This is a genomic window from Nonomuraea insulae (assembly GCF_042656245.1).
The window spans coordinates 4,155-113,673 of record NZ_JBHSPA010000136.1; the positions used below are offsets into that span (position 1 = coordinate 4,155).

General features: G+C 69.0%; 110 protein-coding genes, 4 tRNA genes, 2 pseudogenes and 1 riboswitch (1 of these 117 running past the window's edge). Of the genes and pseudogenes, 65 read left to right on the forward strand and 51 right to left on the reverse strand.

Annotated features, from left to right (window positions below; translation table 11 throughout):
• The coding region (locus ACFPZ3_RS68980) for a TIGR00374 family protein (RefSeq protein ID WP_379525148.1) at positions 1-1,746 on the reverse strand (1,746 nt) is incomplete at its 3' end.
• 215 nt (positions 1,747-1,961) lie between these two features.
• Here ACFPZ3_RS68980 and ACFPZ3_RS68985 point away from each other — a divergent pair.
• Positions 1,962-3,965 carry a molybdopterin-containing oxidoreductase family protein gene (locus ACFPZ3_RS68985; protein ID WP_379525149.1) on the forward strand — a complete coding sequence of 668 codons (2,004 nt, stop codon included), beginning with the start codon at positions 1,962-1,964 and terminating at the stop codon, positions 3,963-3,965.
• Here ACFPZ3_RS68985 and ACFPZ3_RS68990 read toward each other — a convergent pair.
• Positions 3,952-4,878: a GNAT family N-acetyltransferase gene (locus ACFPZ3_RS68990; protein WP_379525150.1), complete on the reverse strand. Its 927-nt coding sequence runs from the start codon at positions 4,876-4,878 to the stop codon at positions 3,952-3,954. The genes ACFPZ3_RS68985 and ACFPZ3_RS68990 overlap by 14 nt on opposite strands.
• Positions 4,879-4,954: 76 nt before the next feature.
• Between ACFPZ3_RS68990 and ACFPZ3_RS68995 the strand changes: the two genes are divergently transcribed.
• Positions 4,955-5,404, forward strand: coding sequence for a hypothetical protein (locus ACFPZ3_RS68995; RefSeq protein ID WP_379525151.1), 450 nt, complete (start codon positions 4,955-4,957; stop codon positions 5,402-5,404).
• Between the two features lie 2 nt (positions 5,405-5,406).
• Here ACFPZ3_RS68995 and ACFPZ3_RS69000 read toward each other — a convergent pair whose 3' ends face one another.
• From ACFPZ3_RS69000 to ACFPZ3_RS69010, 3 genes are all read right to left on the reverse strand, one after another.
• Positions 5,407-5,790, reverse strand: coding sequence for a VOC family protein (locus tag ACFPZ3_RS69000; RefSeq protein WP_379525152.1), 384 nt, complete (start codon positions 5,788-5,790; stop codon positions 5,407-5,409).
• Positions 5,791-5,821: 31 nt separating this feature from the next.
• Entirely contained in the window at positions 5,822-6,136 is a 315-nt protein-coding gene (locus ACFPZ3_RS69005) for a DMT family transporter (RefSeq protein ID WP_379525153.1), read from the reverse strand.
• Between the two features lie 31 nt (positions 6,137-6,167).
• Positions 6,168-6,231: riboswitch (guanidine-III (ykkC-III) riboswitch) on the reverse strand.
• Positions 6,232-6,254: 23 nt separating this feature from the next.
• Entirely contained in the window at positions 6,255-7,052 is a 798-nt protein-coding gene (locus tag ACFPZ3_RS69010) for a class I SAM-dependent methyltransferase (RefSeq protein ID WP_379525154.1), read from the reverse strand.
• 102 nt (positions 7,053-7,154) lie between these two features.
• Here ACFPZ3_RS69010 and ACFPZ3_RS69015 point away from each other — a divergent pair, with 102 nt between their 5' ends.
• The 3 genes from ACFPZ3_RS69015 to ACFPZ3_RS69025 all read left to right on the forward strand — a co-directional run bounded on the left by ACFPZ3_RS69015 (position 7,155) and on the right by ACFPZ3_RS69025 (position 10,248).
• Positions 7,155-8,960, forward strand: coding sequence for an acyl-CoA dehydrogenase (locus ACFPZ3_RS69015; protein ID WP_379525155.1), 1,806 nt, complete (start codon positions 7,155-7,157; stop codon positions 8,958-8,960).
• Between the two features lie 53 nt (positions 8,961-9,013).
• Positions 9,014-9,952 carry an MBL fold metallo-hydrolase gene (locus ACFPZ3_RS69020; protein WP_379525156.1) on the forward strand — a complete coding sequence of 313 codons (939 nt, stop codon included), beginning with the start codon at positions 9,014-9,016 and terminating at the stop codon, positions 9,950-9,952.
• Between the two features lie 71 nt (positions 9,953-10,023).
• Entirely contained in the window at positions 10,024-10,248 is a 225-nt protein-coding gene (locus tag ACFPZ3_RS69025) for a hypothetical protein (RefSeq protein WP_379525157.1), read from the forward strand.
• Here ACFPZ3_RS69025 and ACFPZ3_RS69030 read toward each other — a convergent pair.
• The 4 genes from ACFPZ3_RS69030 to pdhA form a co-directional block, all read right to left on the reverse strand.
• Positions 10,245-10,538, reverse strand: a complete 294-nt coding sequence (locus tag ACFPZ3_RS69030; RefSeq protein ID WP_379525158.1) for a Dabb family protein — start codon at positions 10,536-10,538, stop codon at positions 10,245-10,247. The two genes, ACFPZ3_RS69025 and ACFPZ3_RS69030, sit on opposite strands and share 4 nt — an antisense overlap.
• Positions 10,539-10,654: 116 nt before the next feature.
• On the reverse strand, positions 10,655-12,094 hold the full coding sequence (locus ACFPZ3_RS69035; protein WP_379525159.1) for a dihydrolipoamide acetyltransferase family protein: 1,440 nt from the start codon (positions 12,092-12,094) through the stop codon (positions 10,655-10,657).
• Positions 12,095-12,105: 11 nt separating this feature from the next.
• Positions 12,106-13,086 (reverse strand): alpha-ketoacid dehydrogenase subunit beta, encoded by a 981-nt coding sequence (locus ACFPZ3_RS69040; RefSeq protein ID WP_379525160.1) that lies wholly within the window; start codon positions 13,084-13,086, stop codon positions 12,106-12,108.
• Complete coding sequence (pdhA, locus tag ACFPZ3_RS69045) at positions 13,083-14,174, reverse strand: pyruvate dehydrogenase (acetyl-transferring) E1 component subunit alpha (RefSeq protein ID WP_379525161.1); 1,092 nt, start codon at positions 14,172-14,174, stop codon at positions 13,083-13,085. The genes ACFPZ3_RS69040 and pdhA overlap by 4 nt, the downstream gene beginning before the upstream one ends.
• 228 nt (positions 14,175-14,402) lie before the next feature.
• Here pdhA and purS point away from each other — a divergent pair, with 228 nt between their 5' ends.
• The 4 genes from purS (at position 14,403) to purL (ending at position 18,306) form a co-directional block, all read left to right on the forward strand.
• Entirely contained in the window at positions 14,403-14,648 is a 246-nt protein-coding gene (purS, locus tag ACFPZ3_RS69050; protein ID WP_379525162.1) for a phosphoribosylformylglycinamidine synthase subunit PurS, read from the forward strand.
• Positions 14,649-14,869: 221 nt separating this feature from the next.
• Positions 14,870-15,256: an ATP-binding protein gene (locus tag ACFPZ3_RS69055; RefSeq protein ID WP_379525349.1), complete on the forward strand. Its 387-nt coding sequence runs from the start codon at positions 14,870-14,872 to the stop codon at positions 15,254-15,256.
• 123 nt (positions 15,257-15,379) lie between these two features.
• A complete protein-coding gene (gene purQ, locus ACFPZ3_RS69060; protein WP_379525163.1) occupies positions 15,380-16,060 on the forward strand; it encodes a phosphoribosylformylglycinamidine synthase subunit PurQ in 681 nt (226 codons plus the stop codon).
• Positions 16,057-18,306, forward strand: coding sequence for a phosphoribosylformylglycinamidine synthase subunit PurL (purL, locus tag ACFPZ3_RS69065; RefSeq protein WP_379525164.1), 2,250 nt, complete (start codon positions 16,057-16,059; stop codon positions 18,304-18,306). The genes purQ and purL overlap by 4 nt, the downstream gene beginning before the upstream one ends.
• Before the next feature lie 47 nt (positions 18,307-18,353).
• On the opposite strand, the gene ACFPZ3_RS69070 is transcribed toward purL, so the two are convergent.
• The gene (locus ACFPZ3_RS69070) at positions 18,354-19,253 is read right to left on the reverse strand and encodes a collagen-like domain-containing protein (RefSeq protein ID WP_379525165.1); all 900 of its coding nucleotides are present in this window, start codon (positions 19,251-19,253) and stop codon (positions 18,354-18,356) included.
• A gap of 197 nt (positions 19,254-19,450) precedes the next feature.
• On the opposite strand from ACFPZ3_RS69070, the gene ACFPZ3_RS69075 reads away from it, so the two are divergent.
• The 3 genes from ACFPZ3_RS69075 to ACFPZ3_RS69085 are packed head-to-tail and all read left to right on the forward strand — an operon-like array spanning position 19,451 to position 23,596.
• The gene (locus tag ACFPZ3_RS69075; RefSeq protein ID WP_379525166.1) at positions 19,451-21,475 is read left to right on the forward strand and encodes an adenylate/guanylate cyclase domain-containing protein; all 2,025 of its coding nucleotides are present in this window, start codon (positions 19,451-19,453) and stop codon (positions 21,473-21,475) included.
• A 34-nt stretch (positions 21,476-21,509) separates the two neighbouring features.
• The gene (locus ACFPZ3_RS69080; protein WP_379525167.1) at positions 21,510-22,172 is read left to right on the forward strand and encodes a Crp/Fnr family transcriptional regulator; all 663 of its coding nucleotides are present in this window, start codon (positions 21,510-21,512) and stop codon (positions 22,170-22,172) included.
• Positions 22,169-23,596: an MFS transporter gene (locus tag ACFPZ3_RS69085; RefSeq protein WP_379525168.1), complete on the forward strand. Its 1,428-nt coding sequence runs from the start codon at positions 22,169-22,171 to the stop codon at positions 23,594-23,596. Before ACFPZ3_RS69080 ends, ACFPZ3_RS69085 begins: the two co-directional genes overlap by 4 nt.
• Before the next feature lie 3 nt (positions 23,597-23,599).
• On the opposite strand, the gene ACFPZ3_RS69090 is transcribed toward ACFPZ3_RS69085, so the two are convergent.
• Complete coding sequence (locus ACFPZ3_RS69090) at positions 23,600-24,250, reverse strand: TetR/AcrR family transcriptional regulator (protein WP_379525350.1); 651 nt, start codon at positions 24,248-24,250, stop codon at positions 23,600-23,602.
• A gap of 96 nt (positions 24,251-24,346) precedes the next feature.
• Between ACFPZ3_RS69090 and ACFPZ3_RS69095 the strand changes: the two genes are divergently transcribed.
• Positions 24,347-25,735, forward strand: a complete 1,389-nt coding sequence (locus tag ACFPZ3_RS69095; RefSeq protein ID WP_379525169.1) for an MFS transporter — start codon at positions 24,347-24,349, stop codon at positions 25,733-25,735.
• Here the strand turns inward: ACFPZ3_RS69095 and ACFPZ3_RS69100 are convergent.
• Both ACFPZ3_RS69100 and ACFPZ3_RS69105 read right to left on the reverse strand, forming a co-directional pair.
• Entirely contained in the window at positions 25,696-27,576 is a 1,881-nt protein-coding gene (locus ACFPZ3_RS69100; RefSeq protein ID WP_379525170.1) for an ABC transporter ATP-binding protein, read from the reverse strand. The genes ACFPZ3_RS69095 and ACFPZ3_RS69100 overlap by 40 nt on opposite strands.
• A 34-nt stretch (positions 27,577-27,610) precedes the next feature.
• The gene (locus ACFPZ3_RS69105) at positions 27,611-29,662 is read right to left on the reverse strand and encodes a PhoX family protein (protein ID WP_379525171.1); all 2,052 of its coding nucleotides are present in this window, start codon (positions 29,660-29,662) and stop codon (positions 27,611-27,613) included.
• 114 nt (positions 29,663-29,776) lie between these two features.
• On the opposite strand from ACFPZ3_RS69105, the gene ACFPZ3_RS69110 reads away from it, so the two are divergent.
• Positions 29,777-30,214, forward strand: coding sequence for a sterol carrier family protein (locus tag ACFPZ3_RS69110; protein WP_379525172.1), 438 nt, complete (start codon positions 29,777-29,779; stop codon positions 30,212-30,214).
• Here ACFPZ3_RS69110 and ACFPZ3_RS69115 read toward each other — a convergent pair.
• Complete coding sequence (locus ACFPZ3_RS69115; RefSeq protein WP_379525173.1) at positions 30,211-31,380, reverse strand: DUF4190 domain-containing protein; 1,170 nt, start codon at positions 31,378-31,380, stop codon at positions 30,211-30,213. The genes ACFPZ3_RS69110 and ACFPZ3_RS69115 overlap by 4 nt on opposite strands.
• A 143-nt stretch (positions 31,381-31,523) precedes the next feature.
• On the opposite strand from ACFPZ3_RS69115, the gene ACFPZ3_RS69120 reads away from it, so the two are divergent.
• The 4 genes from ACFPZ3_RS69120 to purM all read left to right on the forward strand — a co-directional run bounded on the left by ACFPZ3_RS69120 (position 31,524) and on the right by purM (position 35,261).
• Positions 31,524-31,937 carry a MarR family winged helix-turn-helix transcriptional regulator gene (locus ACFPZ3_RS69120; RefSeq protein WP_379525174.1) on the forward strand — a complete coding sequence of 138 codons (414 nt, stop codon included), beginning with the start codon at positions 31,524-31,526 and terminating at the stop codon, positions 31,935-31,937.
• Positions 31,938-32,007: 70 nt separating this feature from the next.
• Positions 32,008-32,751: an SDR family NAD(P)-dependent oxidoreductase gene (locus tag ACFPZ3_RS69125; protein ID WP_379525175.1), complete on the forward strand. Its 744-nt coding sequence runs from the start codon at positions 32,008-32,010 to the stop codon at positions 32,749-32,751.
• 51 nt (positions 32,752-32,802) lie between these two features.
• Complete coding sequence (purF, locus tag ACFPZ3_RS69130) at positions 32,803-34,239, forward strand: amidophosphoribosyltransferase (protein ID WP_379525176.1); 1,437 nt, start codon at positions 32,803-32,805, stop codon at positions 34,237-34,239.
• Positions 34,236-35,261 carry a phosphoribosylformylglycinamidine cyclo-ligase gene (purM, locus tag ACFPZ3_RS69135; protein WP_379525177.1) on the forward strand — a complete coding sequence of 342 codons (1,026 nt, stop codon included), beginning with the start codon at positions 34,236-34,238 and terminating at the stop codon, positions 35,259-35,261. The genes purF and purM overlap by 4 nt, the downstream gene beginning before the upstream one ends.
• A gap of 401 nt (positions 35,262-35,662) precedes the next feature.
• Here the strand turns inward: purM and ACFPZ3_RS69140 are convergent, their stop codons facing one another.
• Together ACFPZ3_RS69140 and ACFPZ3_RS69145 are read right to left on the reverse strand one after the other, a co-directional pair.
• Entirely contained in the window at positions 35,663-35,887 is a 225-nt protein-coding gene (locus ACFPZ3_RS69140; RefSeq protein WP_379525178.1) for a DUF397 domain-containing protein, read from the reverse strand.
• Positions 35,869-36,705: a helix-turn-helix domain-containing protein gene (locus ACFPZ3_RS69145; protein WP_379525179.1), complete on the reverse strand. Its 837-nt coding sequence runs from the start codon at positions 36,703-36,705 to the stop codon at positions 35,869-35,871. Before ACFPZ3_RS69145 ends, ACFPZ3_RS69140 begins: the two co-directional genes overlap by 19 nt.
• Positions 36,706-37,026: 321 nt before the next feature.
• Between ACFPZ3_RS69145 and ACFPZ3_RS69150 the strand changes: the two genes are divergently transcribed.
• A complete protein-coding gene (locus ACFPZ3_RS69150; protein ID WP_379525180.1) occupies positions 37,027-37,476 on the forward strand; it encodes an ATP-binding protein in 450 nt (149 codons plus the stop codon).
• Between the two features lie 368 nt (positions 37,477-37,844).
• Here the strand turns inward: ACFPZ3_RS69150 and ACFPZ3_RS69155 are convergent, their stop codons facing one another.
• Complete coding sequence (locus ACFPZ3_RS69155) at positions 37,845-38,738, reverse strand: NADP-dependent oxidoreductase (RefSeq protein WP_379525181.1); 894 nt, start codon at positions 38,736-38,738, stop codon at positions 37,845-37,847.
• 70 nt (positions 38,739-38,808) lie between these two features.
• Here ACFPZ3_RS69155 and ACFPZ3_RS69160 point away from each other — a divergent pair, with 70 nt between their 5' ends.
• The 4 genes from ACFPZ3_RS69160 (at position 38,809) to ACFPZ3_RS69175 (ending at position 41,666) form a co-directional block, all read left to right on the forward strand.
• Positions 38,809-39,450: a TetR/AcrR family transcriptional regulator gene (locus tag ACFPZ3_RS69160; RefSeq protein ID WP_379525182.1), complete on the forward strand. Its 642-nt coding sequence runs from the start codon at positions 38,809-38,811 to the stop codon at positions 39,448-39,450.
• A 427-nt stretch (positions 39,451-39,877) separates the two neighbouring features.
• Entirely contained in the window at positions 39,878-40,114 is a 237-nt protein-coding gene (locus ACFPZ3_RS69165; protein WP_379525183.1) for a hypothetical protein, read from the forward strand.
• Between the two features lie 221 nt (positions 40,115-40,335).
• A complete protein-coding gene (locus ACFPZ3_RS69170) occupies positions 40,336-41,127 on the forward strand; it encodes a MerR family transcriptional regulator (protein WP_379525184.1) in 792 nt (263 codons plus the stop codon).
• Entirely contained in the window at positions 41,124-41,666 is a 543-nt protein-coding gene (locus ACFPZ3_RS69175; protein WP_379525185.1) for a GyrI-like domain-containing protein, read from the forward strand. The genes ACFPZ3_RS69170 and ACFPZ3_RS69175 overlap by 4 nt, the downstream gene beginning before the upstream one ends.
• A gap of 97 nt (positions 41,667-41,763) precedes the next feature.
• Here ACFPZ3_RS69175 and ACFPZ3_RS69180 read toward each other — a convergent pair whose 3' ends face one another.
• Genes ACFPZ3_RS69180 through ACFPZ3_RS69190 form a run of 3 tightly spaced genes read right to left on the reverse strand, consistent with a single transcriptional unit; the run spans position 41,764 to position 44,782 of the window.
• The gene (locus tag ACFPZ3_RS69180; RefSeq protein ID WP_379525186.1) at positions 41,764-43,227 is read right to left on the reverse strand and encodes an ASCH domain-containing protein; all 1,464 of its coding nucleotides are present in this window, start codon (positions 43,225-43,227) and stop codon (positions 41,764-41,766) included.
• A gap of 20 nt (positions 43,228-43,247) precedes the next feature.
• Positions 43,248-43,820 (reverse strand): AAA family ATPase, encoded by a 573-nt coding sequence (locus ACFPZ3_RS69185; RefSeq protein ID WP_379525187.1) that lies wholly within the window; start codon positions 43,818-43,820, stop codon positions 43,248-43,250.
• Entirely contained in the window at positions 43,817-44,782 is a 966-nt protein-coding gene (locus ACFPZ3_RS69190; protein WP_379525188.1) for a hypothetical protein, read from the reverse strand. The genes ACFPZ3_RS69185 and ACFPZ3_RS69190 overlap by 4 nt, the downstream gene beginning before the upstream one ends.
• Before the next feature lie 174 nt (positions 44,783-44,956).
• Here ACFPZ3_RS69190 and ACFPZ3_RS69195 point away from each other — a divergent pair, with 174 nt between their 5' ends.
• The 3 genes from ACFPZ3_RS69195 to ACFPZ3_RS69205 all read left to right on the forward strand — a co-directional run bounded on the left by ACFPZ3_RS69195 (position 44,957) and on the right by ACFPZ3_RS69205 (position 46,093).
• Entirely contained in the window at positions 44,957-45,094 is a 138-nt protein-coding gene (locus ACFPZ3_RS69195) for a hypothetical protein (RefSeq protein WP_379525189.1), read from the forward strand.
• 376 nt (positions 45,095-45,470) lie between these two features.
• Positions 45,471-45,695, forward strand: coding sequence for a type II toxin-antitoxin system VapB family antitoxin (locus ACFPZ3_RS69200; protein ID WP_379525190.1), 225 nt, complete (start codon positions 45,471-45,473; stop codon positions 45,693-45,695).
• Positions 45,692-46,093, forward strand: a complete 402-nt coding sequence (locus tag ACFPZ3_RS69205; RefSeq protein WP_379525191.1) for a PIN domain nuclease — start codon at positions 45,692-45,694, stop codon at positions 46,091-46,093. The genes ACFPZ3_RS69200 and ACFPZ3_RS69205 overlap by 4 nt, the downstream gene beginning before the upstream one ends.
• Positions 46,094-46,551: 458 nt before the next feature.
• On the opposite strand, the gene ACFPZ3_RS69210 is transcribed toward ACFPZ3_RS69205, so the two are convergent.
• The gene (locus ACFPZ3_RS69210) at positions 46,552-46,782 is read right to left on the reverse strand and encodes a DUF3073 domain-containing protein (protein ID WP_379525192.1); all 231 of its coding nucleotides are present in this window, start codon (positions 46,780-46,782) and stop codon (positions 46,552-46,554) included.
• Between the two features lie 151 nt (positions 46,783-46,933).
• Positions 46,934-48,013, reverse strand: a complete 1,080-nt coding sequence (locus tag ACFPZ3_RS69215) for a Glu/Leu/Phe/Val family dehydrogenase (RefSeq protein ID WP_379525193.1) — start codon at positions 48,011-48,013, stop codon at positions 46,934-46,936.
• A gap of 107 nt (positions 48,014-48,120) precedes the next feature.
• Here ACFPZ3_RS69215 and ACFPZ3_RS69220 point away from each other — a divergent pair, with 107 nt between their 5' ends.
• Both ACFPZ3_RS69220 and bldC read left to right on the forward strand, forming a co-directional pair.
• Positions 48,121-48,984, forward strand: coding sequence for a DUF8083 family protein (locus tag ACFPZ3_RS69220; protein WP_379525194.1), 864 nt, complete (start codon positions 48,121-48,123; stop codon positions 48,982-48,984).
• A 324-nt stretch (positions 48,985-49,308) separates the two neighbouring features.
• On the forward strand, positions 49,309-49,512 hold the full coding sequence (gene bldC, locus ACFPZ3_RS69225) for a developmental transcriptional regulator BldC (RefSeq protein WP_013133571.1): 204 nt from the start codon (positions 49,309-49,311) through the stop codon (positions 49,510-49,512).
• 165 nt (positions 49,513-49,677) lie between these two features.
• Here bldC and ACFPZ3_RS69230 read toward each other — a convergent pair whose 3' ends face one another.
• A complete protein-coding gene (locus tag ACFPZ3_RS69230; protein ID WP_379525195.1) occupies positions 49,678-50,328 on the reverse strand; it encodes a TetR/AcrR family transcriptional regulator in 651 nt (216 codons plus the stop codon).
• A 166-nt stretch (positions 50,329-50,494) separates the two neighbouring features.
• On the opposite strand from ACFPZ3_RS69230, the gene ACFPZ3_RS69235 reads away from it, so the two are divergent.
• The 4 genes from ACFPZ3_RS69235 (at position 50,495) to ACFPZ3_RS69250 (ending at position 54,484) form a co-directional block, all read left to right on the forward strand.
• The gene (locus tag ACFPZ3_RS69235; protein WP_379525196.1) at positions 50,495-51,544 is read left to right on the forward strand and encodes a LacI family DNA-binding transcriptional regulator; all 1,050 of its coding nucleotides are present in this window, start codon (positions 50,495-50,497) and stop codon (positions 51,542-51,544) included.
• 120 nt (positions 51,545-51,664) lie between these two features.
• Positions 51,665-51,925, forward strand: coding sequence for a hypothetical protein (locus ACFPZ3_RS69240; protein ID WP_379525197.1), 261 nt, complete (start codon positions 51,665-51,667; stop codon positions 51,923-51,925).
• Positions 51,926-52,055: 130 nt separating this feature from the next.
• Complete coding sequence (locus tag ACFPZ3_RS69245; protein ID WP_379525198.1) at positions 52,056-52,895, forward strand: N-acetylmuramoyl-L-alanine amidase; 840 nt, start codon at positions 52,056-52,058, stop codon at positions 52,893-52,895.
• Positions 52,892-54,484 carry a beta-N-acetylhexosaminidase gene (locus tag ACFPZ3_RS69250; RefSeq protein ID WP_379525199.1) on the forward strand — a complete coding sequence of 531 codons (1,593 nt, stop codon included), beginning with the start codon at positions 52,892-52,894 and terminating at the stop codon, positions 54,482-54,484. The genes ACFPZ3_RS69245 and ACFPZ3_RS69250 overlap by 4 nt, the downstream gene beginning before the upstream one ends.
• On the opposite strand, the gene ACFPZ3_RS69255 is transcribed toward ACFPZ3_RS69250, so the two are convergent.
• From ACFPZ3_RS69255 to ACFPZ3_RS69265, 3 genes are read right to left on the reverse strand one after another with little or no spacing between them, the layout of a single operon-like run.
• On the reverse strand, positions 54,485-55,039 hold the full coding sequence (locus ACFPZ3_RS69255; protein WP_379525200.1) for a GNAT family N-acetyltransferase: 555 nt from the start codon (positions 55,037-55,039) through the stop codon (positions 54,485-54,487).
• A 25-nt stretch (positions 55,040-55,064) separates the two neighbouring features.
• Positions 55,065-56,117 carry a quinone-dependent dihydroorotate dehydrogenase gene (locus tag ACFPZ3_RS69260; protein WP_379525201.1) on the reverse strand — a complete coding sequence of 351 codons (1,053 nt, stop codon included), beginning with the start codon at positions 56,115-56,117 and terminating at the stop codon, positions 55,065-55,067.
• Between the two features lie 6 nt (positions 56,118-56,123).
• The gene (locus ACFPZ3_RS69265) at positions 56,124-56,774 is read right to left on the reverse strand and encodes a response regulator (RefSeq protein WP_379525202.1); all 651 of its coding nucleotides are present in this window, start codon (positions 56,772-56,774) and stop codon (positions 56,124-56,126) included.
• Between the two features lie 18 nt (positions 56,775-56,792).
• On the opposite strand from ACFPZ3_RS69265, the gene ACFPZ3_RS69270 reads away from it, so the two are divergent.
• The 4 genes from ACFPZ3_RS69270 (at position 56,793) to ACFPZ3_RS69285 (ending at position 60,312) form a co-directional block, all read left to right on the forward strand.
• Positions 56,793-57,167: a tautomerase family protein gene (locus ACFPZ3_RS69270; protein WP_379525203.1), complete on the forward strand. Its 375-nt coding sequence runs from the start codon at positions 56,793-56,795 to the stop codon at positions 57,165-57,167.
• A gap of 39 nt (positions 57,168-57,206) precedes the next feature.
• Positions 57,207-58,586, forward strand: coding sequence for a dihydrolipoyl dehydrogenase (gene lpdA / locus ACFPZ3_RS69275; RefSeq protein WP_379525204.1), 1,380 nt, complete (start codon positions 57,207-57,209; stop codon positions 58,584-58,586).
• A gap of 186 nt (positions 58,587-58,772) precedes the next feature.
• Entirely contained in the window at positions 58,773-59,510 is a 738-nt protein-coding gene (locus ACFPZ3_RS69280; RefSeq protein ID WP_379525205.1) for a methyltransferase, read from the forward strand.
• The gene (locus ACFPZ3_RS69285) at positions 59,494-60,312 is read left to right on the forward strand and encodes a hypothetical protein (protein ID WP_379525206.1); all 819 of its coding nucleotides are present in this window, start codon (positions 59,494-59,496) and stop codon (positions 60,310-60,312) included. The genes ACFPZ3_RS69280 and ACFPZ3_RS69285 overlap by 17 nt, the downstream gene beginning before the upstream one ends.
• Positions 60,313-60,367: 55 nt before the next feature.
• On the opposite strand, the gene ACFPZ3_RS69290 is transcribed toward ACFPZ3_RS69285, so the two are convergent.
• Positions 60,368-60,916, reverse strand: a complete 549-nt coding sequence (locus tag ACFPZ3_RS69290) for a TetR/AcrR family transcriptional regulator (protein WP_379525207.1) — start codon at positions 60,914-60,916, stop codon at positions 60,368-60,370.
• Between the two features lie 188 nt (positions 60,917-61,104).
• On the opposite strand from ACFPZ3_RS69290, the gene ACFPZ3_RS69295 reads away from it, so the two are divergent.
• Together ACFPZ3_RS69295 and ACFPZ3_RS69300 are read left to right on the forward strand one after the other, a co-directional pair.
• Positions 61,105-61,599, forward strand: a complete 495-nt coding sequence (locus tag ACFPZ3_RS69295; RefSeq protein ID WP_379525208.1) for a hypothetical protein — start codon at positions 61,105-61,107, stop codon at positions 61,597-61,599.
• A gap of 111 nt (positions 61,600-61,710) precedes the next feature.
• Positions 61,711-62,475 carry a hypothetical protein gene (locus ACFPZ3_RS69300; protein ID WP_379525209.1) on the forward strand — a complete coding sequence of 255 codons (765 nt, stop codon included), beginning with the start codon at positions 61,711-61,713 and terminating at the stop codon, positions 62,473-62,475.
• Here the strand turns inward: ACFPZ3_RS69300 and ACFPZ3_RS69305 are convergent.
• Genes ACFPZ3_RS69305 through ACFPZ3_RS69315 form a run of 3 tightly spaced genes read right to left on the reverse strand, consistent with a single transcriptional unit; the run spans position 62,472 to position 64,508 of the window.
• Positions 62,472-62,843, reverse strand: a complete 372-nt coding sequence (locus ACFPZ3_RS69305; protein ID WP_379525351.1) for a fructosamine kinase family protein — start codon at positions 62,841-62,843, stop codon at positions 62,472-62,474. The genes ACFPZ3_RS69300 and ACFPZ3_RS69305 overlap by 4 nt on opposite strands.
• 37 nt (positions 62,844-62,880) lie before the next feature.
• Positions 62,881-63,522 (reverse strand): response regulator, encoded by a 642-nt coding sequence (locus ACFPZ3_RS69310; protein WP_379525210.1) that lies wholly within the window; start codon positions 63,520-63,522, stop codon positions 62,881-62,883.
• A complete protein-coding gene (locus ACFPZ3_RS69315) occupies positions 63,519-64,508 on the reverse strand; it encodes a sensor histidine kinase (RefSeq protein WP_379525211.1) in 990 nt (329 codons plus the stop codon). The genes ACFPZ3_RS69310 and ACFPZ3_RS69315 overlap by 4 nt, the downstream gene beginning before the upstream one ends.
• Before the next feature lie 90 nt (positions 64,509-64,598).
• On the opposite strand from ACFPZ3_RS69315, the gene ACFPZ3_RS69320 reads away from it, so the two are divergent.
• Positions 64,599-65,945: an alpha/beta fold hydrolase gene (locus ACFPZ3_RS69320; RefSeq protein ID WP_379525212.1), complete on the forward strand. Its 1,347-nt coding sequence runs from the start codon at positions 64,599-64,601 to the stop codon at positions 65,943-65,945.
• Here ACFPZ3_RS69320 and ACFPZ3_RS69325 read toward each other — a convergent pair.
• Positions 65,916-66,644 carry an HAD family hydrolase gene (locus ACFPZ3_RS69325; RefSeq protein WP_379525213.1) on the reverse strand — a complete coding sequence of 243 codons (729 nt, stop codon included), beginning with the start codon at positions 66,642-66,644 and terminating at the stop codon, positions 65,916-65,918. The genes ACFPZ3_RS69320 and ACFPZ3_RS69325 overlap by 30 nt on opposite strands.
• Positions 66,645-66,767: 123 nt before the next feature.
• Here ACFPZ3_RS69325 and ACFPZ3_RS69330 point away from each other — a divergent pair, with 123 nt between their 5' ends.
• Complete coding sequence (locus ACFPZ3_RS69330; RefSeq protein WP_379525214.1) at positions 66,768-70,376, forward strand: S8 family peptidase; 3,609 nt, start codon at positions 66,768-66,770, stop codon at positions 70,374-70,376.
• On the opposite strand, the gene ACFPZ3_RS69335 is transcribed toward ACFPZ3_RS69330, so the two are convergent.
• Positions 70,377-71,354 carry a TrmB family transcriptional regulator gene (locus ACFPZ3_RS69335; RefSeq protein WP_379525215.1) on the reverse strand — a complete coding sequence of 326 codons (978 nt, stop codon included), beginning with the start codon at positions 71,352-71,354 and terminating at the stop codon, positions 70,377-70,379. It lies immediately after the preceding gene.
• A gap of 142 nt (positions 71,355-71,496) precedes the next feature.
• On the opposite strand from ACFPZ3_RS69335, the gene ACFPZ3_RS69340 reads away from it, so the two are divergent.
• The 3 genes from ACFPZ3_RS69340 (at position 71,497) to ACFPZ3_RS69350 (ending at position 76,252) form a co-directional block, all read left to right on the forward strand.
• Entirely contained in the window at positions 71,497-73,524 is a 2,028-nt protein-coding gene (locus tag ACFPZ3_RS69340) for a cellulose binding domain-containing protein (RefSeq protein WP_379525216.1), read from the forward strand.
• 221 nt (positions 73,525-73,745) lie between these two features.
• The gene (locus ACFPZ3_RS69345; protein ID WP_379525217.1) at positions 73,746-74,981 is read left to right on the forward strand and encodes an FxsB family cyclophane-forming radical SAM/SPASM peptide maturase; all 1,236 of its coding nucleotides are present in this window, start codon (positions 73,746-73,748) and stop codon (positions 74,979-74,981) included.
• 32 nt (positions 74,982-75,013) lie between these two features.
• Positions 75,014-76,252: an HEXXH motif domain-containing protein gene (locus ACFPZ3_RS69350; protein ID WP_379525218.1), complete on the forward strand. Its 1,239-nt coding sequence runs from the start codon at positions 75,014-75,016 to the stop codon at positions 76,250-76,252.
• On the opposite strand, the gene fxsT is transcribed toward ACFPZ3_RS69350, so the two are convergent.
• Positions 76,249-78,783, reverse strand: coding sequence for an FxSxx-COOH system tetratricopeptide repeat protein (gene fxsT, locus ACFPZ3_RS69355; RefSeq protein ID WP_379525219.1), 2,535 nt, complete (start codon positions 78,781-78,783; stop codon positions 76,249-76,251). The genes ACFPZ3_RS69350 and fxsT overlap by 4 nt on opposite strands.
• 297 nt (positions 78,784-79,080) lie before the next feature.
• On the opposite strand from fxsT, the gene ACFPZ3_RS69360 reads away from it, so the two are divergent.
• The 3 genes from ACFPZ3_RS69360 to ACFPZ3_RS69370 all read left to right on the forward strand — a co-directional run bounded on the left by ACFPZ3_RS69360 (position 79,081) and on the right by ACFPZ3_RS69370 (position 82,049).
• Positions 79,081-79,269 carry a hypothetical protein gene (locus tag ACFPZ3_RS69360; RefSeq protein ID WP_379525220.1) on the forward strand — a complete coding sequence of 63 codons (189 nt, stop codon included), beginning with the start codon at positions 79,081-79,083 and terminating at the stop codon, positions 79,267-79,269.
• Between the two features lie 223 nt (positions 79,270-79,492).
• Positions 79,493-81,478, forward strand: a complete 1,986-nt coding sequence (locus ACFPZ3_RS69365) for an nSTAND1 domain-containing NTPase (protein ID WP_379525221.1) — start codon at positions 79,493-79,495, stop codon at positions 81,476-81,478.
• A gap of 10 nt (positions 81,479-81,488) precedes the next feature.
• Positions 81,489-82,049 carry a hypothetical protein gene (locus tag ACFPZ3_RS69370; protein ID WP_379525222.1) on the forward strand — a complete coding sequence of 187 codons (561 nt, stop codon included), beginning with the start codon at positions 81,489-81,491 and terminating at the stop codon, positions 82,047-82,049.
• Here the strand turns inward: ACFPZ3_RS69370 and ACFPZ3_RS69375 are convergent.
• Positions 82,010-83,500: an MFS transporter gene (locus ACFPZ3_RS69375; RefSeq protein WP_379525223.1), complete on the reverse strand. Its 1,491-nt coding sequence runs from the start codon at positions 83,498-83,500 to the stop codon at positions 82,010-82,012. The two genes, ACFPZ3_RS69370 and ACFPZ3_RS69375, sit on opposite strands and share 40 nt — an antisense overlap.
• A 236-nt stretch (positions 83,501-83,736) precedes the next feature.
• Between ACFPZ3_RS69375 and ACFPZ3_RS69380 the strand changes: the two genes are divergently transcribed.
• From ACFPZ3_RS69380 to ACFPZ3_RS69395, 4 genes are read left to right on the forward strand one after another with little or no spacing between them, the layout of a single operon-like run.
• Entirely contained in the window at positions 83,737-84,447 is a 711-nt protein-coding gene (locus ACFPZ3_RS69380; protein ID WP_379525224.1) for an ABC transporter ATP-binding protein, read from the forward strand.
• A 3-nt stretch (positions 84,448-84,450) separates the two neighbouring features.
• Positions 84,451-85,176 (forward strand): ABC transporter permease, encoded by a 726-nt coding sequence (locus ACFPZ3_RS69385; RefSeq protein ID WP_379525225.1) that lies wholly within the window; start codon positions 84,451-84,453, stop codon positions 85,174-85,176.
• Positions 85,173-86,405, forward strand: coding sequence for a sensor histidine kinase (locus ACFPZ3_RS69390; protein ID WP_379525226.1), 1,233 nt, complete (start codon positions 85,173-85,175; stop codon positions 86,403-86,405). The genes ACFPZ3_RS69385 and ACFPZ3_RS69390 overlap by 4 nt, the downstream gene beginning before the upstream one ends.
• A 2-nt stretch (positions 86,406-86,407) precedes the next feature.
• Positions 86,408-87,037, forward strand: a complete 630-nt coding sequence (locus ACFPZ3_RS69395) for a response regulator (protein WP_379525227.1) — start codon at positions 86,408-86,410, stop codon at positions 87,035-87,037.
• Between the two features lie 18 nt (positions 87,038-87,055).
• Here ACFPZ3_RS69395 and mltG read toward each other — a convergent pair whose 3' ends face one another.
• From mltG to ACFPZ3_RS69420, 5 genes are all read right to left on the reverse strand, one after another.
• Positions 87,056-87,928, reverse strand: coding sequence for an endolytic transglycosylase MltG (gene mltG / locus ACFPZ3_RS69400; RefSeq protein ID WP_379525228.1), 873 nt, complete (start codon positions 87,926-87,928; stop codon positions 87,056-87,058).
• Positions 87,925-88,437, reverse strand: coding sequence for a SigE family RNA polymerase sigma factor (locus ACFPZ3_RS69405; protein ID WP_379525229.1), 513 nt, complete (start codon positions 88,435-88,437; stop codon positions 87,925-87,927). Before ACFPZ3_RS69405 ends, mltG begins: the two co-directional genes overlap by 4 nt.
• Before the next feature lie 178 nt (positions 88,438-88,615).
• The gene (locus ACFPZ3_RS69410; RefSeq protein WP_379525230.1) at positions 88,616-89,017 is read right to left on the reverse strand and encodes a hypothetical protein; all 402 of its coding nucleotides are present in this window, start codon (positions 89,015-89,017) and stop codon (positions 88,616-88,618) included.
• 623 nt (positions 89,018-89,640) lie between these two features.
• Positions 89,641-89,961 carry a DMT family transporter gene (locus ACFPZ3_RS69415; protein ID WP_379525231.1) on the reverse strand — a complete coding sequence of 107 codons (321 nt, stop codon included), beginning with the start codon at positions 89,959-89,961 and terminating at the stop codon, positions 89,641-89,643.
• 29 nt (positions 89,962-89,990) lie between these two features.
• Entirely contained in the window at positions 89,991-90,335 is a 345-nt protein-coding gene (locus tag ACFPZ3_RS69420; protein ID WP_379525232.1) for a DMT family transporter, read from the reverse strand.
• Between the two features lie 132 nt (positions 90,336-90,467).
• On the opposite strand from ACFPZ3_RS69420, the gene ACFPZ3_RS69425 reads away from it, so the two are divergent.
• Entirely contained in the window at positions 90,468-90,965 is a 498-nt protein-coding gene (locus ACFPZ3_RS69425; RefSeq protein WP_379525233.1) for a MarR family winged helix-turn-helix transcriptional regulator, read from the forward strand.
• A gap of 73 nt (positions 90,966-91,038) precedes the next feature.
• Here the strand turns inward: ACFPZ3_RS69425 and ACFPZ3_RS69430 are convergent, their stop codons facing one another.
• The gene (locus tag ACFPZ3_RS69430) at positions 91,039-91,578 is read right to left on the reverse strand and encodes a hypothetical protein (protein ID WP_379525234.1); all 540 of its coding nucleotides are present in this window, start codon (positions 91,576-91,578) and stop codon (positions 91,039-91,041) included.
• Between the two features lie 190 nt (positions 91,579-91,768).
• Between ACFPZ3_RS69430 and ACFPZ3_RS69435 the strand changes: the two genes are divergently transcribed.
• The 3 genes and pseudogenes from ACFPZ3_RS69435 to ACFPZ3_RS69445 all read left to right on the forward strand — a co-directional run.
• A complete protein-coding gene (locus ACFPZ3_RS69435) occupies positions 91,769-92,959 on the forward strand; it encodes a sensor histidine kinase (protein WP_379525235.1) in 1,191 nt (396 codons plus the stop codon).
• A complete protein-coding gene (locus ACFPZ3_RS69440; protein WP_379525236.1) occupies positions 92,956-93,651 on the forward strand; it encodes a response regulator in 696 nt (231 codons plus the stop codon). The genes ACFPZ3_RS69435 and ACFPZ3_RS69440 overlap by 4 nt, the downstream gene beginning before the upstream one ends.
• Before the next feature lie 89 nt (positions 93,652-93,740).
• Positions 93,741-93,923: pseudogene (locus ACFPZ3_RS69445) on the forward strand (tyrosine-type recombinase/integrase); the annotation flags it as partial.
• Between the two features lie 48 nt (positions 93,924-93,971).
• Here ACFPZ3_RS69445 and ACFPZ3_RS69450 read toward each other — a convergent pair.
• The 5 genes from ACFPZ3_RS69450 to ACFPZ3_RS69470 form a co-directional block, all read right to left on the reverse strand.
• Positions 93,972-94,370, reverse strand: a complete 399-nt coding sequence (locus tag ACFPZ3_RS69450; RefSeq protein WP_379525237.1) for a hypothetical protein — start codon at positions 94,368-94,370, stop codon at positions 93,972-93,974.
• Between the two features lie 108 nt (positions 94,371-94,478).
• Positions 94,479-94,552: transfer RNA gene (locus ACFPZ3_RS69455), tRNA-Phe, on the reverse strand.
• A 5-nt stretch (positions 94,553-94,557) separates the two neighbouring features.
• A tRNA-Asp gene (locus ACFPZ3_RS69460) sits at positions 94,558-94,632 on the reverse strand.
• 91 nt (positions 94,633-94,723) lie between these two features.
• Positions 94,724-94,796, reverse strand: a tRNA-Glu gene (locus ACFPZ3_RS69465).
• Positions 94,797-96,296 carry a metallophosphoesterase family protein gene (locus ACFPZ3_RS69470; RefSeq protein WP_379525238.1) on the reverse strand — a complete coding sequence of 500 codons (1,500 nt, stop codon included), beginning with the start codon at positions 96,294-96,296 and terminating at the stop codon, positions 94,797-94,799.
• Positions 96,297-96,389: 93 nt separating this feature from the next.
• Between ACFPZ3_RS69470 and ACFPZ3_RS69475 the strand changes: the two genes are divergently transcribed.
• Positions 96,390-96,740, forward strand: a complete 351-nt coding sequence (locus ACFPZ3_RS69475) for a metallopeptidase family protein (protein WP_379525239.1) — start codon at positions 96,390-96,392, stop codon at positions 96,738-96,740.
• Between the two features lie 101 nt (positions 96,741-96,841).
• On the forward strand, positions 96,842-98,122 hold the full coding sequence (locus ACFPZ3_RS69480; RefSeq protein ID WP_379525240.1) for an MFS transporter: 1,281 nt from the start codon (positions 96,842-96,844) through the stop codon (positions 98,120-98,122).
• Here ACFPZ3_RS69480 and ACFPZ3_RS69485 read toward each other — a convergent pair whose 3' ends face one another.
• Positions 98,123-98,410 carry a PspC domain-containing protein gene (locus tag ACFPZ3_RS69485; protein WP_379525241.1) on the reverse strand — a complete coding sequence of 96 codons (288 nt, stop codon included), beginning with the start codon at positions 98,408-98,410 and terminating at the stop codon, positions 98,123-98,125. It abuts the gene before it with no gap.
• A gap of 91 nt (positions 98,411-98,501) precedes the next feature.
• On the opposite strand from ACFPZ3_RS69485, the gene ACFPZ3_RS69490 reads away from it, so the two are divergent.
• Positions 98,502-99,656 carry an acyl-CoA dehydrogenase family protein gene (locus ACFPZ3_RS69490; protein WP_379525352.1) on the forward strand — a complete coding sequence of 385 codons (1,155 nt, stop codon included), beginning with the start codon at positions 98,502-98,504 and terminating at the stop codon, positions 99,654-99,656.
• A gap of 49 nt (positions 99,657-99,705) precedes the next feature.
• Positions 99,706-99,781, forward strand: a tRNA-Lys gene (locus ACFPZ3_RS69495).
• Positions 99,782-100,335: 554 nt separating this feature from the next.
• Here the strand turns inward: ACFPZ3_RS69495 and ACFPZ3_RS69500 are convergent.
• The gene (locus ACFPZ3_RS69500) at positions 100,336-101,574 is read right to left on the reverse strand and encodes a serine hydrolase domain-containing protein (protein ID WP_379525242.1); all 1,239 of its coding nucleotides are present in this window, start codon (positions 101,572-101,574) and stop codon (positions 100,336-100,338) included.
• 123 nt (positions 101,575-101,697) lie between these two features.
• Positions 101,698-102,057 (reverse strand): DUF1048 domain-containing protein, encoded by a 360-nt coding sequence (locus ACFPZ3_RS69505; protein WP_379525243.1) that lies wholly within the window; start codon positions 102,055-102,057, stop codon positions 101,698-101,700.
• A gap of 310 nt (positions 102,058-102,367) precedes the next feature.
• Here ACFPZ3_RS69505 and ACFPZ3_RS69510 point away from each other — a divergent pair, with 310 nt between their 5' ends.
• Positions 102,368-103,096: a GbsR/MarR family transcriptional regulator gene (locus tag ACFPZ3_RS69510; protein WP_379525244.1), complete on the forward strand. Its 729-nt coding sequence runs from the start codon at positions 102,368-102,370 to the stop codon at positions 103,094-103,096.
• Positions 103,097-103,365: 269 nt separating this feature from the next.
• Positions 103,366-103,680, forward strand: a complete 315-nt coding sequence (locus ACFPZ3_RS69515; RefSeq protein ID WP_379525245.1) for a hypothetical protein — start codon at positions 103,366-103,368, stop codon at positions 103,678-103,680.
• A gap of 168 nt (positions 103,681-103,848) precedes the next feature.
• On the opposite strand, the gene ACFPZ3_RS69520 is transcribed toward ACFPZ3_RS69515, so the two are convergent.
• Positions 103,849-105,492, reverse strand: a complete 1,644-nt coding sequence (locus ACFPZ3_RS69520) for a WD40 repeat domain-containing protein (RefSeq protein WP_379525246.1) — start codon at positions 105,490-105,492, stop codon at positions 103,849-103,851.
• 625 nt (positions 105,493-106,117) lie between these two features.
• Here ACFPZ3_RS69520 and ACFPZ3_RS69525 point away from each other — a divergent pair.
• The 4 genes from ACFPZ3_RS69525 (at position 106,118) to ACFPZ3_RS69540 (ending at position 108,481) form a co-directional block, all read left to right on the forward strand.
• A complete protein-coding gene (locus tag ACFPZ3_RS69525) occupies positions 106,118-107,086 on the forward strand; it encodes a hypothetical protein (protein ID WP_379525247.1) in 969 nt (322 codons plus the stop codon).
• A 10-nt stretch (positions 107,087-107,096) separates the two neighbouring features.
• A complete protein-coding gene (locus ACFPZ3_RS69530; protein WP_379525248.1) occupies positions 107,097-107,603 on the forward strand; it encodes a hypothetical protein in 507 nt (168 codons plus the stop codon).
• 289 nt (positions 107,604-107,892) lie between these two features.
• Positions 107,893-108,177, forward strand: coding sequence for a hypothetical protein (locus tag ACFPZ3_RS69535; RefSeq protein WP_379525249.1), 285 nt, complete (start codon positions 107,893-107,895; stop codon positions 108,175-108,177).
• Between the two features lie 142 nt (positions 108,178-108,319).
• Entirely contained in the window at positions 108,320-108,481 is a 162-nt protein-coding gene (locus tag ACFPZ3_RS69540; protein ID WP_379525250.1) for a hypothetical protein, read from the forward strand.
• A 29-nt stretch (positions 108,482-108,510) separates the two neighbouring features.
• Here the strand turns inward: ACFPZ3_RS69540 and ACFPZ3_RS69545 are convergent, their stop codons facing one another.
• A complete protein-coding gene (locus ACFPZ3_RS69545; protein WP_379525251.1) occupies positions 108,511-108,705 on the reverse strand; it encodes a helix-turn-helix domain-containing protein in 195 nt (64 codons plus the stop codon).
• 146 nt (positions 108,706-108,851) lie between these two features.
• On the opposite strand from ACFPZ3_RS69545, the pseudogene ACFPZ3_RS69550 reads away from it, so the two are divergent.
• Positions 108,852-109,196 (forward strand): annotated as a pseudogene (locus tag ACFPZ3_RS69550) (nitroreductase/quinone reductase family protein).
• Between the two features lie 139 nt (positions 109,197-109,335).
• Here ACFPZ3_RS69550 and ACFPZ3_RS69555 read toward each other — a convergent pair.
• Positions 109,336-109,519, reverse strand: the final stretch of a protein-coding gene (locus ACFPZ3_RS69555) for an anti-sigma factor family protein (protein ID WP_379525252.1). Its footprint extends 488 nt past the window's final position; only the last 184 of its 672 coding nucleotides appear in the window; the start codon falls outside the window, past its right edge — the gene reads right to left on this strand; it ends in the stop codon at positions 109,336-109,338.

Consider the following 109,519-nt stretch of genomic DNA (forward strand, 5'->3'; position numbering starts at 1 on the left):
GGTGTTGATCGCGACGCCGCCGACCGCAGCGGGCGCGACGAGCTTGACGAACGAGGCCGCGAACTGCACCAGCACCGTACGCCAGAGCGGCAGCCGCTCGGGGACGAACCCGCGCAACATGAGCGCGGCGGCCACGAAGCTGGTGAACGAGGCCAGCAGCGCCAGCCCCGACCAGGCCCAGTTGGCCGTGGTGATCACCTGGTAGACGTTCACCTGGCTGAGCTGGGAGAGCACGATGTAGGCCGCGATGGCGCTGCCGATGATCGTGATCAGGGTGCGGGGGCGGAACCGTTCGAGGCGGATCTCCTCGACCTTGCCCTGCGGCTTGAGCGCGACGATGTGCTCGCGGATGCCCGGCAGCACGTTCTTGGCCTTGGCCAGCGCCGAGCGGGTCTCCCTGGTCAGCGCGATCTGCTGGAGCAGCGGCATGGCGGCGGCCAGCGCGTCGGGGCCCATCACGTTGGCCGCGGCGCGGACGGAACGCTCGGGGCCCACGCGCAGCGCCAGGTAGGTGAGGAGCTGGGCGACGTCGAGCCGCAGGAGCAGGTCTCCGGCGGCGACCTCGCCGCTGCGCGCGTCGGTGAGCACGACGCGGCCCGACCGGTCGAGGTGGATGCTGTCGCCGGTGAGCCGCCGGTGCGCCAGGCGCTGGATCTGCAGCAGCTCGATCTGCTCCCAGATCTGGGCGAGCAGTTCGTCGTCGATCTCGGCGTCGGGCACCTCGTCGAGCGGGCGCGTGTCGATGTGCTCGTAGGCGAGCAGCGCGGCCTCGGTGCCGATCTCGCTGGTGCCGATCAGGCGGGGCGTGCTGGCGCCGGCCGCCTGGGCGGCGTACGCCATGAGCGCCTCGCGTTCGAGCTCGGCCCGCAGCGACCTGATGGCCTTGCGCCTGGTCTCGGAGTTGAGCCTGAAGCGCCGCCAGAGCCGGTAGGCGAGCCCGGCCACCTGCCGGTCCCGGTCGAGCACGGTGACGTCGAGGCTGGAGCCGTCCTTGAGGCCCACGGCGTAGCGGCGGCTGCCCTGGTGGTCGTCCTCGATGCGGCGGGCGGAGACCGGCGAGAACGACAGTTTGCGCAGGGCGGCCAGCACGGCGCTGCCCGGGGGTCTGGTGTTGGGGCTGCCGACGCCGTAGAGGGTGGCGTAGCCGATGGCCATGCCGACCAGCACCGTGACGATGGCGCTCGGGATGGTGATCTGCCGGCCGGAGAAGAAGGCCAGGATGTAGAGCGCGACGGTGGTCCACATCAGCATCCGCCAGGTGGGGCGGCGGGAGATGCGGACGGCGGTGGCGTAGGCGATCACCGAGGTGAGCAGCGTGTTGAGCGGCTCGATCGTCCTGTCGCCGGTGAGCAGCACGCGCAGGTCGTCGGCGTTGCCGGCGACGAGCCACTGCCCGAGCAGGAACGATCCGGCCATGCCGACAATCGCGGCGATCAGTCCTTCTGCGACCCGCAGCCCGTCGCGGTGGAACACGCGTTCGACGGCGAAGGCCACGGGCACGATGAGCACGGCCGCGCCGCCCAGGAACGCGGCGATCCTACTCAGCAGCGGTACGAGCTCCGCACCCTCCTTGACGTCGGCCTCAAGCCCGATCAGCGTCTGCTTGGCGACCAGGGCGAGCAGGGTGACCGCGCCGAGCACGAGCAGCGTGGCGATGAAGCGCAGAAGGTCGGAGGGGCGGCGAAGGCGCTGGGGCAGCAGCGGTTCCACTACGTAGACGTCGTTTTCCGGGCGTGACTCAACCACGGCTGGATCCCCCTCCGAGAGGTCCTCCGTGTCATCTCGTTCCCTGATATCGGCCACCGAGAGCGATTCTGCACCTTCCCGTGCCGGACCGTACGATCTCAGACCTCCAGTGTCGTCAATCGTCCCCGCAGTCGTCGCACGGGGCAGACTACACACTGGAGTTCCCACCCTTCATCTCCGAATTCATGACCGCCCCAGGACGTAGGCTGTGTCCTATGTCGGGTGAATTGAGGGTTTTGGGGGCATGTCCACTAGATTGCCCTGATACCTGCTCCTGGGTGGTCACCGTGGAGAACGGCGAAGCCGTCAAGATGCGGGGCAACCCCGACCAGCCCTACACCAGGGGCGCGCTCTGCGTGAAGGTCAACCGCTACCTGGAGCACACGCGGGCGGACGATCGCCTCCTGTACCCGCTGCGCCGCGTCGGGCCGAAGGGCTCCGGCCAGTTCGAGCGCATCACCTGGGAGGAGGCGCTCGACGAGATCTCCGTACGGCTGCGCGGCATCGTCGAGGAGCACGGCGGCGAGGCCATCTGGCCCTACCTGGGCACCGGGTCCCTCGGTTACCTGCAGGGCTGCGAGGGCGTGGCCGGGCGGCGATTCTGGAACCTGCTGGGCGCCTCCAAGCACTGGCTCAACATCTGCTCCGGAGCCGGCAACGCCGGTCTGCGCCGCACGCTCGGCCTCGCCTCCGGCATGGACCCGGAGAACTTCGCCCAGTCCAAGCTCATTCTGCTCTGGGGCACGAACACGCTGACCAGCGGCCACCACCTGTGGAAGTTCATCCAGGACGCGCGGGCGAACGGCGCCCACATCGTCGCCATCGACCCGATCCGCACCAGGACGGCCGACCAGGCCGACGAGCACCTGCCGATCAGGCCGGGCACCGACGCGGCCCTCGCGCTGGGCCTGCTCAACGTCGTGCTGGCGGAGAACGCCCAGGACGAGGAGTTCCTGGCCGAGCACACCGAGGGCTGGGAGGAGTTCCGCGAGGAGATCCTGCGTCACCCGGTGGAAAAAGTGGCCGAGATCACCGGGCTTCCCGCCGAGGCCGTCCACAGGCTGGGGATGAGGCTCGCCCACACCCGCCCGACCGGCCTGCGCGCCACGCACGGACTCCAGCGGCACGCGGGCGGCGGCACCGCGCTGCGCACGATCGCCGCGATCCCCGGCGTCACCGGTGACTGGCGCCACCCCGGCGGCGGCGTCGCCTTCTCCACCAGCGACCACGTGAACCTCAACGTCGACAGGCGCGACGACCTGCTGGACAAGCCGGTGCGCACGCTGACCATGACCAAGCTGGCCTCGCAGCTCGACTCGGTGAAGTGCCTGTGGGTGTACGCGGCCAACCCGGCAGGCTCCTCCCCCGACGCCAACGCCATCAGGCGCGGGCTGGCCCGCGAGGACCTGTTCACGGTGGTCATGGAGCAGTTCCCGACCGACACCGTGGACTACGCCGACATCGTGCTGCCCGCCACCATGCAGACCGAGCACCACGACCTGCACGCCGGCTACGGCCACATGTACCTGCTGTGGAACGAGCAGGCCGTGCAGCCTCCCGGCGAGTGCCTGTCCACGACGGAGACGTTCCGCCGGCTGGCGGCGCACATGGGGATGACGGAGCCGTCGTTGTACGACTCGGACCTCGAACTGGCCGGGCAACTCCTGGAGAGCGGGCATCCGTCGGTGGAGGGCATCTCGCTGGACAGGCTGCGCAAGGAGGGCTGGATGAGGATGAACTACCCCCAGCCGTTCGCGCCGTTCGCCGAAGGCTTTCCGACGCGCTCAGGCAGGCTGCGGTTCCCGTCGGCGGGCAAGGCGTACGTGCCCCCGCACACGGCCACCGCGGAGCGCTCGGCGTACCCGCTGACGCTGGTGACGCCCGCCTCGCACATGTTCCTCAACACGACGTTCGGCAACAACCCGGAGTTGTTGCGCCGGGCCAAGGATCCCGTGGTGCTGGTCAACCCGGCCGACGCGGCCGCGCGCGGGCTGCTGAGCGGTCAGCGGGTACGCGTGCACAACGACGGCGGCGAGTTCCTGGCGGACGTGGAGATCAGCGACCGGGTGGCGGCCGGGGTGGTGGCCTCGACGAAGGGCCGCTGGCCCAAGCTCAGCCCCGGCGGCGCCAATCCGAACGCCGTCGTGGCCGAGCGGGACGCGGACATGGGCAGGGGGGCCGGGTTCCACGACAACCTGGTCGAGCTCACCCCAGCGTGAGCTTGTAGCCCACGTGCGAGTCCGCGAAGCCGAGGGAGTCGTAGAAGCGGTGCGCGTCCGTACGTGACTTGTCGGAGGTGAGCTGCACCATCGCGCAGCCGCGCGCCCGCGCCCGGTCGATCGCCCACATGATCATCTTGCGGCCCAGCCCCTGGCCCCTGGTCGAGGCGCCGACCCTGACGGCCTCGATCAGGCACCGCTCGGCGCCCAGCCGCGACAGCCCGGCCAGGTACGTGAGCTGCATCGTCCCCACCACCTTGCCGTCCTGCTCGGCCACGATCAGCTCGTCGGCCGGGTTGGTGTCGATGCGCTCGAAGGCCGCCAGGTAGCGCTCGTCGCCCGGGTCGCCCTCCCTCCGGGCACCCAGGAGGTCGTCGGCCAGCATCGCCACGATGGCGGGGACGTCCTCCTTACGGGCCCTGCGGAAGATCAGCGACAGCACGTAGTGCGACTCCATCAGGGCCGGGTTGGAGGGCAGGGCCATGACCTTGCCGCTGGGGGTGAAGCCCTTGCGGGCGTAGAGGGCGCGGGCGGCGTGGTTCCGGTCCACGGCCCAGAGGCCGGCCTCCTCCGCGCCGGCGTCCCTGGCCCACTCCACGGCCGCGTCGACCAGCCGGGAGCCCGCACCCAGGCCCCTGGCCTCGGGCGCGACCCACATGGACAGCAGGTGCGCGGGCCGGCGCTCCTCCAGCATCATGCACACCAGGCCGATGTCGGCGCCGTCGCGGGTGGCCACCCACCAGCGCGAGTCCGGATTTTCCAGTCTTTCCGTCCATTTTTCGGGGGTGAACTCGACCTCGCGCTCGTACGAGGACCCGAACGCGTCCGGCGAATCTCCCAGGGCGCGCAGCCGCACCTCCCGCAGTCGTGCCCCTTCATCCCGGCCGAGCTGCGCAATCGCGAAATCACTCATGTCCGGAATCATGTCAGGGACAGCTCAGGGTCCATCCCCGATGCCCCCAGGGTGGGACGAAAGACACCATGAGGACATGAACGAAATCAGTCGACGCGACGAGGTATCGCTGTCGGGCGCCGCGCTCCGTGGCGCCCCTTGGAAGACCGCCGCCCTGGGCGGCGGTGTCGTGGCCGCCGCCGGCTTCGGCGTGGGCCTGCTCACGGGCGGCGCCGACCTGGTGTGGGCGCTGGGCCTGGGCGTCAGCCTGTTCGCCCTGATCGCCGCGATCGGCGCGGTCGCCAAGCCGCACGAGGGCGACCGCGTGACCCGCCAGGCCCGCCTCTGGTCGCTCAAGCACCCGTGGAAGTTCGCGCTCCTGCCCGCCGGCATCACGGCCGTGCTGGACTATCCGGTACAGCTCGTGCTGGACGGCGAGGGAGTCTTCGGCTCAGCCGTGGACGCCCTGTGGCACGGCGCGCTCGTCTACCTGATCGCCGCGGTCGTGACGCTGACGATGCAGGGACGAGCACGATCCGGCCAGTGACCTCAGCTCTGAAGCCCCTTCTCCTCAGGACTCCTGCAGACGCAGAACTCGTTGCCCTCGGGGTCGAGCATGGTGACCCAGCCGGTGCCGTCGGGCTGGCGGCGGTCGTCGAAGACGGTCGCGCCGAGCTCGGTCAGCCGCTCGACCTCCTGGTTACGAGTCCTGCCCTCGGTCCCGTTGACGTCGAGGTGGATCCGGTTCTTGACGGTCTTGCCCTCCGGCACGCGGATGAACAGCAGGAACGGGTCCTGCTTGGTACGCAGCATGATCTCGTCGTCGCCCGGCTCGTCCCCCTCGCCCAGCGGCAGTCCGGTGGCCTTGCTCCACCAGCTGGCGATCTCGTACGGGTCGGCGGCGTCAATGGTGACAGCATGAATTTCGATCATGGGGTCACCCAACCCGACACCACCTAAGACGTCAAGCCAGTGTTCGCAGCCCGATGACCCCGGCCAGGATCAGGCCGATGGAGATGAGCCGGGCAGGCGACACCTCGTCGCCCATGGCGGCCATGCCGAGGATGGCGGTGCCCGCCGCCCCGACGCCAGTCCACACGGCGTAGGCGGTGCCGACCTCGAGGGTCTTGAGCGCGTACGAGAGCAGGCCGAAGCTCAGTACGGCCGTGACCAGGAACGACAGGGCCCACCACAGATGGGTGAAACCGTTGCTGAGTTTGAGTGACAGGGCCATGACGACTTCGAAGACGCCGGCCAGCACTAGGACGATCCACGCCATGATGACAACTCCCTCGCGACGAGACTGACTTCGTGCGTCGTCTTGGCCTTCCGGGTACGGCGCGTCTCGTCCGGGAGCTCTTCTCAGCTCATTGAGGTGAACGTCACAGGCAGGGCGGTCATTCCCACCAGATGGTGACCCAGCGGTCGCGGGGCAGCGGCCACATGCCGAGCTCCATCGCCGTCTCGGCCACCTCCTCCAGCCGCGCGGGGTCGAGGCAGACCCGGCGGCAGGCGCTCGCGGCCAGCTCCTCCACCGTCGTGAAACGTTCCAGCGGGGATTCCCGCTCCTCCACCCGCACGGCGTATCCGAGGGCGGCGACCAGCGCCACGCAGTCCTCCGCGATGGGCCGCACCGGCCGGTCCACGCCGTGGAAGTGCTGCCACAGCGGCGTCATCCAGCTCATGGGATGGCGGTTCGGCAACTCCAGCACCACCCGCCCCTTCGTCCTGGCGTCGAGCGCGCGCAGGAAGTCGGCCAGGTCGGGCACGTTGTAGACCACGTGCGCGGCCACGGTCACGTCGGCCATCGGCACCTGCTCGGCCACGTCGGGCCAGCGGCCCTCGACCGTCGTGGCGGGCACGCCCAGCTTCTCCGCCCTGCCTGTCAGCCCCTCCAGCATGCCGGCCGAGGTGTCGACCGCGTAGAGGTGGCCGATGCGCTCGTGCAGCGGCAGCGAGGCTGCGCCAGGGCCTGAGCCCACGTCGAGCAGCGTGCCCTTGTCGGGAAGGGCCTCCAGCAAGCGCGTCATGGTCGGCCCGTCGTCGGGCTCGCTCAGCGCTCGGTCCGTGCGGGTGCCGAACCTCTCGGGCGAATGGCTCCACGGATCCACCGGGGCCTTGGCCAGGATCTCGTCCGGAATCGCCCACGATTCCAGTCGCGCTCGCCACTTTGCGGCGAGTTCTTCGGCGTCCATGGAGACGAGCATGCCATGCATGGCGCGGGTTACCCGCGGGTAGCATTTCAGAGTAAGGTTACTCGCCAGTACAGAAGTCTCGGTTCAAGGAGATCAACGCCCATGGGCCACTACAAGAGCAACGTGCGTGACCTGGAATTCAACCTTTTCGAGGTGTTCGGGAGAAGCGAGATCCTCGGCACAGGCCCGTTCGCGGAAGTGGACGAGGATGTCGCGCGTACCATCCTGGACGAGATGAACCGGCTCGCGACCGGCGTCCTGGCCGACTCCTTCGAAGAGGGCGACAGGAATCCGCCGGTGTTCGATCCGGCCACCGGCTCCGTCACCGTCCCCGCGGGCTTCAAGAAGTCGTTCAAGGCGCTGGTCGACGGCGGCTGGGCGCATCTCGACCTGCCCCCCGACCTGGGCGGGCCCGGGATCCCGCGGAGCCTGGCCTGGGCGACGGCGGAGATGGTGCTCGGCGCGAACCCGGCGTTGTACATGTACGCCGCCGGGCCCAACTTCTCCTACACCCTGTGGAAGGTGGGCACGCCGGAGCAGAAGCGCTTCGCCGAGTTGGCCATCGAGCGCAACTGGGGCGCCACCATGGTGCTCACCGAGCCCGACGCGGGCTCCGACGTGGGCGCCGGGCGTACGAAGGCGGTGCGGCAGCCCGACGGGACCTGGCACATCGAAGGCGTCAAGCGCTTCATCACCAGCGCCGAGCACGACATGGCCGACAACATCTTCCACCTCGTGCTGGCCCGCCCCGAGGGCCACGGTCCCGGCACCAAGGGGCTGTCGATGTTCCTGGTGCCGAAATACCACGTGGACCTTGAGAGCGGTGAGCTCGGCGAGCGCAACGGCGTCTACGTCACCAACGTCGAGAAGAAGATGGGCCTGAAGGTCTCCACGACCTGCGAGCTGACCTTCGGCGACAAGCACCCGGCGGTCGGCTGGCTGGTCGGCGACGTGCACGAGGGCATCAAGCAGATGTTCATGGTCATCGAGCACGCCCGCATGATGGTCGGCACCAAGGCCATCGCCACGCTCTCCACCGGCTACCTCAACGCCCTGGAGTACGCCAAGGCCCGCGTCCAGGGCGCCGACCTGGCCAGGATGACCGACAAGGCCGCGCCGCGGGTGACCGTGACCCACCACCCCGACGTGCGGCGCGAGCTGATGTTGCAGAAGGCGTACGTGGAGGGCATGCGCGCCCTGGTGCTCTACACGGCCACCTACCAGGACACCCTGATCGTCGACCCCGACGACCGGCACGCCCAGGCGATGAACGACCTGCTGCTGCCCGTGGTCAAGGGCGTCGGGTCCGAGCGGTCGTACGAGCTGCTCTCCCGCTCCCTGCAGACCCTCGGCGGTTCCGGCTACCTGCAGGACTACCCGATCGAGCAGTACATCCGCGACGCCAAGATCGACTCCCTCTACGAGGGCACGACCGCGATCCAGGGCCAGGACCTGTTCTTCAGGAAGGTCCTGCGCAACCAGGGCGCCGCGATCGGCGCGCTGCTGGCCGAGATCAACGAGTTCGCCGGGTCCGAGGCGGGCAACGGCCGGCTCAAGGAGGAGCGCAAGCTGCTCGCCGAGGCCGCCGCCGAGGTCAAGACCATGGGCGACACCATGGCGGGCTGGGCGCTCGGCTCGCTGGACAAGCCCGAGGAGGTCTACAAGGTCGGGCTGAACACCACCAGGTTCCTGCTCTCACTGGGCGACCTGATCATCGGGTGGCTGCTGCTGCGCCAGGCCGAGGTGGCCCTGGCCAAGCTGAGTGCCGGCGAGGACCCGTTCTACCTGGGCAAGGTCGCCGCCGCCTCGTTCTTCGCCACGACCGTGCTGCCCCGGCTGACCGCCGAGCGGCGCGTGCTCGCCGCCACCGGCCAGGAGCTCATGGAACTGCCCGAGGAAGCTTTCTAGACCGGCGGAGCGCCCGTCTTCGCGCGGGCGTTCCGCCGTAGTAGCTTCCGGGCATGAGCTCGTCCTCACAGGAGCACCCCCTGCCGCCGGCGCGCGTCGAAGAGGTGTCCGACGGTGTGTACGCCTACCTGCAGCCCGACGGGAGCTGGTGGATCAACAACACCGGGTTCCTGGCCGGGCGGCGCGGCGTCGTCGCCATCGACGCGTGCTCGACCGAGCGCCGCACCCGGGCCTTGCGCGAGGCCATCGGCAAGGTCAGCGACCGGCCGATCACCACGCTGGTCAACACCCACCACCACGGGGACCACACGTTCGGCAACTGGTTGTTCCCCGAGGCCACGATCGTCGGGCACGAGGGCGTGCGCGACCAGATCATCGCCGAGGGCGTCCCCGCCTATCGCGCCGCGTGGTCGCCCGAGGTGGACTGGGGGAAGATGGAGCCGACGCCGCCGTTCCTCACCTTCACCGACGGGGTCACCGTCTACTCCGACGACCTGCGGTGCGAGATCCGGCATGTCGGGCATGCCGCGCACACGACCAACGACTCCTACGTGTGGATCCCCGAGCGGCGGCTGCTGTTCTCGGGAGACCTCGTCTTCAACGGCGGCACACCGTTCGTGCTGATGGGGTCGGTGGCCGGGGCGCTGGAGGCGCTCGGGCAGCTCAGGGAGCTGGGCGCGGAGACCGTCGTGCCGGGGCACGGCGAGGTGTGCGGGCCGGAGGCGTACGAGCCGGTCGAGGGCTATCTGCGCTTCGTCCAGGAGACCGCTCTCCGTGGCCGGGAGGCGGGGCTGACGCCGCTGGAGGCGGCCAGGCAGACGGTCCTGGGCGAGTGGGGCGGGCTGCTCGACTCGGAGCGCATCGTGGGCAACCTGCACCGCGCCTACGCCGAACTCGACGGGCACCCCCTGGGGGCGCCGATCGACCTGGTCACCGCCGTGCTCGACATGGTCGCCTACAACGGCGGGCGGCCGCTGTCCTGTCTGGCCTGAAATGCGACAGGTATGATCAGAGATAGCCGGGTATGACCGTGGCTGTACCCATCGTTTACCTGGAGGTCGTCATGGGTGTCGGGGTAAGCATCTTCTTCCTCACGCTTGGCGCCATCCTGAGGTTCGCGATCGAGCCCGACGTGTTCGGCACGAGCATCCACATGGACGTCATCGGTCTCATCTTCATGATCGTCGGTGGCGTGGGAGTGGTGCTGAGCATCGTGCTGGCCCCTCGGCGGGGCCAGACTTCCGACAACAGGCTGATGCACCGCGAGAACAACCCGCCCGATCTCTAGAGACTGAGCTGTACGGCGGCGCGGGTCGCGACGATCGGCTTGATGCGTGCGGCGATGATCGCCTGGTGGTCAGGGTGATCCCGGTAGACGATGTAGTCCTCGACGCTGTCGAAGTCCGCCACCACGGCGTACTCACTGTTGCCCTGGTTGATGCCCGCGTCGGAGCCGACCGTGTAGGCGCGGATCTGCGGGATGAGGCCAGGGAGTTCGCTCAGCGCCTCCGTGACGGCGACCTTCTGGGCGTCGGTCGCTTCCTCGGTCCAGGTGAACAACACGATATGGCGAATCATGCCGGCAATGTATCTGGTCGGGGTCTCGTTTGCTCTGACGTGTCGGGGTGCGGGCGTCCCCACAGTACGGCGGCCGCCGGAAGAGGGGTCCTCCCGGCGGCCGCCGTACCCGGTTCCTAGGCCCAGGCCAGCATGCGGATGGGATCCTCCAGCATGGCGGCCACGTCGCGCAGGAACAGCGAGCCCAGTTCGCCGTCCACGATCCGGTGGTCGAAGGAGAGCGACAGGGTGGTCACCTTGCGCACCGCCAGCTCGCCGTCCACCACCCACGGCATGTCCCTGACCTGACCGAAGGCCAGGATCGCGGCCTCGCCCGGGTTGAGGATCGGGGTGCCGCCGTCCACGCCGAACACGCCGACGTTGGTGATGGTGATGGTGCCGCCGGACATCTCAGCCGGTTGCGTACGCCCCGCTCTGGCCGTCTCCGTCAGCTTGGCCAGCTCTGCCGCCAGGGTGGGGAGGGGCAGGGCGTGGGCGTCCTTGACGTTGGGGACGATCAGGCCCCGGGGGGTCGCGGCGGCTATGCCCAGGTTGACGTAGTGCTTGATCACGATCTGCTGGGCCGCTTCGTCCCAGGCCGAGTTGATCATGGGGTGGCGTTTGGCCGCCGTGAGGACGGCCTTGGCCACCAGCAGCAGCGGGGAGACCTTGACGTCGGCGAAGTCCTGAAGCGTCCGTAGGCGCGCTACCGCCGCCATGGTGGCCGTCATGTCCACCTGGAGGAATTCGGTCACGTGCGGGGCCGTGAAGGCGCTGGAGACCATGGCCTGGGCGGTCATCTTGCGTACGCCCTTGACGGGGATGCGCTCTTCGCGTTGTGCCGTGGGCTGCTGGGGTTCCTGGGGGTGTGCCGCCGCCTCGATGTCGTCGCGGGTGATCGAGCCCTGGGGGCCTGTGCCGGCGATGGTGGTGAGGTCCACGCCGAGGTCCTTGGCCAGCTTGCGTACCGGGGGCTTGGCCAGGACGGCCACCCGGCTGGGCGTCGTAGGCGGTGCGCCGGACTCCGCCGGGACGGCGCCGGGCGTCTCCGCGCTGGACTCCGCGCCGGACGTGTCCGCGCCCGGTGCCGCCACGCGTGACGGGTTGGCGACCGGGGTGGCGGGGATGCCGGCCGGGGGTTGCCTGCGGGGGCGGCGTTTGGTGGCGCCGGTCTTGACGCCGTAGCCGACCAGGACCGCCTGGCGTTCCTCCTTGGGGGCCGGGCTGCCGTGGGCGCCGGGTTCCACCGCGCCTTCCGCCGGCGGTTTCGGGACCATGTCGTCGGCGAGGGCCTCCAGGCCGCCCTCACTCGGCGAAGCGCCACCCGTGGCGCCGGGTTCGGTGGTTTCGATGGCGATGATCGGGACGCCCACCTCGATCGTGGCGCCTTCCTCGCCCAGGAGGGCCGCCACCACCCCGTCCCACGGGATGGGCAGTTCGACGATCGACTTGGCGGTCTCGATCTCCACGACGATCTGGTTGACCTTGACGTCGTCACCGGCCTTGACGTGCCAGCGGACGATCTCCGCCTCCGTCAGCCCCTCGCCGACGTCCGGGAGCTTGAACTCGCGTCGCATGGCCAACCCCCTCAGTACCCGAAGGCCCGGTCGACGGCGTCGAGCACCCGGTCCAGGTCAGGCAGGTAGTGCTCCTCCAGCTTGGACGGGGGGTAGGGGGTGGAGAAGCCGCCGACCCGCAGGACGGGGGATTCCAGGTGGTAAAAGCACTGTTCGGTGATCCTGGCGGCCAGTTCGGCCCCGAAGCCGCTGTTGACGGGGGCCTCGTGGACGACGACGACGCGGCCCGTACGGCGTACGGACTCCATGACGACCGGCTCGTCGAGCGGGTTGAGCGAGCGCAGGTCGATGACCTCCAGCGAGCGCCCGTCCTCCTCGGCGGCGGTGGCCGCCTCCAGGCAGGTCTTGACCATCGGGCCGTACGCCAGCAGCGTCACGTCGCTCCCCTGCCGCACCACCTTGGCGGCGTTCAGCGGCGTCCACCAGTCGGTGGAGGTGGTGTCGATGTCGGCCTTCTCCCAGTAACGGCGCTTGGGCTCGAAGAAGATCACCGGGTCGTCGCTGCGGATGGCCTGCTGGATCATGGTGTACGCGTCGGCCGGGTTGGAGCAGGCGACCACGCGCAGCCCGGCGGTGTGGGTGAAGTATGCCTCGGGCGACTCGCTGTGGTGCTCGACCGCGCCGATGCCGCCACCGCACGGAATGCGTACGACGACGGGCAGTTTGATCGCGCCCAGCGAACGCATCGGCATCTTGGCGAGCTGGGTGATGATCTGGTCGGCCGCCGGGAAGACGAACCCGTCGAACTGGATCTCGCACACCGGCCGGTAGCCGCGCAGCGCCAGCCCGATCGCGGTGCCGACGATGCCCGACTCGGCCAGCGGCGTGTCGATGACCCGATCCTCGCCGAAGTCCTTCTGCAGGCCGTCGGTGACCCGGAAGACGCCGCCCAGCTTGCCGACGTCCTCCCCCATGATGAGGACCTTGCGGTCGTCCTCCATGGCCTTGCGCATGCCCTCGTTCAAGGCTTTGGACAAACTCAGAACGCTCACTTTTCGAACCCCTCCAAGTACGCGGCGAACTGGGCGCGCTCCTGGTCCATCAGGGCGTGAGGCTCGCTGTAGACGTGGTCGAAGATGTCGAGCGGCTCGGGGTCGGGCATGGCCAGGCAGCGCCTGCGCAGGTCGGCGCCGAGCTGGTCGGCCTCCCTGTCCACCGAGTCGAAAAAGGCCTGGTCGGCCAGCTCGTTCTTGAACAGGTACGCCTTGACCCGCTCGATCGGGTCCTTGAGCTTCCACGCCTCCAGCTCACTGGCCACCCGGTAGCGCGTGGGGTCGTCGGTGGTGGTGTGAGCGCCCATCCGGTACGTGAACGCCTCGATGAGCGTCGGCCCCTGACCGGTGCGGGCGGCTTCGAGTGCCTTGCGCGTCACCGCCAGGCAGGCGAACACGTCGTTGCCGTCCACCCTGATCCCGGGGAACCCGAAACCGGAGGCCCGGCGGTAGAGCGGGATGCGGCTCTGCTTCTCCAGCGGCTCGGAGATGGCCCACTGGTTGTTCTGGCAGAAGAACACGATGGGCGCGTTGAACACGCTGGCCCAGATGAACGACTCGTTGACGTCGCCCTGCGAGGTGGCCCCGTCGCCGAAGTAGACGATGGTGGCCGCGCTCGCGTCGTCGCGCTGGATGCCCATCGCGTAGCCGACCGCGTGCAACGTCTGGCTGCCGATCACGATCGTGTACAGGTGGAAGTTGTGCTCCTGAGGATCCCACCCGCCGTGGTTGACCCCTCTGAACAGGCCGAGCAGCTTCACCGGGTCCACGTCGCGGCACCACGCCACGCCGTGCTCGCGGTAGGTGGGGAAGGCCATGTCGGAGTCGGTCAGCGCGCGGCCCGAGCCGATCTGGGCGGCCTCCTGGCCGAGCAGCGAGGCCCAGATGCCCAGCTCGCCCTGGCGTTGCAGCGCCACGGCCTCCAGGTCTATGCGCCGGACGAGCACCAGGTCGCGGTAGAGCGACCGGATCTCCTCCGGGGTCAGGTCGATGTCGTAGTCGGGATGCTCGACGCGCTCGCCCTCGGGGGTGAGGAGCTGGACGAGCTCAGGAGGTGTCCCTGCACCACTTGAGGCGTCGACTGTCATGCGCCACTCCTGCTGGTCGGGGCCGGGCATCGATGGGGTTGCCACCTTAGGCCAGCCTTACCGAGCGCTGAACCGGGAGGTGGAGGTTCATGCGCTTTTGGGGCCATCGTGGCAGACGTCACAGCCCTGTGCGCAAGCCCCATGCCCTCCCCGTTCCCGTTGTGTCGGCAGCCACACGCGCCGGTAGGCTGTGCTTCCCAAGCACCTGCCGCTCCCAGGAGGAACGTAGTGGCCCGCGTCATCGTGGATGTCATGTTGAAGCCCGAGATCCTCGATCCGCAGGGCCAGGCGATCGCCAGGGCGCTGCCCAGGCTCGGCTTCTCCGGCGTTTCCGCCGTGCGTCAGGGCAAGCGTTTCGAGGTCGAGATCGAGGGTGCGGCCGATGAGGCGGCGCTGGACGAGGTCCGGAAGATGGCCGAAACCCTGCTGGCCAACACGGTGATCGAGGACTACAGCGTCCGGGTTGAAGGCTAGAAGGCACATTTGGTGCACGGATTTCCCCTGGTGCGGTTAAAGCCGGGTTCCGACGTGCCACAATGCCACGGGCGTGCCAACACTAAATAACAACAACGTGATTTTGCGGTTAGCCCCGATTTCTCAGGGAAACCTACTCCAGGTGACATTCCGGAGCCCGGAGGAGTCCGGTGGATATTGAGTTCTCGTTGGCACTACCTCGGGATGCGATCGGCATACCGATGGTCAGGCGAGTGCTAGGCGATGCCATGCGTTCACTCAACGTGAGCGAGACGTGCATCGCGGACATGCTGCTCGCCGTCTCCGAGGCGTGCTCCAACGCGGTCCGGCATGGAGGACCCGCCAACCGCTACGAGGTCTCGGCGGCGATCGGCGCGGGCCAGTGCGACGTACGCGTCGCGGACAACGGTGAAGGCGTCCCGTCGATGCCCCCGCACTTTCCCCCTCCCGACACGGAGAACGGCCGCGGTCTGTTGATCATGCGGTCCGTGGTCGATGAGATCTCCTTCGGCACCACCCCAGGACAGGGCACGACGGTCCACCTGCGCAAGCTGCTCGCCTGGGATGACGGCGCCGACGCCCGTCCCCGCGAGCTGGCCGCGGTCTGAGCTTGGCGTTCGCTCGTGAGCAAGCCGATGCGGACCATGTGACAGCACCCGATAACCTGATTACACCGCCGTCCACCCCGAAGGGGCGGTGACGCGCGCATTCCTCCGGAGGGGACGACTGTCATGAGCGCTGCCCGTGTGGGCGTAGTCACGTTTCCAGGAACTCTCGACGACCAGGACGCCGCCAGAGCCGTACGCCTCGCGGGCGCGCAGGCGGTTCCGCTGTGGCACGCCGACCACGACCTGAAGGGAGTCGACGCCGTCTTCCTGCCCGGCGGCTTCTCCTACGGCGACTACCTGCGCTGCGGCGCCATCTCGCGCTTCGCGCCGATCATGGACGAGCTCGTCCCCGCCGCCGGGGCGGGGCTGCCGGTGATCGGCACATGCAACGGGTTCCAGATCCTGTGCGAGGCGCATCTGCTGCCCGGCGCGCTGACCCGCAACGCCTCGCTGCACTACGTCTGCCGTGACCAGCGGGTCAGGATCGAGCAGACCGCGACCGCGTGGACCGGCACGTTCGAGCAGGGCCAGGAGATCGTGCTGCCGATCAAGCACGGCGAGGGCCGCTACGTGGCCGCGGACGACACGCTGGCCGCGCTCGAAGCGGGCGGCCACGTGGTCGTGCGCTACCTCGGCAACCCCAACGGCTCGCTCAACGACATCGCGGGCATCCGTAACGAGGCGGGCAACGTGGTCGGCCTCATGCCGCACCCAGAGCACGCCGTCGAAGAGCTGGTCGGCGCCCCGAGCACGGCCGGCCTCGGCTTCTTCACCTCCATCCTGAAGAACCTGGTGAACGCATGACCGACAGTGTCAGGCAGGCCGCGGAGACTCCCGACGAGGCGATGCCCTTCGCCGAGCTGGGGATGAAGCAGGACGAGTACGACCGGGTCAAGGAGATCCTGGGCCGCCGTCCGACCGGCTCCGAGCTGGCCATCTACAGCGTCATGTGGTCCGAGCACTGCTCGTACAAGTCGTCCAAGGTGCATCTCAAGCAGTTCGCCACCAAGGCGCCCAAGTCCGAGGCGCTGCTGGTGGGCATGGGCGAGAACGCCGGCGTGGTGGACATCGGCGACGGCTGGGCGGCCACGTTCAAGATCGAGTCGCACAACCACCCGTCCTACGTCGAGCCGCACCAGGGTGCGGCCACCGGCGTCGGCGGGATCGTGCGCGACATCATGTCCATGGGCGCGCGCCCGATCGCCGTCATGGACGCGCTGCGCTTCGGCGCGGCCGACGCCGTGGACACGCGCCGGGTGCTGCCCGGCGTGGTCGAGGGCATCAGCAGCTACGGCAACTGCCTGGGCCTGCCCAACATCGGCGGCGAGGTCTCCTTCGACCCCTGCTACATCGGCAACCCGCTGGTCAACGCCCTGTGCGTGGGCCTGCTGCGCAAGGACCAGATCAAGCTGGCCATCGCGCCCGGCCCCGGCAACAAGGTCGTGCTGTTCGGCGCGTCCACCGGGCCCGACGGCATCGGCGGCGCCAGCGTCCTGGCCTCGGCGACCTTCGAGGACGAGTCGCACACCAAGCGGCCCGCCGTGCAGGTGGGCGACCCGTTCATGGAGAAGCTGCTCATCGAGTGCTGCCTGGAGCTCTACTCCGCCGACGTCGTCGTCGGCATCCAGGACCTCGGCGCGGCCGGCGTCTCCTGCGCCACCACCGAGCTGGCCGCCAAGGGCACCGGCGGCATGCGGGTGGACCTCAACCTGGTCCCGCTCCGCGATCCCTCGCTCAGGCCCGAGGAGATCCTCATGAGCGAGTCGCAGGAGCGCATGATGGCCGTGGTGCGGCCCGACGACATCGCCGCGTTCATGGCGATCTGCGAGAAGTGGGACGTGCCCGCCACCGTCATCGGCGACGTCACCGACACCGGCCGCCTCGTCATGACCTGGGACGGCGAGGTCATCGTGGACATCCCGCCGGGCACCGCCGCCGACGAAGGCCCGGTCTACGAGCGTCCCATCCAGGAGCCCGCCGGTCAGACCGCGCTCAACGCCGACGCGCCCGACCACCTGGAGCGGCCCGCCGACCTGCGCGCGACGCTGCTGAAGCTGCTCGGCTCACCCAACCTGGCCTCCAAGGAGTGGGTGACCTCCCAGTACGACCGCTACGTACGCTCCAACACCGTGCTGGCCCAGCCGGCCGACGCGGGCATGGTGCGGATCTCCGAGGTCATGGAAGGTTCCGAACCGACTTCTCGGGGCATCGCGCTGTCCACCGACGGCAACGGCCGTTACGCCAAGCTCGACCCGTACGCGGGGGCGCAGCTCGCGCTCGCCGAGGCGTACAGGAACGTGGCCGTGACCGGGGCCCAGCCGCTGGCCGTCACCAACTGCCTCAACTTCGGCTCCCCCGAGGACCCGGAGGTCATGTGGCAGTTCTCCGAGGCCGTGCGCGGTCTGGCCGACGCCTGCAAGACCCTGGGCGTGCCGGTGACCGGCGGTAACGTCTCCTTCTACAACCAGACGGGATCGACCGCCATCCACCCGACGCCCGTCGTGGGCGTGCTCGGGGTCATCGACGACGTGGCCAAGCGGGTGCCGTCCGGGTTCGGGGCCGAGGGGCTGCGGGTCGTGCTGCTCGGGGACACCCGCGAGGAGTTCGGCGGCTCGGAGTGGGCGCACGTCGAGCACCGCCACCTGGGCGGGCTGCCGCCGCAGGCGGACCTGGAGGCCGAGCAGGCGCTGGGCACCGTGCTCGTGGAGGCGGCTCGGCGCGGGCTGCTCGAAGGCTCGCACGACCTGTCGGACGGCGGGCTCGCCATCGCGCTGGCCGAGTCCTGCCTGGCGCGGGGGGTCGGGGCGAGCGTGGAGCTGACCGGTGACGCGTTCACGGACCTGTTCAGCGAGTCGGCCTCGCGGGCGGTCGTCACGGTGCGGCCCGAGGCTTACGAGGAGTTCGCCTCGTTGTGCGGGCGTCACGACGTGCCCTGCTATGGGCTCGGGGTGACCGGCGGGGCCTCCCTGGTGGTCAAGGACGTGTTCGAGGTCTCCGTGGAGGAGCTGCGGGAAACGCACACGGCGGCGCTTCCCGCGCTGTTCGACTGACGTCTCCCCGAAGGGCCGGCACGGGATTCCGGGCCGGCCCTTCGGCGTTACGCCTTTTTCTTCAGGCAGACCACGTAAACGGTTCCGGCTCCGCTGCTCAGCGTGGAGGGCTCCTCGGAGGCTGAGCGGCTCCGGTCGTCGTCGTCCTTCCTGACCACGCCGACCGACCAGCCGGTGCCGCTGGGCATGCTGCTGACGACCTGGTACTTCGAGTTCACGGTGAAGCCGCCGCCGGTCACCAGGTCGCCCTTGTCGCACGACGCGGTGCCGGAGGAGCCGCCGATGCTGCCCGTGTCGGTGTAGGTGACGTACGTGCCGCCGCCGCCGGGCTCGCCCTTCTCGCCCTGCGGGCCGCGCGGGCCGGTGTCGCCCTTCCTGCCGTCGTCGCCCTTGGGACCCTGGAGACCGCGAGCGCCGTCCTGGCCCGGAAGACCGTTCTTGCCGTCTGCGCCGTCCTTGCCTGGCAGGCCGTTCTTGCCGTCTGTGCCGTCCTTGCCCGGCAGGCCGTTCTTGCCGTCGTCGCCCTTCGGGCCCTGGAGACCGGTCTTGCCGGGCTCACCCTGCTCGCCCTTCGGTCCCTGCGGGCCGCTCTCGCCCTTCAGGCCCTGGAGGCCCTGCTTGCCCTCCGGGCCGACCGGCCCCCTGGCGCCCCTGACGCCCTGAGGGCCCTGCGCGCCCTGGAGGCCGCGCTCGCCCTGCTGGCCCTGCGTGCCCTGCTGGATGGTGGTGGTCGAGGTGCCGCCGCCGATCAGCACCCGTACCTCCGTCTTGCGGCACTTGGTCGTCGGGTTGACGATGCGGGCGTACCGGGACGTCTTGTGCACGCACGCGTGCACCTGGGAGGCGGACGAGGCGGTGGCGACGCCACCGACGGTGAGGAGCGAGGCGGCCAGCGCTCCGACGGCGGCGAGCGTGATCGTGCGCCCGCCACGAACCTTGATAGCCACGGCTTTCCTTCCAGAGGAACGAGTGATGCTCATGTTGTGCATGAGATTCACGCTTCGAACGTTCCAATGGATGACACTGATTGCATAACGTGTTTGTCTCGAAACTCAGTGTTACTGACTGACATGACGGATTGTTGCCGACCGGCGTGAGTAAAACGACGCATTGGCGACAGCGATCTCGCATGGATAATCGGTCTGTGCCAAGCCCCGGTTCTGTCCCCTATCTCCCGCCCGCCACCCAGCCCGTGCGCGGGGTCGTGTGGGGGATCCACCTCGCCGTACCCCTGCTCGGGCTCTGGTTGTTGCTGGCCCAACCCCGGCTCAACGTCCCCTGGCAGCACAACGCGAGCCATTTCTGGATGATCATCCTGGTGGCCGGCATCAACGTGGTGCTCGGCGTGCTCATCAGCGAGGCGTCGCGGCGGCGGCAGGACGCCCGGCTGTTCCTGGTCTCCATGGTGTTCCTGAGCAGTGCCGGGTTCTTCTTCCTGCACGGACTGGCCACGCCCGAGGTCATCCTGCCCACCGGCTCCGTGGGGTTCGACCTCGGGCAGCAGGTGGGGCTCTCGATCGCGTCGGCGTTCGCGTTCGCCTCGGCGCTGCCGCTGGATGAGAAGGCCGCCAGGTCTGTGCTGGGGTCGCAACACTTCATCCGCGCAGTGCTCTTCGGGTTCATGGTGCTCTGGGGCATCGCGTCGCTGGTGGAGGGGCTGACGCCGCTCAGCGAGCCGCCGCTGGCCTCGCCGATCGACTGGCTGGTGTGGGCCTCGGTGCCCGGCCTGCTGCTGTACGCGGCGGCCAGCGTGATGATGTTCCTGCTGCACCGGCGGCGCCCGTCGGCCATGCTGATCAGCCTCATCACCGCGTACGCGCTGCTGGCCGAGTCCATGATCGCCGGGATGTCGCAGCTCAACTGGCACCTTTCCTGGTGGGAGTGGCACATCCTGCTCACCTTGGCCTTCGTGTTCGTGGCCTACAGCGCGTACCTGCAGTTCCGCAGGGAGGGGTCGAGCGCCGGACTGTTCGACTCGGTGACGCTCGCCGCGACCGTGGCGCGCATCCAGCGTGACTACGACGAGGCGCTGGAGGAGATGGTCGAGCACGTACGCAGGGGCGAGCCGCTGGCCGCGACCCGGCTGTCGGGCAAGTTCCGGCTCAACGAGGGCCAGGCCGCGGTGCTCGACCGGGCGGGCGAGGCGCTGGCCAACGAGCGGGAGTTGTCGGAGCGGCTGGCCGCGCTGGTGTCGGTGAGCGCCCAGACCAGGATCGGCCTGCCCGAGGACCAACTGCTGACGACGTCGCTGGAACGGGTGCGGCAGGCGTACGGAGACGTCAAGATCGCCCTGATCGCCGACGGAAGGACGCAGATCGGCTCGCGCGACTACCAGTTCGCCGACGGCAACCCGATCAGGCGCGACCAGCTCCTGGCCTTCCCCCTGACCGTCAAGGGGGTCCTGGCGGGCGTGCTGGAGGTGCCGATCGGGCGGACGAACCAGGACGAGGCGCTGGCCGCGACGCTGGCCGGGCAGCTGTCGATCTCCCTGGAGAACGCCCGCCTCTACACGGAGCTGCACACGCTCTTCCACCAGTACATGTCGCCCGACGTGGCGCACGCACTGCTGGCCGACCCAGGGCAGGCGGCGCTGGGCGGGGAGCTGAAGGAGCTGACCGCGCTCTTCGCCGACCTCAAGGGCTTCACGACGTTCTCGGAGAAGGTCACGCCCCGCGAGATCGTGGACATGCTGAACCGCTACCACACGGCCGCCGTCCCCTGCATCCTGAACAACGGCGGCACGATCGTGCAGTTCGTCGGGGACGCGCTGCTGGCCCTGTTCAACGCGCCGGCCAAGCAGGCCGGACACGCGCGGGCCGCCTGCCGGGCCGCGCTGGCCATGCAGCGGGCCGCCGCCGAGATCGCCGAGGAGATGGCCTGGAAGCGGGTGGACGCGGTCGAGTGGCCGACGTTCCGGGTGGGCGTCAACACCGGCCCCGCGCTGGTCGGCAACATCGGCAGTCCCGAGCTGCGCGGATACAACGCCATGGGCGACTGCGTGAACGTGGCCGCCAGGCTCCAGGGCGTCGCCGTGCCCGGCACGGTGGTGATCGGCGAGACGACGCTCGCGCAACTGGGAGATGGCGCGTCGGTGAACCCGCTGGGGCGGCTCAACCTCAAGGGCAAGGAGGAACTCGTCGCAGCGTATGTTCTGACGCAAATGACATAGATAGGGCGCAGCCAGTACCGACATAATCGGGCGCATGGATCCAGAGCCCGGCGAATTCCTCACCCTTCTCACAGCCGAGGAGGCCGAGACCCTGCGCTCGGCCGGCCGGCTGCGGCGCTGGGATCGTGGCACGACCATCATGACCGAGGGCGACACGTCCGACTGGGTGCTCGTGCTGCTGGAGGGCCGGGTCAAGTGCTCCTCGCACACGAGCAGCGGCACCGAGGTGCTGCTTGCCGTGCGCGGGCCCGGCGCGCTGATCGGCGAGTTGTCCGCCATCGACGGGTCCCCGCGCTCGACCACGGTGACCGCGCTGGAGCCGATCTCCGGCGTCGTGGTCCGCGACTTCCCCGCCTTCCTCGAGGCCCACGGGCGCATCGCCGTCCTGCTGATGCAGCTCGTCAGCGGGAAGTTGCGCGACTCCGACAGGAAGCGCATCGAGTACGGCGCGTTCGACACCACGGGGCGGGTCGCGACGCGACTGCTGGAGCTGGCCGAACGTTACGGCGAGAAGACCAACAGCGGGGTACGCGTGGCGCTGCCCCTGTCGCAGGACGAGCTGGCGGGCTGGACGGGCGCCTCCCGCGAGGCCGTCAGCAAGGCGCTGCGCACACTGCGCGACCGGGGCCTGATCGAGACCGGCAGGCGGCGTGTGGTGATCCACGACATCGACGGGTTGCGCAAGCGCGCCAGGTGACCGTCCAGGAGGACGCTCAGCTGCGGTACGCCTGGCGGGTCTGCGCGGTCACCAGCCTGGGCCTCATCCTCATCGGCATCGCCGGTAGCACGCTCAACGTGGCGCTGCCCGTGGTGGTGCGGCACTTCCGCGCCGGGGCGCTGGAGTCGGGGTGGATCCTGCTGGCGTTCCTGCTGGTGAACACGGCGAGCCTGGTGTTCTTCGGCCGGGTGGCCGACCTGCTGGGCAGGCGGGAGGTCTATCTGGCGGGGTTCGCCCTGTTCACGGTGGCCTCGTTGCTGGCGGGGCTGTCGCCCGGGGTGTGGTTCCTGATCGCGATGCGGGTGTTGCAGGCCATCGGCGCGGCCATGATCCTCGCGAACGGCACCGTGATCATCACCGACGCGTTCCCGCCCGAGCGGCTGAGTCAGGGTATGGGCGTGTACATCGGCACGTTGTCGGTGGCCCAGCTCGCCGGGCCCACGCTGGGCGGGCTGATCGCGGAGACGGCCGGCTGGCAGTGGATCTTCTGGGTGAACGTGCCGGCCGGGCTGGTGGCGCTCGTCGTGGGGGCGGCGCTCTTACGCAGGGTGCCCAGGCGGCCCCGGCAGCCGGTGGACGCGCTGGGCAACGTGCTGGTGTTCGCGGCCCTGTCCTCCGCGCTGCTGGCTTTGTCGGAGGCCGGCTCCAGCGGGTTGTCCAGCCCCGTGGTGCCGGTCGGGGCCGCCCTGTTCGCGGTGCTGGTGCCGTTGATCGTCCTGGTGGAGCGGCGCTCCCCGAATCCGGTGCTGGACCTGCGGTTGTTCGGGGGGCGGTTACTGGCCTGCGCGAACCTGGCCTCGTTCTGCAACGCGCTGGCGCGCTCGGCGCTGATCCTGGTGGTGGCGCTGTACTTCCAGGCGGCCAGGGGGGTGGACGCGTTCGCGGCGGGGCTCAGCGTGTTGCCGGTGCCGGTCGGGATCGGGCTGGCCTCTCCGCTCGCGGGGCTGCTGAGGGTGTCGCCGTACGCGCTGTCGATCGGCGGCGCGACGCTGACCACGGCCGGGCTCGGCACGCTGATGCTGACGGCCGATCCTTCGACGCCGTACGGGGTGATCGCGGCCGGGCTGTTCGTGGCGGGCTGCGGCAGCGGCATGTTCCTCACCGGGAACACCACCCAGGTCATGCGGGCCCTGCCGCGCGGGAGCCTGGGGGTGGTCAACGGCTTCCGGGTCATGGTGATGAACGTCGGCATCGTGATCAGCGTCGGCCTGACGCTCAGCGTCCTGACCACCTCGGTGGGGGCCGGGCTGCGGGAGCAGGTGTACGCGGGCACGCTGTCCACGTTGTCACCCGTGGCGGTGGGGCAGCTGATGGAGGGGTTCCAGCGGGCGTACGCCGTGTTGTTCTCGGTGGCCCTGGCGGGAGTGGTGCTGGCCGCCCTGGCACGGCCCGGCCGCCGCTGAGGCCTAACGCCTGGCCGCCAGCGCCTCTATGCCGCCCAGCACCAGGTCCACGCCGAAGCTGTCGTACAGCTCGGGCGTCGTCCCCTCCACCAGCGGTCTGGCCATCTCCACCAGGTGCGGGTACTTCTCCACGGGCAACGACTGCAGCCCCGCGCGCTTGGTCCTGACGAGCTGGTCGATCTCCTCGGCCGGGCGGGCGGCGTTGTGGACGGGGGCGTCGGCGATGGCGATGGCGCTCTGCAGCAGGTATTTGGTGATCAGGCAGCTCTCCTCCACCCCGAAGCCGGCCGTGCGGGCCAGGCCGAGCGCCTGGTCCCAGACGGCCAGGAAGTTCGGCACCGAGACGGGGTCGATCTGCTCGATCACGTTCTTGGCGCAGGGGTGCGTGCGCAACGTTCTGATCAGGCCCTCCGTCAGGTCGCGGAGCTGGGCCGCCCAGGGGCGGTCGTCGGCGGGCTTGGGGGCGAAGCCGCCGATCAGGTGGTCGGCCATGCCGAAGAGCAGTTGCTCCTTGTTCTTGTAGTGCCAGTAGAGGGCCATCGGGGTCACGCCGAGGTCCGTGGCCAGGCGGCGGATGGTCACGGCTTCGAGGCCCTCGGTGTCGCCGATCTCCAGGGCCCGTTCCGCGATCGCCTGCGCGGTCAGTTTTCCCATCACGGTTGACAACTATACGACGTACGAGTTGAACTATACAGCGTACAAGTACGCTGTATAGGAGGCACGATCGTGCGATGGTGGGCGTTGGCCGCAGTGACCTTGGGGACTTTCGTTACCTACTTGGATAACAACATCCAGAACGTCGCGTTGCCGACCATCCAGCGGGACCTGGGAGTGACGATCTCGGGGCTGGAATGGATCGTGAGCTCGTACATCCTCGTCTTCGCCGGCCTCATGCTGGTCGGCGGGCGGCTGGCGGACGTGTTCGGGGCCCGCAGGGTGTTCCTCGGCGGGGTCGTCGTCTTCACGCTGGCCTCGCTGGTGGCGGGGCTGTCCACCTCCGGCGGGATGCTGATCGCCGCGCGGGGGGCGCAGGGGATCGGGGCCGCGCTGCTCACCCCCACCGCGCTGGCGCTGATCGGTCAGCTCTTCCCCGGCCCGGCCGAGCGCGGCCGGGCCGTGGGCATCTGGAGCATGTCGGGGGCGCTGTCCATGGCGCTCGGGCCGGTCGCGGGCGGGTTCATCAGCGAGAACCTGCACTGGAGCTGGATCTACCTGCTCAACGTGCCGGTCGGGGTGGTCACGGCGGGGCTCGCGCTCTGGGCGGTCAGGCCGGCGTTCCAGCGGGTACGCCACAGCCTCGACCTGCCCGGCCTGACCGCCTCCGCGCTGGCCATGTTCGCCCTGACGTACGCGCTCATCGAGGGCGAGAGCCTCGGCTGGACCTCGCCGCGCATCCTGACCGCGTTCGGCGTGTTCGCGGCGGCCGTGGCGGCGTTCGTGCTGGCCGAGTCGCGGGCCGCCGAGCCGATGATCGCGATCTCGCTGTTCAGGTCGCGGGTGTTCAGCGGCGGGCTGCTGACCAGCGGGATCTGGTCGTTCGGCGTGTTCGGGATCTACTTCTTCAGCGCCCTGTGGCTGCAGAACGTGCTCGGCTTCTCCCCCACCGAGGCGGGCGCGGCGTTCGTGCCGATGGCGCTGGTGATGGCCGTGGTCGCGCTCATGTCGCAGCGGATCAGCGCGCTGCTCGGCATCGGCCGCACGGTCGCGCTCGGCATGACGCTCATGAGCGCCGCGATCTACCTGATCTCCCGCGTGGGGGCCGACGGCGGCTACGCGGACGTGGCGCCCTGGTTCATCCTGTACGGCCTCGGCGGCGGCCTCCTGGTCCCCCTGACGGCGGCCATACTCAACGGCATGCCCAGCGACCGCTCAGGCGTGGCCTCGGGCGTGCTCAACGTCTCGCGCGAGGTGTTCGGCCTGCTCGGCATCACGGTGCTGGGAGCGTTCCTGAGCGCCAGGCAGAGCGGCGCCGACCTGCCGCCGCTGCCCGCCTTCCTCGACGCCTACCGGTTCACACTCGTCATCGCGGCCGTCGTGGTGATGGCGGCGATCCCGATCGCGCTCTACTCACTGCGCGACCGGCCCACCCCCGAGGAGCCTCAGGCCGCCGCCCCGGCCACCGTCGGGTCCTCGAACTGAGTGCGGTACAGCTCCTCGTAGCGTCCACCGGCGGCGAGCAGTTCCGCGTGCGTGCCGCGCTCGGCCACCCGCCCGTCCTCGATGACCAGGATGACGTCGGCGGCCCTGACCGTGGAGAGCCGGTGCGCGATCACCACGGCGGTCCTGCCTTCGAGCGCCTCGCCCAGGGCCGCCTGCACGGCCGCCTCGGAGGTGGAGTCGAGCGCCGCCGTGGCCTCGTCCAGGATCACCACCTGCGGTCGGGCGAGCAGCAGCCGGGCGATGGTCAGCCGCTGGCGTTCGCCGCCCGACAGCCGGTAGCCGCGCTCGCCCACCACCGTGTCGAGCCCGTCGGGCAACGACGCGATGAGCGTGGCCAGGCGGGCGCGGGTGAGCGCGTCCCAGATCTCCTCCTCCTCCGCCTCCGGCCTGGCCAGCAGCAGGTTGGCGCGGATCGTCTCGTGGAAGAGGTGGCCGTCCTGGGTGACCATGCCGAGCGTGTCGCGGATGGAGTCGGCGCTCAGATCGCGCACGTCCACCCCGCCGAGCCGGACGGCGCCCGAGTCGACGTCGTACAGGCGGGGCAGGAGCTGCGCGATCGTGGACTTGCCCGCCCCCGAGGAGCCGACCAGCGCCACCATCTGCCCGGGTTCGGCCCGGAACGACACGCCGTGCAGCACCTCGACGCCGCCGCGCGAGTCGAGCGTGGCGACCTCCTCGAGCGAGGCCAGGGAGACCTTGTCGGCGGCCGGGTAGGCGAAGCGCACGTCGTCGAACTCCACGGAGACCGGCCCTTCTGGCACCTCGCGGGCGTCCGGCTTGTCCTGGATGAGCGGCTTCAGGTCGAGCACCTCGAAGACCCGCTCGAAGCTGACGACCGCGCTCATGACGTCCACGCGGGCGCTGGCCAGGGCGGTCAGGGGCGCGTACAGACGGGTGAGCAGCATGGCCATGGACACGACCGCGCCGGGGGCGAGCTGGTCGCGCAGGGCGTAGAAGCCGCCCAGGCCGTACACGAGGGCCAGGGCCAGCGCCGAGACCAGCGTCAGCGCGGTGACGAAGGTGGACTGGGTCATGGCCGAGCGCACGCCGATGTCCCGCACCCGCCGCGCCCTGGCGGCGAACTCGGCCGACTCCTGCGCGGGCCGGCCGAACAACTTGACCAGCGTCGCGCCGGGCGCCGAGAAACGCTCGGTCATCTGCGTGCCCATGGCCGCGTTGTGGTCGGCCGCCTCACGCCGCAACCGGGCGATCCTGCTGCCCATCCGCCGGGCCGGCAGCATGAACACGGGCAGGAGCAGCAGCGCCAGCAGCGTGATCTGCCAGGAGATGCCGATCATCGCGATGAGCGTCAGCACGAGCGTCACGAAGTTGCCCGCCACGCCGGACAGGGTGTCGGTGAAGGCCCGCTGCGCCCCGATCACGTCATTGTTCAGGCGGCTGACCAGCGCCCCGGTGCGGGTCCTGGTGAAGAACGCGATGGGCATCCGCTGCACGTGGTCGAAGACGGCCGTACGCAGATCGAGGATCAGGCTCTCCCCCAGCCCCGCCGACAACCACCGGCTGATCAGCCCGAGCCCCGCCTCGGCGATCGCCAGCCCCGCGATCAGCAGCGCCACCGTGACCACCACGCCGAGCGGCTCGCCCACGAAGATGGCGTCCACCACCCGCCCGGCCAGCAGCGGAGAGCCCACCGCCAGGCCCGCCGTCACCACGCTGAGCGCCAGGAACACCAGCATCCTGCGGCGGTGCGGGCGCGCGAAAGCCCCGATACGCCGGAGCGTCGCTCTGGAGACAGAGCGACGCTCCTGCTGGTTGTTCATCGAATAAAGCTGGTGCCAGGCGGTCATCTCCATGCTCATGACATGGACAATACGACCTCAAGTTAACCTGAGGTCAAGCGCCGATCTTCTTGCCCCTGCTGTGCCAGACCACGGCCACCGACGGCCGCGGCTGGTCGCCGTCGGGCCACGTGCTGCCCGGGTTGTCCGGGGTGGCGCCGTCGAGCTCGCCCGGGTGCTGCACCGCCACGAACACGCTGAGCTGGTCCGAGCTCACCAGCGGGCCGCAGGTCTCGGCGCCGACGGGGACGGTGAGGAACTGGCGCAGGTGGCCGCGGTCCTTACCCTTGACCGGCATCACGAACATGCCGTCGTTGGTGCCGAGCGCGTTGCCGTCCGTGGAGATCCACAGGTTGCCGTCCTTGTCGAACGTGACGTTGTCCGGGCAGGAGATCGGCGAGACCTTGGTCTTGTCGTAGCCGGCGAAGTAGGTGGCGGAGTCCTTCGGGTCGCCGCAGACCAGCGGGATCGCCCAGGCGAACGTCTTCTCGCCCGCGTCGTCGCGCCGCTCGGTGATCTCCAGGACGTGGCCGTGCTTGTTCGCCGAACGCGGGTTGGCCTCGTCGGCCTGGGCCGCGGTGCGGTTGGTGTTGTTGGTCAGGGCCACGAACACGCCGCCGGTGACCGGGTTGCGCTCCATGTCCTCCGGGCGGTCCATCTTCGTCGCGCCCACCTTGTCGGCGGCAGAACGCGTGTAGACGAGCACCTCGGCGGCGGTCATGCCCTCCACGTACGACTTGTCGCCGGAGACCAGCCGGATCCACTCGCCGGAGCCGTCGAACAGGCCGTCGGAGGGCAGCTTGCCGGAGCCGTCGATCTCGGCGGCCGGGCTGTCGCCGGTGAACTTGGCCACGTACAGGGTGCCCTCGTCCAGCAGCTCCCGGTTGTGCCGGTCGAACCCGGGGATGTAGCGGTCCTTGGAGACGAACTTGTAGATGTACTCGAAGCGCGAGTCGTCACCCATGTACACGACCAGGCGGCCGTCCCTGGCCAGCGTCGTCGTGGCGGCCTCGTGCTTGAGGCGGCCGAGCGCGGTGCGCTTGACCGGGGTGGAGTCGGGGTCGAACGGGTCGATCTCCACGATCCAGCCGAACCTGTTGGCCTCGTTCGGGTGCTTCTCCAGGTCGAAGCGCTCCTCGACGCGGTCGAACCTGCGGCTGGTGGAGGGGGTGCCGGTGGTGATGGTGTAGCGGGTGATGTACGGCTTCTGCGCCTCGGGCACCTTGTCGCCGTTGACGAAGTACTGGTCGACGTTCTCCTCGGCGGTCAGCACCGTGCCCCAGGGGGTGGTGCCGCCCGAGCAGTTGTTCAGCATGCCGACCGGGGTGTCGCCCTTGGGGTCGGCGGCCGTCCTGAGCAGCTCGTGCCCGGCGGCCGGGCCGCTGAACCTCATCTTGGTCTGCGCCGTGATGCGCCGGTTGTAGCGGCGACGGCCCTTGGTCACGAGCTTCCACTCGCCGCCCCTGCCGGAGCGCTCGATCTCCACGACCGAGCCGCCGTGCGCGGCCAGCGCGATCTGGATCTGCTCCTCGGTCGCCGCCGCGCCGCCGGTGTAACCGCGGAACATCAGGTTCTCGTCGGTGTACTCGTGGTTGACCCACAGCAGCCCGCGGTCCCGGCCGATCGGGAGCAGGGTCACGAAGTCGCAGTTGTAGCCGAACTGCTTGTTCTGCGCGTCGGCGCTCTGGTTGTCGAAGTCGAAGTCCGGCGCGTCGGGCAGCACCGGATCGCCCCAGCGCACGACCACAGAGGAGCTGTAGCCGTCAGGGATGGTCAGCGCGTCTTCCTTGTTCGGCGCCACCGGGGTGAAACGGAGGTCCCCGCCGCTGCCACCGTGGGTTCTTTCAGGCTCGTCCGCCAGCGCCGGGGTGGCGCCCGCCAGACCCGCGCCCGCCACCAGAGCACCGAACGCACCGGCCCGCAGCACGCCGCGCCGCGACAGCGCCTCCTTGACCACGTCGCCGAAGTAGGCGTTGTCCGTGGTGTTGGCCACCTCATGTGCGCACGCGTTGCCGCAGCGGAACTGGCACGTCAGAGCGGATCGGCCACCTTTGTGCGGGGTGGAAAGCAGCGGCAGCAGCCGCCTGCCCGCGTCGGGGTTCGCCACAGGTCCTCCATAAATGTGCGCGGTTGTACGGCCCGGAGGCTACGGTCGCCATCGAAACCTCAGGTGAACGATGACCGCCGTCTCGATGAACGCTTCCCGGGAGACAATGGTGGAGTGCCACCACGCAAGATGGACCGGGAAAAGCTGAGAACCGCTCTCGACGGCCAGCTCGTCGCCCTCGACGAGCCCGCCTACGACGGGCCGGCGACCGCCCTGCCCGACGCGCTCGTGGCCGCCGTGCTGGCGGCGTACGACCGCGGGCTGCGGCCCGAGCGCGACGCGGCCAGGCAGGCGGTGCGCTATCTGCTCGACAAGCTGGCGACCACGGCGCCGGGCAGGACCGTCGAGATCCGCGTGCCCCCCTACGCCGCCGTGCAGGCCATCGCCGGGCCCCGCCACACCCGCGGCACCCCGCCGAACGTGGTCGAAATGGACGGCCGCACCTGGATCGAACTCGCGCTCGGCCGCCTGACCTGGGACGAGGCCATGGCGAAAGGCGCCGTGTCCGCCAGCGGCTCGCGGGCGGACCTGTCAGCGCACCTGCCGCTCTAGCGGGCCCCGCTCATCCACGGGAAGCGGTCCTGGAAACACCGGTCGGCGAGCTGGCCGGGCAGGTGGGCGCATTCCTGCACCACGTTCCAGAACCAGATGGCCACGATCGCGAACAGGACCAGCGACAGTGCGCTGATCACGATGCCGGCGACGGCGCGGCCCTTGCCCACGCGCTTGGCCAGGGCCACACAGCCGAAGACGATCGACAGGATCGCGGTGATCAGGCCGGTGAAGCAGACGAACACCAGGAAGGGGCTGGCCACGCCCAGGACGAGCGAGGCCGTCGCCAGGCCGCTGCCCGGCCTGGGCTGCTGGTACGGGCCGTAGTCGCCGTACTGGGGGCCGTACTGGCCGTACGGGGATCCTGGGGGTGCGGGCGGCGGGTAGCCGGGCGGGCCGCCGTACGGGCTGGACGGCGTCGTGCCGGGGACGTTGGACTCCTGGTCCCTCTCGTACCCCGTCGCGCCCTGAGGTGGCGCGCCCGCCTGGCTTCCCGGGGGCGGCGCGCTCCCCTCGGCAGGCGAGAAGTAGGGCTGGTCGCCCTGGTCGTAACGTGAGGGCGTCGGCCTGGCCGGTGGCTCCTCCTCGTGGGGGGCCTGAGATGCCCCGCCCCAGCCCGGGTACGTGGGCCTGGCGCCGGGAATCTGGTACGCCTGCGTCTCCTCGGCGTCAGCCCCCGTGGGCGCCGTGGTCTTCTCGGCGTCAGCCCCGGTGGGCGCCGAGGTCTTCTCGGCATCGGCCCCCGTGGGCGCCGGGGTCTCGGGCGAGGTCGGCAGGTCGGGATGCGTGGGCTGGCCGGCCGGCCAGGGCTCGTGCGTCGGCGGCGCGTCGGGGGGCGGGACCACGGGCGGCACGGGCTCGATCGGCTCCTCACCCTCATCAGGACGCTCGGGTTCCGGGGCCCGCTCCTCGGGAGCCGCGCCTCCGGTGGGGCCCGCGCCGGGCGGGCCTCCGGCCGACCACTCCTCCGGGGTCTCGTCGCCACTCGTGGGCCCGCTCTCGTACGGGCGGATTTCGGGCGGCCGTTGATCGTCCTCCAGCGCGCCCTCGTTCCACCACTCGGGCTCGTGCCGCGGTGGCGTGGGGGGCTGCTCGCCCTCATCGGGACGGCCTTCGTGCGGGTCCTGCCCCGTGCGGGGCTCGTTCGGGTCCCCAGGTGTGGTCACGTCCGCGTCTCCCTGACGGGTCTGCATGCCGGATACTTCACCCTTTCGCGGAAGGCGTCCGTTAAACCGCGCGACACGGTAAGAGAGCGCTCATCCTTGGGTCACCATGCGCCAAAGCGGCAGGCGGAGGGCAAGATGAGTGCATGCTGGACGAGACCCTGACCTACGCGCTGATCAAGGTCATGAAGAAGCACCGCAACCAGATGGCCGCCGCCCTGCTGCCACTGGGGCTGCACGTGGGCCAGGAGTTGCTGCTCAACCAGCTCTGGCGGGAAGACGGGCTGACCCAGGGCGAGCTGATCGCCAGGCTGGGCGTCGAGCCCCCGACCGTCACCAAGACCCTCCAGCGGCTGGAGCGAGCGGGCCTCGTCTATCGGATCCCCGATCCCGAGCGGCCGAGGGTGGGCCGGGTGCACCTCACCGACGCGGGCAAGGCGCTGCGCGAGCCGGTGGAGGAGGTCTGGAACCGTACGGACGAGGACCTGCTGCGGGGGTTCGACGCCGAGGAGCGGGAGCTGCTCGTCCGTCTTTTCCGCGCCGTCCCCTTTCACTCGTAGCGAAACCTGCTTGCGGTCCTGTCTCCGTTCCACTTAGCTGGCTAATTAGTCGGCTAAGTAAGGACACGAGATGCACGTACTGATCACAGGTGGTTCCTCCGGCATCGGCGCCGCCACCGCGCTCGCGTACGCCAGGACCGGCGCCCGCGTCACCATCACCTACAACTCCGGCCCCGACCGGGCGGCCGGGATCGTCAAGCGGATCGAGGAGGAGGGCGGGCAGGCGCGGGCCGTACACCTGGATCTGGAGGACCACGCCACCATCGCGCCCGCCGTCGCCGAGACCGGCCCCGTGGACGCGCTCGTCGCCAACGCCGTCCGCTGGGGGAACATCCCGCCGGGCAGCGTCCCGTTCGAGGGCGTCCCGGCCGCCGAGTGGTCGGCCATGATGCACGCCAACGTGGTCGGCAACGCGCTGCTCGTCCAGGCCGTACTGCCCGCGATGCGGCGCGCGGGCTGGGGCCGGATCGTGTTCGTCTCGTCGGGGATCGGCGAGGAGGGGGTGCCGGGACCCGGCGTGTACGGGACCGCGAAGATGGCCCTGCACGGCATGGCCCGCGCCCTGGCCTGGGAGGCCGGCGGGGACGGCATCCTGGTCAACGTGGCCGTCGCGGGCCTCACCGTCACCGGCGTGCGCCCGTTCCCCCAGGAGCTGCTGGACCGGCTCGCCGCCCGCACTCCCAGCCGCAGGCTCTCCACCGCCGACGACATGGCCGCGCTCATCGTCTTCCTCGGTTCGGCGGCGAACCGCAACCTCACCGGAGAGATCATCCGCGACGGATCGAATGCGGGCAGGTCAGCCCACGCTCTGTGATATCGCCCCCGGGTGTGCGAGCACGGAGGTCGCCGACCTAGACTGAGGCATGTGCTGAAGGGCGACGGCCGGCTCGGCCATGACCTGGACCCCCACGACCGCGCACCTAAAGACGCCTGTGGCGTCTTCGGCGTCTGGGCTCCGGGCGAGGAAGTTTCCAAACTCACCTACTACGGGCTGTACGCGTTGCAGCACCGCGGCCAGGAATCCGCGGGCATCGCGGCCAGCGAGGGCAACCGCATTCTCGTCTACAAGGACATGGGGCTGGTCGCCCAGGTCTTCGACGAGTCGGTGCTGAGCACCCTGCGCGGCCACCTGGCCATCGGCCACTGCCGTTACTCCACGACCGGATCCAGCGTCTGGGAGAACGCGCAGCCCACGCTGAGCTCGACCGAGGTGGGCGGTCTCGCGCTGGCCCACAACGGCAACCTCATCAACACCCCGGAGCTGGCCCAGCGGCTGACCCCGGGATCGATCCGCGCCACCACCGACACCGAGGTCCTGACCACGCTGCTCGCGCAGGACCGCACCCGCTCCATCGAAGACTCGGCCGCCGAGCTGCTCCCCCAGGTCAAGGGCGCCTACACGCTGGTCTTCATGGACGAGAAGACCCTCTACGCCGCCCGCGACCCGCAGGGCATCCGCCCGCTGGTCCTGGGCCGCCTGGAGCGCGGCTGGGTGGTGGCCTCGGAGACCGCGGCGCTCGACATCGTGGGCGCCACGTTCGTCCGCGAGGTCGAGCCCGGCGAGCTGCTCACGATCGACGAGCGCGGCGTCAGGTCCCGCCGCTTCGCGCTGGCCGAGCCGAAGGGCTGCCTGTTCGAGTACGTCTACCTCGCCCGCCCCGACACCACCATCGCCGGGCGCGGCGTCCAGGTCACCCGCGTCGAGGTCGGCCGCGAGCTGGCCCGCGAGCACCCGGTGGAGGCCGACCTGGTCATCCCCACGCCGGAGTCCGGCACGCCCGCCGCCGTCGGCTACGCCCAGGAGAGCGGCATCCCCTACGGCCAGGGGCTCGTCAAGAACTCCTACGTGGGCCGCACGTTCATCCAGCCCTCGCAGACCATCCGCCAGCTCGGCATCCGGCTCAAGCTCAACCCGCTGCGCGAGATCGTCGAGGGCAAGCGCCTGGTGGTCGTGGACGACTCGATCGTGCGCGGCAACACCCAGCGGGCCATCGTCAAGATGTTGCGCGAGGCCGGGGCGAGCGAGGTGCACGTACGCATCTCCTCCCCGCCCGTGGCCTGGCCGTGCTTCTACGGCATCGACTTCGCCACCAGGGCCGAGCTGATCGCTGGTTCGCTGTCGGTCGAGGAGATCCGCGCCTCGCTCGGCGCCGACTCCCTCGGCTACATCTCCCTGGAGGGCCTGACCAAGGCCACCACCATCCCGGCGGAGCGCCTCTGCCGGGCCTGCTTCAACGGCTCGTACCCGATCCCCATCGACCAGGACAACGTGGGCAAGTTCGTGTTGGAGAGCAAGGCGTGAGTACGTATGAGGCCGCCGGCGTGGACATCGAGGCAGGCGAGCGCGCCGTCGCCCTGATGAAGGACAAGGTGGCGCGCTCGCGGCGGCCCGAGGTGGTGACCGACGCCAGCGGCTTCGCCGGGCTGTTCGACGCCTCGGCCCTGCTGCGTTATCAGCGCCCGCTGCTGGCCAGCTCCACCGACGGCGTGGGCACCAAGGTCATGATCGCCCAGCAGTACGGCAAGCACGACACCATCGGCATCGACCTGGTCGGCATGGTCCTCGACGACCTGGTGGTCTGCGGGGCCGAGCCGCTCTTCATGACCGACTACATCGCCTGCGGCAAGGTGGTGCCCGAGCGCGTCGCCGAGATCGTCGGCGGCGTGGCCGAGGGCTGCCGCCTGGCCGGCGCCGCGCTCGTCGGCGGCGAGACGGCCGAGCACCCGGGAGCCATGGGACCCGACGAATACGACCTGGCAGGGGCGGGCACCGGCGTGGTGGAGGCCTCCGCCATGCTCGGGCCCGAGCGGGTGACCGCCGGTGACGTGGTGCTGGGGCTGGCCTCCTCCGGGGTGCACTCCAACGGCTACTCCCTGGTACGCCACGTGCTCCGCGCGAACTCCCTCTCCCTCGACACCGTCCTGCCCGAACTGGGCCGGGCGCTGGGCGAGGAACTGCTGGAGCCGACCCGGATCTACTCGCTGGACTGCCTGGAGCTGGCCAGGTCGGCCGAGGTGCACGCCTACTCGCACATCACCGGGGGCGGCATCGAGAACAACCTGTCGCGGTCACTGCCCGATCACCTCGACGCCGTACTGGACCGCTCGTCCTGGACCCCGCCCGCCATCTTCGGCGTGCTCGCCCAGTACGGGGGGATCGCCCAGCGCGACATGGACCGCACCTTCAACCTCGGGGTCGGAATGGCGGCCGTGCTCCCCGCCGACGCCGCCGACGAGGCAATCCGCCTGCTGGCGGGGCGGGGGCTGAACGCGTGGGCCATGGGAGAAATCGTCCCCGGAACCGGCCAGGCCCGCTACCGCTGACTAACTGCAAGGCCTTCCATGGGGGGCGCTGCGCGCATGGGATTCCAGACAGCGTCTCCCAAGGGGGGCAAGCCCCCCTTTCGAACCCCCGACAAGCCCGCTCTCTTCGCTCGCCGAACCCGCCCGGGCCCCATTTACACGATGGGCCGGTGGGATCCCACCCTGAGCGGTCCTCGCTGTCGCTCGGATCGGGGGTCCAGCAAGAGGGCGCTGGAATCGATGATCATGTAGGAGGGCCGGTGTCCGAGTCGTACAGGTCATCGGTGGACAGCCGGTCCTGGCCGAGGTGAGTTCGCATGTTGGCGGCAATACCCAGGATGCGTTCGGCTCTGCCGACGGCTGCGGTGCGGCGTTCCAGCGCACTGGTGGCGCGAGAGTCGGCACTGCCGAAGGCGGTCAGCCTAGCTGTCGAACTCGCCGTCCTTGACACCACCAAGGAATGCTCTCCATTCGCTCGAAGTGAAGACGAGCGCGGGGCCGGTGCGGTCCTTGCTGTCACGGACGGCGACGACTCCGGGAAGATTGGTGGCAACCTCCACACAATTCCCGCCGTTATTACCGCTGCGGGAACTCTTCTTCCACACTGCCCCTGAGAGGTCTGTCGGGGTCAGGTCTCTGGCTTCCATTGCTCTGCCGCGTCCTCGATCCGCTCGAGTGACTCACCTGCGCGGTAAGCCTCTGTCCGTAGTTTGTCATACCGCTCCAAGATCAGCGAAACGACTTTGTGCTCGGCGGATACCTCCCCCTCCCCTGCGGAATCCACGGACACCATAGTGGACTCGTTGGCGAGTTCCGCAATGACGAACGAAGACGACAGTCCGTCTGTGCACGAGGTGTCGTACGGAACGAGTTGTACCGTCACCCGGCGGCGGCGGGCGACTGCTGCGAGGTGGCGGAGTTGATGGTGCATGGTCTCCCTGCCACCGATCGGGCGCTTCAGAACCCACTCGTCCAAGAGCACGTGAAGTTCCGGAGGGTCTTCCCGACCGAGAATCCGCTGACGCTCGATGCGGGTGGCAACCTGCTCATGCACCTCGGCCTCTGGAGTGGAGAAGTGACCGAGGAAGACGGCTGTCGCGTATGCCTCGGTCTGGAGGAGGCCAGGGATGAGGAGTGGGTCCCAGGTTCGGAGGGTCGCGGCGTTGGGCTCGATCTCCTCCAACCAGCGGAGAAACCACCCCGGTCCGAATGGCGATTGGTGGACACGGCGACACAGGCGCACAAAGTAGTCAGCCTCGGGAAAGTCGAAGAAGCGGTCGCATGCCTCCGCGAAGTCGAGCTGTGGCTTCCGACTGCCGGTCTCGATGTGCCCTACAAGAGACGGGGAGCAATCGAGGTGGTCAGCGAGCCGCCGCTGTGAGAGTCCTCTCTCTTTGCGACATCGGGCCAGTTCACGGCCGTAGCGCTCGACCGGGGACATACGTGGATCAAGATCGCTCGGCATTCCCGCCTCCAGGGTTATCCGTAAAGCGAAGACACGTGCCTACAGAATACCCACATATGACTACGCCATTTGCTGCTTTCTGTCGCCAGAATGTCCATCGGTTACTGCTGCACAGAGCCATCCATACAGGCAATCTGAGTGAGCAGACCCGTTTAAGAAGGCGAAGAAATCGTAAGAAGCCGACATTTTGTCCATACCATTGGATGTTAAATGACAAACAGAATCTTGGATGTAAGCAACAGGCCCGCTGAGACAGGCTGGCGATGGCCCATGCAGGGGGCAATCGTGTCGGATCCTCAGTACGCAGGGATCAAGGTTTGGATGCTCAAGGAGCTTGAGAACGCTGCTCGTCTGCCGTGGCTGGCTCGCCGGGAGCTGCGGGCGTGGGTGGGCGATCATGCCGCATCGGCGGATCTTGAGCTGATCACCTCCGAGTTGGTGACCAATGCGCTGGTTCACGGCGGGGGTGCGTGGGTGCGGCTGAGCCTGGAGGCGGAGGAGGTGGGCGCGCGGAGTTACTGGCGAGTGACGGTGGTGGACCCTGGCCGATCAGCGTCGGTTCCGATGCCGCGCATGCCCGCCCTGGGCGAGACGTCCGGGAGGGGCCTGTGGCTCGTGGACGAGCTGACGGATGGCTGCTGGGGCACCGGGACACGGGCGGGCGAGCGAGTCGTGTGGGCGTTGCTGCCGCTGATGGGCCGGTCGAAGGAGACGGGAGACGTGAGCGGCGTCGGCGGGAGCGATGGGGTGGCTGCAGTGAGCGGGCACTGAAATGGAACGTTCCATAGCTACCGGCATCGGGTGGAGTGGGTGTGGCCGAAGATAGAGCCTTTCCCGGCTGGAAGATTCTGGAGGGTGCCGGAGGCGGCTACATCGCCTTCCGCACCGTTCTGGTTTCCACGCGAAACGGGCTGTCCAACGTGCGCTGCGGCGCGACCCGGCGCGAACTGTTCGATCATCTGGACCAGGAGACCCGGCTCGAACACCAATTTCGTCAAGCATCTCGCCGGCCCAGGAACGCGCGAGGCGCGGCATGAGATGCTCTCCTATGAACTGCCCCACCGGCCCGCACCTGACGACGCGGGCGGCGGTCTGCGGCGGCCTTACCGAGCCGGGCCGGGCAACTGCGCGGAGACAGCTCAGACGACCATGACCCGGCGCCCACGCGTGTGACCGGCTTGGCTGTCGATGTGCGCCTTCGCGGCCTCGGCGAGCGTGTACGACCTCTCGACCGGGATGTGGAGCTTGCCCCGTGAGATCAGGCGGACGGCCTCGGCGAGCGCTTCCGGAACGCTGCCGGCCACACCGGAGAATAGGACACCAAGCTCTGGTGCGCCGAGATCGGCGATGGAGATGACCTTCCGCGGATCCCCGGTCAGCTCGACGAGCTCGCGGATCACGCTCGAGCCGGCCAGATCGAGAGCCGCGTCGACATGGCCGAGCTGCCGCACCCGATCGACCCAGCCCTCGCCGTACGTCGTGGCGAGGGCACCCAGGCTACGCAGATAGTCCTGGTTCGCGGCCCCAGCCATGCCGGTCACCGTGATGCCGCGCTCACGGGCGATCTGCAGCACCGCCGATCCGACGCCCCCGGACGCACCGCTGACCAGCAGCCTCTGCCCAGGCCGCACACCGACCTGGCGGATGACGCGCAGCGCGGTCTCCACCACGGAGGGGTACCCGGCCGCCTCTTCGAACGTCAGACCCTCGGGCATCCGGGCCCAGGCCGACAGCACGGCGAACTCGGCATAGGTGCTGGAGCCCTCGCCGAACACGTGGTCGCCGACCTTGACGTCTTCGACGCCCTCGCCTACCTCGTCCACCACCCCGGAGGCGTCCAGCCCGACGCCGGCGGGCAACTCGATCGGATGGGCCTTCAGTACCTGGCCCTCACGGACCCTCCAGTCGACGGGATTCACGCCCGCCGCCCGCACGGCGATGCGTATCTGGCCAGGGCCCGCGTGGGGCTCCTCGGCGTCTATGAGTTGCAGAACGTCCGGACCGCCGAACTCGGCGAAGCTCACCTTCTTCATGCCGCAGACCGTAGCACTAACGGTTAGCTTTTAAAAACGGTTCACCTTTTGCACCTGATAGCATCAGGGCATGACCGTGCCGTCCGGACGCCGGGAGCGCAAGAAGGCCGCGACCCGCCAGAAGATCGCTGACACCGCCCTGCAGCTCTTCCTCGAACGCGGGTATGACGCGGTGGGCCTGCGTGACGTGGCCGCTGAGGCCGACGTGGCGGTGACCACGATTTTCTCCCACTTCCCCTCGAAAGAGGCCCTGGTGTTCGAGCAAGACGGAAACTTCGAACACCACCTCACGCGGGCGGTCACCGGCCGGGCGCCGCACGAGCCGCTCATTCCCGCGCTGCGCCGCGAGATCCATGCCATGGTGCGACATTGCACAGCGGACGGCGCCGCCCCGATCTGGCGCATGATCGACCAATCGCCCGCCCTGCGGGACTACGAGGAGTCGATGAGGCTGCGCCACGCAGAGGCGCTGGCAACGGCCATCGCGGCCGATCTCGACCTGCCACCGACCACAACGGCCTGCCGGACGATCGCCAGATTCGTGATCGACGCCCATTCGCTGGCCCGCGAGGCGGCCGATCCGGAGGCCGCGGTGAACGAGATCTTCCAGATGATCGAGGCGGCCTGGGGGGCCGCGGGCCCTTCCCGACATGCGCGAGAGACTGCTTCTTCAGGTGGGACGGGGGGCCGTCGGGCTGTTACGACCCGCTGAACGCTCGCGCCCCGGAGCACTGCGTAGGTGTATGACGAAGGCCCCCGTCAGAAGCTGGGCGACCAACGACAACGGCCTCAGAGCATCGGAGTGTCCGGGCCCGCCCAGTCCGCTCCACCGTCCCGTCCGTCGCCCTTTCACCACACCACACCCGCGACCACGTCAACTCCGTCCACGGCCGCAACCAGCGCCCGGTCCGAACGACAGCGAGGACCGCTCGTCTGCTGGTTCTTACGGGCGGCGTGAGCGGCCGGGACGCGGGCGGCAGTGGCGACGGGCAGTTTGGTGGCCGCCTCATCCCAGAGCCAGAACTGGGCGGCGTCGAGTTCTTCGGTCTGCAGCCGGATCCGCGACGGGTCGGTGACGATCCCTCGGCAAAGATCATTCCGTGCGCCTCCTGCGCCGGTCGCGTCGTAACCTCGACAGTATGACGGCACCGCAGGAAGAGTACGACGATCTTCACCGGCTGGTCGACCGGCTCCGGCCAGATCAAGTGCGCGAAGAGCGTGCGCGGCTCCTCCGACTGGTTCACTCGCAGGCCGGGGCACCGGAACTCGGCCCCGACGGCGTGCCGACCCTATTCGGCGCTTTCGAGGCGGGACGGAGCGACGCTTCGGAACAGGTGGAAGAAATCCTTGCGGAGAGCTACAGTCACGAAGCGTGATCGTGGTCGACACCGGCCGAACCTGGCCGCGACCTTCCGGGACGACAAGCACCACGAGCGCTGCGTACAGGAGCTCACGCGGTTTCGCAACGCCGCACGGCCACTCCTCGTTCCCACTGCCGCTGTAACGGCCCGATCAAGGTCTCTCGACCACAAGTCTTTGACCGTTGCTCCCCCGCCCGGCTGGACTCTCCCATAGTGGGAGCGTCCATGCTGGTCGCGTGGACGAAGAGCTGATGCCGATCGGGCGTTTCGCGTGTCTGTGCAGGCTGAGCGTCAAGCAGTTGCGGCACTACGACGACGTGGGCTTGTTGCGGCCGGCATGGGTCGATCCGGATTCGGGCTACCGCTACTACCGAGCCGGACAGGCCCGCGACGCACTGTCGATCGCGTTGTTGCGGTCACTTGATGTCCCTCTGCCTGCGATCGGGCAGGTGGTGGCGGGCAGGGGCGTCGCCGATGTGCTCGGTGGCGTGCGTGATCAGATGGAGGCCGATCTGATTCGGCGTCGCCGGATGCTTGCCACCTTGGATCGAGTCCTTACCGATGGTCTGCCACAGGCCGAGGTCCGGCTGACTCGCGAAGACGCTCGCCGGGTGGCGGTCACGCAGTGCGCTGGAAGCATCAGCGAGATCCCTGCGGTGACCTCGGGCTGTGTGGCGCGTCTCACCACGGCGCTCGCGGCGGCGGACCAGCAGCCACATGGCCCCCTGGTCGCACTGTTCCCCTTGGACATCGCCGATCAGGTGACCGTGACGGTGGCTGCGCAGGTTGAGCGGGAAATTCCCGGGACGATGCGAGACATCCTCAGTGGCGGGCTGTTCGCCATGGCCACCCACATCGGCCCATATGACCAGATATCCCTTACCGCACATGCCTTACTGGCCTGGACCGGCGAGCACGGCCACACGGCCCGTGGCGAACTGCGCGAGGTCTACATCTCCGATCCGCGGCAGACCGCCCCGGAGCAACTGGTAACCCACATCATGATCAGGATTGAGGAAAACGAGTGAACGACTGGTATTCGGCGTCGGACAGCCCTGAGCTGGTCGAGTTCGGACCGGTACGCGGCGTTGGTGTGACCGGCCTGGGTGAACCTGCCGGCACCGAGCACATGGCCGCGATCCACACCCTGTACGCGGTCGCCGCGCCGCTCCTGGCCGACGCGTTGCCCGCGCTGGAGGGACGCTGGTGGGTCGAGGACGACCGGCCTCCGCTGACGGTTCCACGCTCGCAGTGGCGCTGGCACCTGTTTCTGCGACTGCCCGAGTCCGTCGAGCCGGCTCGGGTGGACGAGGCGAGGCAGGCGACCGGGTTGAACAGCGCGGCACGAGTCCAGTTGGTCATGTTCACCGAGGGCAGGTGTGTGCAGGTGATGCACCACGGTTCCTACGATGACGAACCGGAAACCCTCGCCCGGATGGACGCGTTCATGGCCAAACAAGGCTTCGTGAGCAACGGTCTGCACCACGAGATCTACCTGTCCGACATAGCCGAAACCGATACAGCGAAGATGCGCACCATCCTGCGCCAACCCGTTCGTGCAGCCTGAACATGCTTCTCGCACGGCCGATTAGCTCATGTGGTCACCCTGGACATGGTCGGGGCCCGCGCGGTGCGCGGGGCTGATCCATCGTGGGGTTTGCCGGCTATGCGGTGGCGGGCTGGAGGAGTTCGATCTCGATGGCGAGCACGCCGAGCGCTTCCTTTTCCGGGCCGTAGATGCGGCGGATGTTGGCCATCTGCTGCTCGCGAGGGCTGTCGGGGTTGACGTTGGCCGCTCCTTCGGCGTCCAGCATCTCCTCGAAGGAGGTATAGCGGGCCACCCGCTTGACCCGGGTGAGCACGTCGTCGCGGCCGCAGACGAACCGGATGTGATCGCCGGCAGCGAGGTTGCGCAAATTGGGGTACTGCACGCGGACCTCGATAGTCTTGCGGCCGGCGGCCACCAGGTCGAAGTAGCGGCGGTAGAGGTTCATCTCACGGGCGCGCACGCCCGTGGAGCTCTGGGGGCGGGCGGTCATGATGCGGTCCAGTTCCTGAGTGGTGTAGCTGCGGTAGAAGTGTTTCGGGTCGGCCAGCATGCGGCCGACCAGCCAGACCATGGCGTCGACGAAAGAGTCGACATCGCCGGGCCAGGTGGTGATGTCGAGCATCCAGTCGCGGGTGCCGGGCGGCGGCGGCACCTTGCCGTCGCGGATGAGCGATTTGGATAGTTTGGCGCCGGTGTCGGTGAGCACCATTGGGGTGAAGACGCGCGGCGGCGGGACCAGGCCGGGCAGCAGCGCGAAGGCCTCGTCGACCAGTTGGCAGCCGTAGGCCCAGTCGCCGCCCTTGATCATGACCGACATCGTGACCGGGTCGCGCATGGCCATGCGTTCCTTGACCAGGTTGCGGTACAGGGTGGCCAGGTCCAGGTAGGCACCGCTGTCGGCAGTGACAGCCACCTCGTAGGGGCCGTGGTCGGTGCAGACAGCGGTGAAGTCAGCACCGCCGGAGCCGACGCGGATGAGCTTCGTGCGCTCGGCGCGCTTTTCGGCCCAGCCGCACTCGGGGCAGGGCAGGCGCAGGTGCACCTGACCGTGGGAGGGGGCCAGCGGCCAGCGGATTTGTTCCAAGCGGCCGAGAGTGGCCAGGAACTCGTGCCGGAAGACCGGATCGTGCTGCTGGGTGGTGTAGGTCTCCACCTCGTAATCCACGCCGGTGGCGTCGGCCAGGGAGTCGAACAGGGTGCGGTAGTACTTGCCCATCAACTCGCGCACGCCTTCCCGGCCGAGGGCGTGGTAGTAGGTCTGCTGGTAGGCGTGGTGGGTCTCCGGGTCGAGGCGGATGTCGTACGGAGCGTTGTCGAGGGCGCCGAAGCGGACGACGGCGTCGACGTTAAAAGTGCGTTTGGTGGCCTTGGCGAGCAGGAACGCCGCCGTCTGCACCAGCGAGGTGCCGAGGTGCGGGGCGCCGTTGATCTGGGTGCCGACGCAGAAGGCGACCCGGTCGGGGTGGGTGGCCTGTAGGCGCGGGCGGACCATGTCCACGGCGCGGAGCATGGCGTTGGCCAGGACGTTGTTCGGGCTGATGATCGCTGCGCCGGTGCTGCCGGTGGGGGTGTGGTTCATCGCCGAATGGACCCTTCCGGTTAGGCGGCGGGGACGGGGAGCTGGGCACAGATGAAGTCGACGCGGCGACCGGCGTCGTCGGCGGGCACGAAGATGGGCCGGTATCCTGCGTCGTAGTAGCCCTGGATGATGAGCTCGTGGACGCGGCGGATCTCACGTTCCTTGGCCCACACGTCGTCGTCGGCGGAGTTGAAGTCGTCCAGGGCGTCCAGGATGAACACCGCGTCGTAGCGGTAGACGCGACTGGCCTGCTCCAGCTCCGGATACGGGCCGAGGCCGAAGAAGGCGTCCCACCCGTAACCGTCGGGGATGCCGCGGTTGTAGAAGCGCAGCCCGCTGGTGTGGCCGCAGTACTCGGCGACGAACGCTTCCAGCACGTCACGCGAGTAAGCGCGCCGATCGCCGACCTGTAGGTGACGGCCAAGCCGGTCGCGGTGCTTGCGGTAGATCTCCCGGGCAGGCTCGCCTTCGGTGTGCGGGATGCCGCGGGCAGCCAAGTCGGTGAAGACTGCCTCCTTGCCGGCCGAAGGTCCGCCGGTGATGACGTAGCGGCGCGGCGGGGTGTTCGGGTTGAGCAGCTGATCGAGGCTCATCGCGGTGCGTCCTCCTCATTCAGGCGGTGGTCGGGGCCGTCCAGGTCGGCGGGGCGGCCGGTCAGGGCGTGCTGCCAGGCGGCGGCCAGCGAAGGGCCGCCCTCGCTCGCGTGCAGGCGGGTGCTGAAGTCGGCCCTGCCCTGGCTGGGGTCGGCCAGTTCGGCCAGCAGCAGCTCTTGGGCGGGGCTGAGCGGCGGGGTCCAGCCCGCGCGGGCGGCGATCTGGTCGACTCCGAGCCCGGCCGCCGAAGGTGTCGTGCCTGGGGCGGTGCCGATGCCGGTGTGCAGCAGCACCCCGCCGTAGGCGTCGCGGTAGTCGCGTGCGGCGCGCAGCACCAGGGCGTGGCGCCACAGCGCCGTCCGGCACGCGCCGGCCAGGCCGGGCTCGGCGGCGTCCATGCTCACCAGCCGGGCGACCTCCAGCAGTTCGGCGCGCAGCAGATAGACCGCCCCCCACAGGGTGGCCAGCGCCTGCTGGTGCTGAGTGGCCTCCCAGGCGAACACGTCAGCCGGCAGTACCGGCCGCCCCGAAGCGGCCCGCAAGTCGGGCGCCGTGGTGAACAGCGCCGCCTCTTCGCCGGCCCGGCGCAGCTGCAGGGCCACCAGGCCAGTCAGCTTTGGCTCGACGCGTTTGCGGAAGTGGTGCGCCTCATACTCGGCGGCCGCAGCCGCCGCCGCCCGGCGAGCGGTCAAGGTCGCGCCGGAGGTGCGGGGGTCGGCGCCGAACAGCAGCCGTGCAGCGGCTGCCAGCTCGCGGTGCTCCACCCGGTCCAGTTGCTCGCGCAGCAGCGCGTCCAACGCCCGGACCTGGCTGTCCGGGTCGTCGCCGCGGGCACGCGCCCGTACGGCGGGCAAGGCCAGCAGCGCGGGCCCGCACTGCTCAGTCCGGAGCGGGAGCCCGGCGCGCAGGAGCACGCGTACTTCGGCCGCCAGCGTGTCGTTCATCGTGCCGGTGGGGGTCATGTCTCCAGTGTCCCCGCTATGCCCACGAAATACCCAGTATAACGCCCAAGAAATGCCCACACCTTCGGTCGTGTTGCTTGGTGAGGTTTCATAAGCGACCTCAGCTGGAGGGCCACGAGTCGGCCCGGCAGCGAGGCAAGGAGCCTCGGCGGCGCGCCCGTGGTCCATGAGGTCATGCTGTCGATGGCCCTGCACCTGCGCGAGCAGAACCGCAGTCTGCGCGACATCGCCGCACGCCTGGTGATTACCACGCAAGCAAAAGGGGTGGCACCCATCGGCGGCGACCGTCCTGCGCATGCTCCGCGACCATGACGACAGGACCAGTACCGATCCCGATGCGGTGGGCACGCCGGCTCGATGACTTCGCCCGTTGTCCCGGGATTGGCCCCATTACACGAAGCCATACCTTGTGAGCAGGAAACTCATAAACCACTACGCAGACATAACCCCCGCCCTCGATCCGAGCGACAGCGAGGACCGCTCGGGGTGGGGTCCCACCGGCCCACCGTGTAACCGAGGCCCGGGCGGGTTCGAGGGCGAGCGTCAGCGAGCGGGCTTGTCAGGGGGTTCTCGGCTTCGGTCACCTAGCGGCTCCGGGGCCGCCTCGGAGACGGCGGCGTCGGACAGAGTCTATGGCGTCGATCTCCTATATACTTTTTCTGATTTGTATATACAGAGAGGTGTCAACATGACCAAGACGCTGATCGACCTTGATGACGAAGCCTTGGCCGAGGCCGCGAGACTGCTCGGCACCTCTTCCAAGAAGGACACGGTCAATGCCGCTCTTCGAGAGATCGTCGACCGACGCAGACGTGCGGCGGCCGTGGCTCGCATGCGTGCGATGGTCGCTGAGGGCGAGATCGACTTCTCGATCATCGACAAGGGCGATGATACGCACCAGGATGTGGCGTGACGGAGCACTATCTCATCGATACCAGCGCCTTGGTCCGTTTCTACCGCGGCCAGGTCGGTGCGGAATGGGACCAGATCGTCTCGGCGGGCCTCGTCGGACTCTGCGATCCGGTCAGGCAGGAGTTCCTCAGAGCCGTCGGTGGCCGACCAGCGTTCTATGAAGCCGACAGCCTGCTTCAGGAGACCTTCCCGTACTACGTGATTCCCGATTCGGCCTGGCATGAGGCGGGCGCGTTGCAGGGCGAACTCGCCGCCAAAGGCTGGCATCAGTGTGCTTCCCCGGTTGACCTCCTCATAGCGATAACGGCCCGGCATCACAAACTCACCGTGCTGCACGCTGACGCCGACTTCGACACCATCACCCGCCTCACCGGACAACCAACGCGCTGGATCAGCTGATCGAGCGGGCCACCCTCATCCATCGATCGGTGGATGCCGGGGAAGTGGCTTGCCGATGGCGCTCGATACACGGCAGTCATCGAGATCAATTCACGACGCATCACCCGCGACCACGTCGAGTTCTCGTCCACGGACGCAACCAGCTCCCGGTCCGAGCGACAGCGAGGACCGCTCAGGGTGGGATCCCACCGGCCCACCGTGTAACTGGGGCCCGGGCGGGTTCGGCGAGCGAAGCGAGCGGACTTGTCGGGGGGTTCGAAAGGGGGCTTGCCCCCCTTTCGAGACGCTGTCTGGAATCCCATGCGCGCAGCGCCCCCCGTGGAAGGCCTTGCAGTTAAGCCCAGGCGAAGGGGTCAGGCGCAACGAAAGCCCCACGGTTGCCCGTGGGGCCCGACGAGCGTGGGCGAGGAGCCGGCGCGGCTACGCCGGGCCCTCGGCCACATCAACCCGGAGAACGGCTATCGGCGACCTGGAGGACGGTCATCGTCGTCCTCTCCGGCGCCATAGTCATCGGCGTAATCGGCATAGCGATCCGCCAGCTCATCGTTGAGGTCGTCGGCGTCGTCATTGCGGCTGGGGTCTCCGACCCCGAGTTCGTCGCGAAGACGGTCAAGATCCGTGCCACCGCTGTTGTACTTCAGCTGGCGAGCAACCTTGACCTGCTTGGCCTTTGCTCGGCCGCGCCCCATTGGCTCGACCCCCTCGTGTGGGGTCGTCCCCGACCCCTCGTCGCTAACGCACCACACACTGACGCCGCCTGACTTTGGGCGTCAGCCTATCGTTCGCCTATTACCGTACCTGTTTTGTGCCCAGCTCGGTACGTCGTATGGGCGCGGGGCGTCAGCGCCCAAGCCAAATGCCCCTAATACGCCCGACTTCCGACATTCTGCGCTCGGCTAGCCTATCCGCTGCGACCGCCGGAGGAACGCCCTCGTCAGCCGCGATCGCGAAGATCTTCAGAGTCGTGTCATAGATCTGGGCAGCCTTCGACCTGGCCCGATCCATGTCGAAACCGCCGATCTCGTCGGCGACCTGGATCACGCCGCCGGAATTGACGACGTAGTCGGGCGCGTACAGGATCCCGCGCTCGGCGAGTTGCTTCTCGACGCCGGGATGGGCGAGCTGGTTGTTGGCCGCGCCACAGACGATTTTCGCTCTGAGCACAGCCACCTTGGCGTCGTCGAGCACCCCGCCCAGCGCGCAGGGCGCGAACACGTCGATGTCGGAGGTCATCATGGCGCGCGCGTCGGCGACCACCTCGACCTCCGGGTGCCGCAGGCGCACCCGCTCGACCGCCTTCGGATCGACGTCGCAGACCACGACCTCGGCGCCGTCTTCGCGCAGGAGCCCGACCAGGCGGTGACCCACCTTGCCGACCCCTTCGACGCCGACCCTCCTGCCGTGCAGCGACGGCGTGCCGTGGACCCGCTCGGCCGAGGCCCGCATGCCCTGGAACACCCCGAACGCGGTGAGGATCGAGGAGTCCCCCGCCCCGCCGTTGGCCAGCGTGCGGCCGGTCACGAAGCTCGACTCACGGGCGACGATGTCCATGTCCTCGCTGAAGGTGCCCACGTCGCAGGCGGTGATGTAGCGCCCGCCGAGCGACTGGACGAATCTCCCGTAAGCGCGCAGCAGCGCCTCGCTCTTGTCGCGGGCCGGATCGCCGATGATGACGGCCTTGCCCCCGCCCAGGTCGAGGCCGGCCAGCGCGTTCTTGTACGCCATGCCCTTGGCGAGGTTGAGCACGTCGGCCAGGGCCGCCTGCTCGCTCTCGTACGGATAGAACCTGGTGCCTCCCAGCGCGGGCCCCAGGGCCGTGTTGTGGATGGCGATGATGGCGCGCAGGCCGCTCTGCTCGTCAGCGCAGAAAACGACCTGCTCGTGGACGTCCTTGTGGGACGCTCCGAAGACGTCGGTCACGGTAGTGACTCCCTGTCCGGTCCACCGCACCTTCGCGGCGGAGATCACGTCACAGCGTAGTAAGCCTCGACGGTGCACGCAGGTTCGCTTCGTGACACGATGCCTCCGTGCTGCCCTATGCCGCCTACCTCCGTGTCTATGAGCCACTGACCGCGTTCGCCGAGTCCGAGCGCAAGGTGTGGGCCGACTATGCCGACTCACGTGACCGCCCGCGCCGCGCGAACGCGCTCAATGCGGAGCACGGCGAGTCCGTCATGCGCCTGCTCGGCATGCCCCCTCAACCCGTTCCCGCCCAGGAGAGCCCCAACGCCTATCTCCGGCGTGTTGAGGACCGTCTCTATGTGTGTCCATGGCAATCGCGTTTGCGCTCGTGGCTGGCGTTCTCACGGCTTCGTGGCACCACTCCCGTGAAACTGATGGATCATCTCGTGCCGAAGACGATCGCCGAGCAGACGGCGGACGACTTCGACCGTTACAAGCGGAAGGCCGGTTCCGCCGCGTTGCGCACGCACATTCGCACCACGGCGTGGCATGTGCCGCCATCGTGGTTCGTGCCGTTTGATGGAAACGAGCGCTGGCTGGTGCTCGGCTCGGCCAACCCAGGGCAGGATGTGACCACCACCACGGGGCGCAATCTCATCTACGTCACCTCCATGGCGCAGGCCAGGAGGCGGGCCGCGCGGGCGCTCAACGTCCTGCGCCGCCATCTGGGCGAGGTTTCCGCCAACTTCGACGTAGAGGACATCGCCAGGTGGCTCGAGGAGTTCCACCCACACTCTCTGGTCGAGCTCGACTACGGCGGGCTCGTGCACCTCATGGACGATGACGCGCTGCAGGCAGATCAGTCGGTTGCGGAGCTTTCGGCCGCTCTGACGGGCCTGGACACGGGTCAAGAAGAACTTGCCTACGCCATGTACCAGAGGGTCATCCTACGGTGGAAGTCAATGCAACTACTGGAATCTGCCAACTGAGCCCCAATACGGCCGTCTGACCTGCATGAGTAGGTCACGTCTCGCGGCTGCTCTCTTCTGCGAACTGAGTAGTTTGCCGTTTTCACTGCGATACCACGAACCGTGTCGCTAGAATCACCGAGCGTGACATCGCCACGGGGGCGGGCAGTTGGGTCAAAGAAGGGCTCGCCAATCGCTCTGCGTGGCGGTATGGTCACATCGGGTGATGCCGCATATGGCTCAGAAAAGCCGCACGCTCTGCGCCATAGGGGGACATCCGTGACACGCGCAAAGGCAGTCACAGGATCGCGCTAAGCCGGTCCACACGGAGGAGAGGCCGCACAAATGTCAGCTCGTACACCCGAGGCCGAGCCACTGCTCACGCCCGCTGAGGTCGCGACCATGTTCAGGGTCGACCCCAAGACCGTTACGCGGTGGGCCAAGGCGGGCAAGTTGACGTCGATTCGTACCCTCGGCGGTCATCGGCGTTACCGGGAGACCGAGGTTCGAGCACTGCTCGCGGGGATTCCGCAGCAGCGCTCCGAGTAGCTGGAAGGTCGTCACGGACCTCAGGGGGGTTGAAGGGGTGGACCAGGTTGTCACTTGGCCCGGTCCACCGCTGTGACGACATACCGTCGCACGGAAGTTGGCGCCGCCCGCCCGGCGCCACTCTTCCCGTTCGTACGGCGTCTTGTCTCCCTACCGGTCACACCGTCATGCCAGCCGCCCTAACAGGCCGGCGACGTCGTCGTCATGGGCGGCGGCGACGCCCAGCAGCGCGATCATGTGATCGACGAGCAGTTTCTCCAGCGTCGATCGCTCGATGTCGCGATGCTCCAGCCAGTCGAGACCCGCCGTCTCCACGGACGCGATCCACGACCGCAGGGTCGTGCGCAGCACCGGGCTGGGTTCCTCGACGCCCATTTGTTTCTGGATGAGCCGGAACAGCCGGCGGCGCACGCCGTCGACGATCTCGCCGACCTCACCGGTCCTGTTGGCCGGGCCGCCGCGCAGCAGCGCCGCGAAGCCGGCGGCGTGCTCCTCGACGAAGTCGAAGTAGCGCCTGAGCCCTGAAGCCAGCTCGTCGATCGGTCTTCCGCCCCCGTGCGGGCGCAGCCGGGACTCCAGCTGCTCCGCCGCGCTCCTCAGCGCGGCCACGTAGAGCTCCTGCTTGCCGCCGAAGTAGTGGTAGACCAGGGCCCGCGAGGCCCCCGCGGCCGAAGCCACGTCGTCGATCGAGACGTCCTCCGCGTCGCGGGTGCTGAACAGCTCCAGCGCCGCCGCCATGAGCTCTTCCCGACGCCGGTCCACGCTGAGCCTGCGCCGTGCCGGCCGTGCCGTCTCGGCTGACTTCCCGGGTGTCACAGCAGCACAGTATCCGACGCTGTGCCCATAGCCGACGCGCGGTCATCCGGTCAATATCCGCCTTCTGGTGAGGGAATTGAATCAATCCGTAACGGAGGCCGTACCCTGCGGCTAACTCGATCGTTTGGTCAGGCAGGTGCCCATATCCGCATCGCGGGGGAGACACATGTCAGGACCGCCCGTCAACACTTCAACCATCGCTGAGCTCAGAGAGGTAGACGCACTGCCTCGGCCCAGACCGACCATCCGTAACGTCGCCGAACGAGCCGGCGTGTCCAAATCGCTGGTCTCACTCGTGCTGCGCGGATCCCCGCACGTGAGCGAGCACCGGCGCCAGGCCGTGCTGCAGGCCGCCCGCGAGCTCGGCTACCGGCCGAACGCGGTCGCGCGAAGCCTGGTCGAAGGCCGTACGCATCTGGTGGGCGCGCTCGTCGCCGACCTGCACAACCCGTTCTACGCGGAGTTCCTCGACGGCCTGCAGGAGAGCCTGCACGGCGACGGCCTGCGCATGCTGATCGGGAACAGCCAGTGGGACCCGGCGTTCGAGGACGAGGCCGTGGAGGCCTTCCTCGAACTCAGGGTCGACGGGCTGGTCCTGCTCGGCATCGCACCGACCAGCGAAACGCTGATCGAGGCCACCGCCTACACCCCCACGGTCGTCGTAGGGGAACGTGACATCGAGCTCGAAGGCGTCGACATCGTGGTCGACGACGATCAGCTCGGCGCCCGGCTGGCCATCGACCACCTGGTCGGATTCGGCCACAAGCGGATCGCGCACATCGAGGGCCGGCGATCGTCTCGGTGCGAGGGTTACCTCGTGGCGATGCGCAGGCACTCGCTGGCGCCGTACATCATGGTCGAGGCCGCGGACTCGACAGAAGAGGGCGGCAGGGAGGCGGCGACGGCGCTGCTGACGCGCGACCCCAGGCCTACGGCGATCTTCGCCGCCAATGACGTGGTCGCTCTCGGCGTGCTCTCAGCCGCGAGCGCACTGGGCCTGCGCGTGCCAGAAGACCTCTCGGTGATCGGCTACGACAACACCCATCTGTCGGCCTCTCACCACATCTCGCTCACCTCGGTCGACCAGCCTCGCCGCACCATGGGCAGGTCGGCGGCCGCGCTGCTGAGCGACCGGATCGGGGATCCCGCGAAGGCCGCGCGCCTACGGGAGATACGCCCAGAGCTGATCGTGCGACGAAGCACGGGACCGGCCTAAGAGCGGGCCAAAGGTGAGTCAAGCCGTGTGGCGGCGCGGCCACACGGCGGTTTACTCAGCAGGGTCATGCTAATTGTGGCCGGTTCGGTCCGGTCACGATCTGATCCGGGGGGAACAGTCATGCGTGATCCGGAACTGGTGTCATGCGCCCAGCGCGCCGCGGCCGAGCTAGAGCGCGCCTGGGGGCACTGGCGGGAGGGCAGGGGACGGGGCACCGACGGCGGCGCCGAATCGGTCGCCAGCTACGTCGCCCACTCGCTCGACCACCCGTGGGGCCGCCCCCGCGTCGTCCTCGGTCTCGACGCCGAGGACGCGCGGGAGCTGGCCGCCCTGCTGGAGCGGCAGCTCGAACGTCAGGAGGTCGGCGAGCACGTCTGGTGATCTCGGCCTGTCCGCTGGCGACCTCGGCCTGTCCGCCGATGAGCTCAGCCGATGTGCCGGTGAGTTCGGCCGTGCGCCACGCTCGGCATAAGGCGGGCCTGAGCTCCAGGCGTGCCGTAGGTTGGATGGCATGCGTGCTCTACCAGCCACAGTTCTCGCCGTCTGCGGCCTGATCGCCTCCGCGTGTGGCGGCGCCGGCTCCGGTGGCGCCACGGCAGGTCAGGCCGTTCCAGCGGCCCCGGCGGGGCAGGCCGCTCCCACGCAGGCCCCCGCCACGGACCCTTCGGTGAAGGAGCCGGCCGCGCTCAAGCCGCTCGAAGGCAAGGTCGTCGTCATCGACCCCGGCCACAACGGCGGCAACTACCGCAATACGAAGGCGATCAAGCGGCAGGTCAACGTGCTGACCAAGTGGAAAGACTGCGACACCACGGGCACCGCCACGAACAACGGCTACAGCGAGGCCGCCTTCACCTGGGACGTCTCCAACCGGATGGCCAAGATCCTCAAGAAGCGGGGCGCCACGGTCAAGCTGACCCGCTCCGACAACGACAGCGTCGGCCCGTGCATCACCGAGCGGGCCGCCATCGGCAACAAGGCCAAGGCCGACGCCGCGATCTCGGTGCACGCCGACGGCTCGGCGGCGGCCAACCACGGCTTCCACGTGATCATGCCCAAGAAGATCAACGGGCCGGTGGACAAGGTCGTGGGGGCCTCCGGCAAGCTCGGCATCGCCGTACGCGACGCCTACCACAAGGGCACGGGGCTGCCCTACTCCACCTACGTCGGCAGCAAGGCGCTCAACTACCGCAGTGACCTGGGCGGACTCAACCTGTCCACGGTGCCGAAGATCCTCGTCGAGACCGGGAACATGCGCAACGCCACCGAGGCGGCCAAGTTCCAGAACCCGAAGTTCCGGCAGAAGATCGCGCTGGCGCTGGCGAACGGATTGCAGCACTATCTCAATACATGATTCCTCGCCCAGAGCTGCTCAGTGATCTTTCCGCTTCCTCCGTGCTGACCTCGGGCGCGACGGTGTCCGGCGAACTGGTCGACGCCGTGCGCCTGGCGCTCTCCGGGCTTGATCTCCACCCGGGCGACTCCGGTGAGATCGAGGTACGACGGGATCCCGGGCTCGGCGAGGAGGCCTACCGGCTGACGACCGGGTCGCGGGGCGTGGAGATCGTTGCGGGCGGCCGGGCGGGCGCGTTCTACGCGGGGCAGTCGTTGCACCAACTGCTCCCCGATGCCTCCTACCGGTTCTCCGATGACGCGTCGTGGCCCGTTCCAGGCGTACGGATCGAGGACGCGCCCCGGTTCGCCTGGCGGGGGCTGCACCTTGACGTCGCGCGGCACTTCTTCCCCAAGCGGGAGGTGCTGCGGCTGATCGACCTCATGGCGATGCACAAGCTCAATCGGCTGCACCTGCACCTGGTGGACGACCAGGGGTGGCGGGTGGAGAGCCGGGCCTACCCGCTGCTGCACGAGGTCTCCTCGCACCGGCCGCGGACGGCCACCAACTACTACCGGGAGCCGGAGGCGTACGACGACCTTCCGCACGGTGGTTACTACACCCTCGACGACCTGGCGGAGATGGGGGCCTATGCCCGCTCCCGCTGCGTGACGATCGTGCCCGAGATCGACGTGCCGGGGCACGCGTCGGCGATCCTGGCGGCCTACCCGGCGCTCGGGGCCACCGGGGAGCCCTACGACGTGCTCGACCGCTGGGGCATCTCCCCCGCGATCCTGTCGCCGATGCCGCCGACCATCGAGTTCCTGACCACGATCTTCGACGAGCTGATCGGGGCGCTCGGCGAGACCCCTTACGTGCACATCGGCGGCGACGAGGTCGTACTCGACCACTGGGCGGCTTCGGCGGAGATCGGCGCGTACGCCGCATCGCTCGGGCTGGACGGCGTCAACGACCTGCAGGCGTGGTTCCTGCGGCAACTGGCGGACGCGCTGGCCGAGCGGGGCGTGCGGACCGTGGTGTGGGACGAGGCGTTCGTCAGCGGCCGGCTGCGGCAGGACACGATCGTCATGCCGTGGCGCGGCATGAACGTGGGCCGCCGGGCGGCCGCCGCCGGGCACGACGTGGTGGCGACGCCGGTGTTCCCGCTCTACTTCGACTACGCCGAGTCCTCCTCCCCCGACGAGCCGATGGCCATCGGGGACGCGACCGCGATCGAGGACGTCGCGGCGTTCTCCCCGGCGCCGGAGGACTGGAGCGCCGAGGAGCGGGCCCGCGTCCTGGGGGTGCAGGGACAGCTCTGGACCGAGCGCGTGCCGGACGCACGCACGGTGGACTACCGCCTGTGGCCGCGGGCCTGCGCGCTGGCGGAGGTGGCCTGGTCCGGCGGCACGTCCGCCGACTTCGGCGGACGGCTGGCGGAGCACCTGGGGCGGCTGGACGCCCTCGGGGTCGAGTATCGCCCGGCGGCGGGGCCGCACCCGTGGCAGCGGCGTCGGCCGCACCGGCCCAGCGGGGTGCGGGTCACGGAGGTCATGGCCCGCATCGACGCCATGACCCACGACGCGGAGTCGACGCGGCCCAGCCTCTGATCAGAAGGCCGGGCGGTCGTTGAGTATGCGCTGGAACAGGTGGTGGTCCTGCCAGCGGCCGTCGATCTCCAGGTAGCGCGGGGGGGTGCCGTACTGCTCGAAACCGGTCTTGCGCAGGACGCTCTGGGATGCCACGTTGTCGACCAGGGTGCCCGCCGCGATCCTGTGCAGGCCCAGCTCCTGGTCGGCCATCCGCAACACCTCAAGCACGGCCCGGGTGGCCAGGCCGCGGCCGGTGTAGCCGTAGTCCATCCAGTAGCCGAGGTCGGCGCTGAGCCACGGGCCTCTGACGATGTTGTTGAGCGTCATCCGGCCCATGATCTGCTCGCCGTCGGCCATGGCCCACGCCACCGCCTGGCCCCTGGCCTGCTGGTCGAGCAGGCTCTTGAGCCGCTCGGCCTGGCCCGGCAGGGTGTAGTACTCCTCGGCCCTGCGCGGCTCCCAGCGCTTCAGATGCTCGCGGTTGCGGACGCAGGCGGCCACCAGGGCCTCGGCGTCCTGCTCGGTCACGGGCCGCAGGACGACGTCGTCCGCCAGTGTCACTTCTTCGATCACCCGTCCACGATAGGACCCCCGGCGGTCAGGCCGTCCGGCCGATGGCCTCCGTGATCGACTTGAGCCCGTGGCGGCGTACGCGGCGCTGGAGCCGGCGGTGGATGCGGGCGGCCCAGAGCGGGCCGCCGTAGATCCAGGCCGTGTAGCCCTGGACCAGGGTCGCGCCGGCGAGGATGCGCTCCCAGACGTCGTCGGCGTCCTCCACCCCGCCCGCCGACACCAGCACGAGGCGGTCGCCGACCTTGGCGCGCAGGCGCCGGAGGACCTCCAGGGAGCGGGCCTTGAGGGGGCGGCCGGACAGGCCGCCGGTCTCGCCTTCGTGCCTGATCGTGGTGTTGGTCGCGATGATGCCGTCGAGACGCAGCTCCATGGCCAGTTCGGCGACCGCGTCCACGTCCTCGTCGGCCAGGTCGGGGGCGATCTTGACGAGCAGCGGGGTGCGGCGCGGGGTGGCGTCGCAGACTTCCTTGACGGCGGTGAGCAGGGGGCGCAGGAGGGAGACGGCCTGGAGGTTGCGCAGCCCCGGCGTGTTGGGGGAGCTGACGTTGACGACCAGGTAGTCGGCCAGCGGGGCGAGCTTCCTGGCGCTGGCCACGTAGTCGGCCGCGGCCTCCGCCTCGGGGACGACCTTGGTCTTGCCGATGTTCACCCCGACCACGACCGGGACGCTGCGCGGGCGGCTGAGCCTGCGGGCGGCGGCGTGGGCGCCGGCGTTGTTGAAGCCCATGCGGTTGATCACCGCCCGCTCGCGGACGAGCCTGAACAGGCGCGGGCGCGGGTTGCCCGGCTGGCCGTGGGCGGTGATGGTGCCGACCTCGACGTGGCCGAAGCCGAGGGCGGCGATGGCCTCGGCGCAGGCGGCGTCCTTGTCGAAGCCGGCGGCCAGCCCGAGCGGCCCGGGGAAGTGCACGCCGAACGCGGTCACGCGCAGGGCCGGGTCGTGCGGCGCGAGCGCCCGGTGCAGCAACCGCTTGAGCAGCGGCAGCCGCGCGAGGAGCGCGAGGGCGCTCACGGTGAGATGGTGCACGGCCTCGGCGTCGAAACGCCGCAAGACCTGCGAGAACACGAGGCGATACATCACGGGTCAGGCTACCAAGCCTGCCTCGTAGGCGATGATCGCGGCCTGCACCCGGTTGCGCACGGTCAGCCTGGTGAGGATGGCGCTCACGTACGCCTTCACCGTGCCCTCCACGATGTGCAGGTCGCGGGCGATCTCCGCGTTGGACATCCCGGCGCCGAGCAGGGCGAGGACCTCGCGTTCGCGGTCCGTGAGCACCTCGATGCGGTCGCGGGCGAGCGCGCCCCTGGCCATTTTGCCGCCGGCGAGCCGGCTGATGACGCGCTGGGCGACCTTGGGCGACAGGTACGCCGCCCCGTCCGCGACCGCGTGGATCCCGGCGATCAGCTCGCGCGGGTCGCCCGACTTCAGCAGGAACCCGCTGGCCCCGAGGTCGAGCGCCTTGGCGATGTAGTCGTCCTCCCCGAACGTCGTCAGCATCACCACCGCAGTCCCCGGAGCGACCCTGCGCAGCTCCGCCGCGGCGGCCAGCCCGTCGAGCCTGGGCATGCGGATGTCGAGGAGCGCGACGTCGGGGTGGTGGCTGATGGCCAGGTCGACCGCCTGCCTGCCGTCTCCCGCCTCGGCCACGACGTCCAGCTCGGGGTCGGACTCGAGGATCGCCCGGACACCGGCCCTGATCATGGCCTCGTCGTCGGCCAGGAGTATGCGGATCACACCCTCTATATTGACGGCATGGCACAGGTGAAGGTGTACGGGCGCAGGGATGTGTGGGCGGGGCGGCAGCGAGAGGTGTCCGACCTGATCCAGGCGTGCCTGGTGAGCGCGTGGGGCGTGCCCGAGGCCAAGCGGTTCCACCGGTTCCTGCTGCTGGAGGCCGACGACTTCGTCTGCCCTCAGCGAAGTGAGCGATATCTCATCATCGAGGTGGTCTGCTTCACCGGGCGCAGCGACGACGCCAAGCGGGCGCTGATCAGGGAGATCTACGACAGGTCCGGTTACGACCCCGAGGACGTGGAGATCACGATCATCGAGATGCCCCAGGTGAACTGGGGCATTCGGGGTGTTCCCGCAGATGAGCTCACTCTGTCGTACAAGGTGGAGGTCTGAGGTCGGGGACAGGTACGGCCTGGCGGTATGGTCCGACTCATGAGCACTCACTATGACGTCGTCGTTCTCGGCGCGGGTCCTGGAGGGTATACGGCCGCCGTCCGCGCCGCCCAGCTCGGACTGCGCGCCGCGGTGGTCGAGGAGAAGTACTGGGGTGGCGTCTGCCTGAACGTGGGCTGCATTCCGTCCAAGGCGCTTCTCCGCAACGCCGAGCTCGCCCACATCTTCCACAACGAGGCCAAGACCTTCGGCATCAGCGGCGAGGTCACCTTCGACTACGGCGCGGCCTTCCAGCGCAGCCGCAAGGTGGCCGACGGGCGGGTCAAGGGCGTTCACTACCTGATGAAGAAGAACGCCATCACCGAGTACGACGGCCGCGGCACGTTCCTGGACGCCAACACGCTCCAGGTGAACGGCGAGACGATCACGTTCTCCAACTGCGTCATCGCCGCCGGGGCCACCACCAGGCTGATCCCGGGCACGCAGTTGTCGCAGCGGGTGGTGACGTACGAGGAGCAGATCCTCACCGAGGAGTTGCCCGGCAGCATCATCATCGCGGGCGCCGGCGCGATCGGGGTGGAGTTCGCCTACGTGCTGCACAACTACGGCGTCAAGGTGACGATCGTGGAGTTCCTCGACCGGGTCGTGCCGCTGGAGGACGAGGAGGTGTCGGCCGAGCTGGCCAAGCGCTACAAGCGGCTCGGCATCGAGGTGCTGACCTCGACCCGCGTGGACGGCATCGAGGACACCGGCTCCTCCGTCAAGGTCACCGTCACCCGTGACGGCCAGACGCAGGTGCTCGAGGCGGACAAGGTGCTGCAGGCCATCGGGTTCCAGCCGCGGGTGGACGGCTACGGGCTGGAGAAGACCGGCGTGGCGCTGACCGAGCGGGGCGCGATCGCGGTGGACGGGCGGTGCCGGACGAACGTGCCGCACATCTACGCCATCGGCGACGTCACGGCCAAGCTGATGCTGGCGCACGCCGCGGAGTCCATGGGCATCATCGCCGCCGAGACGATCGCCGACGCGGAGACCATGGAGCTGGACTACGTGATGATCCCGCGGGCCACGTACTGCCAGCCGCAGGTGGCCAGCTTCGGCTACACCGAGGCGCAGGCGCGTGACCTTGGCTATGACGTGAAGGTGGCGAAGTTCCCGTTCACGGCGAACGGCAAGGCGCACGGGCTGGGCGACAGCGCCGGCTTCGTCAAGATCGTGAGCGACAACACGCACGGTGAGCTGCTCGGGGCGCACCTGATCGGGCCCGAGGTGACCGAGTTGCTGCCCGAGCTGACCCTGGCGCAGCAGTGGGACCTGACGGTGCACGAGGTGGCGCGCAACGTGCACGCGCACCCGACGCTCGGGGAAGCGGTCAAGGAGGCCATCCACGGTCTCGCCGGCCACATGATCAACATGTGATCGGACGAAAACGACAGGCAGGCATTTCCTGGGCGCACGACCGGCTTGGGTGATGCCTGTCTTTGGTACGGACGACTGCACGAGATCTTCACGACATCCGCACACGGGCCTGGTGGATCCGAGGGGGCCGGGCGGGGTGTGCTCGAAGCATGTCGTTTATTGCGCTGGCGTGCCGCCCGGGGTGCGATGGAAAGTGTCACTATGGCGGAGAAGAGCACCTACGTTCCCCTGGTTTCGCCCGAGCACGCCGAGCGCATTCGCCGCTGGCACGAGAACGCCTATCGCGCCGCGCGGGAAGAGGGCGCCAGTGAGCAGACCTTCTCCTATTTGGGGCTGACCCTGGTGGTGCCGCCCGGCGTGCAACCCATCACGGGCATGTCGCACCTGCTCGGCGAGGCCGTGGCGGCCGAGGTGAGACAGGGCGACCGCGTGCTCGACATGGGCACGGGGAGCGGGGTGAACGCCTTGCTGGCCGCCTCCATGGGCGCGGAGGTGCTGGCCGTGGACGTCAACCCGCTGGCCGTCGAGGCGGCTCGGCGCAACGCGGAACGTAACGGCGTCTCACTTGAGGTCCGCGAGAGCGACGTCTTCGGCGCCGTCGAAGGCGAATTCGACCTGATCGTCTTCGATCCGCCGTTCCGCTGGTTCGCTCCCCGCGATCCGCTCGAAAGCGCCACCACGGACGAGGGCTATCGGGCCATGATCGCGTTCTTCCGCGATGTGCGCCGCCATCTCGCGCCCGGTGGCCGATTGCTGATCTTCTTCGGCACCTCCGGCGACCTGGAATATCTGCTGTCGTTGGCGCGCGAGGCCGGATTCGGGGCCGAGGTCGTGGCGCACGGGGATCTCGTCAAGGACGACTGGCGGGTCGATTACTACACATTCCTCATGAGGGTGGGCGGCGCCGGTGGAGACTTGGACTGACCAGCCGATCATGGATCCCGACATTCCCCTGGGGGACCGGCGGCGCATCATCAGCGCGGCGTCGCTCCTGCTCGGCCGGCCCGACCACGAGCCGCCGCGCTGGGTGCGCCGCCTGTTCGCCGGAGCCGCCATCTGCACCGCCGCCCTCGGGGGCGCGCTCTCGGCGGCGGCCTATGAGACCGGCCACGAGAGCGCGGGGCTCGCGGCCCTGATGGTCTTCTTCACCGCGATCCTCTTCATCGGCGTCTCCCGCCCGAACGCGGGAGTGCGGCTGTCCCGCGAGTACGCCGGCCGCTACATCTTCCCCGCCGAGCTGGACGACCCGGCTCTCGACCTGGTCACCAGGGCCAGACGGGCGATCAAGGAGGTGTCCGCCTCCCGCGTGCACCGTCTGGGCCTGCTCGACGGCATCGCCAACGACGTCGTGCTGCCGCGGCGCCTGTGGGACGTCGCCCGCCTCGTACGCATCCAGGCGGACTTACGGGCCGAGCAGGCCGAGGCGCGGGCCGAGGTCATGACCCCCGAACTCGCCGCGGTCCTGGAGCCCCAGCAGGAGGCGCTGCGGCGGTCGGTGGCGGCGGTCACGGAGCGGGTGTGGGAGCTGGAGATGTACGCCGGCCGCGTCCGATCGGCCGACTCCGCCCTGCGCGCGAGCGAACTCCAGCGCAGCAACGACAAATACCTCGACCTGCTGGCCCAGACGGGTGACACGGAGGGCCTGCGTGCCCTGACCGACCAGGCCGACGCCCTGACCGCGAGCCTGCGCGAGGCCATCGCGGCCGGACAGACCCTGGGCACCTGACGCGAGCCCGCGCGAGGCCATCGCGGCCGGGCAGACCCTGGGCGCCTGACCCCGTCTACGAGGCCCCGTCCCGCGTGGCCCGGTCGAAGATCTTCACGAGCTCGTCCGCGCACGCCCCCGGGTCCAGCCGCTCGGCCACCTCGTCGATGGACGCCCGCAACACCGCGCTCATCACCGCGGGATCGAACCCACGGAACGCCCCCGCCCGCTGCCCGCCCTCGAACAACCCGTCCAGCCAGCCATCGGCGATCGGCCCGCCGGTGTTGCACCAGATCTGCCGCAGCGCACGTACGTGCTCGGGCCGCGCGGCGGCGAAGCCGAGGCTCGCCCTGATGTACGCCTCCAGCCGCGCCCTCTCCTCACCGGCCGCCTCCACGACCGGCCGGACGTAGGCCGCCGCCTCGTCCAGCACCACCCGCACCACGGTCGCCAGCAGCTCGTCCTTGCCGTCGAAGTGGTAGGAGATCAACCGCTTGCTGCTCAGCCCCGCCTGCTCGCAGATGGCCTCGAACGACGTGTGCGCATAGCCGCGCCGCGCCAGCACGGCGATGGTGGCCGCCACGATCTGGGCCTTACGCGCCTCGGAAGGGCGCCTCGCGGGCATCTCCATGTCATTCTCAGCCTGCCACGCCAGGCCCACCAGCCCCGGAAGCCGCGCCCGAGGCCGGGAAGCGACCACGGCCGCGCTCCCGGAGTTCTCACGAGATCTTCAGGTTTCACTGAGGATCCTCTGAGGATGCCTGGAGACGTTGGAGGCGACGAAGACCCTCGCATCGGACGGTGGTCCCGCATATGACCTCAACTCCCCCTCGAACGGCCGCACGGCCGACGCACCGGCTCGTTCCGGCAGGCACCAAGGTGCTGCGGCTCGGCCTGCTGGCCCTGGTCGCGATCGGCATCGTCGGCGCGACCCTGGAGCTCGCCTTCGAACGCCACTGGCAGACCCCCGTACAGTTCATCCCCTGGGTGGCCCTGGCGCTGCAGGTGGTCGCGCTGGTGCTGCTCGCGGTGCGCGACTCCGGCAGGGCGCTCACCGTCGTGCGCGTGCTGGCGGCGATCGTCCTGGTGGCGTCGGCGTACGGCGTCTTCACGCACATTTCGGTCAACCACGGCATGGGCGCGATGGACCCTGAGTGGGACTCGCTCTCGCCGCTCACCCAGTGGTGGTACGCCATGACGAAGTCGGTCGGGGCGGCCCCGCCGCTCGCGCCCGGCATGCTCGCCCAGAGCGCTCTGGTTCTGCTGCTGGCCAGCGTGACCCCGAAGCGGAGGGAGCCGGTGGCCTGACCCCTGAACCGCGACGTGAACGTGCACTGAACGATTCGGAACCTTATCCCCATTTTTCGCGTCACATCCAGGCAAAGGCACTGTGTGACAGATGAGGCTGGTGAGGTTCGAGTGGCGTTACGTCGGATAGTCATCGCCGCGGCCGTGATGGCGGCCACCGCGTTCAGCGCCGATGGGGCGGCGGCCGAGGTCGCTCCCCAGCCGGCGGTCCAGACGGCCGCGGTCACCACCGCGGCCCCTGCCACGACCGCCGACGACGAGCCGGTGTGCGCGCGGCTCAAGGGAGCGGAGGCCTGCGTGGGCCCCGACGGGAGTGACCGGCCCGGGATCACGATCGAGGACACGAGTGACGATCATCTTCATCCCGCGGTCGAGTACTACCTGAACGGCTACCTCGGCACCAAGTACGTCATCCACAACCTGGGCCGGGCGAACGAGGTACGCGGGAGCCGCGAGATCGGCAAGGTCGTGACCTTCCGGGCGACGCTCTACAGAGGCGGCAAGCGGGTCAAGTACGGCCGCTGGAAGACCGTCCAGAACGTCGCGAAATATCCGGTCAAGCGCGACACCAGCACCACCCCCGCCACCGCCCGCGCCAGGTCCAAGGTGTGCACCAACACCAAGGGCGCGGCGAGCGTCTGCTTCGGCGAGCGCAAGACCTTCGTCTACGCCTGTGACACCGGCGCCGACAAGTTCCAGGCCCGCGCCGAGTACTTCGTCGGCGGCGACCCGACCACGCGCTACGAGATCCACCAGCTCGCCGGCGTCGGGACCTGCGGCAAGGCCGAGCACGGCGACCTGTCCATCAGCATGTACCGGGCCTCGCTGTACGACCAGAACCATCGCCAGGCCACGCGACTGTACAAGTACCACTAGAAAGGCGCGATGATCTCCCTCACCTCCTGAGCGCACTCCGCGGCGTTGTCGTCATGGGCGATGCTGCTGAGCAGCTCCCTCAGGTGGAACAGCCGCATGCGCTCCTGCCAGCCGCCGGGCAGGGGCGCCGTGGCCGCGTACACCTCGAAGAAGCGCTCGGAGACCGGCGGGCGGGGCGAGCACCACAACATGCTGAGGTCGGCCTCCGCCCAGCTGTAGGAGACGGCGGGATCGATCAGCGCGGGACCGCCCGCCGGGCCGGAGAGGATGTTCTCGCGCCACAGGTCGCCGTGCGTGAGCACCGGCGAGACCGGCGGCAGCAGCTCGGGCAGGGCCCGGGCGCCGCCCGCACGGACCTCGCCTCGAATCCGGCCCCGCGCACGCGCTCCAGCAGCAGCTCGAAGCTCACGCCTTGTCCTCCTGGGCGTCTCTGAGCAGCAGCGCCGCCTGTACGCGGTTCGCGCAGCCGAGTTTGGACAGGATGCGGCTCACGTACGTCTTGACCGTGGCCTCGCTCATGTGGACCCGCCGGCCCGCCTCCGCGTTCGACAGGCCCTCGGCCACCTGGTCGAGCACCTCGCGTTCGCGGGGCGTGAGGACCTCCAGGCGGCGTTCCGCCTTCCTGGCGCGTTCGCCGCCGCCGAAGGAGACCAGGCCGAGGACGTGGCGGGTGACGGCAGGGGACAGGAACGCGTGGCCGCCGTGCGCGGCTCGGACGGCCCTGATCAGCTCGTCTGGTTCACAACTCTTCAGGACAAATCCGGAAACGCCCTGCTTGAGTGCATTCCGTACGTTCTCCTCGTCCCCGAACGCCGTCAGCATCACCACCCGCAGCCCCTCCAGCGCGCCCGCCGCCGCCAGGCCGTCCATCACCGGCATGGCGATGTCGAGGAGCGCCACGTCCACGCGGTGCCGCCGGGCGGCGGCCACGGCCTCGCGCCCGTTCGGCACGGCGGCCACCACCTCGATGTCCCCGGCCGACTCCAGCACCGTCGTGATGCCCGCCCTGATGAGCGGCTCGTCATCGGCGATCAGCACCCTGATCACGCGGCCGCCCCCACCGCGGCCGGCAACATCGCGACCAGGCGGAACTCCTCCTGCTCGTCGTGCACCCGCAACAACCCGCCCTCGGCCCGCACCTGCTCCGCCAGCCCCGCCAGCCCGTTCCCCGGGACGCCGTGGCGGCCGGAGGCCGGGTTCGAGACGGTCACCAGCAGCGCGTCCGGCTCCCAGTCGAGCGAGACGCGGACAGGCGCGCCCGGCGCGTGCTTGGCCGCGTTGGTCAGCCCCTCCTGCACGACCCGGTAGGCGGCACGCGACCCGGTCACCGCCACGGGCACCCCCGACCGTTCGTACGCCACGGCGCCCCCGGCGGCCCGGAAACGCTGGACCAGCCCGTCGATGCCCTCCACCCCGGGACCGCGCCGCAGCGTGCTCACGACCGCGTGCAGTTCGGCCGCCGCCGCCCGCGCCGAGCCCGCCAGCCCACGCACGGCCAGCTTCTGCTCGGGCGGCAGCGCGCCCACCTCCAGCGCCGCCGCCTGCACAGACACCAGGCTGAGCAGGTGGCCGAGGGAATCATGCATGTCCCGCGCGATGCGCAGCCGCTCCCTGGCGGCGGTGAGCTCGCGCTGCTGGGCCAGGTAACGCCCGGCCATCACCGGCAACACCGTCAGCAACACCACCCGGGCCAGCACGGGCGCGGGTTCGATCGCCGACCTCTCCGCCATCATCAGCACCATGCCCAGATACGTGAGGACCGCCCCGGCCGTCACGGCGACGTCCCGGCGCGTGGCGATGCGCTGCCCGGCCCGGTAGCCGGTGTAGATCAGCAGCGCGAACGACCCCCCGGTGAGCACCGCCATGGTCAGGGCTCCGAGGAACGCCGCGGACGGCAGCCGAGGGGAGGCCGCCATGACCAGCGCGGTCACCGTCGCGTACGCGATCAGGGCCCACCCCGCCGCTCTGCCGTCGAGCCACACCAGCGTCGCATCAGCGGCCACGACCGCCACAACCCGCACGAACCAGGTCATGGGCCTCACCTTACTCATCAACTTTAGGTGACAACGGCGACGACTTCCGGGGGCAGAGCACCGTACCCCGACGTTCGTAACGTTCGTGAGGTGATCAAAGCTCTGCTGGCACTGACCATGCTGACCGCCCCTGCCCCGACCACCTCCGACCTCGATTGGACGGCCTGTCAAGGAGACTTCCAATGTGCGGACGTCGCCGTCCCCGTATCTCCGGGCAGCGCCAGGAAGCTCACCCTCAAGGTGGCCCGCCTGCCCGCGACGGGCACGAAACGCGGCACCGTGATGATCAACTTCGGCGGCCCCCAGGGCGACCAGATCGCCATCATGCGTACGCGTACCCAGATCTTCGACAAGATCCGCGAGTCGATGGACGTCGTGACCTGGGACCCCCGCGGCTACCCCGGCCAGAGCAGCCCGGTGCTGGCCTGCGACTGGGGCGTGGTGCGCACCCCGGACATGCCTGAGGACCAGGCCGCGTTCGACCGCATCGTCGCGGACAACCGGGCCAGGGCCGGCAAGTGCCGCGCCACGAACCCCGAGCTCTTCGACCACATGGACTCCGCGAGCGACGCCCGCGACGCCGACGCCATCCGCGCGGCGCTCGGCGAGGAGCGCATGAACTTCATCGGCACCTCCTACGGCGGCACCATCGCCCAGGCGTACGCCCGCCAGTTCCCCCAGCGGGTCCGCACCCTGTACGTGGACGGCACGGGCAACCACAGCACCCGCGACTGGCCGCGCGAACTCGACGCGATCGCCCGCGACAACGAGAGCATGATGGGCCGCTTCCTCAAGTCGGCCCCCAAGGGCATGGAACGCCGCTGGCAGGCCCTGGTCGCCAAGGCGGAGGAAAAGCCGATCCCCGCCCCGAAGGTCAACGCCGAGTACGACGGCCGCCAGCTCCAGTTCCTGGCCTCGCAGCAGGCCAAGCGCGGCCCCGCCCAGTGGAAGGCGCTGGCCGCGGCCATCGAGGCGGCCGAGTCCGGTGACGCCTCGGGCCTGGCACCCGGCGGCAAGAACCCCTACCCCGGATTGCAGGGCGGCGGCGTGAAGGAGTGCCTCGACTTCCCCCGGCCCGCCGATCAGCGCCAGGTGGCCACCATGGTCAAGCGCCTGGACAGGATCGCCCCCAACACGGGCGCCTCGTTCCCGCTCGCCTGGCACGCCACGCTCACCTGCGCGGGCTGGCCGGCCCCCCTCGCCAACCCGCCGAAGCCGCTGCCGCGCAAGCTCCCGCCGATGCTCGGGGCGGGGACGTGGCTGGACTTCAAGGCGACCTCCCGCGTGGTCAAGCAGGTGCCGGGCAGCAGGACCATCGAGTTCGACGGCCCCGGCCACAACCTCTTCGCCGCCATGGCCAACGCCTGCGTCATCGGCCACGTCAGCACGTACGTCACCACCGGCCGCCTACCGGCCCGCGACACCACGTGCGCCTGAGCGCGTACGCAGCCGTTCGGGCAGATCGAACACCGACCCCAGCCGCCGCTCCTCGGGAACCGCCGCCCGGCGGTGGGGGTCGATGAGGTACGCCTCCATGCCGCAACGTTCCGGCCCCTCGAAGTCGGGCCCGTACGTGTCGCCCACGAAGACGGCGGCCGACGCCTCGATCCCCAGCAGATCGAGCGCCGTCGCGTAGATCGCGGGGTGCGGCTTGCGCCAGCCGACCTCGACCGAGGTGACCACGGCGTCGAACGCCTCCAGCAGCCCCATCGCCGTCAGGTGACCGGGGACGAGCGTGGCCAGGTGCGTGTTGGTCACCACGGCCAGGCGGTGCTCGCCCGACAGCTCCCCGACCAGCTCCTTCAGGCCGGGGAGGTAGTGGACACCGGCGCTCCACTCCCCCACGTACCGGGTGACGAACTCCTCGACCTCGGCCGGGCCCGGCTCACGCGGCAGCACCTGACCGAGCAGCTCCGTACCGGCCTCGGCCATCGAGAACTCGTGATCGTCCAGGTCGCTGAGCCGGTCGAACCCGGCCGAGACCCGGGCCCAGGCGTCGAGGAACTCCTCGTACGTCAGTGCCGCGCCGAGCTCGCGCAACAACGCGTAGGTGGAGTCGTAGCCCTGCTCGGTGCGGCTGGGCGAATAGTCGACGAGGGTGCCGAAGAAGTCGAAGAGGATGTGGGTGCGACGCATAACTCCATGGTGTCATTTTCACGACATGTCGCTGTTTGACCAGGCCGTGGGACTCCTCTGAACAGGCGTGATCCCTCATTCTCATGAACGAGTAAAGCACTGTTACGACAGATCGGTTCGTTCATGAGATGGATCACCCGCTTCGCCGCGGCAGGCGCCGGCCTGGCGCTGCTCGCCGTGCCGGTGCCGGCGCACGCAGAAGAGCCCGTGGCCGGCGGCGAACCGCACCGGGTCACGCTGATCACCGGTGACGTGGTCACCGTGCAGGAGTTCGCCGGCGGCAAACGCGCCGCGACCGTGGAGCCCGGCAAGGGGCGGGAGGAGGTCAGGTTCTTCACCCGGGAGGAGAACGGCGACCTGGTGATCACGCCCGCCGACATGGTGCCGTACCTGGCCCGCGGGCTCATGGACGAACGCCTGTTCTCGGTCACCGAGCTGATCGAGCAGGGGTACGACGACGAGAGCAGCGACGTGCTGCCGCTGATCCTGTCGTACAAGGACAGCGCCGCGAAGGCCGTCACGCTGCACAGCGTCAACGCGCGTACGTTACGGGCGGACAAGGACGCCCTGCCCACGTTGTGGAGCACCACCACCAGCGCCACCACCAGCGCCGGCGCCGAGCCGCAGCTCCGCGACGGGCTGGCCAAGGTGTGGCTCGACGGGAAGGTCACCGCGACGCTGGAGCACAGCGTGCCGCAGGTGGGCGCGCCCCAGGCGTGGCAGGCCGGATACGACGGCAAGGGCGTCAAGGTCGCCGTCCTGGACACCGGGATCGACGAGAACCACCCCGACGTCGCCGGCAAGATCACCGAGAGCCGCAACTTCACCGACGACCCCTCGGTCAAGGACGAGCACGGCCACGGCACCCACGTCGCCGCCACCGTGGCGGGCACCGGCGCCGCCTCGAACGGCCTGCGCAAGGGCGTCGCGCCCGGCGCTGAGCTGGTGATCGGCAAGGTGCTGAACAAGGCGGGCAGCGGCAGCGAGTCGCAGGTGCTGGCCGGCATGGAGTGGGCGGCGCAGGAGAGCGACGCCGACCTCATCAGCATGAGCCTGGGCGGCGGCGCCACGGACGGCACCGACCCGCTCAGCGTCGCGGTGGACACGCTGACGGAGAAGACCGGCAAGCTGTTCGTGATCGCCGCGGGCAACGACGGCGACGAATACTCGGTGGGCTCGCCAGGCGCCGCCACCTCCGCGCTGACCGTCGGCGCGGTGGACGGCAACGACGCGCTGGCCTCCTTCTCCAGCCGCGGCCCCCGCCTGGACGAGGCGATCAAGCCCGACATCACCGCTCCCGGCGTGGGCATCACGGCCGCCAGGGCAGCGGGGACCGGCCTTGGCACGCCGGTGGACGACCTGTACACCAAGCTCAACGGCACCTCCATGGCCACGCCGCACGTGGCCGGCGCGGTGGCGATCCTGGCCCAGCGACATCCGGACTGGAAGGCGGGGCAGCTCAAGGACGCCCTGGTCTCCACGTCCATGACGATCGACGGGCAGACGCCGTACGAGCAGGGTGGCGGCCGCCTGGACGTGGCCCGCGCGGTGAGCCAGACCGTCACCGCCACCGCCTCGCTCAGCCTGGGCGTGTACGAGGACGGCGCCACCGGCAACCCCGGCGGCACCATCACCTACACCAACTCCGGCCAGTCCCCCGTGACCCTCACCCTGGCCCCCACCCTGAACAACCTGGACGGCACCGCCCCCGGCGAGGGCGCCGTGACCCTGTCCACCACGTCGCTCACGGTCGAGGCGGGCGCGAGCGCGACCGTCAAGGTAGCCGTGGACCTCGCCAAGCTCACCCACGGCAGGCAGGCCGGGTACGTCACCGCCACCGACGGCTCGGTGACCGCCCACACCACGCTCGCGCTGACCCGCCGCGCCAGGACGCACAAGGTGCACTTCACGGGCGTCGAACGGGACGGCACCGCCGCCCGGGTGCCGGTGATCACCATGTACGGCGCCTCCAGCCGCGACGACGCCTACGGCTACATCCTGCGCGAGAACGAGGGCTGGACCGTCGAGGTCGCCGAGGGCACCTACCACACGCAGGCGATCATGGGCGAGACCAACGACGAACTGCCCATCGACTCCCTCATCGTCATACCGGAGCTCCAGGTCACCTCCGACATGGAGGTCGTGCTCGACGCCAGGAAGGCCGTCCCGGTCGAGATCAGGACCTCCCAGCCGGTGATCCAGGACGGCATCGCCACCTACTTCACCTACCGGACGTACGGCTCCAGGAAGATCGTCCTGGGCTCCATGAACTTCCCCTCGGTCGAGGGCCTGGCCGTCACCCCGACGGCGCCGGTCAAGAACGGCACCTTCGAGTTCGCCTCCCGCTGGCAGCTCGCCGCGCCCCGGGTCCAGGCCAGGCTCGGCCGCGACACGCTGGTGGTCCGGCCCACGATCAGGTCGCCGGAGATCGACGGCAGGAAGCGCTGGCCGCTGGCCGACGGCGACGCGGGAGGCGACCTGAAGGGCAAGGCCGCGGTCATCACCAGCAAGTCGTTCGGCGACTGGTCGAGCAGGCTGAAGGACCTGGCCGCGGCCGGTGCGGCGGCGGCCGTCGTGGTCGGCCCCGACGGGCGTGCCATGTGGCAGCCGTGGTCGCCGACGGGCACGCGCGACCCGCTCCCCACCCTGATGATCACGCATGACCGCGGCCAGGCGCTGCTGGACAAGGCCCGGTCGGGCGGCGGCGTGCTGGAGGTGACGGGGACGTTCGCGACTCCGTACCTGTACGAGGTCATGCAGGTCTCCACGGGCCGCGTCCCCGAGCGGATCGTCCATGACGTGAGCTGGCGCAACACCGCCCTGGTCGACTCCGGCTACCAGGAGTCCGGCGGCGAGCTGTACGGCAAGGACCAGCGCTACGGCTGGCGACCCTGGCAGGACTACGACCTGGGTCTGCAGATGGAGACCCAGCGCGTGGTGCACACGCCGCTGCGCAGGGCCGAGTACGTCAGCTCCGGCGACACCCAGTGGCAGCACGTGGTCCAGCACGCGCTCACCTGGGAGTCGAGCAGCCGGCTGCGGGGCGGCCTGACCGCCGCGCCCAGGGCGTACCGGGCGGCCGAGGTCGTCAAGGAGAACTGGTTCGGCCCGGTCGTCCGCCCGGCGGCACTGGCCGCCACCCGCACGGGCGACGTCCTGTCGCTGAACGTCCCCGAGTACGTGGACGCCGACGGCCACTACGGCTTCACCGGCGGCAGCGCCGACCCGGACACCAGCGCCGCCCGCGTCTACCGGAACGGTCAGCTCGTCCAGGAGGGCAAGACCCTGCGCGGCACGTTCCCCGCCGTCCAGGAGGACGCCGAGTACCGCCTGGAGCTGGTCACGACCAGGACCTCGGAGAACTGGCGCTACGCCACCGCCACCCAGAGCGCGTGGACCTTCAGGTCCGCCCGCCCCGAGGGCACGCAGCCGCTGCCGCTGCTCGGCGTGGACTACGACGTGCCCGCCGACCTGGAAGGAGAGGTACGCAGGACGCTGCCCGTCTCGCTCGGCTTCACCGCGCGCGGCGCGCGGACGCTGACGGCCGAGATGTCCTACGACGACGGCAAGACCTGGCGTCGCCTGCCGCTCCTCCCCCTGGGCCAGGGCCGCTACACCGCGCTGGTCTCCCACCGCGCCACCGACACCGGGGTGTCCCTGCGGGTCACCGCGACGGGCGCGGCGGGCAACCGGTTCGAGCAGACCGTCACCCGGGCGTACGGGGTCAAGTAGTCACAACCACCGCTCGCGGGCCGCATGCCAGGCAAGTTGCATCCTGGTCTGCGCGCCCGCGAGCCGCATCAGGTGGTAGACGCGGCGTTGCACCGTGCGGAGGCTGAGCCCGAGCTGGGTGGCGATCGTCTTCTCCGGCACCCCGGCGACCAGCAGCGACAGCAGGTAGAGCTCGTCTGCGTCCAGCGGGCAGGGGGCGGCGTCGGTGACCTGCCCGTCCTCCAGGAACCTGATCGGCGTGGCCCGCTCCCACTGAGCCTCGAACAACGCGATCAGCGCCTCCAGCAGGCTGCTCTCCCGGATGAGCGCGGCCGTCGGCTCGGTCATCCCGCCCGCGTGCTGGACGAGCGGCAGCAGCGCGGTCGACCGGTCGGCGATCATTATCCGGACCGGCAGCGCGCGTACGGCGCGGGCCTGCTCGCCCAGTTTGATCCCGTAGGCGACGTTGGCCACCATGCCTGGCTGCTCCAGCAGGGCCTGCTCGTAGATGACCCGATAACTCACGCCCCGGCCGAGCGCCTCCAGTTCCTCGGTGTTGTCCTCGGACGGCATCACCACGTGCCCGGCCCGGCAGAAGCACAGGACCTCTTCCCTGGCGCTGTCCTGCAGGTGCCGGAACTGCTCGCGCAGCGCCGCCCGGCTCGGCAGCACCTCGATCAGCCGGTCGGTGTCGCCCCGGCGCAGGCTGGCCCGGTATTCCTCGGCCAGCTGCTCCACGGCCTGGCGGGCCCAGTCGATCGTCTCCTGGTGGCGTACGAGCCGGGGGCCGAGCGCGATCTCCGGAGCCACCGGCGCGAACCTGCCCTCCGCCGTCTCACGGGCGAGCCCCGCGGTCAGCATGCCCTTGAGCGCCGCTGCCGCCGCCTCCGTCGTGATGCCCAGCTCCTCGGCCAGGCCGTCGGCGTCCGCCACGCCCGCCCGCACGAGTAACCGGTACGTCCGTTCCTCCCATTCGCCCAGCCCGGCAACCTCCAGCATGCCTTCCATCATGGCACCCGGCATGTCACGTGAAAGTTTCAGCCGCGATTGACGGCCGCCGGACCACCCCTCACGATCATTGTGCTTCCTGGTCAGGAGGAGGCGTCGAGTGAATACCCACCATCCAGTACGAGGTGCGCCGATGCCGAAGGTCCCCCTGCTAGCTGCGTTTGCCATCGTGCTGACGCTGAACGTCCCTTCCGCGTACGCCGACGAGCCCGCCCCCGTGGCGGTGACCGTCAACGCCCGCGCCGCCCTGGCCAACGTCCCCGAGACGGGCCTGGGCACCAACCACGCGATCTGGGACAGCAACCTGGGCACGAACCAGACCGCCGACCTGCTCAAGGACGCCGGCATGAAGCTGCTGCGCTATCCGGGCGGCTCCTACTCCGACATCTACCACTGGGCCGACCACACCGCTCCCGGCGGTTACGTGGCGCCGAACACCGACTTCGACACGTTCATGAGCGGTGTGCGCCGCACCGGGGCGCAGGCGATGGTGACCGCCAACTACGGCACCGGCACCGCCGAGGAGGCCGCGGCGTGGGTGCGCCAGGCCAACATCACCAAGAAGTACGGCGTCAAGTACTGGGAGATCGGCAACGAGAACTACGGCAACGGCCGCTACGGCTCCGCCTGGGAAGCGGACGACCACGCCGACAAGAGCCCCGCCGAGTACGCCCGCCACGTCGTCGCCTACGCGGACGCGATGAAGGCCGTCGACCCCACCATCAAGATCGGCGCGGTGCTCACCACCCCCGCCAACTGGCCCGACGCCATCACGGCCGAGGGGGACAACGGCTCCTGGAACAAGGTCATCCTGTCGGCCGCGGGACCCAAGATCGACTTCGTCATCGTGCACTGGTATCCGGGCGCCCTGGACAGGACCGGCCATGTTCCCGACATGATCCAGCTCACCCGCGAACAGATCGCCAAGTACGCGGGGCCCGGCTCTGACCGGATCGGCATCTCGATGACCGAGTTCAACACGGGTTCGAGCAGCAACGGCACCAACACCCAGCCCGGCGCCCTGGCCGCCGCCGACGCCTACGCCACGCTCCTGGCGAACGGTGTCTTCAGCGTGGACTGGTGGAACGTCCACAACGGCATCGGCGCCGTCTCCGAGGTCGAGGGCCACACCGACTACGGTGACTTCGGCCTCCTGTCGAGCGGGGCGTGCAATTCCGACGGCAGCGTCTGCGAACCGGCGCTCAACACCCCCTTCGCGCCGTACTACGCCCTGCAGATGGTCGGCAAGTTCGCCCGTCCCGGTGACCGCTTCATCCGCGCGGCCACCGACCAGCCCAAGGTCACGGCCCACGCCGCCCGCCGCCCCAACGGCGACCTCGCGGTCCTGCTGATCAACACCTCGTCGGACACCTCGTACCCCGTGAAGCTCGGCTACTCCGGCTTCACCCCCGCCACGAGCACCCCCACGGTCCTGACCCACACCAACGGCGCGACGACGATCACCACGTCGTCGACCGGCACCGCGACCACCCAGACCCTCGCCCCCCTCTCCCTGACCACCCTGCTCCTCCACCCGGCCTCGGTCACTCCCAGGCCCGGCACCCCCGGCCAGCCCAAGGCCGCCAACGTGACGGACCAGTCCGCCACGATCACCTGGCCCGCCGCCGCCCCCGGCTCCCGCCCGACCGCCAAGTACGAGGTCCACCGCCAGAACGGCGCCATCACGGAGCAGCTGGGCGAGACCTCGGGCACGAGCCTCACCGTCCACAACCTCAAGCCCGGCACCCGCTACACCCTGAACGTGATCGCCCGCGACACCGGCGGCACCCAGTCCTACCCCTCCTCCCCGCTCACCTTCACCACCGGCACCCCCGCCACCAGCTCCTGCTCGGTACGCCTGACCAACCAGACCGACTGGGCCAGCGGTTACGTCGGCGCCATCGACATCACCAACAACGGCGCCCCCGTCAACGGCTGGACCCTCTCCTTCACCTGGCCCAGGACGTGGCAGAGCCTGGGGAGCGGCTGGAGCGGGGTCTGGACACAGGAGGGCTCGAACGTCAAGGTCGTCAACGAGGCCGGCAACGGCTCCCTGGCGACCGGCGCGACCGCCACGATCGGGTACGTCGGCAACTACTCCGGCCCGAACGTCCTCCCCTCCGTCTTCACCCTGAACGGCGCCGTCTGCACGGTCCAATAGCCGGATCGACCGGCCGCGGCCCCCGGCAATGCGCGCCGGGGCCCGCGGCCGGAAATGTTTCCCTGCGCAAAGTGCGGCGCCGGTCGATTTCCGGAAATACGGAAATCCGTATTCGGCGTTTCCCGGACGCCGGTTGATTGTTGTCGCCGACCCGTGGATAATCCGCCCAGGTGGTATAGGCGCAGCGCCGCGCTCGGATCTTTACCGATGGAGCTGATTGCGTGGCTATTGGCGTTCAGTCAGGGCCGCCCGCCAAGTCGAGCGAATGGCCGATGAATCTGGATGTGGGGGCCCTGCTGGAGGCCGGGTGGCGGCCTACCCCCTTCCGGCAGTTCATTCTCAAGATCCACAGCCGATGCAACCTGGCCTGCGACTATTGCTACGTCTATGAGATGGCCGACCAGGGCTGGCGCCGCCAACCACGCAGAATGAGCCGGGCGACGATCGAGCTGGCCGCCCATCGGATCGCCGAGCACGCGCGGGACAACGACCTGTCCCATATCGAGGTCATCCTGCACGGCGGCGAACCGTTACTCGCCGGGGCCGACCATATTCGCTTTGCGGTGACCACGTTGCGCGCGGCCGTCGATCCGGGGACCGAAGTTTCGGTTCTGCTCCAGACGAATGGCGTGCTGCTGAATACCGCGTTTCTCGACCTTTTCGACGCCTTGGACGTGTCGATTGGCGTCAGCGTGGACGGCGACGCGGAAAGTCATGATCGGCACCGCAAACGGGCCGACGGAATGGGCAGCTACGCGGCCGTCCGGGCGGGACTGGAGAAACTGACGGCGCCGCGATACCGGCATCTCTTCGACGGCGTGCTGAGCACCATCGACCTGCGCAGCGATCCGGTCGCCACGTACGAGTCCCTGCTGCGCTTCGCCCCGCCCACCATGGACTTCCTGCTGCCGCACGGTAACTGGGACTTCCCGCCGCCCGGGTTGTCGCCCGACGGCGTGACCACCCCGTACGCCGACTGGCTCATCGCCGTGTTCGACCGCTGGTACGGGGCCCCGAAGAAGGAGACCCACGTCCGGCTGTTCTCGGAGATCATCCGGTTGCTGCTCGGCCGGGACTCCCGCAGCGAGGCGATCGGGCTGTCCCCGGTGACGATCGTGGTCGTTGAGACCGACGGCAACCTGGAGCAGGTGGACTCGCTGAAGGCGGCCTACGAGGGAGCCGCCGGCACGGCCATGCACGTCGCTCGCGACACCTTCGACGCGGCGTTGCTCCACCCGGCCATCGCCGTCCGCCAACTCGGCGGCCGGGCGCTGTCGGCCGAGTGCACGGTCTGCGACATCAAACGGGTCTGCGGCGGGGGCCTCTATCCGCACCGCTACCGCTCGGGGCGGGGGTTCTACAACGCCTCGGTTTACTGCCGGGACCTCTTCCGGCTCATCACCCATATCCACCGGACCCTGGCCAACGACGTCGCCACATTGCGGAAGGGGAGTTGATGAATCCGGCCCGGCACCTTATTCCGGACAAAGTGTTCAACGCAATGGCACAGGGTGGCGGCGGCACGGAGGCGGTGGGCCATCTTCTCCCGGCTCAGTACAGCAAGCGCCTGCTGCTCTTGCGCGGAATCCGCGCCGGCGCGGGGAGCGAGTCCTATGCCCTGCTCGCCCGGATCCAGGAGCGCGACCCGGCGGCGGTTGGCACTGTGATCCGCTATCCCACGGTGACCGTGTGGGCGCGGCGCGCGCTGCTCGGTGACGGGGACAGTGTGCCCGAACTGGCCTCGCTGGCGGCGGCCGCGGCCGTCCGGGCCGGCTTTCCCGGCGAGTTCGAGGTGGCGGTCAAGGACGGCGTGGTGATGCTGCCCTCGCTCGGGCGGGCGCTGCTGCCGGGCGGCGACGGCCCCGCCGTCGTACGGGTCAAGGACGGGAGGGCGACCGTGTCCGCCGGTGAGTCGTCCGTTCCGATCCCGGCGGAGCCGTACGGCGACGCGCCGGGATGGCAGGGGCTGCGCCGCCTGAGCGCCGAGCACCAGGGGGCTGGCGTGCGCTTCCTCCTCGACGACATCGACCCGGACCGGATGCCGGGGGCGGAGGTCCCTCCTGGCAGGCTGATCCCTGAGGAAGTGGCGCAGTGGCAGTCGACGCTGCACCGGGCGTGGGAACTGCTGGTACGCCGGCACTGGACCGCCGCCCAGGAGATCGCCGGACTCGTCACGGTCCTCACTCCGCTGGCCGCCACGGAGAACGGGATTTCGAGCGCCACCCCGTACCAGGCGTTCGGCAGCATCGGCCTGTCGAACCCGCCCGACCATCACCTGTTCGCGGTCACCCTGGCGCACGAGGCGCAGCACACCAAGCTCACCGCCCTGCTCGACCTCGTCGCCCTGACCCGGCCCGACGATGACGGCCGGCGCTTCTACGCCCCCTGGCGGGACGACCCCCGCCCGATCGCCGGTCTGCTCCAAGGCGTCTACGCGCACCTGGGCATCGCCGGCTTCTGGCGCCGCCAGCGCGCCCACGAGTCCGGCGCCCCCGCCCTGCGCGCCGACACCGATTTCGCCCGCTGGCGCGCCGCCGCCGGCCAGACGGCACGGGTCATCGCGGCCAGCGGGCTGCTCACCCCGGCGGGTGAGCAGTTCGTCGCCGCGACGAGCCGCACGCTGGACGACTGGTCCCGCGAACCGGTGTCGGCCGACGCCCAGGCGGCGGCCGACGAGGCCAACCAGGACCACCTGTCGCGATGGCGGCTGCGCAACGGGGAGATCTAGATAGGCGGCGGGTCGAAGTCGAAGTCGAGGTGGCGGCCCTCGCCGGCCGCCACGACGTCCAGGTGCTCGTGCGTCAGCGTCGTGGCGTAGATGTCCATGGTCTGCTCCAGCAGGGCGCTCCCCTCGTCCTTCCTGCCGATCGCGCGCAGGTCGGCCGACAGGTTCGCGGCACAGCCCAGCGTCATGGGATGGCTGTCGCCGAGGACCTTCCGCGCCTGGCTCAGGGTTTCCTGGCCGAGCTCGCAGGCCTGCTCCAGGTCGCCGAGCGCGGCCAGGTCGGAGGCCAGGTTGGCGGCCACGGTCAGGTAGTAGTGGTGATCCTTGCCCAGCTTGGCCTCAAAACCGGCGAGAGCCTTCCTGTTCAGCTCCTGGGCGGCCCGGGGGTCGCCCTTGACTCGATGCATGACGGCCAGATTGCCGACACATCCGTGGTTGTACGGATGTTCGCCGCCGTACACCTTCGGATACCGGTGCATGGTGTCGGAGGCGAGGTCGAAGGCCAGATCCGTGTCGCCGATCGCCCGCTGGATGTTGGACAGGGAGATCGCCGCGGCCAGCGTGTCCGGATGATCGATCCCGAACAGCCGCACATAGCGGGTGTGCACGTCCGCGGCGATTTCGAGCGATCTACCGTACTCACCAGCGCGGCGCAGGGCGACGGACAGCTCCTTGGCGGCGCGCAACGTCCAGGGGTGCTCCCCGCCGAGCTGGTCCATCCCGTACGAGTAAGCGTCCTCCCCGAGATCGCAGGCCTCGGTGTAGTCGCCGCAGAGCCGGACCGCGCGAGCCAGACCGCTCATCGACCCGAGCATGCCGACCCTGGTGATTTCCATGCCCGGCACGCGTTGCGCCCGATATGCCCGGTCATGGAGCCTGCGGGCCGCCTGGTAGTCACTGATGAGCGCGTAGTCGAGGGCGAGGCTGTTGACGACCTGCAACGTTCGCGGAGCGCCCTCGCCGAACACCATCTCGTGCCGGCGCAGCGAGTCGTCGTCGTGGTTGCGGGCCATGAGGAACTCGCCCTTGGCGCGCAGGTCGGCCCCGATGCCGTTGACGAGCACGAGGGTCTCCTCGTGGTCCGCGCCGGCCTCGCGCTGCATGGCCTCCAGGGTCGCCGTGTCGAGCTCGTACGCGTCGCCGTACTCGCCCAGCTCCCGCAGGATGCTGCCGAGCTGGCTGCGCGCCCTGAGCACGTCGACGTTGTTGACGCCGGAGTCCTTGCCCCACTGTTCGACCAGGCGTTTGGCCGTTTCCTGCGCCGAGGCGTAGTTGCCGGACGCCCGCAGATATCTCAGCAGGCGGATGGCGAACTCCCGGACCGCGGGCGAACGGCTCTCGGCCACACCCGCGGACGTCGCGTGCGCGAGTAGTTCGAGATACCGGGGCCAGGTCACCGGGTCCGTCGGGTTGTCCGCCGCGGCTCCGGCGAGCAGGGCGTGGACCTCGGCGCGGATGTGCTTGTGCGTCCCGGCGTCGAGCTCGTCGCGCAGCAGTGCCTGGATCAGCCGGTGGACCTGAATCGTGCGCGAGGTGTTGTCGACGCGGACGAGGGCGTAGCGCCCCAGGCTGCCGATGGCGCGGCTCAGCCGCAGCGGGTCGGCCACCACCTCGGCGATCATGGGCCGGATCGCGTCGTCGTCGACGGGCGCGAAGACCTCGCGCGGGATGGGCTCGGGCCCGAAGAAGGCGCAGCACCTCAGCAGCTCGACCGCCTCGGGCAGGTTCTCGGTGAGCTTGGCCACCGACAGCGCCCAGGCCGCGGTCATGGACACGGGATAGTCCGTCGGCTTCTTCTCGCCGAGGAGCTGACTGGTGCGCTCGGCCAGGAGCTGCAGATACTGCTGCACGGGCATGCCGGTCTCGGCCTGCAACGCGCCCGCCTGCTCCAGCGCCAGCGGGAGGTCGCCCAGCTCGTCGGCGAGCCTGCTGGCGTCCTCGCCGTCGATGGCCTTGCGGACCCGCTTCTTGAGGAATTCGACGCTCTCACTGCGCGTGAACACGTCGACGGCCACCGTCTCGACGACGCCTTCCCAGCGATGGTTGCGTGAGGTGATCAGGACGTGGCCGGGCCCGCGCGGGATCACCTCGTTGATGTCCTCAGGCTCGTCGGCGTTGTCGAAGATGAGCAGCCACCGCGAATACGGCTCGCCCCGCTGCAGCGCACCCAGCACCGCGTTGGCCGCGTCCTCGGCGCCGGTCGTCGTGGCCGACGGCAGGTCGAGGTGCGGCGCGAGCTGGGCGAGCGTCGATCGCACCAGATCGGGCTGGTCCGAGGGGACCCACCAGACCACGTCGTACTCGGATCGGAAGCGATAGGCGTATTCCACCGCCATCTGGGTCTTCCCCACGCCGCCGAACCCGTGCAGGGCGTGCGGGACGACTGCGGTGATCTCACCCATGATGCCGCTGCGGAGCCGGTCGAGCAGCTCCTCGCGACCGGTGAAGTTCTTGTTCTGAGGTGGGATCTTGCCCCAGACCTTGGGAAACTTCCCCGACTGTCGTATTGTGCTAGCCGATTGTGAAAGCGTCACCCGTCCCGCCTCCGCCTTCGATCCTCGCGACGTTTGAATTCGTGTGCCGCCACCCCTCCGATGCGACCGTACAGATAATCGGCGGCCACTATTCCCATTTCGGCCGTGCCGCAACCCGTCGCGCTTCGAAGTGTCCTCCCGAAAGGAGACGACAATAGCGTAGGGGATGATCTGGAAGATTGGTAGACAGCCGTCTATACTGCTCCTGCTAAACGTTTTCCTGCGGTATCCGAACACTGGAAAAAAGGGTTTCCGTACCAGTAAAGGACGCGGGCGAGGGCAGGTTGAGGAGGGCACATGGGGCCGGAATTCACGTCCCACCTGGCTGATCACGTCGAACTGATCGACGTATCCGATTTCACGCTCCGCGACCTCGAACAGCTTGACGATTCCGTCGCGAAGCACGCACTGCTCGAAATTCTCGATTCGCCGAAGCGAAACGGGGACATCAGCGCGGGCTTCCAGCAGTCCACACAGCGGCGATAGGGGGCCACTCGGGTCGATTCGGCCGGGGTCGGCTTCCGGCATTCGCGCCGATGTCATACGCTGGAGACAGGCCCGTTAAAGAGAGCGTCGCGTCCGGACATAGGCGACAACTCTACTCAGCATGTCACTGCGGCCAGCAGAGGCTTCGGCAACGTCTGATCACGAAAACCTCGCTGTCGTTTCGGGCAGACAATTTCCATATTTTGGCACCCGAGGATCCCGTATGACAGCAGCATTTCCGCATTGGCCGCCGAAGCCTGACCCTTTTGTTGGAGCCCGCTCCTTCGAGGTGGGCGATCATGAGCTGTTCTTTGGGCGGACCTACGAGACGGATGAGCTGACCAAGCTCTGGCAGCAGAATCGTGTCACGATCCTCTACGGCCATGCCGGAGTGGGCAAGACGTCGTTGCTGCAGGCCGGAGCCTTTCCCAAACTGCTGGCCGAAGGGGCGAACGTCCTGCCCATCGGCCGTTTTTCGTATCGCTCCACCGTTCCTTCCGCGGCGCTGCCGGACGAGAATCCGTGCGTGTTCGCACTGCTGTCGTCGTGGGCCGGCAACGTGTCACCGGCCCGCCTGTCCAGCCTGTCCATCGAGGACTTCCTGCGCAGGCACGAACGCGTCGACCGGTCCGGGCAGCCGCTTCCCACGCTGATCGCCGTCGACCAGGCGGAGCGGCTCTTCCAGGAGTCCGAAATTCACATCAGCCGTCGCCGCCGGTTTCTGGACGAGCTCATCGAGGCCATGAGCCGCCGGAGCGCCGCGCGCCTGCTCCTGTGTGTCCGCACCGATCACCTCGACGACATCCTTCCGATCGCCAAAGAGGTCGCCGACGACTCCTACGTGCCGTTTCCGCTCGACCCCCTCGGCCGGGACACCGCGTTCGAGGCGGTGCGCGGCCCGATCGAGCGGTTCGGCCGCCGTCTCGTCCCGGAGACCGTGGCCTTGCTGGTCGACGAGGTCCGCGCCGTCAGAACCGCCCAGGGAGCGGACAAGGGCCGGACGCCTCTCGTGGAGCCGGCGCTGCTGCAGGTGGTCTGCGCGCGGCTGTGGACGCACCTGACCGAGGCCCCCGACGTCCTGTCCGCGCGTCTGCACCTGGACGTCAACCGGGCGCTGCACGACCTCGCCTCGCAGGCGCTGGCCAACGTCGCGGCCGACCACCAGATACCGCCGTACGAGCTCGCCTCCTGGCTGCGCAGCACCTTCATCTCCGCCTCCAGCGGCGGGGGGACGACGCAGGAGGGCCCCGGGCGGGCCTTCGGCCTGCCGGCCACCGTGGTCCAGGCCGTGGAGGACGAGCACCTGATCAAGGCCCGATGGCGCAACGGCGTGCGCGGCTACGAGTTGCAACATCCGCGTCTCGTACAGCCCGTCCAGCAGCTCGAAGCCGCGCAGTGGCTCGGTCTCGACCTGGACGGGGCCGCCCATCTGCGGGCCGCCGAGGAGGCGCTGTCCAGGGGCAGGCTGACCCTCGCGCGGCGGCACGCGGACGAGGCCGTTCGCTCCGCCTCCCGCGATGACACGAGGACGCGGGCCAGGGCCGAGTCGTTACTGGGCACCGTCGCCTACGAGCAGGGCCTGCTGGAGGAGGGGGTGCGCCGCTACCGCTCCGCCGCGGGGATGTTCGAGACTCTCGCGGATACCACGGCGGTCGGCCAGCTCCTCGCCGCGGTGGGGCGGCTCAAGCTCGTGCAGGGCGGTCAGGGGACCGGCGTCGAGGAGCTGTCCGCGGCGGCCAACCGCGTCCCCAACGACCTCTCCGTGCAGACCGGGCTCGGCCAGGCGCTCTGGAACGCCGGACGCAAGGAGGCCGCTCTGGTCGTGCTGGGCGAAGTGCTCAGGCGGGACGGCGACACGCCCGAGGCGCTGCGCGTACGCGGGGAGATCTACGCCGACCTGGGCAAGGCGGAGTCGGCCCTGAAGGATCTGGACCGGGCGCCCAACCGGGCGCTGCCCTCGACGCGGGCCGCCCGCGCGCTGGCCCTGGCCACACTGTCCAGGACCGAAGCGGCCAGGAAGGAGCTCGGCGACCTCGTCACCGACACCGTCGAGAGCGGGCCGGTCCTCTTTCGCGCCGCCAGGGTCCAGAAGCTCACCGGCAACCGGGCGGCCGCCCTGCAACTGGCCACGCGAGCGCTGTCCGCTGATCGCCCACCCCTTCCCACACATCAGCGCAGCGCCGCCGTGCAGCTGATCGAGGAACTGTGATGCCGCGCGGATGAACCCGACCGCCCTGGTAGCACTCATCACCGGCGCCAGCACGGCCCTGGGCGCGACACTCACCGCGATCTGGGCGCTGTTGAACGAGCGAATGAAGGCCAAGGACGAAAGACTCAGGAAACAGGACGAGCGCCTGGCTGAGGCCGCCGACAACCGCCGACGCGAGCTGGGAGAGGTGTACGACGCCGCCCAGTCCTCCGCGCTCAAACTCGCCCTGACCGCACGGCTCGCGCTGGAGATGCGCCGGGACGCGAATGTCCGGCTCGACAACGAGGATCTGCCCGGCCAGCTCCGGCAGGCCCGCGCCGACTATCAGGCGGCCCGGGTGGCCATCGCGAAGCTCTGGGCGGTGTGCGCGGAGGAGAAGCAGCGGCAGGCGATCGACGATGTGAAGGCCGTGAGCGACGAGATCTTCGGGCACGCCATTTCGAGCGGGAGCCGTACGGTCGATCCGAAAATCGTCGAGGACCGGATTCAGTCGAGCCTGCGCGGCCTCACCCTGGCCGTCTTTCCTCCCGATCAGGAGGAACCCGTGTCGCGCGCCATCCCGCCCGTGTGAGCGCCCGGCGTAAAGCGCCGCCGGCTCGCCTGGACCCGCTTTCCCGCCGGCTTCGGATTGACCACGACCTGCCTCCCGTCGCTGTCCCACGCCCTTCTGGGAGTGATGGCCAGCGCGAGAAAGGCGATGACGACGACCGTGACGGCCGCCGTGCCCTGGGTGTCGAGCAGCGTCATGAGGTAACCGCTGGCGAGCGCGCCCAGCGGAACGGCGCCCCCCGTGAAGAACCGGTTGACGCTGACCACCCGGCCCAGCAGCTCTTTCGGCACCACCTGCGCCTGGTGCACGGTCAACGCCACGTTCATGTTCGCGCCCATGAACCCGATCACCGCCCACACCAGCATCAGCATGACGACGTCGTCGAAGAAGATGACGGGCACCATGACCAGCAGCCATGTCCAGACGCAGATCACGACCATGAGCGTCGCCCCGAGCCTGCGCAGCACCCAGGAGGCGATGGAGGCGCCGAGTAGGCCGCCCACTCCTCCGGCGGCCAGCAGGATGCCTATCTCGAAGCTGGACAGCCCCTGCCGTTCGGCGGAGACCATGAAAACCAGGCCGATCGCCTGGAATAGAAAGTTGGTGATCGTGCAGATCCACAGCACCAGGAACAGGAATGGCTCGCCCCGGAGATAGGAAATCCCATCACGGAATTCGCCCCACAGCGAACCCTGCCGGGCCGTCCCGCGCGCCCTTTCGGGCTGGAATTGCTTGTTCCGCATCCCGCGCATCGCGCCGATGGCCATTATGGCGAAAACCACGTCCAGCAGAAATGGAATGAGCCGGTGGATGCCGAAAAGAAATCCGCCGAGCGGCCGCCCGAGAATCATCGCGACATTGCGCCGGGCCTCGTTCTTCGCCATGGCCCCCGACAGGTGCTCGACCGGGACGATGCGCTGCACGGCAGTGAGCTCCGCCGTGTTGTAGAAGCTGAGGCACACTCCCTGCACGGCGGCCGCGATGGGCAGCATGATGGGCGGGCCGCCCACGTAGAGCATGACGACGAGCAGCAGCCCGACGAGGCCCTGCACGACCTGACTGATGACCATGACGCGATAGCGGTCGAACCTGTCCACCAGCACGCCTATCGGCAGGTGCAGCAGGACGCTCGGCAACGCGCCCGCGGCGGCCACCCAGCCCGCGAACACCGGGGACTTCGTCAAGGCCAGGGCGAGCAGCGGGATGGCGAGCCTGGTGCACACCGTGCCGAGCTGGGAGAGCGCGGCGCCGCCCCACAGGAGCGAGAAGTCACGCCGCCAGCCGGCGTAGCGATCGTCCTGCGGGTCGTCACCGACGATACCGGTCACTTTGTGCGCTTCTCCCCTGATGCGGACCTTCGCATGGGGCAATGCTCGACATAATCGAGGCCCGGGCCGGACGACGCACCAGGCCAGGGCCTCGACGAAATCAAGACAGGTCGTCCCGCAAACGATCGTCTGAGCTTTAGACATCGTAGCCATATCAGCTCGCTATTCCGGCTAAATTTTCATGATCATCTGTTCATTTTGGCGCCTCGGAATGGTATAGAATCACCCAACCTCGATGAATCACGCCGCGCTTGTTCGCCTGTCCGCCATAGGGGACGGACACCGCAATACAGACACGAAACTCTCCACTGCGGGGGAGGTGGCGCCCATCAACCGATCGGTGGATGCCGCGGGAGTCGCGCGCCGATGATCCTCGATGCATGGCAGTCATCGAGATAGACGACCTCAGCAAGAGCTACCGCGGCGTCCAGGCGCTGAACGGCGTCTCCCTGCGGGTGGAGCGCGGCGAGATCTTCGGCATCGCCGGCCCCAACGGCGCGGGCAAGACGACGATCGTGGAATGCGCGTCGGGCCTGCGCCGCCCCGACGGCGGCACCGTACGGGTGCTGGGCCTGAACCCGCACGACGACCGGCGCGCGCTCCTGCAGCGCGTCGGCGCCCAGCTCCAGGAGGCCGCGCTCCCCGACGGGATCAAGGTCGGTGAGGCCCTGCGGATGTACGCCTCCCTCTACGACCACCCGGCCGACTGGCGGGCGCTCATGGACGAATGGGACCTGACCGGCAGGAAGGGCGCCCGGTTCGCGAGCCTGTCCGGCGGCTGGAAGCAGCGCCTGTTCATCGCCCTGGCGCTGGTCGGGAACCCCGAAGTGGTGCTGCTCGACGAGCTGACCACGGGCCTGGACCCCGACGCCCGCCGTACCACCTGGGGCCTGATCCGCGCCATGCGCGACCGAGGGGTGACCGTCGTGCTGGTGACGCACTTCATGGACGAGGCCGAGGCGCTCTGCGACCGGATGGCGATCGTCGGCGGCGGCCGGGTCGTCGCGGAGGGCAGCCCGCGGGACCTGATCGCCGAGGCGCGGACCGCGTCGCTGGAAGAGGCCTACTTCGCGCTCACCGGAAGGAACTGACTCATGCGAGGATTCACGAACGTCATCGCCGTCGAGCTCAAGCTGGGCCTGCGGGACCCCATGTCGGCCTTCTTCGCGCTGGCCTTCCCGTTGATCATGCTCTGGGTCAAGCTGCGCGGCGGGAGCCGGCCGCTGCCGGGTGGTGAGCCGCTCGTCGACGCCACCGTACCGATGCTGACCGTGTTCGTCATCGGGCTGGCCGGGCTGGTGGTGCTGCCCGCGACGCTGGCCGGATACAGGGAGCGCCGGGTGCTGAAGCGGCTGCGGGCCACCCCCGCGTCGCCGGCCATGTTGTTCGGCGCCCAATGGGTCGCCCACATGTCGCTGGCCGTGCTCGGCACGGCGCTGGTCGTCGGCATCGGCGCGCTCGCGTACGGTCTGACGGCCCCCGCGAACCTCCCCTTCGTGCTCCTGGCGTGGTTGCTCGGCGCGCTGAGCCTGGGCGCCATCGGCCTGCTGCTGGGCGCGCTGGCGCCGAGCGGCCGGGCGGCGACCGTGATCGGGCTCGGGCTGTTCTTCCCGATGGTGTTCATGTCCGGCGCCGTGATCCCGCGCGAGACCATGTCGGGCTCGATGCGCTCGATCGGCGACCTGACCCCCATGGCGCCCGCGGTCCAGGCGATCCGCGACGGCTGGGCGGGCAACGCGCCCTCGGCGGTTACTCTGGGGATCATGGTCGCGGTCTTCGTCGTCGCGGGCGCCGCCGCGGTCAGGGCTTTCCGGTGGTGAGCCGCTGGAACCGGGCGTCTGGCGGCAGCCCGGTGGTGAGCCCCTGGGCCCAGGCGCCCGGCGACGTGTGGGGGCGGGTGCGGGCCGCGCTGCCGTACCTGCTCGTGCTGCTCCCCGCGCTGTTCTCCCTGCTGCGGGAGTGGCGGCCGGAGGTGCTGGCCCTGGCGTTGTTCGCGGCGGCCTGGCACTGGTTGCTCGTGACCGCGCGCCCCGGCTGGATCGCGCGGCCCTGGGTGGTGCTCGTCTACTTCGCCGTGCTGCTCGCCGCCGTCGCGGCGCTGGTCAGGATCGACACGGTGTTCACGGTGACGGGTGTGGGGACGTTCCTGCAGTGTTTCACCCTGCTGCCGGGTTTATGGGCGTACGGCGGGGTGGCGGCCACGGTCGGCGTCCTGGTCGCAGCCCGTCCCGCGGACGGCAGGACCCCCGTCGAGCTGCTCGCCTCCTTCGTCGTGGGGGTGCTGATCGCCTCCATGACCGGCCTGATCATCCACACCATCGCCGACCAGAACGAACGCCTCACCGAAACCGGACTCAAACTGGCCGCGCTCGCGGAGGAGAACGCGAACCTGCAGGCCCGCCTCCTGACCCAGGCCCGCGAGGCCGGAGTGCTCGGCGAACGGCAGCGGATGGCCAGGGAGATCCACGACACCATCGCGCAGAGCCTGACCGCCATCCTGACCCAGCTCGAAGCGCTCGGCGACGTGCCTCTTGGCGACGTGCCGGAGGCGCGCGGGCGGCTGGACACGGTACGCGCCCTGGCCAAGGAGAGCCTGACCGAGGCCCGCCGCTCGGTGCAGGCGCTGCGCCCGGCGCCGCTGGAGGACGCCCAGCTCGCCGCCGCGCTGTCCGGCATCGCGGAGAGATGGTCGCTGGCCTCGGGCGTGCCCGCCTCCGTCTCCGTCACCGGCGACCCCCGCCCATTGCACACCGAGGTGGAGAGCACGCTGCTGCGCGTGGCCCAGGAGGCCCTGGCCAACGTCGCCAAGCACGCCTCGGCCGGCCGCGTCGGCCTGACGCTGTCGTACATGGAGGATGTGGTGGCGCTGGACGTACGCGACGACGGTGCCGGTTTCGTACGGGAGCGCGCCTCGAACGGCTTCGGCCTCGTCGCCATGCGCCAGCGCGTCACCCGCCTGGCCGGCGCCTTCGAGCTGGAGACGGCCCCCGGCCAGGGCACGGGCATCTCCGCCACCGTCCCCGCCATCCCCGCCGATCCGGAACGGTGACCATGCCCATTCGCCTCATCATCGTGGACGACCACCCGATCGTCCGCGACGGCCTGCGCGGAATCCTCGACATGGACGACATCGAGATCGTCGGCGAGGCGGCCGACGGCCCCGAGGCCCTCGCGGTGGCCCTGCGTACCAACCCCGACGTGGTGCTGCTCGACCTGCGCATGCCGAAGATGAGCGGCGCCGAGGTCATCCGCCGCCTGCGCGAGCAGCAGCCCGGCGTCCATGTGCTCGTCCTGACCACGTTCGACGACGACGCCGACGTACTGCCCGCGATCGAGCAGGGCGCCACCGGCTACCTCCTCAAGGACACGCCCCGCGCGGAGTTGCGGCGCGCGGTGCTGGCGGCGGCCCGCGGCGAGACGGTGCTGTCGCCCACCGTGGCCGGGGTCCTGACGCGGAAGGCGCACGAGCCGGAGCCGCGCACGCTGAGCCCGCGTGAGCTGGAGGTGCTGCGGCTCATCGCCCGGGGGGCCACCAATCGGGAGGTGGCGGGCAGGCTGTTCATCACGGAGGCGACGGTGAAGACGCACCTGCTGCACGTCTTCGCCAAGCTGCAGGTCAAGGACCGGGCGGCGGCGGTCGCGGCGGCGTACGAACTGGGCCTGCTAGACCGCCGACGCTGAGGCCTTTCCAACCCCGGCTCAGCCGGCGGTGCGATCGATGAGCTTGGTGAGCTCGGCCTGCGACGTGGCGTAGTCCAGGGTGCCGTTCTTCGGATCGATGACGACGAAATGGAGCCAGGGCCCCGTGGCCGGGTGGAGGGCCGCCTTGAGCGCGGCCTCGCCGGGATTGGTGATGGGGCCTGGCGGAAGCCCGCGACGGCGGTAGGTGTTGTACGGGCTCTTGGACTTGACGTCCTTCAGGGTGGCCTTTGTTCCGTACCTGCCGAGGCCGTACAGGACCGTGCTGTCGAGCTGGAGGAACATGCCACGGGCCAGCCGGTTGTGGATGACGCGGGACACCTTGGGCATGTCGGCTTCGCTGGGCGACTCCGCCTGGACGAGGCTGGCGATGATGACGGCGCGTTCCGACTCCAGACCGAGCCTTTCCGCCGACTCGCGGAACCGGGCCACCATCGCGGCGAGGATCTCGGTCGGGGTGGAGGAGGCGGTGTACTCGTACGTGCCCGGATAGGCGAAGCCCTCCAGCCTGCCCTTGGCGTACGAAGGCAGGCCCAGCGCCTTGTCGTCCCGGACAGCCTGAGCGAAGGACTCCACGGGTTTGCCGGTGGTACGGGCGAGGAGATCCAGCAGGTCGGCGAGCCGCAACCCTGCCCTGATGGTCACCTTGCTCTTCACCAGTGCCGGCCGCACGGCCGTGAGCGGCACCGGCTCCGACAGCGTCTGTACGGCAACCGTCCCGCCCGCGGCCAGGACGACGACAGCGGCCGCCGCCGCCAGGGCGACCCCCCGCCGGCGCGCACGGACGGGCCGGAGAAAGCGGTCCGGATGCGGCGCCGGCTCCTCGTGCGCCATGTCGGCCAGGGTCTCGCGCAACAGATCCTCGATGCTCATCTGAACTCCCTCACAACACTCAGTTCGGGGGCGGACTTCTTCAGCCGCTCCAGCGAGCGGTAGATCTGGCTGCGCACCGAGCCCACCCGCACGCCCAGCAGCCGCGCGATCTCGGTCTCCGACTTGTCCTCGAAATAACGCAGTACGAGGATGGCCCGCTGCCGGGGCGTCAGCCTGGCCAGCGCCGCACGCATCACCATGCGCAGATCCGCGGCGTCGGCATGCCCGTCGCCGGGCCGATCGGGCTGCTCGGCGGTGCTCACCTCCACGACCCGCGAACGGCGGCGCCACCAGCTCACCTGTTCGTGGTACATGGCGCGGCGGACGTACCCCTCGATGGCCGCGGGGTCGCGCAGGTCGCGCCATCGCGCGGCCGTCTTCGCCAGAGCCGACTGCACCAGGTCCTCGGCGGCGTGCCGGTCGCCGGTCAGCAGGTACGCGGTGCCGAACAGCGCACCCGACCTGTCGATGACGAACTGCCTGAAGTTCTCCTCAGAGCCTGGATCCACCCGTCCCCCTCGTGATGTCACCCACCAAGGACGCGGACGAAGCCCGGAACTATGCCGGTCCGGGGAAACTCGACCGGGCCCACTGTGAGCGGTGGGGTCCCGATTGCTGACGTCGCTGCCAAAACCAAACGCCCCGAACGACAATCAGTTCGGGGCGTTTCCGCTGTTCAAAGGCCTATCAAGCGGCGTCGAGAGCTGCTGTGATCTTACGGACCATGTCAGCCATGATGGGGCTGGACTCGCCACGGTGGGTGGCCGTTTCGATGGCGAGGATGACAGTGCCACGGAAGTTGTCGGCCTCTGCCGGATCCTGCTTCTTCAGCAGGCTCATGGCTTCCGTCAGGGCCGGCAGCACGTGGTCAGCAATCCCGGCCACGGACTTACCCTTCAGCTTCACGGGCTTTGACTTCTCGGCGAGCACGTGCCCGACCAGGCCGGTCGCAGAGGCCAGGGCGATGGAGCCCTCAGTGGCGACCTTGTGAGGCGAACCGGCGGCACCAGCGGCGGCCAGCAACGTGACGGCGCCGTACGCGGCGGTGCGCAGGGTGATCTTGTTCTGGTCGGTAAGGGTGATGGACATGAGGTGTGCTCCCTTGAATCTGCGCCTTGAGGCCGCAATCGCTGAACCTTTGATGACACCCACCATCGCGGGCCGCCCTGATACCGCGGCGTTGCCGTACTGACGTGGCCGCTGACACGACACCGCATCAGCGGAACAGGGAAGCTGATCGCCCATATCCCGGGCCTCAGACGCTGGTACCGCCTGAATCCCTTTTCCCGCAGGTAGCGCAACTGTCGAGCTTCGGTAGCAGAACCCCGTACCAACGCAGCACGCTGAGCTCGTCCACGGACACTCCCATGGGCATCAGCCCGGCGTGCGCGGACTCACGTCGGTTGATCCACTGAAACAGCGGAGCGACCAGGTCTTGGCTGAGTCCGCGGAAGGCGGGCGACTCCTGTCCGAGAAGCTCCACCAAGGCCAGTTTGGCCGTGATCGCTCGAGGAACGCCGTTGTCGGAGACGAAGGAGCCGGTGTGCAGCTTCGCGAATCTGGGGAAGGCCGTGACGCTTTGGAGAGCCTCATGAACTAATCCAGGGATTCGCTCCCCGGCCATCTTTCACCTGCGGGCACGGGCGAGACCAGGACCAACGGATGGAAAGACGAGCTCGCCGATCCGGCTCGGTAGCGTTCGGCATCGTGGATCAGATCCCTGCGGCGATCTTGAGGAGAACGACACCACCGATGATCGCGGCGAACGAGCCGAGCTTGGCGAGGGTGATCTTCTCCGCGTAAATGAGGGCGCCGAGCACGACTGTGCCGATGGAGCCGACTCCGGTCCAGATGGTGTAGCCGACGCCGACGTCCAGCGTCTTCAGCGCCAGGCTGAGGGTGAAGATGCCGCCTGCCGCGGACAGCAGGGTGAAGACCGATGGCCAGAGCCGGGTGAAGCCCTTGGTGGCGTTGGTTCCGAGAGCGAAACCGATCTCGAAGACGATCGCGATGGAAAGATAGATCCAGGCCATGATGATGTCCCTTCAGCTCGTGGTGGTGGTCAGGCGGCGGACCGCTCGCCCGCGGACAGGCGGTCGGAGAGCTTGAGACCCAGTACGCCGCCGATGATCAGGACGAAGGCCAGAGCCTTCCAGAGGTTGATCTCCTCATCGAAGATCAGGGTGCCGAGCATGACGGTGCCGACCGATCCGATGCCGGTCCACACCGTGTAGCCGACGCCGACATCCAGCGTCTTCAGCGCCAGGCTCAGGAAGAAGATCCCGCCGGCCGCCGCGGCCACCGTGAGCAGGGACGGCCCCAGCTGGGTGAAGCCCTCGGTGGCGTTGGCGGCCAGGGCGAAGACAACTTCGAACACGGCCGCGATGAGCAGGTAGATCCAGGGCATCAGGGAGACTCCTCAGGAATTTGCATGTATCTGCAAGCATTTGGATTGGGCAAAAGCATGTATGTACATGTATCTTCTTGTCAAGCCGGTCCGTGACCAGGATCGGAAAGCCATAGCGCCTGGAGGATCCCCATGGCTCCCGCAGCCCCCACCGCGCCGCCGGTTACCGACGTCGCCGCGACCTGGAATCACCTCCTGCTGCTGCACGCGCGCGTGGAGAACAGGCTCGGTACGGCGCTGCAGCGGCGGCACGGCATCGGCCTGTCTGAATACCGGGCGCTCGGCCACCTGGCCGCCTCCCCCAGCGGCGAGCTGCGCATGCAGGAACTGGCCGACAAGATCGCGCTCAACCAGAGCTCGGTGACCCGGTTGGTCGCCCGGCTGAACGCGGCCGAGCTCACGTACCGAGATCTGTGCCCGGACGACAAGCGCGGCGTCTACACGGTCATCACCGAGGAGGGCCGAACCAGATACGCCCAGGCGAGCCGCACGTATGAGAACACGCTGAGTAGCGCCTTGCACGAGGCGGGACAGGCGGATCCGCACCTCGCTCCCGCGCTCACGACACTGCGCCTACAGGTGAGCGCCCCGCAACCCGGACAGGACCAGAGGGCGGAACAACCGCGATAGCCCAGATCCGAAGATCACAACCACTCTGCCCGTCGCCCCTCTGCATGCGGGCACGCAGCCGGAGCCACGGACTTCATACGCGGCTTCCGGTGACGCCGTGCTTCGCCGGGAGGTCACGCACAATGGCCTGGCAGCGGATGAGGAGGCTGCCGGTCCGGACGAGGTACATCGCCAGCGACAGGAACAGGAACGCATCGGCGAGCGCGTCGCCGCTGATGTGACGGGTGGCGAGGAAGACCCCGAGCGGGTGAGCGAACAGGTGCTGGGCACCGTAGGAGAAGAACACGCGCCCGCCGATGATCACCGCCCAGAGCAGCGCGTACGCCACCCCGCCGCGACTGTGGACGCGCCGGGTGGCCGGGTCAAGACTGACGGGCAGCAGTGCCCCGGCGAGCAGCCCGAGTCCGGCTCCGAGTGCGATACCGGCGAGTTCCAGCACGAGCCCCCAACCTTCCGTGGCCACACCGCCGAGGAAGAACGGGATGATCGCCGCGGCACCGACCAGGGGTCGAGCGACGCGGAACAGCGTGACCCTTCGGCGGCCGAGGTCCGATTCGAAGACTACAGCGAGCATGATCAGGTTCAGGATGACGACGTTGCCGATGGACACCACTGGCTCCTTGTGCCGGACGATGAGAACGGTGGCGACATTAGGGATTCACCGCCGTGACGCTCGTCGGCGCGAAGGTGGAGACCAGGTTGATCCTTCTTCGGGATAGTCCACCCGATATCAACCCATATTGCGATTCTGTGTAGCTCCGTCCGTAACATTGCTGGTCACCGGCTTACGGCAGGAGTCGAAGGTGGATGCAGTGATCGGATGGTGGGTCCAGCCGAAGTGGCGCGCGGCCTGGACCGGCGTGCGGCTGGCCGCGCTGGGCGCCATCGTGTACGGCATGGCCGTCACCGGCCCCGGCATGGGCGTTCGGGGCCGCGCCCTGGCGGTGCTGGTGTGTACGACGGCCGCCTGCTTCGGCTGGCTGGGCTGGCTCGCGGCCACCGTGCTACCCGGCCGCACGCAATCGTTGGACCGCCGAGGTGCCCGGGCTGTCGCGCTGGTCGTCATGGTGGTGGCCGGCAGTTTCCTGGCCGGGATCGACCAGCCCAGCCCCGCGCTGGCCTTGTGCGGCACCGGCGTCTTCGTGGCCGCGCTGGTCCTGCGGCCGGCGCAGAGCGTGGCGCTCACCGGCGCAGGGATCATCACCCTGGCCGCCGGCGACCTCGCCTTCGGGCAGTCCCTCGCCTCGGCCGGCAGTGCCGCGGCGCTGCTGGCCATCATGCTGGGCGGGTTCAACCGCCGGCAATACCTGATGCGGCTGGAGCAGGCCGAACAACTGGTGGCACAGACCAGGCGGGCGCAGTCGGAGTCGGCACGGGCCGCCACGCTCGACGAGCGGGCACGGATCGCGCGGGAGATCCACGATGTACTCGCCCACTCGCTGGGCGCGCTTGCCGTCCAGCTCGACGCCGCCGACGCGCTGCTCGAAGACGGCGGTGACGTGGCCCGCGCGCACGGCATTGTCACGCGGGCCCATCGCATGGCCGTCGACGGGTTGAACGAGACCCGGCGGGCGATCGGCGCGCTGCGCGGCGACACCCTGCCACTCCCCGACCAGCTCACCGCGCTGGCCGCCGGCTACCGGCCCGACACCGGCATCCAAGCCGCCGTCACGGTGACCGGCACCACGCGCGTACTGCCCCCCGAAGCAGAGCACACCGTTTATCGCACGGCGCAGGAGGCCTTCAACAACGTCCGCAAGCACTCGCCCGAGGCCACGGTGAGCATCAAGCTGGACTACCGCGAGAATGAGACGGTGCTCACGATAACCGACCACCCCACCACCGGCACCGCCTCGACTCCGGCGCCGCTGGCCGGCACCGGCGGCGGCTACGGGCTCGTCGGCCTGCGCGAACGCGCCGAGATGATCGGCGGCACGCTCACCGCCGGGCCGGACGTCGCGGGATGGACCGTACGGCTGCGGCTGCCGGCATGAACGCCGATGGGGGCCGCACGCTGCGGGTGATGGTCGCCGACGACCAGGCCGCCGTACGCGAGGGCCTGGTGACCCTCCTCGACCTCCTGCCCGACCTCGAGGTCGTTGGCGCCGCCGCAGACGGCGAACAGGCCCTCGCCCTCGTGGACCAGCACGCCCCCGACGTGGTGCTCATGGACCTGCGAATGCCCCGCATTGACGGCATCGAGGCCACCCGGCAGATCAGAGCCCGCCACCCGGCCACCCAGGTCGTCGTGCTCACCACGTACGTCGATGACACCTCGATCCTGGACGCCCTGCGCGCCGGCGCGCTCGGCTATCTGACCAAGGACGCCGGACGCGACCACATCCGGCGGGCCCTGCACACCGCCGCCGCCGGACACGCCGTTCTGGATCCCGCCGTGCACGCCCGGCTCCTCGCCGCCGCCGCGGCCGGTGAATCCGCAACTGCCTCCCGCGACGCGAGCGCCGAGCCGGGACCGCTGCCCGACGGCCTGACCCCGCGCGAAGCCGAGGTGCTCGGCCTCATCGCCGCCGGGCTGTCGAACAGCCGGATCGCCAGGCGCCTGTTCATCAGCGAGGCGACCGTCAAGACGCACATCAACCACCTCTTCGCCAAGATCGGCGCCAGCGGCCGGGCCCAGGCCGTGACCTACGCCTACCAGCACGGCCTGCGCCCACCTGAGATGTGAGGGCAACGCCTTCCAGACCCAGTTCAACCAGGTGAACACGACGATCCACGCCGTCGAGGTCAGCATGGAGCTGGGCCGGCCTCGGCCCCGTCCGTCTCCACGGCCTCCGGCACACTTGCGTGAGCCTCCTGCTCGACATGGGCGTACCGCCTCACGTCGTTCGGGAGATCGTCGGCCACTCCGACATCGAGGTCATACTGACGATCTACGCTCACGCCTCACTCGACGAGAAGCGCAAGGCCCTCGGCAAGATCGGCAACGTACTCGGGTGAACATCGGGACGGGTAACAGAAACGCTCGGAGCTGTCGGCTCCGAGCGTTCAATGTTGGAGCCGGGCCCTCACGTGCTCTGAGAGAAGTGGCAGGTAGTCGTATCCGGATTCGTCCAGCCGTGCGCGCACCCACTGGGCTGCCTGGTCGTCAGCTGGGTCGTCATGCTCAAGGCCTCGAAGGTGGAATTTCAAGCTCTCCACCGCTCGCCGCTCCCGCTCCCTATCACGCATCGAGCTGAGGTCACCCGGAAGGTTGTGACAAACGTCCGCGATCATCCTTATGCGTTCGATGTGGCCGAGCGAACTGCGCAGATCCTCGCCCTCCAACTCGCGGCGTACGAGGTGCGTCGTGAAACGTATTTCGATGAACCCCAGGGCCATCAGAACTCTCACCGCGTCCTGAGCCGACACGCCCGCCTTCCGAGACCGTAAGAGCCGCCAGCCCATCACTCGCTCCCTGACGAAAGGCGCGCTGTCATCAGCGCTGTCGTCAAACCCAACAAAAAACGCCCTAGTCCAAGATCGGATTAGGGCGTTTGTGCTGGAGAAAAAGTGTGGTCAGGGGCAGGGTCGAACTGCCGACCTTCCGCTTTTCAGGCGGACGCTCGTACCAACTGAGCTACCTGACCCAGAGCGGTCCTGACGGGACTTGAACCCGCGACCTCCACCTTGACAGGGTGGCGAGCACTCCAAACTGCTCTACAGGACCTTGCGTTTCTTGCTGTTTGCGCTCGCTTAGCTTACCAGCTCTTCGGTGGTCTTGGACCAGCCGTTTTCGCGGGTGCGCTAGGCGCTCGCAGTGCCCCCAACGGGATTCGAACCCGTGCCGCCGCCTTGAAAGGGCGGTGTCCTAGGCCGCTAGACGATGGGGGCTCAGGATTCCCTGTCGCCTTCCGTCGGAGACCTCTGAAGCATAGGGGACGATTGCCCTTGATGCCAAAGCGGCGAACCGGCGGTCGGTGACCTGGAGCCGGTGATAGATCCCGCTGGAGACGGGGCGTTCTTTGGCTCCGGGGAAATCATACGTTGTGGGTTGGGCTCCACGTGACGCTGGATGTAGACCGACTGCTCCCCCAGCCCGCCCAGCGTGATGTCGTCCCATGCGCGCAGGCGTCTGGTCTCCTTGTCGAAGTACAGGACCGACGCCTGTACGGGGGTCGGCTGGGCGTGTTCGAGCGCCCGCAGGCCGGCGCCGCCCGTCGAGCCCTGGACGAGCAGGCGGGTGCCCGTGGGCAGCATGTTCGTCCGGCGTTCGTGGGTGTGGCCGGCGAGGATCATGGGGGCCGCGCCCGAGAAGCCTTTTCCCGCCTCCGGGTCGTGGATGGCGATCAGGTCTGGTTTGCCCACCTCGGGGAGGTGGGATCGGGCGTAGCGGGCGAGGGCCTTCGGGTCGGAGTCGACGGTCGAGGATTTGTCCGGGGTGAAGCGGGGGTCGCCGAGGCCGTAGATGGTCAGGCCGGCCACCTTCTGGGACTTGTCGTCCAGGACTATGGCGTTCTTCTGCTTCTCGACCGCTTTCTGGGTGGTCATGGAGTCGTGGTTGCCGCGTACGTACACGTACGGGATCTTGAGGGTGCTGATCTCGTCGACGAACTTGTTCTCCGCCTTCGTCCCATGGTCGGAGATGTCGCCCGTGTCGATGATCATGTCTACGGCGAACTGGTCCTTGAGGGAGCGGATGACGTTCCAGGCGATGGGGTTGATGTGGATGTCGGAGATGTGCAGGACACGGATGCTCTTGGGGTCGGCGTCGTACAGCGGGAGGGTCGAGACCGTGTCGTACAGCTTCGAGACGTTCGTGACGAGTTTGGTGAGCTGAGACCTGTACGACTCGAATCTCGTCACGATCGACTCCGCGCTGCCGACCAGAGACGGGGCGGCGGCGATCAGGCCCGAGTAGCGGGGTTCGACGAGCGAACTGGGGCGGAACGTGACCGCGGCCAGGGCTCCCGTGCCGGCGAGGGCCACAGAGGCCGCCAGAAGGCCCATGAGAGCCACTCTGGGGCGCCTGAAGACCAAAAGGACGATGATCAGGGCTCCCGCCCCCGCACAGAGCAGTGAGCGGATGACGAGCGCGCGCACGCCGTCCATCAGATCGTTCTCGATCACCTCGGGCAGGCGGTCGGCCAGGCGCGGGTCCTCAAGGAGGGATTTGGCGCGTTCCTGGTCGATGTTCTCGAGCGTGATGCGCAACCTGAGCGGGGCGTCGTGGGTGCGGAAGGTGAGGGTGCCGAGCGGGCTGGCGTCCACGACCGTCTCGCCGTGCCAGGCCGGGCGGAGGGACATTCCCGTCTCTACCGGCCCCACCTGGGCGCGTACGGTGCCGCTGAGGAAGATGCCCAGCCAGGCGCCGGCCGCGGCAACGAGGAGCACCGCCACGATCCTCGCGCCACGTGATCGAAGGACTGCCTTTGACCTGTGCACGAACTTCATACAGCTTCTTGCTTACCTGACCGAGGGGGCAGAATGGCAAGTGTGATCGAGGTTTCACGGGACAAGTTCGAGGAACTCGTGGCCGAGGCGTTGGACACGATTCCCCCAGATCTCACGCGTGTCATGAGCAACATCGTCGTCACGGTCGTCGATGATCCGCCAGAGCCCCACCTGCTCGGCCTGTACACCGGTGTCCCCCTCACCGAACGCGGCGACTGGTATTCAGCGGTTCTGCCCGACCGCATCGAGATCTACCGCAATCCGATATGCCATATTTGCGATACCGAAGAGGATGTGGTCGACGAAGTACGCATAACGGTCGTTCATGAGGTCGGGCACCACTTCGGCATCGACGACGCGAGGCTTCACGAACTGGGGTGGTGACCCTTTGCTTTCGGTTGGCTGCTTTCGGTTGCGGCCGACCCTCTCGGTCGGGCACCTTAGGTGACATAGCGAACACCCTGAGTCAGGCACCGCGGAGTCCAATGGGGGCACGGCCGCCGGGACGGCATCGCCGTGCCGGAGAAGCAGGACAAGTCACATATCGGGAAGTCATCGCCATCAGGGAGTTCCGGGCGCTCTGGTACGGCCAGGGCCTCTCGCTCCTCGGCGACCAGCTCGCGCAGGTCGCGCTGGCCGTGCTCGTCTACGACCGCACCCGCTCGCCCCTGGCCACCGCCGCCGTCTACGCGCTGACCTACCTTCCCTCGATCGTCGGCGGCCCGCTGCTGGCCGGGCTGGCGGACCGGTTCGCGCGCAGGGGCGTCATGCTGACCTGCGACCTCATCAGGGCCGCGCTGGTGGCCGCGATGGCGGTGCCCGGCATGCCGTTCTGGGCGCTGTGCGCGCTGGTGTTCCTCGTGGTGCTGCTCAGCGCCCCGTTCTCGGCCGCGCGGGCGGCGTTGTTGCCCGAGGTGCTCGAAGGCGACGCGTACGTCATCGGTTCGGCCCTGCAGAACATGACGAACCAGGCCGTGCAGATGCTCGGTTTCGCGGCGGGCGGAGCGTTGATCGCGACGCTGGGCCCGTACCGTGCGCTCGCTCTCGACGCGGCGACGTTCCTGGGCTCGGCGCTGATCCTGATCTCCGGCGTACGCCGCCGCCCGGCCGCGCAGCGCGACGGCGCCAAGCCGTCCATGTGGACGATGACCAGGGCCGGGGCCCGGCTGGTCTTCGGCTCGCGCAAGCTGCGCACGCTGGTGCTCTTCGCCTGGTTGTGCGGGTTCTACATCCTGCCGGAGGGCCTCGCGGTGCCGTACGCGGCCAAGCTCGCCACGGGTACGCTGCCGGTCGCCGTGATCACCGGGCTGCTCATGGCCGCGATGCCGGCGGGGACGGTGGTCGGGGCGTTCCTGTTCAGCAGGTTCGTGGCGCCGCCGCGGCGGCTGCGGCTCATGGGCTGGATGGCCATGCTGAGCTGTGCGCCCCTGATCGTGACCGCGATGCGGCCGCCGTTGGCCGTGGTGCTCGCGGCGTGGGTCCTGTCGGGGGTCGGCGGGGCCTACCAACTCGCGGCCAATGCCGCCTTCGTCCAGGCCGTACCGGCCGAACGACGCGCCCAGGCGTTCGGCCTCGTGCAGTCGGGGCTGATGGCCGTACAGGGGATCGGGATCCTGGTGGGCGGGTTCGCCGCGGAGAGACTCGGCCCCGAGCCGGTGGTCGCGCTGGCGGGGATCGCCGGGGTGATCAGCGCTGCCGTGCTCGCCATGATGTGGACCGAGTCTCGCGACAAGGGTGCCCAGGTGCCCGCCCAGGCCGCCGCCTGATCACTGCTGGGGCTTCTGCTCGCCACTCCAGTCCGTCGCCGACTTGCGGGCCTGCTGCTTGCTGATCACGTCCTGGACGATGGAGGTGTCGTGCTCCTCGTCGGGCATGAGCAGCCAGCCGATCGCGTACACGCCGACGCCGACCCCGCCGAACAGCGTCGCGATCGCCAGCGCGATCCGCACCATGTTCGCGTCGATCCCCACGTACTCTCCGATACCGGAGCAGACGCCCGCGATGATCCTGCCCTTGTGAGTCCGACGCAGCTTCTTGACGTTGTATTCGCTCATGTCTCAAGACTGCCCGGCGGCCCGGTGTTCGCACATCAGGATTGCCCCTGGTAGAACCCTGGTAGTCCCCTACATGAGGAGAGGACCCGCCATGGACGACCTGCTGCGCCTCGACGACCGGCTCGACCCCGACCAGCGGCTGATCCGCGACACCGTCAGGTCCTTCGTCGCCGACCGCGTCCTGCCGCACGTCGGAGACTGGTTCGAGGAGGCCGTCTTCCCGGCGCGCGACCTCGCGCCCGCCCTCGGCTCGCTCGGCCTCCTGGGAATGCACCTTGAGGGGTACGGCTGCGCCGGCACGGACGCGATCTCGTACGGGGTGGCCTGCCGCGAGCTCGAAGCCGGCGATTCCGGCCTGCGCTCCTTCGTCTCGGTCCAGGGCTCGCTCGCCATGTTCCCCATCTGGCGTTATGGCTCCGACGAGCAGAAGGACGAGTGGCTCCCCCGGATGGCCGCCGGCGAGGCGATCGGCTGCTTCGGCCTGACCGAGCCGGACCACGGCTCCGACCCCGCCGGGATGCGGACATATGCCAAGAAAGACGGCTCCGACTGGATCCTGAACGGCTCCAAGATGTGGATCACCAACGGCTCGATCGCCGACGTGGCCGTCGTCTGGGCCCAGACCGACGAGGGCATCCGCGGCTTCGTCGTCCCCACCTCCACCCCCGGCTTCTCCGCCCCTGAGATCCACAAGAAGCTGTCCCTTAGGGCCTCGATCACCTCCTCCCTCTACTTCGACGACGTACGCCTGCCCGCCTCGGCCGCCCTCCCCGGCGTCACGGGCCTGCGCGGCCCCCTCTCCTGCCTCTCGGAGGCCCGCTTCGGCATCATCTGGGGCGTCGTCGGCGCCGCCCGCGCCTGCCTCGAAGCCGCCGTCTCCTACGCGAAGACCCGCGTACAGTTCGACAAGCCGATCGGCGCCTTCCAGCTCACCCAGGAGAAACTCGCCTGGATGTACGTCGGCGTCGCCCAGGCCGGCCTGACCGCCCTGCATCTCGGCTCGCTGAAGGACGCCGGCCAACTGGATCCCCGGCAAGTCAGCTTCGGCAAGCTGGCCAACGTACGAGCCGCCCTGGACATCGCCCGCCAGGCCCGCTCGATATTGGGTGGGAACGGGATCACGCTGGAGTACCCTGTGATCAGGCACATGAACAACCTGGAGAGTGTGCTGACGTACGAGGGCACGCAGGAAGTGCACACGCTGGTGCTGGGGGAGGCGCTGACCGGGCTGGCTGCTTACCGGTGATGGAGGCGTCGCGGGCAGGGCGGTAATCTCTGTACCCTTGCTGTTGCGAGGGGCGTTAGCTCAATTGGCAGAGCTGCGGACTTTTAATCCGTAGGTTCCGGGTTCGAGCCCCGGGCGCCCTACCACTTCTGACCGCAGCTCAGACGGGGGTTCCACAAATCCGGCCGCGAATGAGGAAGATCACTGCGCCGGGGCGGGATGCACCTCCAGCCATTCACGCGGGTTGAACGGGCCCACCTCGCCCTCGTAGCCCGGGTCGGCGCTCGTGGACCAGTTCGGGATCACCTGGATGGTCAACATCACCCCGCAGCAATCCTGATCGACCACGGAAGTCGCCCCGAACCGGTGATGGACGAGTTGGATGACAGGTTGCACCGGATCGGGCGGCACCCCTTCCGCGCGAGGTTCCGGGCTGCGCGGCCGGGGCCGCGCTCGAGATCGGGCTATCCGACGGATCACGATCGCCGTTCCCGGCTCATTCCTGGACCTGGGCTTGGCCGCCTGAGAGGTGCCTCCAGCCATGATGTGGTCGGCGTGGTGCAGGCCCTGGGTGAGCAGGGGGCGCGCGTGCTCGTCGGCCGCGCTGGAGGAGACAGAGGTGATCGCGGAACGTGGTGGCGTCGAAGGCCGGAGCCTGGTCGAGGTCTTTCTGCCGGAGCGACTCGACCAGGTAGGCGGGTCAGTTGTCGATGGCCTGGTAGAGGGTGGTCCAGAAGTCGTGGATGGCGTTCGCCGAATCGGGGGTGGACATCCCGGTCTGGGTGAGCAGGATGCCGACGAGCTGGTTCTCGGGGTCGGCGTAGGTGGTGGTGCCGGCTCCGCCGTCCCAGCCGAACTGGCCGACGGGCGCGTAGTCGCCGCGGTAGGTGCGTACCGCCATGCCGAAGCCCCAGCCGCCGTGCTGTCCCAGGCCGTACCCCGTATGGAGGACGTTGCGGGCGTAGACCTCTCGGGCGGCTTGCTGCTCGGGTGTGAGGCGGTTGGTGGTCATCAGCTCGACGGCGGCCCGGGACAGGATGCGCCGGCCGTCGTGCATGCCGCCGTTGAGGAGCATGCGGAAGTAGGCGTGGTAGTCGTCGGCGGTGGAGTCGAGCCCGCCGCCGCTGGACGGGAACGCCGGAGGCTCGCTGTGGTGTCCGCCTTCGGCCGGGTCTTCCACGTTGAACTCGCCGCTCTGCCAGTCGGGGGCGTACAGCGGCGGCAGCCGGTGGATCTGGTCGGCGGGCACGTGGAAGCCGGTGTCGGTCATGCCCAGCGGCTCGAAGATGCGCTCGCGCAGGAACGTCTCGAGCGGCTGGCCGGTGACCCTGGCGACCAGCACGCCGAGCACGTCGTCGCTGAGGTTGTACTGCCACCGCTGTCCGGGCTGGTAGGTCAGCGGGAGCGTGGCCAGGCGGCGCATCCACTCATCCGGCTCCGGTGCGGGCAGCAGCCATCCGTCCTGCTGGCCGTAGACCCCCTGCTCGAAGAGCGCCCCCATGATCGGGGCGGTCTTCGCCGTCAGATCCAGGCCCAGCCCGGACGTGGAGGTCAGCAGATCCCGCACGGTGATCGGCCGGCGCGCGGGCACGGTGTCGTCCAGCGGGCCGTCGGGCCGCGTCAGCACCTGCCGGTCGGCCAGCTCGGGCAGCCACCGATCGACCGGGTCGTCCAGCCGCAGCCGGCACTCATCCAGCAGGACCATCGTCGCCGACGCCGCGACCGGCTTGGTCGTGGAGGCCATCCGGAAGATGGTGTCGCGGCGCATCGGCGCGCCACCGTTATGGCGCATCGTTCCCAGCGTTTCGACGTGCGTCTCCTCGCCCTGGCTGACCAGGGCGACCAGCCCGGGAATCTTCCCGGACTCGACATGCCCTGCCAGCACCTCACGCAGTCTGTCCAGCCCGGTCTTGGAGAAGCCGCTGCTGCTGTGTCCCATCACAAATTTCCTTACATCCAGCGTTCGATACACAATGTTGATCTTGCGTGACCCGTCCAGGCGTGGCGCTCGGCCTCGGGCGCGATGTGCTGGGTCGTCGTCAGAGGGTCTTGTCGTGTTTTCTCAACCGGCGGCGCGCTCGATGGCGTCGGTCAGTTGCTTGCGCGCACGGGCGGGGACGTAGCCGCCGTCGGTGTAGTTCCGGGCGAACGCCTCGGCGAATGTCACCGGGTCCTGCCCGACGATCTCGCGGATCGGCGTTCCGGCTGCCGCGGCCTGTTCGAACAGGGCGGCGAGGTCTTCGAACCTGGAGGCGTCGCTGCCGGCGTCGGTCGGCACGAAGTGCATCATGTGCCGCTGAATGGCTTCGACCGCTGTGCGGTGGTTCGGCGGAAGCTGTCGTACGCGTGCCTGGTACTGCCGCCACCGCCGCTTGGGGCCGATCATCGTCGCGATGAAACCGCCGAATTTGGTGTCGGACATGGTGATCCGTCTCCTTTGTGGAGCTGTTCGAGCCGTTGTGTGGGGAAGCTCCAGATCCGCCAGCAGGCCGGTTGTTCATGCATCGCTGAACGTCTGCGACAGTACATTGCATTCATAGATCAGTCAACGTATTGGGAAAGCCAATAAGCCTGTTCACGCGCGGTCTGTTGACGGCTATTGCAATGAGCATGACACTGATTGCAATAGATGATCAAGATCTGTGTTGCAATGGGATTCGAGTGATTGCATACTGTGCGGCGGGAGTGCGAGCGCCGAGGCGCGCACGCCGGCAGATGGGAGACGAGCACCGATGCCCGGAGACAGACTCACCGACGAGGACCGGCGGCACATCGCTACGGGACTGGCCGAGGGGCTCGGATACACCGAGATCGGCCGGCGTCTCGGGCGGCCCAGCTCGACCATCATGCGGGAGGTCACCCGCAACGGCGGACCCGACGACTACCGGGCACAGCGGGCACAGGAGGCCACAAAGCAGCGCGCGCGCCGGCACCGGCAGGCCAAACCTCCGGCGCCGCCGATCGGCGACAGCAGCCACGGGCGCGACCCCCAGGCGGTCCAGAACGTCACCGAATCCTTCGCCACGCTCCTGGAACAGCAAGGAATGCCCCGGATGGCGGCCAGAGTACTGGCCTGCCTGCACGTCACCGACTCCGGCATCCTCACCGCCGCCGACCTGGTCCAGCGGCTGCACGTCAGCCCCGCATCGATCTCGCAGACCGTCGCCCTCCTGGAGCAACAGGGGCTACTCAAGCGGGAACGAACCCCCGGCGGCCGCCGCGAACGCTACGTCGTCGACGACGAACTCTGGGTCCGCTCCACCCTCGCGGCTCTGCAGATGAACGAGACCCTTGCCGCCACCTCGCAGCGCGCGGCGGAGATCCTCGGGACCGCGACCCCGGCCGGCGCCCGCTTCGGCCTCGCCGCCGAGTTCCTGCTCCTCGTCAACGCGAGCCTCGGACAGGTCATGGAGCAGTGGCAGCAGAACCAGGACGAACGGAACGCCGGGAACCGATCATGATCTCTCGCGGCGTTCGGCGGCCCCGGGAAGGGATCCCCTACGAAACGCCCTCCCGCCATCGCTCACTCCTGCGCGGCCTGCCACGTACGCGATAAGCACGCTCGGGTCGGTGCCTGCTGCGCTTTCACGGATCGTACAGCGTTATGCCTGGATAGCCGGCGGTGGACCATGGCCCGTACTCGGCGGGGCTGCCGGTCCGAAACCGCCACATCACGGCGTTGAACTGCGGTCGAAGGTCCGGGATCGGGCCTCGCTCACCCAGGGGCCAGGTGCGGCTCGATCAAGGACCATTCGTCATCGGTGAGGTCTCCACGCGCCAAAGCGATGTCCTACCAGGACATGACACCCACGCAGAGCGCCGCTTCGGCCGCCACTGCCTTGGCCTCTCCCTTGCCACCCTCCACCGATGGCTGCGCACCAGAGAGATCAGGAAGCGCGGCGTCACCGGTCACAAGGACGGCAGCGGCCGGTGGGTGATCATCCTCATCGACGACGCTCCCGGCGCCCGCACCCCCGGCTCCGACATCGAGGCGCAGATCCGCGCCGCCTGCGACCTGCTTGCCCGCCGGTCTGGTGACGCCTGAGCGGCAGCAGCAGGAACGGTGAACCGCGCCCCTAAAGAACCTATTGCCGGTAATGCTGCAGTGCGTGGATTTGGCGCGTTTCGTCGTGATCTAGGGCGAGGCCGCCCGGTGATCGCCGTCGGCGACGACTGACCGGCGAAGGCCAACTGAACGACGAAAGCTCAGGCCCTACCCCATGCCGTCGGCCCTGGCTTCAGCCGGGCCCGACGACGGAAGGCTGGGATGTTGTTCAGAGCGAGGGGGTGTAGAGGATGGAGTTGGGGGTGCCGGGGAGGCCGGTGCTGGCCATGCGGTCCTTGGTGGCACGGGCGGGCAGATGCGCTGGTAAGGCTGGTTCGGGAAGTAGGTCTCCCACTCCGCGGCCGCCAATCCGCCACCGGCACGACGGCAGATGACGGCGGCCGACGTGTCCGGGGCGAGCTCGTACCGCTGGAGAGGCGTATGCCGGCCGGCCGCGTACAACGTTCTGCCGTCGGCGCTGAAGGCGAGTGCGAGGATGGCGTCCCTTGGCGTGGACAGCGGGGATCCGATCGGCTGGCGGGAGGCGACGTCCCACAACTGCAGAGTGCCGTTCTCGGCGCCGGCGGCCAGGATGCCGCCGTCCGGAGAGAACGCCAAGGCCGAGACCCTGTTGAGATCATCCGCGCCGTGCTCCAACGTCGGCTCCAGCAGGCCGATGCGCTGTTTGAGGCGAAGGTCCCACAGGACGATGCGGCCGGTCAGGTCGCTCGCGGCCAGGTGACGGCCGTCGGCGCTGAAGGCCAGGGAGCCGGTCAACCCGGGTTTGAGCGAGCCGTGGACCGGGGCGACCGATCGCAGGTCGATCACATTGCCCTCGCCGGTGACAAGGGTCCGCCGGTCAGGGCTGACCGTGGCCCGCATTCCCTTGGCGACGGACAGGCTCTTCGTGACAGTTCGCCGGCGTAGGTCCCAGACGATCATGGGGTTTGAGTCCATGTTGGGGATCATCACCAGCGATGCGTCTCCCAGGGCGAAGGCGAGCGTCCCCACATATCGCCTGTCCTTTTCCTTGAGTGTGATGGTTTCCGTGGTGCGTCGGCCGGCCACGTCCCACAGGGACACCTGGGCCGGCGACGAGTGGAACGGGTATGGCGCGGCGCCGAAGGCGAGCGTGCGCCCGTCGGAGCTGAAGGCCAGGAGTACATTGCAGGTGGGTTTCTCGTTCGGCCCAGGACAGACGACCTGCGGCAGCGCGGCGATACGTTGTCCGGACCGCCTGTCGTGGAGCTGCACCCGGATGACGTCCGACCCCTCCGCCTGGTAGGCGAACGCGACCGTTGTCCCGTCAGGGCTGAAGGCGGCACCGGACCCGACCGCGTTCATCCACCCGGAGATCGCCGCCCTGCCCATGTCAAGTGTGCGAACGGTCGCCGGCCACGTCATTTGGGAACCGCTGAGGTAGCGGATGCGGTTCGCGTGTAGGTCCACCTGGAGATTCGTGGCCCGTTCCCCCGAGAGGCCGTGCCGCAGGACGGGATGATCGGGGTTCGCGACCCGCCACAGAAGGATGTCCTTCTCGTCGGCCGTGACCAGGAAGGAGCCGTCCTGGCTGAAGCCGATCTCTTCGACGTTCGGGTGCCTGATCTCCGTCAGTTTCGTGCCGGAGGCGATGTCCCAAATACGGATCTTCTCGCCGGTGACGAGGGCCAATCGCCGGCTGTCGGGAGTGAAGGTCGCCGGCTCGTACATGCACTGTTCGCGAGTGAGTTCGGGTGCCCACGGGGTGTCCATCGGGCGGCCTGTGGCGACGTCCCAGAGCTGTAACGGCTTTCCGGGGACGCACAGTGCCATGAAGCGATCGTCCGGGCTGAGTGTCGCGTCCGGATGCGCCGGGTCTGACCAGTTGCGTCTGTTTGCCCCGCTTCGGAGGAACGCCAGCCCGTGCTCGAGCGTGGTCGGGCCGCCTCCGGCTCTCCCCTTGCGGCGGGTGGAGACCTCCAGGAGTTTCCGATGGCTTCGCATATCCCACACTGTGATCCGGTACCGGGAGCCGTCGGCGTAGTAGCCGATCACACTCCGCCCGCTCGTCCCCACCTCGACCCCGCTCCTCGTCCGGTCGGGGAGGGGAGACGCGTCGCGGCGGCCGGTGGTCAGATCCCTAGGTCGGTGTACCGGCCTCGTGGCGAAGCTTGCGTAATTCGCCGGCGAAGCGGGCGATGGGCCCGTCGCCGGGATCCAAGAGTCTTTCGCGTCGTCCCACGCCCCGCCCCCGAGTCCGTGCCGGCAGATCATCCCGTGGAAGAAGGTACGCACGCTTCGGGGGGTGCGGCAACGACGCGATCTTCTGACGTGGGTTTGTCTGAAGTGGCGAAACGGGGGTGCCTGACAAAGTCCGGCCGCGAAAAGCTGTTTTCGGCGGCCCGCGATCATCGCACCGCACCCGGCCCGCCCCGGGCATTCGCGACACAGGAGATTCATGCGCACGCCACTGCAAGCCGCCCGGACGCCGGCCGCGATTCCGCGGCCGGGCGCGCTCGCCCAGTCCCCTGGCGCGTGCCGAATCGGAGACGTCGCATGGAGAACGCTGGGGGCGGTCGTCCTGGCGAGCGTGATCGCGGCGTGCACCGCCCAGCCTGCCCAGCCCGTCCAGCCGCTGACGGAGGCCGAGCTCGTCCAGGTCGAGCGGGCCGAGCAGGTGCTGGTCCAGCAGTGCATGGCCCGCCAGGGATTCCGCTACTGGCTGCCTGCCCAGCTGAGCGCGGAGGAACGCAAGGGCTCGAAGTTCATGCTGACCGACGTCGGCTGGGCACGGAAGAACGGATACGGCGGGCTACTGCGCAACCGGGTGATGGCCGTCAAGGCAGGCAACCAGAACCATGTCTATGCCACCGGGCTCCCCGCCGGCGAACTGGCCCGATACAACCGGACCTTCGACGGCGGCGATGACGCGTCCACGATGACCGTACGGCTCCCGTCCGGCGGCAGCGTCACCAGCCGGACCGGAGGCTGCACGGCCGAAGCGTACGAGCGGCTCTACGGCGACCGGTCCCTCTGGTTCAGGGTCAGCACGATCGCGACCAACCTGCAGCCGCTCTACATGCCGGACCTCGTCACCGACCCGCGGTTCGTGACCGTCCTGCGGACCTGGTCGCAGTGCATGACCGGGCGCGGCCATCCTTACCCCGACCCCGCGGCGATCCGCTCCAGCCTGCCGAAACTCACCAAGGGCCTGGATCCGGCCGCGGCCCACGCGGTCGAGGTCGAGCTGGCGACGGCCGAGGCCACCTGCGCCAGGTCGGTGTCCTACCCCGAGGTCGCGCGTTCGCTGGAAGACGAGTACCGCTCGCGTGCCGCCAGGGCCTACTCCGGCGAACTGGACACCTACCGGCGGCTGGGACGTGCCGCCTTCGAACAAGCCAAGCAGATCAACGAAACCCGACACTGAGGAGAACATCATGCGCAGAATCCTGACCGCGTTCGGCCTGAGCGCGGCGCTCATCACCGTGGCCCCGCCCGTCCCCTCGGTCGCGCAGGCCAAACCCCCCTGCGACCAGGAGTGGGATGCGGTGCCTGGCGATCACCGCGACGGCCAGGTCCGCGTCTGGCGGGACGTCCACTGCAAGAACATGCTCGGCCACGCGTTCGGCGACGACCGGGACTGGGGCGACGGCACCGGCGAGATCAAATCGGCCTCCAACGTCGTTTCCTCGGTGATGAACAACGGCAATCTCGGCGGGTACGACGTCGTCGCCTTCTACGACTACACCGCCTACGACTGGCGCTACGGCTACACCTGCCTGAAGCCGGGTCAGTTCTATGCCGACAGCCTGGAGAACGACGAGTTCACCATGCGCACCGCCGATCCGGGCAAGGGCAAGATCTACAGCGCCAACGACGCGATCTCCTCCCACAAGTGGGTGACGCAGGGCGACTGCACCAACTTCCTCGACGGCGGCAACTGAACACGACCAGGCGGGGGCCGTCCGGCCCCTTGCCTGGTGCGGCACCGATTGTCTGGACTGGTGAAAGGGGGCTGCCAGACAATCGTTCGGGCTCCGAGACTGAGGGGGCGGGGCTGTGACCTGGGTGTTCCGGCTCAGGCTGGAACAGGGTGACGGGCGGCGGCGCCGTGTTGTGCACTTGATCCCGCAGTTGTGTGGCGGCGCAGGTGCCACCTGACGGTCGCCGCGAGGGGCGCGACCTGGCGGGCGCGGCGGGATCTCACGTATCGCAGTGACGAGAGGTGAAGGCATGACCAAGACGACGCTCAGAGTGGCCGCGATCGGGCTGCTGACCGCGGCCGGACTCGCCCTGGCCGCAGGTCCGGCAGCCGCCGATGAAGAGCCATGGCCCAGAGGCAGCGGGGTCGCCCCGATGGGCGACGAGATCTGGCCCAGGGGCACTGGGGTCGCCCCGACGGGCGAAGACATCTGGCCCCGGGGTAGCGGTGTCGCCCCCATGGGCAACGACATCTGGCCCAAGGGCAGCGGTGTCGCTCCGATGGGAGACGAGTACTGGCCCAGGGGCACCGGGTAGTTTCCGGCTGGATTCCCGGCCCCGGTCTTGATCAAGGCTGGGGCCGTCCCGCGCCGGGCTGTGGTCCTGGTGCGCGTGGAATGAGCGGGCCCCGCCCTCGGGGTGCTGCCGAGGGCGGGGCGCCACTGGTAAGAGGCATGTCATGCTCCTCCCGGCCGCCAGCAGGTGGGTGGTGAACCGGTGCGGTGTCGGCGGGAAGGGGTTCGCGGTGGTCGGCGCGCAGGCCGTCGAGGGAGATGCGCAACAGCCTGTTCCACATCTGTGGGCGGCACTCGTCGGTGATCTGGACGGCGTGGCCCAGTGAGACCAGAAGAAGCAGCAGGTCATCAGTGGTCACGCCGCCCAGGGGTCCTCGGCATCGATCGCCGCCTGGCGTGCCGATTCCGCCCATTTCAAGAAGTCCCTGCGCAGGACCGTGTGAACGAGATCTTCCTTCTTCGGGAAATGCCGGTAGAGGGTGCCCATCCCCACCCCGCTGCGGCGGGCGATCTCGCGTACGTCCACCGCGGCGCCCTGCTCGGCCAGCACCTCGGAGGCGGCCGCTGGAACGATCAGATCATCGCCGAGTTCCGAGCGAACGGCGGGTACGTGTCTTGGAGTAGCGAAGAGGATTTCGCCGCAGGCCGACCCATCCCGCCCCGGGTTCCCGGGTTCCCGGGTTTGACGAGCAAGGCATGCCGCTCATCTTGGTGCACCACATCGGGGCCAAGACCGGGCGCGAGCGGATCAGCCCGTTGTTCTACCAGCCGGTCGGCGATGGCTGGGCCATCTTCGGAACCCACGGTGGCAGTCCGCACCATCCGGTCTAAAATCCGCAGGCCACAGTCGAGATTGGCACGGAGAGAGTGCCGGTCGTGGCTCGGCTCGCGGAGGGCGCGGAGCGCGAGCGGATCTGGGCGAAAGAGGTGGCGCTCGTCCCGAAGTTCGCCGAGTTCGAGGCAGCCGCCGGCAGGCAGATCCCCGTCGTCGTGCTGGAGCGTGTCCACGGACACCCTTCACCCCGCCACTCCACGGCCTGATGAACCAACGGCAACCTCCGCCTCGTCGGCTGAGGGCACCGGCGAGCCGCAGGGCTCCCACGACCCGTTCGGAGTCGTCTCGTCGGGGATGGAACGCGAATACGTCCGCGACGGCACCCTGGAGGGCCGCGAAGAGGGGTCAGCGCCGGAACCTCGCGACCACGTCCGGGGAGCCGGGACGTCGCAGGTGGATTTCGGTGATCGTCCCGATGGGACGCTCGACGGTGGTGCTCCACGATCGCCGCGATTCTGAGAGCGTGAATCGGCCCAGGTCCACCGTTGTGCCGTCGGCGCCGACCAGCACGGCCTGGTACGACCCTGTC

What these genes read in the sequence shown, in the direction of transcription:
- ACFPZ3_RS69125 (WP_379525175.1), top strand. Translation starts at nt 32,008, where the DNA reads ATGCACGTACTGATCACAGGTGGTTCCTCCGGCATCGGCGCCGCCACC.
- ACFPZ3_RS69090 (WP_379525350.1), bottom strand. Translation starts at nt 24,250, where the DNA reads ATGGGAAAACTGACCGCGCAGGCGATCGCGGAACGGGCCCTGGAGATC.
- ACFPZ3_RS69240 (WP_379525197.1), top strand. Translation starts at nt 51,665, where the DNA reads ATGCGTGATCCGGAACTGGTGTCATGCGCCCAGCGCGCCGCGGCCGAG.
- ACFPZ3_RS69475 (WP_379525239.1), top strand. Translation starts at nt 96,390, where the DNA reads ATGGCAAGTGTGATCGAGGTTTCACGGGACAAGTTCGAGGAACTCGTG.
- ACFPZ3_RS69370 (WP_379525222.1), top strand. Translation starts at nt 81,489, where the DNA reads ATGAACCCGACCGCCCTGGTAGCACTCATCACCGGCGCCAGCACGGCC.
- ACFPZ3_RS69005 (WP_379525153.1), bottom strand. Translation starts at nt 6,136, where the DNA reads ATGGCGTGGATCGTCCTAGTGCTGGCCGGCGTCTTCGAAGTCGTCATG.
- ACFPZ3_RS69315 (WP_379525211.1), bottom strand. Translation starts at nt 64,508, where the DNA reads ATGACCTGGTTCGTGCGGGTTGTGGCGGTCGTGGCCGCTGATGCGACG.
- ACFPZ3_RS69035 (WP_379525159.1), bottom strand. Translation starts at nt 12,094, where the DNA reads ATGCGACGCGAGTTCAAGCTCCCGGACGTCGGCGAGGGGCTGACGGAG.
- ACFPZ3_RS69190 (WP_379525188.1), bottom strand. Translation starts at nt 44,782, where the DNA reads ATGACCCCCACCGGCACGATGAACGACACGCTGGCGGCCGAAGTACGC.
- ACFPZ3_RS69100 (WP_379525170.1), bottom strand. Translation starts at nt 27,576, where the DNA reads ATGAGCATGGAGATGACCGCCTGGCACCAGCTTTATTCGATGAACAAC.
- ACFPZ3_RS69525 (WP_379525247.1), top strand. Translation starts at nt 106,118, where the DNA reads ATGCGCACGCCACTGCAAGCCGCCCGGACGCCGGCCGCGATTCCGCGG.
- ACFPZ3_RS69270 (WP_379525203.1), top strand. Translation starts at nt 56,793, where the DNA reads ATGGCACAGGTGAAGGTGTACGGGCGCAGGGATGTGTGGGCGGGGCGG.
- ACFPZ3_RS69145 (WP_379525179.1), bottom strand. Translation starts at nt 36,705, where the DNA reads ATGCCGAGCGATCTTGATCCACGTATGTCCCCGGTCGAGCGCTACGGC.
- ACFPZ3_RS69510 (WP_379525244.1), top strand. Translation starts at nt 102,368, where the DNA reads ATGCCCGGAGACAGACTCACCGACGAGGACCGGCGGCACATCGCTACG.
- ACFPZ3_RS69180 (WP_379525186.1), bottom strand. Translation starts at nt 43,227, where the DNA reads ATGAACCACACCCCCACCGGCAGCACCGGCGCAGCGATCATCAGCCCG.
- pdhA (WP_379525161.1), bottom strand. Translation starts at nt 14,174, where the DNA reads ATGACAGTCGACGCCTCAAGTGGTGCAGGGACACCTCCTGAGCTCGTC.
- ACFPZ3_RS69485 (WP_379525241.1), bottom strand. Translation starts at nt 98,410, where the DNA reads ATGAGCGAATACAACGTCAAGAAGCTGCGTCGGACTCACAAGGGCAGG.
- ACFPZ3_RS68985 (WP_379525149.1), top strand. Translation starts at nt 1,962, where the DNA reads ATGTCGGGTGAATTGAGGGTTTTGGGGGCATGTCCACTAGATTGCCCT.
- ACFPZ3_RS69380 (WP_379525224.1), top strand. Translation starts at nt 83,737, where the DNA reads ATGGCAGTCATCGAGATAGACGACCTCAGCAAGAGCTACCGCGGCGTC.
- ACFPZ3_RS68990 (WP_379525150.1), bottom strand. Translation starts at nt 4,878, where the DNA reads ATGAGTGATTTCGCGATTGCGCAGCTCGGCCGGGATGAAGGGGCACGA.
- ACFPZ3_RS69415 (WP_379525231.1), bottom strand. Translation starts at nt 89,961, where the DNA reads ATGGCCTGGATCTATCTTTCCATCGCGATCGTCTTCGAGATCGGTTTC.
- ACFPZ3_RS69250 (WP_379525199.1), top strand. Translation starts at nt 52,892, where the DNA reads ATGATTCCTCGCCCAGAGCTGCTCAGTGATCTTTCCGCTTCCTCCGTG.
- ACFPZ3_RS69500 (WP_379525242.1), bottom strand. Translation starts at nt 101,574, where the DNA reads ATGGGACACAGCAGCAGCGGCTTCTCCAAGACCGGGCTGGACAGACTG.
- ACFPZ3_RS69260 (WP_379525201.1), bottom strand. Translation starts at nt 56,117, where the DNA reads ATGTATCGCCTCGTGTTCTCGCAGGTCTTGCGGCGTTTCGACGCCGAG.
- ACFPZ3_RS69410 (WP_379525230.1), bottom strand. Translation starts at nt 89,017, where the DNA reads ATGTCCATCACCCTTACCGACCAGAACAAGATCACCCTGCGCACCGCC.
- purL (WP_379525164.1), top strand. Translation starts at nt 16,057, where the DNA reads ATGACCGACAGTGTCAGGCAGGCCGCGGAGACTCCCGACGAGGCGATG.
- ACFPZ3_RS69295 (WP_379525208.1), top strand. Translation starts at nt 61,105, where the DNA reads ATGACCTCAACTCCCCCTCGAACGGCCGCACGGCCGACGCACCGGCTC.
- ACFPZ3_RS69210 (WP_379525192.1), bottom strand. Translation starts at nt 46,782, where the DNA reads ATGGGGCGCGGCCGAGCAAAGGCCAAGCAGGTCAAGGTTGCTCGCCAG.
- ACFPZ3_RS69185 (WP_379525187.1), bottom strand. Translation starts at nt 43,820, where the DNA reads ATGAGCCTCGATCAGCTGCTCAACCCGAACACCCCGCCGCGCCGCTAC.
- ACFPZ3_RS69520 (WP_379525246.1), bottom strand. Translation starts at nt 105,492, where the DNA reads ATGGCACTGTGCGTCCCCGGAAAGCCGTTACAGCTCTGGGACGTCGCC.
- ACFPZ3_RS69440 (WP_379525236.1), top strand. Translation starts at nt 92,956, where the DNA reads ATGAACGCCGATGGGGGCCGCACGCTGCGGGTGATGGTCGCCGACGAC.
- ACFPZ3_RS69365 (WP_379525221.1), top strand. Translation starts at nt 79,493, where the DNA reads ATGACAGCAGCATTTCCGCATTGGCCGCCGAAGCCTGACCCTTTTGTT.
- ACFPZ3_RS69020 (WP_379525156.1), top strand. Translation starts at nt 9,014, where the DNA reads ATGAGCTCGTCCTCACAGGAGCACCCCCTGCCGCCGGCGCGCGTCGAA.
- purQ (WP_379525163.1), top strand. Translation starts at nt 15,380, where the DNA reads ATGAGCGCTGCCCGTGTGGGCGTAGTCACGTTTCCAGGAACTCTCGAC.
- ACFPZ3_RS69160 (WP_379525182.1), top strand. Translation starts at nt 38,809, where the DNA reads ATGACCGTGCCGTCCGGACGCCGGGAGCGCAAGAAGGCCGCGACCCGC.
- ACFPZ3_RS69395 (WP_379525227.1), top strand. Translation starts at nt 86,408, where the DNA reads ATGCCCATTCGCCTCATCATCGTGGACGACCACCCGATCGTCCGCGAC.
- ACFPZ3_RS69080 (WP_379525167.1), top strand. Translation starts at nt 21,510, where the DNA reads ATGGATCCAGAGCCCGGCGAATTCCTCACCCTTCTCACAGCCGAGGAG.
- ACFPZ3_RS69530 (WP_379525248.1), top strand. Translation starts at nt 107,097, where the DNA reads ATGCGCAGAATCCTGACCGCGTTCGGCCTGAGCGCGGCGCTCATCACC.
- ACFPZ3_RS69025 (WP_379525157.1), top strand. Translation starts at nt 10,024, where the DNA reads ATGGGTGTCGGGGTAAGCATCTTCTTCCTCACGCTTGGCGCCATCCTG.
- ACFPZ3_RS69010 (WP_379525154.1), bottom strand. Translation starts at nt 7,052, where the DNA reads ATGGACGCCGAAGAACTCGCCGCAAAGTGGCGAGCGCGACTGGAATCG.
- ACFPZ3_RS69280 (WP_379525205.1), top strand. Translation starts at nt 58,773, where the DNA reads ATGGAAAGTGTCACTATGGCGGAGAAGAGCACCTACGTTCCCCTGGTT.
- ACFPZ3_RS69245 (WP_379525198.1), top strand. Translation starts at nt 52,056, where the DNA reads ATGCGTGCTCTACCAGCCACAGTTCTCGCCGTCTGCGGCCTGATCGCC.
- bldC (WP_013133571.1), top strand. Translation starts at nt 49,309, where the DNA reads ATGTCAGCTCGTACACCCGAGGCCGAGCCACTGCTCACGCCCGCTGAG.
- ACFPZ3_RS69540 (WP_379525250.1), top strand. Translation starts at nt 108,320, where the DNA reads ATGCTCCTCCCGGCCGCCAGCAGGTGGGTGGTGAACCGGTGCGGTGTC.
- ACFPZ3_RS69195 (WP_379525189.1), top strand. Translation starts at nt 44,957, where the DNA reads ATGCTGTCGATGGCCCTGCACCTGCGCGAGCAGAACCGCAGTCTGCGC.
- ACFPZ3_RS68995 (WP_379525151.1), top strand. Translation starts at nt 4,955, where the DNA reads ATGAACGAAATCAGTCGACGCGACGAGGTATCGCTGTCGGGCGCCGCG.
- ACFPZ3_RS69480 (WP_379525240.1), top strand. Translation starts at nt 96,842, where the DNA reads ATGGGGGCACGGCCGCCGGGACGGCATCGCCGTGCCGGAGAAGCAGGA.
- ACFPZ3_RS69235 (WP_379525196.1), top strand. Translation starts at nt 50,495, where the DNA reads ATGTCAGGACCGCCCGTCAACACTTCAACCATCGCTGAGCTCAGAGAG.
- ACFPZ3_RS69325 (WP_379525213.1), bottom strand. Translation starts at nt 66,644, where the DNA reads ATGCGTCGCACCCACATCCTCTTCGACTTCTTCGGCACCCTCGTCGAC.
- ACFPZ3_RS69420 (WP_379525232.1), bottom strand. Translation starts at nt 90,335, where the DNA reads ATGCCCTGGATCTACCTGCTCATCGCGGCCGTGTTCGAAGTTGTCTTC.
- ACFPZ3_RS69200 (WP_379525190.1), top strand. Translation starts at nt 45,471, where the DNA reads ATGACCAAGACGCTGATCGACCTTGATGACGAAGCCTTGGCCGAGGCC.
- ACFPZ3_RS69165 (WP_379525183.1), top strand. Translation starts at nt 39,878, where the DNA reads ATGACGGCACCGCAGGAAGAGTACGACGATCTTCACCGGCTGGTCGAC.
- ACFPZ3_RS69490 (WP_379525352.1), top strand. Translation starts at nt 98,502, where the DNA reads ATGGACGACCTGCTGCGCCTCGACGACCGGCTCGACCCCGACCAGCGG.
- ACFPZ3_RS69505 (WP_379525243.1), bottom strand. Translation starts at nt 102,057, where the DNA reads ATGTCCGACACCAAATTCGGCGGTTTCATCGCGACGATGATCGGCCCC.
- ACFPZ3_RS69155 (WP_379525181.1), bottom strand. Translation starts at nt 38,738, where the DNA reads ATGAAGAAGGTGAGCTTCGCCGAGTTCGGCGGTCCGGACGTTCTGCAA.
- ACFPZ3_RS69385 (WP_379525225.1), top strand. Translation starts at nt 84,451, where the DNA reads ATGCGAGGATTCACGAACGTCATCGCCGTCGAGCTCAAGCTGGGCCTG.
- ACFPZ3_RS69375 (WP_379525223.1), bottom strand. Translation starts at nt 83,500, where the DNA reads ATGTCTAAAGCTCAGACGATCGTTTGCGGGACGACCTGTCTTGATTTC.
- ACFPZ3_RS69140 (WP_379525178.1), bottom strand. Translation starts at nt 35,887, where the DNA reads ATGGAAGCCAGAGACCTGACCCCGACAGACCTCTCAGGGGCAGTGTGG.
- ACFPZ3_RS69055 (WP_379525349.1), top strand. Translation starts at nt 14,870, where the DNA reads ATGGTCAGGCGAGTGCTAGGCGATGCCATGCGTTCACTCAACGTGAGC.
- ACFPZ3_RS69120 (WP_379525174.1), top strand. Translation starts at nt 31,524, where the DNA reads ATGCTGGACGAGACCCTGACCTACGCGCTGATCAAGGTCATGAAGAAG.
- ACFPZ3_RS69015 (WP_379525155.1), top strand. Translation starts at nt 7,155, where the DNA reads ATGGGCCACTACAAGAGCAACGTGCGTGACCTGGAATTCAACCTTTTC.
- ACFPZ3_RS69450 (WP_379525237.1), bottom strand. Translation starts at nt 94,370, where the DNA reads ATGGGCTGGCGGCTCTTACGGTCTCGGAAGGCGGGCGTGTCGGCTCAG.
- ACFPZ3_RS69360 (WP_379525220.1), top strand. Translation starts at nt 79,081, where the DNA reads ATGGGGCCGGAATTCACGTCCCACCTGGCTGATCACGTCGAACTGATC.
- ACFPZ3_RS69290 (WP_379525207.1), bottom strand. Translation starts at nt 60,916, where the DNA reads ATGCCCGCGAGGCGCCCTTCCGAGGCGCGTAAGGCCCAGATCGTGGCG.
- lpdA (WP_379525204.1), top strand. Translation starts at nt 57,207, where the DNA reads ATGAGCACTCACTATGACGTCGTCGTTCTCGGCGCGGGTCCTGGAGGG.
- ACFPZ3_RS69535 (WP_379525249.1), top strand. Translation starts at nt 107,893, where the DNA reads ATGACCAAGACGACGCTCAGAGTGGCCGCGATCGGGCTGCTGACCGCG.
- ACFPZ3_RS69340 (WP_379525216.1), top strand. Translation starts at nt 71,497, where the DNA reads ATGCCGAAGGTCCCCCTGCTAGCTGCGTTTGCCATCGTGCTGACGCTG.
- mltG (WP_379525228.1), bottom strand. Translation starts at nt 87,928, where the DNA reads ATGAGCATCGAGGATCTGTTGCGCGAGACCCTGGCCGACATGGCGCAC.
- ACFPZ3_RS69030 (WP_379525158.1), bottom strand. Translation starts at nt 10,538, where the DNA reads ATGATTCGCCATATCGTGTTGTTCACCTGGACCGAGGAAGCGACCGAC.
- ACFPZ3_RS69335 (WP_379525215.1), bottom strand. Translation starts at nt 71,354, where the DNA reads ATGCTGGAGGTTGCCGGGCTGGGCGAATGGGAGGAACGGACGTACCGG.
- ACFPZ3_RS69000 (WP_379525152.1), bottom strand. Translation starts at nt 5,790, where the DNA reads ATGATCGAAATTCATGCTGTCACCATTGACGCCGCCGACCCGTACGAG.
- ACFPZ3_RS69425 (WP_379525233.1), top strand. Translation starts at nt 90,468, where the DNA reads ATGGCTCCCGCAGCCCCCACCGCGCCGCCGGTTACCGACGTCGCCGCG.
- ACFPZ3_RS69150 (WP_379525180.1), top strand. Translation starts at nt 37,027, where the DNA reads ATGCTCAAGGAGCTTGAGAACGCTGCTCGTCTGCCGTGGCTGGCTCGC.
- ACFPZ3_RS69330 (WP_379525214.1), top strand. Translation starts at nt 66,768, where the DNA reads ATGAGATGGATCACCCGCTTCGCCGCGGCAGGCGCCGGCCTGGCGCTG.